Annotated in this window: 89 protein-coding genes, 2 pseudogenes and 1 other annotated feature; of the genes and pseudogenes, 42 read left to right on the forward strand and 49 right to left on the reverse strand. The window is 67.0% G+C overall.

Going from position 1 to position 109654, the window contains the following annotated elements; genetic code table 11:
- Nucleotides 1-151 precede the first annotated feature (151 nt).
- A complete protein-coding gene (locus ABU113_RS09085) occupies nt 152-1630 on the forward strand; it encodes a hypothetical protein (RefSeq protein ID WP_454559195.1) in 1479 nt (492 codons plus the stop codon).
- Between the two features lie 28 nt (nt 1631-1658).
- Here ABU113_RS09085 and gspM read toward each other — a convergent pair whose 3' ends face one another.
- From gspM to ABU113_RS09145, 12 genes are all read right to left on the reverse strand, one after another.
- Nucleotides 1659-2132, reverse strand: coding sequence for a type II secretion system protein GspM (gene gspM, locus ABU113_RS09090; protein ID WP_454559196.1), 474 nt, complete (start codon nt 2130-2132; stop codon nt 1659-1661).
- Nucleotides 2129-3226, reverse strand: a complete 1098-nt coding sequence (gspL, locus tag ABU113_RS09095) for a type II secretion system protein GspL (RefSeq protein ID WP_454559197.1) — start codon at nt 3224-3226, stop codon at nt 2129-2131. The genes gspM and gspL overlap by 4 nt, the downstream gene beginning before the upstream one ends.
- The gene (gspK, locus tag ABU113_RS09100; protein WP_454559198.1) at nt 3223-4179 is read right to left on the reverse strand and encodes a type II secretion system minor pseudopilin GspK; all 957 of its coding nucleotides are present in this window, start codon (nt 4177-4179) and stop codon (nt 3223-3225) included. The genes gspL and gspK overlap by 4 nt, the downstream gene beginning before the upstream one ends.
- 41 nt (nt 4180-4220) lie before the next feature.
- The gene (gene gspJ / locus ABU113_RS09105; RefSeq protein WP_454559199.1) at nt 4221-4811 is read right to left on the reverse strand and encodes a type II secretion system minor pseudopilin GspJ; all 591 of its coding nucleotides are present in this window, start codon (nt 4809-4811) and stop codon (nt 4221-4223) included.
- Nucleotides 4808-5188 (reverse strand): type II secretion system minor pseudopilin GspI, encoded by a 381-nt coding sequence (gene gspI, locus ABU113_RS09110; RefSeq protein ID WP_454559200.1) that lies wholly within the window; start codon nt 5186-5188, stop codon nt 4808-4810. Before gspI ends, gspJ begins: the two co-directional genes overlap by 4 nt.
- Complete coding sequence (locus tag ABU113_RS09115) at nt 5160-5621, reverse strand: GspH/FimT family pseudopilin (protein WP_454559201.1); 462 nt, start codon at nt 5619-5621, stop codon at nt 5160-5162. The genes gspI and ABU113_RS09115 overlap by 29 nt, the downstream gene beginning before the upstream one ends.
- Complete coding sequence (gene gspG, locus ABU113_RS09120; RefSeq protein WP_454559202.1) at nt 5596-6033, reverse strand: type II secretion system major pseudopilin GspG; 438 nt, start codon at nt 6031-6033, stop codon at nt 5596-5598. Before gspG ends, ABU113_RS09115 begins: the two co-directional genes overlap by 26 nt.
- A gap of 28 nt (nt 6034-6061) precedes the next feature.
- Nucleotides 6062-7291 carry a type II secretion system inner membrane protein GspF gene (gspF, locus tag ABU113_RS09125; RefSeq protein ID WP_454559203.1) on the reverse strand — a complete coding sequence of 410 codons (1230 nt, stop codon included), beginning with the start codon at nt 7289-7291 and terminating at the stop codon, nt 6062-6064.
- On the reverse strand, nt 7278-8804 hold the full coding sequence (gene gspE, locus ABU113_RS09130; RefSeq protein ID WP_454559204.1) for a type II secretion system ATPase GspE: 1527 nt from the start codon (nt 8802-8804) through the stop codon (nt 7278-7280). Before gspE ends, gspF begins: the two co-directional genes overlap by 14 nt.
- Complete coding sequence (gene gspD / locus ABU113_RS09135; protein WP_454559205.1) at nt 8791-10881, reverse strand: type II secretion system secretin GspD; 2091 nt, start codon at nt 10879-10881, stop codon at nt 8791-8793. The genes gspE and gspD overlap by 14 nt, the downstream gene beginning before the upstream one ends.
- A complete protein-coding gene (locus ABU113_RS09140) occupies nt 10878-11456 on the reverse strand; it encodes a type II secretion system protein N (RefSeq protein WP_454559206.1) in 579 nt (192 codons plus the stop codon). Before ABU113_RS09140 ends, gspD begins: the two co-directional genes overlap by 4 nt.
- 138 nt (nt 11457-11594) lie before the next feature.
- Nucleotides 11595-12359: a prepilin peptidase gene (locus ABU113_RS09145; protein ID WP_454559207.1), complete on the reverse strand. Its 765-nt coding sequence runs from the start codon at nt 12357-12359 to the stop codon at nt 11595-11597.
- 104 nt (nt 12360-12463) lie between these two features.
- Between ABU113_RS09145 and ABU113_RS09150 the strand changes: the two genes are divergently transcribed.
- The 3 genes from ABU113_RS09150 (at nt 12464) to ABU113_RS09160 (ending at nt 17777) form a co-directional block, all read left to right on the forward strand.
- Entirely contained in the window at nt 12464-13291 is an 828-nt protein-coding gene (locus ABU113_RS09150; protein ID WP_454559208.1) for a PDZ domain-containing protein, read from the forward strand.
- A 190-nt stretch (nt 13292-13481) separates the two neighbouring features.
- Nucleotides 13482-14981, forward strand: coding sequence for a hypothetical protein (locus ABU113_RS09155; RefSeq protein ID WP_454559209.1), 1500 nt, complete (start codon nt 13482-13484; stop codon nt 14979-14981).
- An 81-nt stretch (nt 14982-15062) separates the two neighbouring features.
- Nucleotides 15063-17777 (forward strand): TonB-dependent receptor domain-containing protein, encoded by a 2715-nt coding sequence (locus ABU113_RS09160; RefSeq protein ID WP_454559210.1) that lies wholly within the window; start codon nt 15063-15065, stop codon nt 17775-17777.
- A 110-nt stretch (nt 17778-17887) separates the two neighbouring features.
- On the opposite strand, the gene ABU113_RS09165 is transcribed toward ABU113_RS09160, so the two are convergent.
- Nucleotides 17888-18487 carry a prolyl hydroxylase family protein gene (locus ABU113_RS09165; protein WP_454559211.1) on the reverse strand — a complete coding sequence of 200 codons (600 nt, stop codon included), beginning with the start codon at nt 18485-18487 and terminating at the stop codon, nt 17888-17890.
- Nucleotides 18488-18501: 14 nt separating this feature from the next.
- Nucleotides 18502-19266 (reverse strand): UTRA domain-containing protein, encoded by a 765-nt coding sequence (locus ABU113_RS09170; RefSeq protein ID WP_454559212.1) that lies wholly within the window; start codon nt 19264-19266, stop codon nt 18502-18504.
- 187 nt (nt 19267-19453) lie between these two features.
- Between ABU113_RS09170 and ABU113_RS09175 the strand changes: the two genes are divergently transcribed.
- The gene (locus ABU113_RS09175; RefSeq protein ID WP_454559213.1) at nt 19454-19921 is read left to right on the forward strand and encodes a GNAT family N-acetyltransferase; all 468 of its coding nucleotides are present in this window, start codon (nt 19454-19456) and stop codon (nt 19919-19921) included.
- Between the two features lie 124 nt (nt 19922-20045).
- The gene (locus ABU113_RS09180; protein ID WP_454559214.1) at nt 20046-20990 is read left to right on the forward strand and encodes a DUF808 domain-containing protein; all 945 of its coding nucleotides are present in this window, start codon (nt 20046-20048) and stop codon (nt 20988-20990) included.
- Between the two features lie 54 nt (nt 20991-21044).
- Here the strand turns inward: ABU113_RS09180 and ABU113_RS09185 are convergent, their stop codons facing one another.
- The gene (locus tag ABU113_RS09185; protein WP_454559215.1) at nt 21045-22328 is read right to left on the reverse strand and encodes an acyl-CoA dehydrogenase family protein; all 1284 of its coding nucleotides are present in this window, start codon (nt 22326-22328) and stop codon (nt 21045-21047) included.
- Nucleotides 22329-22541: 213 nt separating this feature from the next.
- On the opposite strand from ABU113_RS09185, the gene ABU113_RS09190 reads away from it, so the two are divergent.
- From ABU113_RS09190 to ABU113_RS09200, 3 genes are all read left to right on the forward strand, one after another.
- Nucleotides 22542-23852, forward strand: coding sequence for an amidohydrolase family protein (locus ABU113_RS09190; protein WP_454559216.1), 1311 nt, complete (start codon nt 22542-22544; stop codon nt 23850-23852).
- Between the two features lie 24 nt (nt 23853-23876).
- A complete protein-coding gene (locus tag ABU113_RS09195; protein ID WP_454559217.1) occupies nt 23877-24278 on the forward strand; it encodes an MAPEG family protein in 402 nt (133 codons plus the stop codon).
- Between the two features lie 86 nt (nt 24279-24364).
- The gene (locus tag ABU113_RS09200) at nt 24365-26212 is read left to right on the forward strand and encodes a DUF885 domain-containing protein (RefSeq protein ID WP_454559218.1); all 1848 of its coding nucleotides are present in this window, start codon (nt 24365-24367) and stop codon (nt 26210-26212) included.
- Between the two features lie 74 nt (nt 26213-26286).
- Here the strand turns inward: ABU113_RS09200 and ABU113_RS09205 are convergent, their stop codons facing one another.
- The 4 genes from ABU113_RS09205 to ABU113_RS09220 all read right to left on the reverse strand — a co-directional run bounded on the left by ABU113_RS09205 (nt 26287) and on the right by ABU113_RS09220 (nt 32245).
- Nucleotides 26287-28017: a hypothetical protein gene (locus ABU113_RS09205; protein WP_454559219.1), complete on the reverse strand. Its 1731-nt coding sequence runs from the start codon at nt 28015-28017 to the stop codon at nt 26287-26289.
- Nucleotides 28018-29769, reverse strand: a complete 1752-nt coding sequence (locus ABU113_RS09210) for a hypothetical protein (RefSeq protein WP_454559220.1) — start codon at nt 29767-29769, stop codon at nt 28018-28020.
- Nucleotides 29770-29830: 61 nt separating this feature from the next.
- Nucleotides 29831-30616, reverse strand: a complete 786-nt coding sequence (locus ABU113_RS09215; protein WP_454559221.1) for a hypothetical protein — start codon at nt 30614-30616, stop codon at nt 29831-29833.
- 54 nt (nt 30617-30670) lie between these two features.
- Complete coding sequence (locus ABU113_RS09220) at nt 30671-32245, reverse strand: lysine--tRNA ligase (RefSeq protein WP_454559222.1); 1575 nt, start codon at nt 32243-32245, stop codon at nt 30671-30673.
- A 55-nt stretch (nt 32246-32300) separates the two neighbouring features.
- Here ABU113_RS09220 and ABU113_RS09225 point away from each other — a divergent pair, with 55 nt between their 5' ends.
- The 5 genes from ABU113_RS09225 (at nt 32301) to ABU113_RS09245 (ending at nt 38999) form a co-directional block, all read left to right on the forward strand.
- Complete coding sequence (locus ABU113_RS09225; protein WP_454559223.1) at nt 32301-35066, forward strand: ATP-dependent DNA helicase; 2766 nt, start codon at nt 32301-32303, stop codon at nt 35064-35066.
- 36 nt (nt 35067-35102) lie between these two features.
- Nucleotides 35103-35525, forward strand: a complete 423-nt coding sequence (locus ABU113_RS09230) for a tellurite resistance TerB family protein (RefSeq protein ID WP_454559224.1) — start codon at nt 35103-35105, stop codon at nt 35523-35525.
- A gap of 80 nt (nt 35526-35605) precedes the next feature.
- Nucleotides 35606-36139 carry a SixA phosphatase family protein gene (locus tag ABU113_RS09235; protein WP_454559225.1) on the forward strand — a complete coding sequence of 178 codons (534 nt, stop codon included), beginning with the start codon at nt 35606-35608 and terminating at the stop codon, nt 36137-36139.
- A gap of 29 nt (nt 36140-36168) precedes the next feature.
- A complete protein-coding gene (locus ABU113_RS09240; protein ID WP_454559226.1) occupies nt 36169-37341 on the forward strand; it encodes an iron-containing alcohol dehydrogenase in 1173 nt (390 codons plus the stop codon).
- A 95-nt stretch (nt 37342-37436) separates the two neighbouring features.
- Entirely contained in the window at nt 37437-38999 is a 1563-nt protein-coding gene (locus ABU113_RS09245) for a fatty acid--CoA ligase (RefSeq protein ID WP_454559227.1), read from the forward strand.
- A 29-nt stretch (nt 39000-39028) separates the two neighbouring features.
- Here ABU113_RS09245 and ABU113_RS09250 read toward each other — a convergent pair whose 3' ends face one another.
- Nucleotides 39029-40183, reverse strand: a complete 1155-nt coding sequence (locus tag ABU113_RS09250) for an acyl-CoA dehydrogenase family protein (protein WP_454559228.1) — start codon at nt 40181-40183, stop codon at nt 39029-39031.
- 61 nt (nt 40184-40244) lie between these two features.
- Nucleotides 40245-40988 carry a helix-turn-helix transcriptional regulator gene (locus ABU113_RS09255; RefSeq protein ID WP_454559229.1) on the reverse strand — a complete coding sequence of 248 codons (744 nt, stop codon included), beginning with the start codon at nt 40986-40988 and terminating at the stop codon, nt 40245-40247.
- A 287-nt stretch (nt 40989-41275) separates the two neighbouring features.
- Between ABU113_RS09255 and ABU113_RS09260 the strand changes: the two genes are divergently transcribed.
- Nucleotides 41276-43606 carry a TonB-dependent receptor gene (locus tag ABU113_RS09260; protein WP_454559230.1) on the forward strand — a complete coding sequence of 777 codons (2331 nt, stop codon included), beginning with the start codon at nt 41276-41278 and terminating at the stop codon, nt 43604-43606.
- A gap of 92 nt (nt 43607-43698) precedes the next feature.
- On the opposite strand, the gene ABU113_RS09265 is transcribed toward ABU113_RS09260, so the two are convergent.
- Nucleotides 43699-45474: a cache domain-containing protein gene (locus tag ABU113_RS09265; RefSeq protein WP_454559231.1), complete on the reverse strand. Its 1776-nt coding sequence runs from the start codon at nt 45472-45474 to the stop codon at nt 43699-43701.
- A gap of 281 nt (nt 45475-45755) precedes the next feature.
- Here ABU113_RS09265 and ABU113_RS09270 point away from each other — a divergent pair, with 281 nt between their 5' ends.
- A complete protein-coding gene (locus ABU113_RS09270) occupies nt 45756-48539 on the forward strand; it encodes a TonB-dependent receptor (protein ID WP_454559232.1) in 2784 nt (927 codons plus the stop codon).
- Between the two features lie 409 nt (nt 48540-48948).
- Here the strand turns inward: ABU113_RS09270 and ABU113_RS09275 are convergent, their stop codons facing one another.
- Nucleotides 48949-50463, reverse strand: coding sequence for an alkaline phosphatase (locus ABU113_RS09275; RefSeq protein ID WP_454559233.1), 1515 nt, complete (start codon nt 50461-50463; stop codon nt 48949-48951).
- Between the two features lie 121 nt (nt 50464-50584).
- On the opposite strand from ABU113_RS09275, the gene ABU113_RS09280 reads away from it, so the two are divergent.
- The 5 genes and pseudogenes from ABU113_RS09280 to ABU113_RS09300 all read left to right on the forward strand — a co-directional run bounded on the left by ABU113_RS09280 (nt 50585) and on the right by ABU113_RS09300 (nt 55324).
- Nucleotides 50585-50953, forward strand: coding sequence for an ArsR/SmtB family transcription factor (locus tag ABU113_RS09280; protein WP_454559234.1), 369 nt, complete (start codon nt 50585-50587; stop codon nt 50951-50953).
- A 9-nt stretch (nt 50954-50962) separates the two neighbouring features.
- Nucleotides 50963-51484, forward strand: coding sequence for an arsenate reductase ArsC (locus tag ABU113_RS09285; RefSeq protein WP_454559235.1), 522 nt, complete (start codon nt 50963-50965; stop codon nt 51482-51484).
- A gap of 86 nt (nt 51485-51570) precedes the next feature.
- On the forward strand, nt 51571-52638 hold the full coding sequence (arsB, locus tag ABU113_RS09290; protein ID WP_454559236.1) for an ACR3 family arsenite efflux transporter: 1068 nt from the start codon (nt 51571-51573) through the stop codon (nt 52636-52638).
- 191 nt (nt 52639-52829) lie between these two features.
- Nucleotides 52830-52882 (forward strand) — a sequence feature (sul1 is cis-regulatory element that is thought to sense ions involved in sulfur or methionine metabolism; They are found in Alphaproteobacteria).
- 80 nt (nt 52883-52962) lie between these two features.
- Nucleotides 52963-54448: pseudogene (locus ABU113_RS09295) on the forward strand (SulP family inorganic anion transporter).
- Nucleotides 54449-54478: 30 nt separating this feature from the next.
- A complete protein-coding gene (locus tag ABU113_RS09300; RefSeq protein WP_454559237.1) occupies nt 54479-55324 on the forward strand; it encodes a universal stress protein in 846 nt (281 codons plus the stop codon).
- 65 nt (nt 55325-55389) lie between these two features.
- On the opposite strand, the gene ABU113_RS09305 is transcribed toward ABU113_RS09300, so the two are convergent.
- On the reverse strand, nt 55390-56919 hold the full coding sequence (locus ABU113_RS09305; RefSeq protein WP_454559238.1) for a flavin-containing monooxygenase: 1530 nt from the start codon (nt 56917-56919) through the stop codon (nt 55390-55392).
- A 140-nt stretch (nt 56920-57059) separates the two neighbouring features.
- Between ABU113_RS09305 and ABU113_RS09310 the strand changes: the two genes are divergently transcribed.
- The gene (locus ABU113_RS09310) at nt 57060-57731 is read left to right on the forward strand and encodes a TetR/AcrR family transcriptional regulator (RefSeq protein WP_454559239.1); all 672 of its coding nucleotides are present in this window, start codon (nt 57060-57062) and stop codon (nt 57729-57731) included.
- Here the strand turns inward: ABU113_RS09310 and ABU113_RS09315 are convergent.
- Both ABU113_RS09315 and ABU113_RS09320 read right to left on the reverse strand, forming a co-directional pair.
- Entirely contained in the window at nt 57728-58138 is a 411-nt protein-coding gene (locus tag ABU113_RS09315; protein WP_454559240.1) for a PaaI family thioesterase, read from the reverse strand. The genes ABU113_RS09310 and ABU113_RS09315 overlap by 4 nt on opposite strands.
- 11 nt (nt 58139-58149) lie before the next feature.
- The gene (locus ABU113_RS09320; RefSeq protein WP_454559241.1) at nt 58150-59325 is read right to left on the reverse strand and encodes an acyl-CoA dehydrogenase family protein; all 1176 of its coding nucleotides are present in this window, start codon (nt 59323-59325) and stop codon (nt 58150-58152) included.
- Between the two features lie 301 nt (nt 59326-59626).
- On the opposite strand from ABU113_RS09320, the gene ABU113_RS09325 reads away from it, so the two are divergent.
- The 9 genes from ABU113_RS09325 to ABU113_RS09365 all read left to right on the forward strand — a co-directional run bounded on the left by ABU113_RS09325 (nt 59627) and on the right by ABU113_RS09365 (nt 69496).
- Nucleotides 59627-61078: a zinc ribbon domain-containing protein gene (locus ABU113_RS09325; protein ID WP_454559242.1), complete on the forward strand. Its 1452-nt coding sequence runs from the start codon at nt 59627-59629 to the stop codon at nt 61076-61078.
- 17 nt (nt 61079-61095) lie between these two features.
- The gene (locus ABU113_RS09330; RefSeq protein WP_454559243.1) at nt 61096-62295 is read left to right on the forward strand and encodes an acetyl-CoA acetyltransferase; all 1200 of its coding nucleotides are present in this window, start codon (nt 61096-61098) and stop codon (nt 62293-62295) included.
- Nucleotides 62296-62322: 27 nt separating this feature from the next.
- Nucleotides 62323-63099, forward strand: coding sequence for an SDR family NAD(P)-dependent oxidoreductase (locus ABU113_RS09335; RefSeq protein WP_454559244.1), 777 nt, complete (start codon nt 62323-62325; stop codon nt 63097-63099).
- Between the two features lie 3 nt (nt 63100-63102).
- A complete protein-coding gene (locus ABU113_RS09340) occupies nt 63103-63867 on the forward strand; it encodes an enoyl-CoA hydratase-related protein (RefSeq protein WP_454559245.1) in 765 nt (254 codons plus the stop codon).
- A 150-nt stretch (nt 63868-64017) separates the two neighbouring features.
- On the forward strand, nt 64018-65166 hold the full coding sequence (locus ABU113_RS09345; protein WP_454559246.1) for an acyl-CoA dehydrogenase family protein: 1149 nt from the start codon (nt 64018-64020) through the stop codon (nt 65164-65166).
- Nucleotides 65163-66200 (forward strand): acyl-CoA dehydrogenase family protein, encoded by a 1038-nt coding sequence (locus ABU113_RS09350; RefSeq protein WP_454559247.1) that lies wholly within the window; start codon nt 65163-65165, stop codon nt 66198-66200. Before ABU113_RS09345 ends, ABU113_RS09350 begins: the two co-directional genes overlap by 4 nt.
- Nucleotides 66197-67039 (forward strand): enoyl-CoA hydratase-related protein, encoded by an 843-nt coding sequence (locus ABU113_RS09355; protein WP_454559248.1) that lies wholly within the window; start codon nt 66197-66199, stop codon nt 67037-67039. The genes ABU113_RS09350 and ABU113_RS09355 overlap by 4 nt, the downstream gene beginning before the upstream one ends.
- A 30-nt stretch (nt 67040-67069) precedes the next feature.
- Nucleotides 67070-68254, forward strand: a complete 1185-nt coding sequence (locus ABU113_RS09360; protein ID WP_454559249.1) for a cytochrome P450 — start codon at nt 67070-67072, stop codon at nt 68252-68254.
- A gap of 3 nt (nt 68255-68257) precedes the next feature.
- Nucleotides 68258-69496: an acetyl-CoA hydrolase/transferase C-terminal domain-containing protein gene (locus ABU113_RS09365; protein ID WP_454559250.1), complete on the forward strand. Its 1239-nt coding sequence runs from the start codon at nt 68258-68260 to the stop codon at nt 69494-69496.
- A gap of 13 nt (nt 69497-69509) precedes the next feature.
- On the opposite strand, the gene ABU113_RS09370 is transcribed toward ABU113_RS09365, so the two are convergent.
- The 15 genes from ABU113_RS09370 to ABU113_RS09440 all read right to left on the reverse strand — a co-directional run bounded on the left by ABU113_RS09370 (nt 69510) and on the right by ABU113_RS09440 (nt 84113).
- Entirely contained in the window at nt 69510-70700 is a 1191-nt protein-coding gene (locus ABU113_RS09370; RefSeq protein WP_454559251.1) for an acyl-CoA dehydrogenase family protein, read from the reverse strand.
- Between the two features lie 13 nt (nt 70701-70713).
- Complete coding sequence (locus ABU113_RS09375) at nt 70714-71334, reverse strand: TetR family transcriptional regulator (RefSeq protein ID WP_454559252.1); 621 nt, start codon at nt 71332-71334, stop codon at nt 70714-70716.
- Between the two features lie 216 nt (nt 71335-71550).
- Nucleotides 71551-72261: an SDR family oxidoreductase gene (locus ABU113_RS09380; protein ID WP_454559253.1), complete on the reverse strand. Its 711-nt coding sequence runs from the start codon at nt 72259-72261 to the stop codon at nt 71551-71553.
- 37 nt (nt 72262-72298) lie between these two features.
- A complete protein-coding gene (locus tag ABU113_RS09385) occupies nt 72299-72733 on the reverse strand; it encodes a VOC family protein (protein WP_454559254.1) in 435 nt (144 codons plus the stop codon).
- Nucleotides 72730-73905 carry a thiolase C-terminal domain-containing protein gene (locus ABU113_RS09390; RefSeq protein WP_454559255.1) on the reverse strand — a complete coding sequence of 392 codons (1176 nt, stop codon included), beginning with the start codon at nt 73903-73905 and terminating at the stop codon, nt 72730-72732. The genes ABU113_RS09385 and ABU113_RS09390 overlap by 4 nt, the downstream gene beginning before the upstream one ends.
- Nucleotides 73902-74798, reverse strand: coding sequence for an SDR family NAD(P)-dependent oxidoreductase (locus tag ABU113_RS09395; RefSeq protein ID WP_454559256.1), 897 nt, complete (start codon nt 74796-74798; stop codon nt 73902-73904). Before ABU113_RS09395 ends, ABU113_RS09390 begins: the two co-directional genes overlap by 4 nt.
- Nucleotides 74795-78355: an indolepyruvate ferredoxin oxidoreductase family protein gene (locus ABU113_RS09400; protein ID WP_454559257.1), complete on the reverse strand. Its 3561-nt coding sequence runs from the start codon at nt 78353-78355 to the stop codon at nt 74795-74797. The genes ABU113_RS09395 and ABU113_RS09400 overlap by 4 nt, the downstream gene beginning before the upstream one ends.
- A complete protein-coding gene (locus tag ABU113_RS09405) occupies nt 78352-79320 on the reverse strand; it encodes a VOC family protein (protein ID WP_454559258.1) in 969 nt (322 codons plus the stop codon). The genes ABU113_RS09400 and ABU113_RS09405 overlap by 4 nt, the downstream gene beginning before the upstream one ends.
- Nucleotides 79320-79814: a Zn-ribbon domain-containing OB-fold protein gene (locus tag ABU113_RS09410; protein ID WP_454559259.1), complete on the reverse strand. Its 495-nt coding sequence runs from the start codon at nt 79812-79814 to the stop codon at nt 79320-79322. The genes ABU113_RS09405 and ABU113_RS09410 overlap by 1 nt, the downstream gene beginning before the upstream one ends.
- Nucleotides 79811-80293, reverse strand: a complete 483-nt coding sequence (locus tag ABU113_RS09415) for a MaoC family dehydratase (RefSeq protein ID WP_454559260.1) — start codon at nt 80291-80293, stop codon at nt 79811-79813. The genes ABU113_RS09410 and ABU113_RS09415 overlap by 4 nt, the downstream gene beginning before the upstream one ends.
- Nucleotides 80290-81072, reverse strand: coding sequence for an enoyl-CoA hydratase/isomerase family protein (locus ABU113_RS09420; protein WP_454559261.1), 783 nt, complete (start codon nt 81070-81072; stop codon nt 80290-80292). Before ABU113_RS09420 ends, ABU113_RS09415 begins: the two co-directional genes overlap by 4 nt.
- Nucleotides 81065-81853 (reverse strand): enoyl-CoA hydratase/isomerase family protein, encoded by a 789-nt coding sequence (locus ABU113_RS09425; protein ID WP_454559262.1) that lies wholly within the window; start codon nt 81851-81853, stop codon nt 81065-81067. The genes ABU113_RS09420 and ABU113_RS09425 overlap by 8 nt, the downstream gene beginning before the upstream one ends.
- Nucleotides 81846-83012, reverse strand: a complete 1167-nt coding sequence (locus tag ABU113_RS09430; protein ID WP_454559263.1) for an acyl-CoA dehydrogenase family protein — start codon at nt 83010-83012, stop codon at nt 81846-81848. The genes ABU113_RS09425 and ABU113_RS09430 overlap by 8 nt, the downstream gene beginning before the upstream one ends.
- A gap of 91 nt (nt 83013-83103) precedes the next feature.
- Nucleotides 83104-83568 carry a MaoC/PaaZ C-terminal domain-containing protein gene (locus ABU113_RS09435; protein WP_454559264.1) on the reverse strand — a complete coding sequence of 155 codons (465 nt, stop codon included), beginning with the start codon at nt 83566-83568 and terminating at the stop codon, nt 83104-83106.
- Complete coding sequence (locus ABU113_RS09440) at nt 83568-84113, reverse strand: FAS1-like dehydratase domain-containing protein (protein ID WP_454559265.1); 546 nt, start codon at nt 84111-84113, stop codon at nt 83568-83570. Before ABU113_RS09440 ends, ABU113_RS09435 begins: the two co-directional genes overlap by 1 nt.
- A gap of 151 nt (nt 84114-84264) precedes the next feature.
- Here ABU113_RS09440 and ABU113_RS09445 point away from each other — a divergent pair, with 151 nt between their 5' ends.
- From ABU113_RS09445 to ABU113_RS09460, 4 genes are all read left to right on the forward strand, one after another.
- The gene (locus ABU113_RS09445; RefSeq protein WP_454559266.1) at nt 84265-85962 is read left to right on the forward strand and encodes a class I adenylate-forming enzyme family protein; all 1698 of its coding nucleotides are present in this window, start codon (nt 84265-84267) and stop codon (nt 85960-85962) included.
- Entirely contained in the window at nt 85959-86753 is a 795-nt protein-coding gene (locus ABU113_RS09450) for an enoyl-CoA hydratase/isomerase family protein (protein WP_454559267.1), read from the forward strand. Before ABU113_RS09445 ends, ABU113_RS09450 begins: the two co-directional genes overlap by 4 nt.
- A gap of 320 nt (nt 86754-87073) precedes the next feature.
- Entirely contained in the window at nt 87074-89455 is a 2382-nt protein-coding gene (locus ABU113_RS09455) for a TonB-dependent receptor (protein WP_454559268.1), read from the forward strand.
- Nucleotides 89456-89678: 223 nt separating this feature from the next.
- Nucleotides 89679-91121 carry a sulfatase family protein gene (locus ABU113_RS09460; RefSeq protein ID WP_454559269.1) on the forward strand — a complete coding sequence of 481 codons (1443 nt, stop codon included), beginning with the start codon at nt 89679-89681 and terminating at the stop codon, nt 91119-91121.
- On the opposite strand, the gene ABU113_RS09465 is transcribed toward ABU113_RS09460, so the two are convergent.
- The 3 genes from ABU113_RS09465 to ABU113_RS09475 all read right to left on the reverse strand — a co-directional run bounded on the left by ABU113_RS09465 (nt 91079) and on the right by ABU113_RS09475 (nt 94482).
- Nucleotides 91079-92191: an oxygenase gene (locus ABU113_RS09465; RefSeq protein ID WP_454559270.1), complete on the reverse strand. Its 1113-nt coding sequence runs from the start codon at nt 92189-92191 to the stop codon at nt 91079-91081. The genes ABU113_RS09460 and ABU113_RS09465 overlap by 43 nt on opposite strands.
- Nucleotides 92192-92202: 11 nt before the next feature.
- A complete protein-coding gene (locus ABU113_RS09470) occupies nt 92203-93132 on the reverse strand; it encodes a Rieske 2Fe-2S domain-containing protein (protein WP_454559271.1) in 930 nt (309 codons plus the stop codon).
- A gap of 114 nt (nt 93133-93246) precedes the next feature.
- Nucleotides 93247-94482, reverse strand: a complete 1236-nt coding sequence (locus ABU113_RS09475; RefSeq protein WP_454559272.1) for a sulfotransferase family protein — start codon at nt 94480-94482, stop codon at nt 93247-93249.
- Between the two features lie 254 nt (nt 94483-94736).
- Here ABU113_RS09475 and ABU113_RS09480 point away from each other — a divergent pair, with 254 nt between their 5' ends.
- The 4 genes from ABU113_RS09480 to ABU113_RS09495 all read left to right on the forward strand — a co-directional run bounded on the left by ABU113_RS09480 (nt 94737) and on the right by ABU113_RS09495 (nt 99273).
- The gene (locus tag ABU113_RS09480) at nt 94737-96050 is read left to right on the forward strand and encodes a DUF1254 domain-containing protein (protein WP_454559273.1); all 1314 of its coding nucleotides are present in this window, start codon (nt 94737-94739) and stop codon (nt 96048-96050) included.
- Entirely contained in the window at nt 96050-96193 is a 144-nt protein-coding gene (locus ABU113_RS09485; protein ID WP_454559274.1) for a hypothetical protein, read from the forward strand. The genes ABU113_RS09480 and ABU113_RS09485 overlap by 1 nt, the downstream gene beginning before the upstream one ends.
- Nucleotides 96194-96355: 162 nt before the next feature.
- Nucleotides 96356-97429, forward strand: a complete 1074-nt coding sequence (locus ABU113_RS09490; RefSeq protein ID WP_454559275.1) for an alkene reductase — start codon at nt 96356-96358, stop codon at nt 97427-97429.
- 74 nt (nt 97430-97503) lie between these two features.
- Nucleotides 97504-99273, forward strand: a complete 1770-nt coding sequence (locus tag ABU113_RS09495) for an FAD-binding protein (protein ID WP_454559276.1) — start codon at nt 97504-97506, stop codon at nt 99271-99273.
- Here the strand turns inward: ABU113_RS09495 and ABU113_RS09500 are convergent.
- The 5 genes from ABU113_RS09500 to ABU113_RS09520 all read right to left on the reverse strand — a co-directional run bounded on the left by ABU113_RS09500 (nt 99270) and on the right by ABU113_RS09520 (nt 106737).
- Nucleotides 99270-100106 carry a DUF3883 domain-containing protein gene (locus ABU113_RS09500; RefSeq protein ID WP_454559277.1) on the reverse strand — a complete coding sequence of 279 codons (837 nt, stop codon included), beginning with the start codon at nt 100104-100106 and terminating at the stop codon, nt 99270-99272. The two genes, ABU113_RS09495 and ABU113_RS09500, sit on opposite strands and share 4 nt — an antisense overlap.
- A gap of 313 nt (nt 100107-100419) precedes the next feature.
- The gene (locus tag ABU113_RS09505; protein WP_454559278.1) at nt 100420-103059 is read right to left on the reverse strand and encodes a helicase-related protein; all 2640 of its coding nucleotides are present in this window, start codon (nt 103057-103059) and stop codon (nt 100420-100422) included.
- Complete coding sequence (locus tag ABU113_RS09510) at nt 103056-104852, reverse strand: hypothetical protein (RefSeq protein WP_454559279.1); 1797 nt, start codon at nt 104850-104852, stop codon at nt 103056-103058. Before ABU113_RS09510 ends, ABU113_RS09505 begins: the two co-directional genes overlap by 4 nt.
- Nucleotides 104849-105973: a hypothetical protein gene (locus ABU113_RS09515; RefSeq protein WP_454559280.1), complete on the reverse strand. Its 1125-nt coding sequence runs from the start codon at nt 105971-105973 to the stop codon at nt 104849-104851. The genes ABU113_RS09510 and ABU113_RS09515 overlap by 4 nt, the downstream gene beginning before the upstream one ends.
- 317 nt (nt 105974-106290) lie before the next feature.
- The gene (locus ABU113_RS09520; RefSeq protein WP_454559283.1) at nt 106291-106737 is read right to left on the reverse strand and encodes a hypothetical protein; all 447 of its coding nucleotides are present in this window, start codon (nt 106735-106737) and stop codon (nt 106291-106293) included.
- Here ABU113_RS09520 and ABU113_RS09525 point away from each other — a divergent pair.
- The 3 genes and pseudogenes from ABU113_RS09525 to ABU113_RS09535 form a co-directional block, all read left to right on the forward strand.
- Nucleotides 106645-106890 (forward strand): annotated as a pseudogene (locus ABU113_RS09525) (transposase); the annotation flags it as partial. The gene ABU113_RS09520 and the pseudogene ABU113_RS09525 sit on opposite strands and share 93 nt — an antisense overlap.
- A gap of 465 nt (nt 106891-107355) precedes the next feature.
- Nucleotides 107356-108834 (forward strand): ADP-ribosylglycohydrolase family protein, encoded by a 1479-nt coding sequence (locus ABU113_RS09530; protein WP_454559281.1) that lies wholly within the window; start codon nt 107356-107358, stop codon nt 108832-108834.
- A gap of 112 nt (nt 108835-108946) precedes the next feature.
- Nucleotides 108947-109411, forward strand: a complete 465-nt coding sequence (locus ABU113_RS09535) for a hypothetical protein (protein ID WP_454559282.1) — start codon at nt 108947-108949, stop codon at nt 109409-109411.
- Nucleotides 109412-109654: the final 243 nt, after the last annotated feature.

Raw genomic sequence — 109654 nt, forward strand, 5'->3', positions numbered from 1 at the left:
CCCGCATTGGTATTGACAGACATAGCCATTTTCTTGGCTCCCTTTTTCTAAAGGTGAAAGTCGGGCGTTTTGCCCACGGACTTTTTGTCCGCACCGTCAAATCAGCAACCACCATGCCAGCAATGTGGTAAAGAAGCGTTAATCTTGCATCATGTTGAAATTATATGATTTCCTGATCATGGTTGCCGGCGTCGGGAATGGTTACTATCAGGTTGGTGATGACCCGGCAGAAACTGACCGGCAAAAAGTGCCGCATGGGCAAAATATGCCGGGCTGTGTCTCATCGCGAGAGACGCCGTTTCGACGCCGCGATCGGGTGCGGCGCGGGGGAGCGCGGGCAATGGGCAGACCAGACAGCAGGCGTCCACATGTTGCGGGTGTGATCGCGGGCGTGGCGGCCCTGGTCGCTACCGCCAATGCGTCGGCTCTCACGCTGACGACGCTGCGCAGCCAGGGGTTGGAGTCAATTTATGGCAGCTATGCGCCGCTTGGTGACTGCGCGCTGGAACCCCGCATCGTCATTGATGAGGCCGGTTTTTCCTTTCACGCCAACGGTCAGACGCGGCGGAGCCACAAGTTCGAGCATGCGCTGACTTTCATGGGGGCACGTTACGAAGGCATCGTCCAGGTGTTCTTTCCGTTTCCTGCCGGCGCCGGCGATTTCGGGCCGCTGATCATGACGGTGAACGCCGGCGAGAAGCCCGGGGCCATTCGCCTGGAGAGCGACCTGCCGCCAGATCGCAAGCCTGATCCGTTTCATGGCATGCTCACCCGCGCCTCCCCGTATCAGCTCTGCAAGGAGGCCGCCCGGGCGGCTCCGGCCGCCGCCGTCAAGGCAGTGACCTCACCGGCACCGCCCGTCCCGCTCGACTGGAAGAACATGCCCGCCCTGGTCGACAATATCGGCGTCAGGCTTGATCCATTCGACAACGGGCCGATCGCGGCGTTGGTGCGGGCGCGGGTGGGACGCAAGATCGAGGTGCTGAAAACGAACATGTCGGTCATTACCCCGCTGGGCCGGGAGGGGCAGACTTTTCATATTTCCGGCAATGCGCAGCACCAGGGCGGCATGGAGCAGGCCTATATTCTGATCGACGCGGCGCGGCGCGAGGTGCAGGTGGGCCTCTGGGAGCGTGGTCGGTTGGCGGTCTATGCTCCGAAAACCGGGCGTATCCCGCCACCGGATTCCATTCGCCGCCTGCTGTCCAGCAGCCCACCAGAGACGGCAGTGCCCGCGCCGGGCACGCCGTGGGAGGTCGTGCCGGTGCCGAACAGATCGCCGCTGGCCCATGTCGCGGCGGCGGCCTCGCCCAGCATCGAGTCCTTCAGCCTGTTCTGCGAAAGCGGGCGGCCGATGATGGCAATGCTGCTCAACACGCCGTCCAGCATGACGTCGATGACAGTGACATGGGTATTCGCGGGCGGACTCGTCAACGTGCCGGTGGTCAGGGGTAATCGCGACGGAACTTTCTGGCGGGCAAGCCTGGCGGCGGTGCCTCTGGTGCCCATGCTGACGCGGCATGCCGATTCAGTGTTCCTGCGCATCAACGGGCGGACTGAGGGGGAAGCCTCGCTCGCCGGTGCCGCTGATGCCGTCCGGGTCGCCCTGCGGACCTGCCAGCGCTTCTGAATACTGTCGCCGCGCTGCCGTGCTGCCATCAAACGCCACGACCGCGGACGACAATCTGTGCCGAAAGCGTCGAGTCGTCGCGGGCTTGCACGGATGCATGCTCGATGGAGAGGCCCTGTGCCTCCAGGCTGGCGATCCAGGCGAACAGGGCCGTGGTCGGGGCGGAATCGACCGAAAGGCTCAAGGCGCCATCCTGCGGGCGCAAAACGCCGATGCTGACGCCGTGCCGCACGGCACTTTCCATCACCAGCTCGCGCACGGTCCGGTCCGCTACCCGCCGGGGCCTGGGTGCCTCCGGCATCACGGCGGCGAGCGCCCGTGCTTGCTGCCAATCGCTGATCAGCCGGCTCTGCCGGAGCCGGGCCTCGCCCAGCGCATCGCTCAGTGGCCGGACGACCGCCAGCCATGCCAGCAGCAGAAGCGATAATATCAGCATGATTGCGAGCAAGCCTCGCTCGCGCGCCGATCGCCCCTGCCACCAGGAATGCAGCCGTGTAGTCATTGTGCCGTTACCTCAATGTCAATGCGCTGTCCTGCCGGCGTGACGCGGTTGTCACCTTCGGTCAGGCGATAGCCGGCGGCCAGCAGCGAGGCGCGCAGGCCGTCCAGCGAGGCGTCGATGCCGATGCTCAACGTTGCCCGCAGAACACCGCTGTCATAGGCCAGAGACTCCAGACGCGCGCTGTCAGCCTGCAGTGCGGTGAACAGCGCCGCCGACATGGTGGCGAGCCGATCCTGCCCGCTGGCCAGTCGCCGCTGGTCGCGCATCTGTTTCAGCGGATTGTCGATGGCGGTGTTCGCGGGCAGCACGCGCGTTGCCTGGCGGAGGATGTCCGCCTCCAGCCGGTCGGACACCAGTTGCAGGCGGATCAGTTCGATCACCGGGGCCGCCAGGACCAGTAGCATGACCAGCGCGATGCCGAACGCGAGGCGCCGCCAGCGACGGGGCGGGATCGCGGCTGCGCGTCGCGCGAACGTGCCCTGTCGCAAATTGAGCCCGTCATGCCGGGTCAGATGGTCGGTGAGGTGGCGCAGCGGTTCGCCCTCCAAGCGGCGGACGGGAAGGTCGCAGAACAGTTGCCCGACGAGCGATTCTTCCAGCTGCACGGCGATGTCATGCCCGCGCAAGGCGACCTGGTCGCCCAGAGGCAGGGCGACCAGTCCGGCCTCGGGCGGTGTCAGCAGCAGCGGCAGGGGGAATAGCGCGTCCGGGTCCAGGCCGTGCGTCGCCAGGCGATCAAGCCAGTCACGCATGGTGGCGGCACTCACCACGGCCACCGGCCATCGACCGTCGGCGTCGGCGCGTGATGCGGCCGCCACGTGCTGGTCGTCGATCGGCGCCGCGATCGCCGTCGCCAGCAGGTGGCGGGCGGCAGCGGCGGCCTGCGCCGGGGTCGCGGTCGGCACGGTAAGCCAGTGGATGGTGGTGGCATCGCCCGGAACGAGCACGATGACGGCGTCGCTCTCTGCCGGATTGAACTGCTGGTCAGGGGTGACATGCCCCTGCCAGATGACGGTGCCCTGGTCATCGAGCGTCCACCATTTCAGGGGAACATCCACCGAGGCAGGCATGAGGATGACGAGCGTTTCAGTCATTCGTCGGCGGTCCATCGTCGCAAGAGAATCCGGCTGCGGCCGGGCAGGATATCGAGAAGCGCGCTGTGGCGGGTCACGAAACCTGACTGTTCGGTCCGGATATCAAGGTTGAAATAGCGGGTTGTCAGTTTGGGCTGGTCGAGTTCCTGGCCGCTGGGCTTTAACCCGGCGAGCGCCTCCTGGCGCCAGAAGTCGAGCGCGTCGCGCCACCCGCCGGGCGGGCGTTGCATCAGTATCTGGCGCGCCGCGTCGATGCTCAGCCGGCCCGGCAGGATCATCGCCAGCAGCGGCGCCTGCGATGGCTGTAACGTGTTCAGATTGACGGGTGACATGTCGGTGGTGGGCAGGGCGCATACCCAGGGGCGCAGCAGGTCATACAAGGCGGGCGTCACGCCCGCCACGGCGCGGATTTCGCTGGCCTCGGCCAGCAGGCGATTGGCGGGCAGGTAGGCGGGGTTCAGGCGGCGATAGCTGTCATCCTCGCCCCCCAGCGGGTCCGGCACACCGTCGGCATCGATCCAGTCGGCGACGCCGACCGCGATCCGCCGCGCGTCGGCACCCGCGATACCGAGCGAGGTCGCCAGGGCGACGAACTGGGCTATGCCGCGCGGTCGCGCGACCAGGGCGTCTGGGCGGTCGCCGTCGGCAAGGCTGTTGAGGTTGAAGCAATTGCCGCCATCCGAGGGTATCGCGATCAGTTTGCCGCCTTCGGTTGTCTCCAGCACGATCGGTTGCCCAAGCCAGCCGTCGCCGCTGAGGTGACCGTCGGCCGCCTTGGCAATCGCTTCCAGCCGGTGGAGCGCCATCAACTCGATGCCGCCGGCGTAGTAGCGCGACTGGGTGCTGATCCGCGCATTGGTGGCCAGATGCACGGCATGGCTGACCGTTTCCAGTGCGGTGGTCATCAAGACGCCAATGACCGCCAGCAGCAACAGCACCGTCAGCAGCGCCATGCCACGCTCGGATGCATCATACGCCGGTGTCGGTGACCGCGTCATGGCAGGGCGCTTGTGAGAAACAGCTGGCGCAGCGTGCCGAACCGGGCCGTGGTCAGATCAAGCCGCACCGCCCTGGGCAGTAGTGCCGGGTTCTCCGGAGTCCAAGCCTCGCGCCAGCCATCGCCATCATGATAGGCGAGGGTAACGGCCGAGACCTCCTTGAGCAAAATGGCGGGCGGCCCGAAAGCGGCGCCGTCCACCAGCGGCCGGCTCAAGCGCTCCAGTTGTCCTGCATGCAGCCGATAGGTGACATACTGCAGGCCCGGACGTGGTGCCCCGTCGGGGTTTTCCCATCCGCGGCGAACGAGCGAGAACAATATGCCGTTGTCATCGCCGGACTCGAAGGCGGGTCGCGAGGCGCCGCTCTCGTCACGCGAGGGCCGGCTGGCCGCTTGCGCCAGATCGGCGCGCAGGGCGGCCCGCAGGCGCTGCATGTCCTGCACCGAACCCGTGACGGTCTCGACATGGCGCTGCGCGTCGACACTGTTGCCCAGAATGGCGACTCCCGCCGCCGCGAGCAGGCCGAACACCATCAGCGCGACCAGCGTCTCGACGAGAGTGAAGCCGTTGACGGGCTGCCTGGTCATCGCAGACCTCGAAACGCGGTGAGACTGCCAGCGGGCTCGCCGTCGCCATCACGGACGATGACGCTGATCCGGATGATCCGGGGGTCTCCTGTTCGCTCGACAAGGCGCTGCACCTGCCAGCGGGTGGCGCCATTGATCACGCTCTCCACGCGCCGGCCAAGCGCTGGCGGTTGCGGGCTGCCGAGGGCCTCGACGATGGCATTCTCCGCGACGATGTCGCCCAGCAACGCGGTTTCCGTCCGTCCCGCCGTCACCAGATTGGCGGCGCCCAGACGGATGACGGCGAGCACGGCGAGGCCCAGAACGGCCATCGCCACCAGCAGCTCCATCAGCGAGAACCCCTGGCTGTCACCGCGCATCGATACGTACCTCGCCATTGGCGGCGACGTGGATGGCGAGGCGATGCCCGTCGTTGGTCAGCACGATCTCGCCGCCGTCGCTTAATCCCACGGCATCGAACTGGATGCGTTGCGGCCGGGCGGGATGGACGACGGCCGTCCCCTCATCCCACCGGCGCGCCGCCAGCGCCGGATCATCGAGCCGCCGCCAGCCATCACCATCACGGGTGACGAAATGATAGCCCTGCGCGCCGATGATGACCGCCGCGGCACGATTGTCGATAATCGCCATGTCGCGCGCGATCGCCAGTCTGGCCGCAAGACGTTCGCCCTCGCGCGCCAGTCCGTCGCCCGGCGTGGGCAGGTTCAGCACGATCCCGCCGGCGATCAGGCCGATGATCGCCAGCGTTACCATGATCTCCACCAGGGTGAACCCGGCGCAGCGGTCATTCCCAGTTGCCGATGTCGGCATCGTTTCCCTCCCCGCCTTCTCGGCCGTCGGCGCCAAAGGAGAAGATATCGAAGCGGCCACGCGTACCGGGGAACGTGTACTGATAGGGGTTGCCCCACGGGTCTCGCGGCAGTTTCTGGATGTATCCGCCGCTGCGGTAACGGTCCGGCCGCGCCAGCGTCGACGGCGGCGTGACGAGCGCCTGCAGTCCGTCCTCGGTGCGCGGAAAGGTCATGTTGTCGATCCGGTACATTTCAATCGCCTGCTGCAGGGTGGCGATGTCGGCTCTGGCCTTCTCGCGCATGGCCTTGTCCTGGCTTGGCAGAACATTGAGGACGACGAACGTGGTCAGCAGGCCGATGATCGCGACGACCACCATGATCTCGACCAGCGTGAAGCCTTCTTCGTCGGAGTAGCGGTGCGGTCTGGTCATGTCGGGCCTTTCACGACGGGTGTCTGCTTCAGGAGAGGGCAACAGTGTTGAGCTGGAGGATCGGCAGCAGGATCGAGAGGACGATGGTGCCGATCACGCCGCCCATCAGGATGATGATCGCCGGTTCCAGCAAGCTGAGCGCGGCGGAGGTGTAGGCGTCGAACTCGCGTTCGAGATAATCGGCGGCACGCGCCAGCATGGTGGCCAGCTGGCCGCTGGTCTCGCCCGAGGCGGTCATATGGACCAGCAGCGGCGGAAACAGGCCGCCGCGACGCATCGCCGCCGACAGGCTGCCGCCTTCCCGCACCGAATCGACGATCTGCAATGTCGCCGCGCGCAGTACCCGGTTGCGCACGGTGCGGCCGGTGATCGCCAGTCCATCCAGCAGCGGCATGCCGTTGTCGATCATGGTCGACAGCGTACGCGCCAGCCGGGCGGCGTGGAGATCGCGCTGCAGACGGCCCAGCAACGGCAGGCCAAGCAGCCAGCGGTCGACTCTCGCGTGCACAGTCTCGTTGCGCATCGCCCGGCCGAAGCCGATGGCACCGAACAGTATGCCCAGCAGCAGCGCGGGACCATGGTCTGTCAGGAAATCGGCGGCGCCGATCACCATCCTGGTGAGGAGCGGCAGCGTCTGGCCCATCTGCGTGAACTGTTCAACGACCTTGGGGATGACGTAGGTCATCAAGCCGATGATGATGGCGCCGGCGGTCAATGTCAGCATCGCGGGGTAAGCGAGCGCGGTCATCACCTTGCCGCGCACCAGTGCCTGGCGCTCCTGCAGGTCCGCCAGTCGTTCAAGAATCTCGGTCATGGCGCCCGACCCTTCGCCGGCTGCCACCATGGCTCGATAAAGTGCCGGGAAACTCCGTGGTTCGATGGCCATGGCGTCGGCAAGACGTCGCCCTTCGACCACACCGGCATGGACGCGCCAGAGAGTCGCGGCGACATGAGGGCGGTCGGCCTGAGAGGCGATGGACCGCAGCGCCTCTTCCAACGGGGAGACCGCGATCAGCGTCGCCAGTTGGCGGGTGAATAACGTCAGTTCCTTGGTCGAAAGATGCCGGCGCCACTGCCAGGCGGGTCGGGCCGCGTCCTCGCCGCCACCAGCCTTGCCGTCCATGCGACGCTGGACGCGCAGCGGCAGCAGCTGGCGCTGCAGCAACAGCGCGCGGGCCTGTTCCTCAGTCGCGGCAGCGACGTCACCCCGGCACTCGCGACCGGAGGCATCAAGCGCCAGATAGTCAAACGCCGACATCGACGGCTCCGTCCTTGCGCAGGATGCGAACGGCTTCTTCCATCGTGGTCTGACCGCTCAGGACAAGGCGGCGTGCCGATGCTTCCAGAGACGGCTGACGGGAAAACGCATGACGCGCCAGCGCCGCTTCGTCGGCGTCACCAAGAATCAACGCGCGCATCGTCTCGTCGATGCGTACCAGCTCGAAAACGCCCAGCCGGCCCTTGAAACCGCTGCCGCCGCAGTGTGTGCAGCCGACGGCGCGATGCAGCGTGGCGCCGGGGGGGATGCCCAGCAGCGCGCCCTCGGCGGCGCTTGCCACTACCGGCTCGGCACAGTCGGGGCACAGCCGGCGCACCAATCGTTGTGCCAGCACCAGCCGCAGGGAGGACGCCAGCAGAAAGGTCTCGACGCCAAGATCCTTCAGCCGGGTGATCGCGCCGACGGCGTCGTTGGTGTGTACCGTCGAGAGCACGAGATGGCCGGTGAGCGAGGCTTGTACGGCAATTTCCGCGGTCTCGGTGTCACGGATCTCGCCGACCATAACGACGTCGGGGTCCTGGCGCAAAATGGCGCGCAGACCGGCGGCGAAGGTCATGCCGACCTTGGTGTTGACCTGGGTCTGGCCGACGCCTTCGATGGCGTATTCGATCGGATCCTCGACAGTGAGTATGTTGCGTCGGCCGTCGTTAAGCATGCGCAGGCCGGAATAAAGAGTCGTGGTCTTGCCTGACCCGGTGGGGCCGGTGACGAGAATGATGCCGTGCGGCTCGGCGAGTGTCGCCCGCACCTGCGCCAGCATGTCCGCCGCCATGCCCAGATCGGCGAGCCCGAGTTCGGCTTGTTCCTTGTCGAGGATACGCAATACCACGCGCTCGCCGTGACGCGACGGCAGGGTGGATACGCGCACGTCCAGCGGGCGGCTCGCCAGGGTGAGGCCAATCCGGCCATCCTGGGGCAGACGGCGTTCGGCGATGTCGAGGCGGGCCATCACCTTGATGCGACTGACCACCAGCGGCGCTACCCTCGCAGGCAGGCGCAGTGCCTCGTTCAGCACGCCATCGACGCGTAGCCGGACGATCAAGGCCTGTTCATAGGGTTCGACGTGAATGTCGGACGCACCCTGGCGCACGGCCTCGGCGATGACGCCGTTGATGAGCCGGATGATCGGTGCGTCGTCTTGCGAATCGAGCAGGTCGGCGGCGGCGGGAATGTCGTCAGCCAACGCCCCGAGCCCGCCCGCTTCTTCCAGGCGGTCGGAAACCTCGCCGGCGTCGAGGCCATCGCCGGCATAGCGTTCCGACAGATGGCGCTCGAATTCGCGCGCGCTCAGCCGGCGCAGGGTGATCGGGCGGTCGAGCACCCGCCGGACCTCGGCGATCGCCAGAGGCCCGGTTTCGCCCTCCCGCCAGCCCACCAGGGCGCCCTCGGGGCTGGCGGCGTCGAGCAGGACGATGCCGAAGCGCTTGGCGAACGCATAGGGCAGCGCCGGGATCGGCCGGACCTCGATGGGAGGCGGATTATTTGCCGGCATGTTGCGGCTCCGCCGCCGTGCCGCGCGTGGAGGCCGGATTCGCCGGGGCTGGCGCGGCCGGGGCCACACCGCCCATGTAATCCCGCACCAGCGCGTCGAGCGACGGCTCCCTGTCCGGGTTGAACTGCTGCTGCTGGTCGCGGATGTAGCCGTAGCGTTGCGCCGCCAGTTTCTGGGCGCTGGCACGGTCGCGCACGATGGTCGGCCGGATGAACACCATGAGATTGGTCTTCTGCTTGCTGCGCGAGCGGCTCTTGAACGCCTCGCCCAGCAGCGGAATATCCGCCAGCAGCGGCACCTTCTCGACGGTCCGGCGCTCGACGTCGTCCATCAGGCCGCCCAGGGCGATGATGTCGCCGTCATCCACCGTTACCGTGGTCTCGATTTCCCGCTTGTTGAGGATGAGGTCGGCCGACTTTTCGGTCACCGGCCCGGCGATCGACGACGCCTCCTGACGCAGGAACAGCTTGATGCTGCCGCCGGCGTTGATCTGCGGCCGGACCTCCAGCTGAATGCCGACGTCCTGCCGCTGCACCGTGCGGAACGCGTTGTCGAAATTGCCCGACAGGGCCTCGCCGGTGGTGACGGGAACCTCCTGCCCGACCAGGATGCTGGCTTTCTGGTTATCCAGTGTCATGATCGAGGGTGTGGAGAGGATGTTCGACCGGGTGTCGGACTTGACGGCGTTGATGACCGCGCCGAACAGGGCGTCGTTGCCAATCTCGCCGCCGATGCCGAACAGCGAGCCGGTGACACCCAGAATCGACTGCGCGGCCGCGGCTTGCAGGGTCTCGGAGGCGGTGGAGGTCGTGGTGCCGGTCGTGGTCACGCCGTCGTCGGTCGTTGTCGTCGTCCGGTCCAGCTCCCGGGAGGCGATGGCCCCGCCCAGCGTCAACAGGTTGGGAGCGGTGTTCGAATAATTGGTGACCGCGAGCGGGATGCTGCTGCCGCCGGTGCCGGCCAGCAGGAACTGTACGCCCAGTTTCTTGGCGGCATCGTCGGAAATCTCGACGATGATCGCCTCCACCAGCACCTGTTCGCGCCGAACGTCGAGCTTGCGGATGACTTCGCCAAGCGATCGCTGCACATCGGGCGGAGCGGAGATGATCAGTGCGTTGGCGCCACCGTAGCGGGCAATGACTGCGCGCCCTGGGCCGGGCGGCGCGCTGGCGCCGGGCGTGCCGGAGACCACCGGCGTCGCCGGCTTGTCGCTCTCGCCCTGACCGGGCGCGGGGCTGTTGACCACGCTCACCTGGACCTGCTGGCCGGCCAGCTGCTGCAGTACCGGCAGCAGGCCTTCGGCGTCGGCGTTTTCCAGGAAGATCACGCGGACGTCGGAGCCTGCGGCGGCGCGCTTGTCGAGCTCGCTGACAATTTCGGCCATCCGGGTGACCATCTCCGGTTCACCGCGAAGGATCACCGAATTGGAGCTGTCTATGGGGATCACACGCACGCCGGGCCCGCCATCGCCCGCGCTTCCGGCCGCGGCTTCGACCGCACTGGCGATCTCGCGGGCGCCAGCATTGTCGAGGCTGATCAGCCGCATCGCCCGGCTGTCGCGGTCGATGCTGGCAAGCACGCCGCGAATGCGGGTGATGTTGTCCGCATAGTCGGCAACGACAATGGCGCCACCGCCGCGGCTGGCGCTGACTTGCCCCTCCTTGCTCACCAGCGGCCGCAGGGCCTCCAGGGCCGAGGCGGTGTCGATCGATTTCAGCTTGAACACCTGGGTCACAAAGCCGTCGCCGCCGCCGCGTGCGGGCGCCTGGGCCGCGCCGGTCGCCGCCGTGATACGGTAGCCGCCGCCCGCCATCGGGATCGCCACGAAGCCGTTGGCGCGCAGCGTCGAGAGGAAGACCTCGAAATACTGAGTGCGGGTCAACGGGCGTTCGGAGACCACCGACACCTTGCCCTGGACGTCGGGGTCGATGATGAAGGTCTGACCGGTGCTCCGCCCGACGTCCTCGATGAAGGCGCGAATGTCGGCGTCGCGCAGGTTGATGACCTGCTGTGCCGTGGCGGGCAGGGTAAAGACCTGGGCCAGCAGTGCGCCAGTGAGGGCGAGGCGGCGGATCATCGGTTCGACTCCGTGGGCAATGTGGCATTCTTGCTGGCAATGGCGCCCCCGGCGCCGGGAGGCAGGGGGAGTGGTGGCGCGGTGTCGCCGGCGGTCGCCGACGCCGAGGGACCGGTCGTCAGGGCTGATGCGTCGGTGACCACGGGAGCAACGGTGGTTGCCGGAATTGACTGGTCGAGCAGCAGTTGCTCCAGCGTGCCGTGCCGGTTGATGGTGATGCCGTCCAGCGACACGGCATGCAGCCGCACCCCCGTCATCAGCTCCTCACCAACCATGTAGCTGCGCTGCGGCCCGTCGTTGACGCTGAGGATCGCCGATCCGCGTCCCGCCACGGAGTCGCTGCGCGTGCCGAACACGACGATTTCCAGTGCCGACATCGACAGTGCGCCGGCACCACCGACCTGGAAGAAGGGATCGAAGGCGCCAAGGATGCGGGTGTCGACGGCCAGCGAGCGGTTGACCGCCGCCGATGAGGTCAGTGGCGGCGCCAGACTGACCGGCGCCGTCGCCGTCAAGACCAGTCGCACCAGCAGCACGATCAGCGCCAGCACGACCAGCAGTTCGGCCAGCCGCATGAGCTGACGTGCCGGGAGTCTGGCCTGTGGCGGATGACGTGGGTTTGGCTGGGACATCTTGGACCGGCGTGAAGGACTACGTCGCCGGTCTATGAAGGGAGTATTGCAGTACGATGACTTATTTGCTGCGGTTTCGTGTCAGTCCGGAAGCCAGCCGATCCGCTGCGTCAACCAGACCAGAAAGGCGGCCAGCGCCAGGCAGGTGCCGAAGGGGATCCGCAGGTGCCGGTGCACGGCCGTGCCCCGCAGCGCCGCGACTCCAACCGCCATCAGCCCGATCATCGCCGCGGCGGTAAGCGCCAGCGGCAGCCCCTGCCAGCCGAGCCAGGCGCCAATCGCGCCGAACAACTTGGGGTCGCCGCCTCCCATGCCGTCGTGGCCGCGGCGCCAGCGATAGTAGCGGCGGATCGCCTCCAGGCCGAGGTAGCCGCAGCCCGTGCCCACAAGGGCATTGACGGGCGGCCAATGGTTCAGACTGGCGCTGAACAGGCCGAGTCCGGCAAGAGTCAGGGTCAGGGAGTCAGGCAGCCAGAAGTGTCTGAGATCGAGCGCGGCAAGCAGCAGCAGCAGCCATCCGAACAGCAGCCAGTACAAATCCGTGGGCCCCGCAGCGACCGCCAGCACGGCGGCGCCGACTACGCCGGCGGCAATCTCCATGAGTGGCAGCAGGGCGGGAATGGGGGCGCCGCAATGACGGCAGCGCCCGCGCAGCAGCAGGAAGGACAGCAGGGGCACCAGCTCAAGCGGTCCCAGCGGGTGCCCGCAGGAATCACAGGCCGACCGCCCGGCGACGACTGGTCGGCGCGCTGGCATGCGTACGGCGAGCACGGCGAGGAAGCTGCCGATGAGGGCGCCGGCGGCAAAGCCGATCAGCAGGCGGCCGCTGATGCTGATATCGAACATGGCCGCCGTTAGAGCACGGGTGCCGGTGCCCCGCAATGGCCCTCCAGCGCCGCGGTGGCGTGGCTGTCGCAAATGTTTCACATACCGGCCCTAGTGCAGGCGGGATGACCTGGCTGGTTTCGTTTCTGCCCGCTGCCGGCCCCGACCGCCGGCGTCTCCTGGTGCTGCTCGGCATTCTGCTGGTCGCCGCCGCGGCCGTGCTTGTCAGTCTGCGCGGCCGCGGCTCCCCGCCGTCCGCAGGCGTCGAACTGACAGCACCGCTGCCGGCGACGGCGACGGGCGTTGCTGCTCAGCCTGTCGCGCCAGCGGGTGTGCCGGCAATCACGACGACGGCCGATATCTCCCGTGTGGCGTTGCACGGTGTGCTGCTCCATCCGGACCGGCGCGCTGCAATCCTGTCGCTGGCTGACGGGCGTCAGCGCCGGGTTGCGGAGGGTGCCACGATCGCGCCGGGGCTGGTGCTCAGGTCGGTGTCGGCCGACTCGATCGTCATTGCCGTGTCGGGGGTGGATACGCGCCTGTCGTTGCGATCGGTTGCCGGTGTCGTCGCCGCACCTCCGGTGGCAGCGCTGGCAAATGCCGCGACATCGCCACAGGCCGCCGGCGCGCCGGCCGGCGGCAAGATCACCCGCGCGGCCCTGCTGCCGGGGGGCGATCTGAAGGCTAACAGCCTGGGGTTTCGTCTGGGGCTCAAACCCGTGCGGGAGGGGACGGCGACGGTCGGCTATCGGGTGGCGGATGTCGCCAGGATGCCGGCCTTCGCACAGCTGGGTTTGCGCAGTGGTGACGTTGTTCTTTCCGTCAACGGCGACAAGTTGTGGTCTGAAGAAAAGATCGGTGAACTCGCCGAGGAACTGAGTCATGTGTCCGCGCTCAGCGTAGTCTATCTGCGCGACGGCCAGCGGCGGGAAGCGAGCGTTGTCGTCGAGTGACGCCGCGACGCTTCTCTCGCCGCACGTGCCGGCTTCCCGCGGCAACGCCGGCTGACTTTCACCGTCATGACGTCGATCTGAAATAAAACCATCACGAAACACCCCTAACAGGTTCCCGCGTACGGACAGCCAGACCAATTCAGTCCGACCAACCGACACCGGTCATTCCCAACAGAGAAGGGGGCTCCTCATGTTTCGTTTTCGCAGTTTGCTGTTGCTGGGCACCGCGCTTGCCCTGGCCGCCTGCAACGCCGATGATGTGGCGTCGCCCGGTGAAGGCGTGATCGTTACGCCGACTCCGACGCCGACCCCAACCCCCACTCCGACGCCGACTCCGACCCCGACCGGCCCGGCGACCAGCTGCCCGAACGGCACCGCGAATGTCGGCACCATCAACAACGAGCGCATCTGCCAGATTTCCGGCGTGATCACTGGCAACCTGACCATCCAGAATCTCGCGGGCGTCATCTACTCGCTGTCGGGCCGCGTCGAGGTGGGTGTCGATGTCGGCGGCGACGGCACGGCGCCGGGCGGCCAGCAGGGCATTCTCACCATCGAGCCCGGTGTCCGCATTTTCGGCTCCTCGGGCGCGGACTTCCTGCTGGTGAATCGCGGTTCGCAGCTTTACGCCGAGGGTACCGCCACCAACCCGATCGTCTTCACCAGCCGTTCCAACGTCGAGGGCACCGCCACCGACAGCAGCATCGGCCAGTGGGGCGGCATCGTCATTCTCGGCCGGGCGCCGATCAGCGACTGTCTCGCGGCGGTTCCGGGCGGCAGCGCCGATTGTCAGGCGGCGATCGAGGGCGTGAGCAATGCCTACTATGGTGGCGCGCTGTCGAACGACAGCAGTGGCCGTCTGCGCTATGTCCAGGTCCGCTACCCTGGTTTCGAGGTGGCACCGGGCAACGAGCTCAACGGTATCACCCTCGGTGGCGTGGGTGCCGGCACCGTGATCGATCACATCCAGGTCCACAACAGTTCGGACGACGGCATCGAGTGGTTCGGCGGCACGGTGAACAGCAAGTATCTGGTCATCACCGGCGCTGACGACGACTCGTTGGATACCGACCTTGGCTACAAGGGCTATTCGCAGTTCTCCATCGTCGTTCAGCGCGCGACCGGCGGTGACCGTGCCCTGGAGGCGGACTCCAGCGGCAACGAGGACGCAACCCCGCGTCAGCACGCCCGGTTCGCCAACTTCACCTGGATCGCCAACGACAGCACGGCATCACTGCTGCTGCGTGGTGGTGCTGACTTCACGTTCGTCAACGGCGTCATTGCCGGCACTGCGCCCCAGTGTATCGACGTTGACGGCAACACCACCATGCAGGCCGCCGATGCCACCAAGGACGAACAGGGTCCGCCGGTGTTCAATTCGGTGTTCCTCGCCTGCCCGGTGGCCTTCACCGAGGATGGCAACGTCGCCGCCTCGGCGGTCCAGACGGTGTTTGACGCCGGCACCAACAACGTGGCGCTGGGCACCTCGACGCTGACCAATACCTTTGTCAACGGCGCCAACGAGTCGGCCGTGACCGCCTTCAACGCGGCGACGCTCAACGCGTTCTTCGTCACCACCGATTATATCGGCGCGGTCAAGGACGCCAACGACACCTGGTATGCCGGCTGGACCTGCGGCCTGTCGGGCCAGGCGTCCTGTACGGCGCTGCCGGCGAACAGCGGAAACTAAGCCGCACGTCAGGTCATGGGGCGGTGGCGTCGAGGCGTCGCCGCCCGCACCTTTATTCCATCCGGTTCCGGAAGGCTCGCCATGAACAAGACCGCGCTCGCAGGAAAGCTGCTTCTTTTCTCCACTGCCCTGTGCACCGTGCAGGCCTATGCCCAGGCGGCCGATACCACGTCGGCGCCGCTGCAAATGGCCGCGGCCGAGACGGCGGAAAAGGACAAGCCCGTCGACATCTCCGCGCCTGGCGCGCGCAATGCCGACGACATCATCGTGCAGGGGCGTTACATCCCTGATTCGATCCGTGCCACCTCCGAGGTCATCAGCATCCTCTCGGCCGACGAGATCAAGCGTACCGGTGATGGCGACATTGCCGGCGCCTTGCAGCGCATCACCGGCCTCAGCCTGGTCGGCGGCCGTTTCGTCTATGTGCGCGGCCTGGGTGAGCGCTATTCGCTGGCGCTGCTCAACGGTTCACCGCTGCCGTCGCCCGAGCCCCTGCGCCGCGTGGTCCCGCTTGACCTGTTCCCCACCAGCATGATCGCCAGCTCGGTGGTCCAGAAGAGCTACTCGGCCAACTACCCCGGCGAGTTCGGCGGCGGTGTGATCAACCTCACCACGCGCGCGGTGCCGGAGGAGAGCTTCCTCACCATCGGCGGCGGCATTGGCGGCAACAGCGAGACGACGTTCGAGCTGGGCTATACCTATTATGGCAGCAGCACCGACTTCACCGGCTATGACGGTGGCAATCGCAAGATTCCGTCACCGCTCAAGAATGCGATGGACAGCGGCAACCTGATCGTCGAGGGCAGCAATTTCAGCAATGCCCAGATGCAGGAAATCACCGCCAGCCTGCAGAATGCCTCGACCACGCTGATCCAGCGCAACAAGGATATTCCGGTCGATTTCTCGGTCGATGTCAGTGCCGGCACCTCCGTTGACATCGGAGAGGATCGGCTGGGGATTATCGCCACTTTCGGCTGGGACAACAAGTGGCGGACCCAGGGTGGCCTGCAGCAGACCACCGCGGGTCTCGCCTCCGACGAAAATGGCAATCAGGTCATCAATCCGGACTCGAACTTCCGCTTCCTGTCGACCGAGAACCGGGTGGTCATGAACGGCCTGGTCGGTCTTGGCTATGAGTTCGGCGAAAGCAAGATCCGCTGGACGAACCTCTACATCCACGACACGTCGAAGGAAGCGCGCATCCTCGATGGCGTTGACGAAATCAACGTCGGCTCGGATCGTCTGAACAAGAGCTACACCTCCTGGTATGAGCGCCAGCTGTTCGATACCCAGGTCGTCGGTGAGTTCAAGTTCGGCGACGTCAGCCTCGACGTGCGCGGTACCTACGCCAACACCAAGCGCGATGCGCCGTATGAGCGGTCGTTCAGCTATCGCTTCAATGCCACTGCCAACGATTTCAAGAATGATCTGCGCAGCCCCGGTGAAAGCGCCACCGTCGCGTTCAGCGAACTGAGCGAGGATGTGTGGGCGGCGTCGGCAGATCTCAGTTACGACCTGCCGACCAGCATGAAGATCACGGCTACGGCGGGCTACGCCTACAGTGACACGAGCCGGACCTCCACCCGTCGCGAGTTTGCCTACCGTCCGTCGGCGGCGCTGGATCTCGCCGTGGCGCAGGAGCGCCCGGACTATCTCCTGTCGGACTATAATATCTACACCTACAATATCCTGCTCGTGGATCTGTCGAGCGCATCGGGCGCGGCAAAGTACGATGCCGGACTTGAGGTCAATGCAGGCTACCTGCAGGTCGACATCGAGCCGGTGGACTATGTGCGGGCGAATTTCGGCGTCCGCTATGAGGATGCCACACAGGTCGTGACGCCGATCGATCTGTTCGGTCTGGGTGGCAGCATCCAGAATCTGAGCACCAATCTGAAGAACGACTACTGGCTGCCCTCGGCCACCATCACCTGGAACTTCGCCGAGGACATGCAGCTGCGGCTGGCGGCTTCAAAGACCATCGCCCGTCCCCAGTTCCGCGAACTGGCGCCGCAGCAGTATTTCGACAACGAGTCCGACCGTACCTTCATCGGCAACAACTATCTGACCGACAGCAAGCTGCTCAATCTCGAAGCGCGGTACGAATATTACATGGACCAGGAAGACCGGCTGTCGGTGGCGGGCTTCTTCAAGTCGATCGACAAGCCGATCGAGGCGATCGCCATCCAGCAGGGCCAGACCTTCTTTACGACGTTTGCCAATGCGCCCAAGGCGATGCTCTATGGCGTCGAGCTGGAAGTGCAGAAGAAATTCCCGTTGCAGGGTCTGCTCGATGGCAAGCTGTTCGACAGCCGGGCGCTGGTGGTTTCGAGCAACTATACCTACAGCAAATCGAAGCTGAAGGTCCGCGATGGCGATACCACCATCCCGACCGACACGGCCGGCGTGCCGATCGCCGCGGCGGCCCTGTTCCGGGATGGCGCGCCGCTCACCGGCCAGTCTGACCATATCGTCAATCTTCAGTTCGGCCTTGAAGACGAGGACTCGCTGTCCCAGCAGACGCTGATGCTGACATACGCCAGCAAGCGGGTGACCAACCGCTTTACCTCCGGCGGGCAGGCCATCGACTTCATGGAAGAACCTGGCTTCCGCCTTGATTTCGTCGCGCGTCAGGGCTTCGCCTGGCGGGGGGTCGATTTCGAGCTGAAGCTGGAGGCTCGCAATCTGACGAACGAGAATTACGAGGAATACCAGACGTTCAATGGCAGCCGGGTTGATCGTAATACGTACGACCTTGGCCGCTCCTTCAAGATCGGTCTCAGCGCGACGTTCTGAGCGTCGTCACGACTCATCAAGGCGAGCGCCCCGTCGTGACCATCGCGACGGGGCGTTCGGCGTTCATGGGATGACGCTGGTCGTGGCGCCCGGTCGCCGTGGCGGCTGCCTCAGCCGACTGCCCAGGGGCGCTCGCGGAACCACTTGGTGATGACGTACTTCACACCGGCGCGGACCTTCATGCCGTGGTGCAAGGTGTCGGGGTTGGGTCGGCCGTCGCGCATGTTGCTCCAGCATAGCAGCTTGCCGGCTTCCGGCTGGACGATCTTGTCGATCATCTTGAAGCGCGTGGCTCCCCCGGCGGTCGGCTGGTTGAGATAGATCATCGCCGTCCAGGTGCGCTGCCCGGTGAGGCCGCAGAATCGTTGATAGTCCGGGCCATCGGGTTCGAAGTAGTCGGTGTGCAGCTTGAACTCCTGACCTGCGGCATAGCGCTGGCCCTGCATGGGCTCGCCGAGGCCCACGTCCTGTCCCAGGTAATCGGCGATGCGCGCGTCCAGCGTTCTGATCAGCGGGTGGCGGGTGTCGAAGTCGCAGGTTTCGCTGGTCCGGAAGGCATAGTCGCCGATGTCATCGGCGATCTGCGAGGGGCGCCGATTGGCGTCGATCATCGCGATGACGGCGGCGCACTCCTCGGCTGACAGGAAATCGCGCCGGATGTAGAGGTCGAGCTTGCGGGAGGGAATGCGCTGAGCGCCTTCGAAGGCCATGGTCACGTACCTCGTCAGGGCTGGCGTGGCTGGGGGGTGGCAATGGAGATGCGGTCCGGGAGGGTGACACGCGAGCCGGGGCAGTAGCTGATCTCCTGCACCACGGCCGCGCCGTTGCGCTCCATGGTGCTGAGGATGGTGATGCAGGGGTCGCCAACGGCGATGTCGAGTGCCTGCGCGATGTCGTCCGGTGCCGCTTCCGACGAGATGCGTGTTTCCACCGCGATGTCAGGGGAAATGCGGGACAGATAGGCGCTGGGCATGTCATTGCGCGGGTTCATGCTGCGCACGCCGGGGAAGACGTGGGCGTCAACCCAGGCCCTGGTGTATTGCACCGGCACACTGCTGGCGAGGTGACAGAATGCGACCGTGTAGAGCTGGGCATGGAGCGGCGGCGGGAGCGGAGGCGTCGGATCACCGGCCCGCGCCAGACGTACCGGCGAGTCCAGCCGCAGCATGCAGGAGAAGCCCGCCTGGGTGATGACATCCTCGATGGGCAGCAAGCGGACATGGCGGGTGTCGGACCATTTGTCGGCGATGATGGGGCCGATGCCATTGAGGCGGTGTATATAGCCTTTTTCGGTCAGGCGGGTGAAAGCGCGATGCACCAGGCCGGTGGAAACGCCAAGTTCGGCCGCGAAGTAGCTGGCGGGGGGGAGTGGCATGCCGACTTTGTGCCGGGGCTGCCTCACCCAGTCGATGATGCGGGCCATGACGGCGTTGACCGTCGTCGCCGACGCGGCGCGCGTATCCTTTCCTGGCAGAACGTAGAGATTCATGGTCACGGCTTATGAAACATCGCAAATCCAGCAGAGTAACCAGAACGACAGATTGATTGCAGCATCATGACAGTTGCTCAATCTTGTGCCAGTTCTGCTTCAGGCCCCAACCTGAGTGGCGAAGTCGCGTATCTGCAGCCGCTCTGTCTGGCCTGGTCTGTGGGGTCGGCCCGCCGCGAGGGTGAAGATGACGATGATTCTGGATATCCGGCAGGATGATCTTTGCGGCGCACCGACGCGCCAGTTGCTGGCGCTCCATCTGGCCGGCATGCATGCCCACTCGCCGCCGGGCAGCGTGTACGCGCTCGACCTGTCCGGGTTGCGCGATCCGGCGGTGACGGTGTGGAGCGCCTGGCAGGAGGCACGCATTGTCGGCATCGGGGCCTTGAAGATGCTTGCGCCGGATCACGGCGAGGTGAAGTCCATGCGCACCCACCCGGATTTTCTGCGTCAGGGCGTCGCGCGCCGGCTGCTGGAGCATATTATCGCGCAGGCGCGGGGCCGTGGCGTGCGGCGGCTCAGTCTGGAGACCGGCAGCGGCGTGGCGTTCGAGCCGGCGCTGGCCCTGTACCGGGCGCGCGGCTTCGCCAGCGGCGCGGCCTTCGGGGACTATGCCGCCAGCACGTTCAACCAGTTCCTCCACCTCGATCTGTGACGCGCACGCCGGTCCGGCCGTGCGCGACCCCTGACGATTTGGCGTGAAACCGCCCGCCGGGCAGGCTAGAGCGGGGCGGCCGGCGCGCTGGTGCGATCCGGCACACGGGATACACGGGTTCGCCATGGCTTCAGGACTGTTCGCCCTGCTCGACGATATCGCGGCCATCGCCAAGCTGGCGGCGGCGTCGCTCGATGATGTGGCCGGTGCCGCCGGCAAGGCCGGCGCCAAGGCGGCGGGCGTGGTGATCGACGACACGGCGGTGACGCCGCGCTACGTCGTCGGCCTGACGCCGGACCGGGAACTGCCGATCATCGCCAAGATCGCGCTGGGGTCGCTGCGCAACAAGCTGCTCGTTCTGTTGCCGGTGGCGCTGCTGCTCAGCGCGCTGGCGCCGTGGGCGATCACGCCGCTGCTGATGCTGGGCGGCGCCTTCCTCTGCTTCGAGGCGGCCGAGAAGATCGTCGAGATCGTGCTGCACCGGGGCGACGCGGACGAGGACGTGGCCGAGATCACCGATCCCCAGATGCTGGAGGCGCGTCAGGTCAGTGGCGCTGTGCGCACCGACTTCATTCTGTCGGCGGAAATCATGGCGATCGCGCTGTCGCAACTGCCGCACATGTCGCTGCCGATGCAGGCGGCGGCGCTGGCGGCGGTCGGTATCGCCATCACCGTGGGTGTCTACGGCACTGTCGCGCTGATCGTGAAGATGGACGACATCGGCCTGCATCTGGCGCGCCGCAGCGGGGTGCTGGCGCAAGCGGTGGGCCGGTTCCTCGTCGCCGCCATGCCCAGGCTGCTGCGGGGCCTGTCGGGCATCGGCACCGCCGCCATGGTCTGGGTCGGCGGTGGCATCATCGTTCACGGGCTGGAGGTGTTCGGCCTGCACACGGTTCCGCACTGGGTCCATGGCGCGGCCTCGGCCGCCGCCCGGGCTGTGCCCGTGGCGGCGGCGGCGGTCGAGTGGGTGGTGGCGGCCGCCGGCTCGGCGGTGGTCGGGCTTCTCATCGGCGGCGTCATCGTTGCCGTGACGCATGCCCTGCCGCGTAGGGCGGCAAAGTCCCATTAAGCCGCGTAAAGAGTGGCCGCGAGGCTTCGAACCCCGGGCGCGCGGCGCTGTGTGTCAGTGCGCCGCCTTGTTTGGTCCGGCGAAACCGAACAGCCAGGCGGCGACCTTGCGCATCTGGATTTCCTCCGCGCCCTCGGTGATGCGGTAGCGGCGGTGATGGCGGTAGATGTGCTCGAACGGCTTGTGGCGGGAGTAGCCGATGCCGCCATGCACCTGCATGGCGCGGTCCGCCGCCTCGCACACCAGCCGGTTTGCCCAGTAGTTGCACATCGACACCTTGTCGGAAAGACGGCTGGCGACTTCCGGTTTGCTCATCCGGTCCATCTCCCAGGCGGTCTTGCGGATCAGCAGCCGCAGCATCTCGATCTGTGTCGACAGCTCGACCAGCGGGAACTGGATCGCCTGGTTGGCCGCCAGCGGCTTGCCGAACGGCTTGCGCTCGCGCGCGTAGGCAATGCTCTCGCGCACGCAGTAGGCGGCGGCGCCCAGCGACGAGGCGGCCTGACGGATGCGGTTTTCGTGGACGAAGTGCTGCGCCAGCGCCAGCCCGTCGTCGGCCTCGCCGAGAATGGCCGAGTCCGGCACCCAGACGTTACTGAAGCGGACGCGCGGATGATCGGTGGGCATGTTGAACGTCCACAGATATTCCATCACCTCGACGCCCGGGTCGTCGGCCGGCACGATGAAGCAGGTGATGCCGCGCGCGTCGCCATCGCGGCCGGAGGTGCGGGCGAACACCATGCAGTGGGTCGCCACATGCATGCCGGTGGTCCACATCTTCTCGCCGTCGATGCGCCAGCCGGCCACGCCGCCGCGGCTTTCCCGCACCGCACGGGTTTCCATGTGGGTGGCGTCGGAGCCATGGTCGGGCTCGGTGAGGCCGAACGGCAGCGCCCGCCGGCCCTCGATCATGCCGGGGATGAACTCGGCGCGCTGTTCGGGCGTGCCGAAGTCGCGGAACATCAGCACCTGCGGGAAGTTGCCAACGATCGAGTGCTCGTTCTGCAGGTCGTTGTGCAGGCCGAGCCCTTTGGCGGCCATATGCTCGCGGATCACCGCCATCCACAGGTTGCCGCCGTCCTTGCCGCCGAACTCGGACGGCAGGGCGAACCGCAGGTGGCCGGCGGCGTCGGCGCGGCGGCGGGCCTCGCCCAGCAGGGCTTCCCACTCGTGGCGGGGCAGGCCACCCCGGTCCCAGTCGGTGCGGGCATGTTCGCGACGATGGTCGAAGAAGCGCTCGTTGTCGTCAGCCGCCTGCAGCGGCGCGATCTGGTCGGCGATGAACTGGTCAAGTTCGGCGAGATAGGCGGTCAGCGCCGCCGGCAGGTCAAAGTCCAATACATCCTCCCACAAATCTATCATCTTGGAATAGTTGATTGATGGCCAATGAAAGGGCGCCATCACCTGCCACTCTACCATGGGCGGCGTGGTCATGGCAGCAGCAAGCGTCCGGCACGGTGGGGGGGGGAGGCGGCTTCATGGACAACAAGCCTCTTGCGCGCGGGGCGCCGGCGGGGCAGCTTGCGCAACAAAATTACCAGGGAGCGCGTCATGACCAAGTCCATCCTGCTTGCCACTCTCATGTTCGGCGCGGCGCTGGCGCCGGCCGCCCAGGCAGAGGTAATTTTAGTGCGCGCCGGCCGGGTTGTGACTGACGCGGCGAAGCCCGCGCTGGGTGCCTCCACCATTGTCGTGCGCGACGGCCGCATCGTGACGGTCGCCGCCGGCGCGCCCGAGGCCGCCGCGGTGGTGAAGGATCTCAAGGCCGACGAGCCGGTGAAGGTTATTGATCTGGGCGGCAAGACCGTGCTGCCCGGCCTGATCGACTCGCACGTTCACCTCTCCGGCGACCCCGGCACGCCGTGGTGGCAGGAGGCGGTGCTGAGTGATGAATACGCGACGGCGGTCGGCACCAAGAACGCGCTGGTGACTGTGCGCGCCGGCTTTACCACCGTGCGTGACGTCGGGTCTGGCCGCAATGTCGGCTTCGCGCTGCGCGACGCGGTACGTGAAGGTGTTATTCACGGGCCGCGCATTCTCGCGTCCGGCCCGGCGATCTCCATCATCGGTGGCCATGGCGACGTGTCGGGCTTCCGCCGCGAGGTGGTGGACGTGCTGTCGGCGAACAACACCTGCACCGGCAAGGACCAGTGCGCGGCCCGCGTCCGCGAGGCCTCGCGCGCCGGCGCCGACGTCATCAAGATCACGGCGACCGGTGGCGTACTGAGCCAGCAGGCGCGCGGTCTCGACAAGCACTTCACCGACGACGAGCTGGGCACCATCATGTCGACGGCCCACGCGCTGGGGCTGCGGGTGGCGGCCCATGCCCACGGTCCGCGTGGCATTGAGGCGGCGGCGAAGGCTGGTGTCGATTCCATCGAACACGGCACCTTCGCCGATGAGGCAGGGCTGAAGGCGATGAAGGCCTCGGGCAGCTACATGGTGCCGACGCTGATGGCCTTCACCGGCCTGAAGGACCGCATCGGCAAGGGTGTTTACACGGCGCAGGTCGAGGCCAAGGCGAAGAAAGCGCTGGCGGAACTCGGCAAGTCGCTGACGGCGGCCAAACGGCTGGGCGTGCCGATTGCTTTCGGCACCGACTCCGGTGTGTTCGAGCACGGCCGCAACGCCGAGGAGCTGCAGATGATGGTGGACTATGGTGGCCTCACCCCGCGCGAGGCTCTGGCATCGGCGACCACGGTGGCCGCCCGCCTGCTGGGCGTTGACGCCGAGACCGGCACGCTGGAACCGGGCAAGGCGGCCGATCTGATCGCGGTGGACGGCGATCCGCTCACCGATGTCCGCAGTCTGCAGCATGTGGCCTTCGTCATGGCCGCCGGCCGTGTCGTGCCGATGCAGTGATGTGATCTGAACAAGGGGGGAATCATGGAGAATTTGGCGTATCCGCTGACTGGCGCGCTGACCTTGATGTGCCTGCTGGTCTATTTCTGGACTGGCATCGTCGTCGCGCGCGCTCGCAGCCGGCTTGGTGTGCGGGCGCCGGCGACCGCCGGCCCAGACGAGTTCAACCGCATCTATCGTGCCCATGTGAACACGCACGAGCAGATCGTGATGTTTCTGCCGGCGGCCTGGCTGTTCGCGCTCACCGTCGGTGATTGCTGGGCGGCGCTGGCGGCGGCGGTGTGGTGTGTCGGTCGCGTGCTGTACGTCATCGGCTATGCCCGCGCGGCGGAGAAGCGGGAGCTGGGCTTCGCTCTTACGGCGTTGCCCATGCTGGTCTGCCTGCTCGGTTCGTTGGGCGTGATTCTCTGGCATTTCATCGCGTGAGGCTTGCGACGGCGCGCCGACAGCGCTGCCAGATTGTGCATCCGGCCGCGTCGGGCGGCCCAACCAGATATCAAAGGGGCAACTCCATGCTGACAATCTCCTCGTCGCTGCGTGCCAGCGTCGCCTTTCTGCCATTGCTGATCGCGGCCTGCGCCAGCGCGCCGGCGACCCCACCGCCGGCGGCCGTCGCTGCCCCCGCCGTGGCACCGCAGCCGGCGCCAGGTGAGCGGCTCAAGGCGCTGTTCGCCAACAGCGATGAGGCCGATCTCAAGCTCTCTCCGCTCAATGCGCTGTTCCGTGGTGACATGCGCTATGCCGATCAGTTCGGCGACTATATCAGCGACGGCTATCTGGCGGCTGTTCGGACCAAGCAGGAGGCCGACCTAAACGGCCTGCTCGCCATTGACCGGGCCGCCCTGTCTCCCACCGACCAGATCGCCTACGACGTTTTCAAGTATCAGACGCAGCAAGCGCTACGCTATTTCACCACTGGCTTGACGACCGTGCAGGCGCATCTGCCGGTTGATCATTTCAACGGCGTCCATGTCTTCTTTCCGGACATCTCCTCCGGCCAGTCCGCGGCGCCCTACAAGACGGTAAAGGACTATGAGAACGGGCTGAGCCGCATTGACGGCTTTGTCACCTTTCTCGACCGGGCGATCGGGCGGATGCGCGAGGGTATGGAGGCCGGCCACGTCCAGCCCAAGATTGTCACCCGCAATGTCATCGGCCAGCTCGACACCTTGTTAAAGATGAAGGCCGAGGACAGCCCGTTCTTCATGCCGATCAAGGCAATGCCGGCTGATATCGGCACCGAGGACAAGGCGCGGCTGACAGCGGCTTACCGGCAGGCCATCGATGGCAAGATCGTGCCGGCCTACCAGCGCCTCAAGACCTTCATGGAAACCGACTATCTCAACGCTTCGCGCGACGTTCCCGGTCTGCTGTCGATGCAGGACGGCCCGCGGCTCTATGCGGCACTGGTCGAGCAGCACACCACCACCAGCCTGACGCCGGAACAGATTCACCAGATCGGTCTTGACGAGGTGGCACGCATCACCAGGGCGATGGAGGCGATCAAGGCCGAGGTCGGCTTCAAGGGTACGCTCAAGCAGTTCTTCGGCTATCTGCGCGAAGACCCCAAGTTCAAGTTCAAGACCAAGGAAGCCCTGATCGCGCGCTACGCCGACATCCAGGCCCGAACGGAAGCCGGCATCCCCAGGCTGTTCAACAAGGTGCCCAAGACGCCGTTCGAGGTGCGCCCGGTGCCAGAATTCATGGAGAAGAACCAGGCCGGCGCCTACTACATGCAGGGCACGCCAGACGGATCGCGGCCCGGCGTTTTCTATGCCAATACGTACGATCTGCCGTCGCGCACCTCGCCGGGCATGGAGACCTTGTTCCTGCATGAGGCGGAGCCCGGACATCACTTCCAGATCAGCCTGGCGCAGGAAAACACGGCGCTGCCGCCTTTCATGCGTTTCGGCGGCAACACCGCCTATGTCGAGGGCTGGGCGCTGTACGCGGAATCGCTGGGGCCGGAACTGGGACTGTTTACCGACCCCTACCAGCGGTTCGGTCATCTCGACGACGAGATGCTGCGGGCGATGCGGCTGGTGGTGGACACCGGCATTCATGCCAAGGGGTGGTCACGCGATCAGGCCATCCAGTATATGCTGGATACCTCGGCCCAGTCCAAGACCGACGCCACCAATGAAGTGGAGCGTTACATCGCCATGCCGGGCCAGGCACTGGCCTACAAGATCGGCCAGCTCACCATTCGCCGGCTGCGTACCGAGGCCGAGGCGGCACTGGGCGGCAAGTTCGACGTGCGCGCCTTCCACGACCAGGTGCTCGATACCGGCGCCTTGCCGATGAATGTGCTGGAGACGAAGATTCGCGCCTGGATCGCCGCGGAGAAGGCCAAGGCGTAAATCCTGCGCTGTAAATGGCACCGGCGCCGTCGCGAGACGGCGCCGGTTGTCGTTCAGGCGATTATGAAAAGCGGCTAGGCGTTGGGGATGAGCGTGGCGTGGAGGCGGCCTTCGTGCACCCAGCGTGCCGCCCGCCAGTGAAACAGCAGGCGGGCTATCGACTTGGGAAGTGAACCCTGACGTCGAAGTGCACGGAGTGCATCCATGTTGAGACAAGGGTCGTCCTCGTCGAGGATTGCTGGCGCCTCAAGGAAGCGTGAGGCTGGCCAGACGAACGGCTCTGCACCGAGTAGTTTAGCGATCTTCGGTCGTGCAAACATGGTGTTTGAGAAGCACTGGTGCGCCTTGTAATAGATGCCCCACAGGCGTGCGTGCCTACCAACGAACAGTTCGCCAGCGCTGTCGAAGGGATAGCGCGCGAGCTTGGGAAAGGTTGCATCCATCAAACGTAGGTAGAACCGGTAGTTACGTTCATCATGCGGCATTGGCGCCACAGCCTGCCACAACGCCTGGCTGGTGCCGAGGATGAGCGGGGTGGTCTTTTGTGCATATACCTTGGCCGGGTTAGGGCCGGTACGGTTCCGCATCCGGTTTTCGACAATCCATTGCCACGTGCCGGTATCGTTGTCGTCGTGTGCCGCAACAGTGCGATCGAGAAGAGCCAGAAAGTCGTTGCGCATGGCGCCATAGAACGCGGGCTGCATGATCTGCTTGGCAGCCTGCCAATAGGGGTGGTCTTCCGGCAGGAATTCCTCGCGGCGCATTGCGGCGAAGCCCCCGGCCGGCTGATGAACATTGCGCAGGGTATGTGCAGGAATCAGTCCTTCCCAGATGCCGGGCAATCCGCCGAGGAATTGCTGCAACTGACTGATGTAAAGGTAAAGGCTGGGCGTGGCACCCTCATTGGCCCAGACATAGTCGAGATACGCGCGCGTAGAGAAGAAATCGTCCGCCGGGTTCGTGACCGCAAGCTTCAGGCCGGCCGCCGAGGCAACTTTCTTCGCGAGGGAATGGTCCATGTCGAAATTCTGATTGCGATGGGTCATGCCCATGGCGGGCGGATGACGCCCGCTTTCCGCCAGAAGGCCGACAATCAGGCGAGAATCAAAGCCACCAGATACAAGCACGGTGGCATCCGGCACGATGGCGGCGTAATCGGCGAGGTTGCGTCGCAGCGGCTCCAGCACCGCATCAAGGTCAGGCGTCTGGGGCGCGACCTGTGGCCAGTGCCAATAGCGGCGGGGCTCCCAGCGTGGTCGATCAGCATCAATGACGACGGTGGAACCCACGCCAAGTCGTGCCACACCCCGGTTCAGCGTTCGGTCGCCGATAACGTACTGGCAGGCCATCCAGGCGCCCCAGCCGGCAGGATCGGGCGTATATGGAAATGCCTTGGTTTCAGTGGCAAGGCGCAGCGAGTTGGCGTCGATCTGGTAATATAGCGGTTGCAGCCCCAGGAAATCGCCGACCACATAGAGCCGCTTCTCGGCTGCACTCCAGCCGACGGCGGCAAAATAGCCGTCGCAATCCGGCATCATGGTAACAAGATCACGGGCACACGAAAGGCTTGCGATGCGCGCCGGATCAAGAGGAAGGCCCGAGAATGCGATAATGTCGTCGCCCAGCCGTTTCAGGCCCGGCCCGATGCCGGCGCGGACCATTGCCGGATCGTCCCGCCGGTGCAGCACACCGATTTGCCCTCGGCCGATTGCTTCAATATCCGTCACCCAGCCGTCGCCCGGGTCTTGAGCACGTAGCATGTCGGCCACGCTGGTGCCGCTGAGATCAAGAGCAATCTTTTGCATCTAACTGGTCCTTAGCGGGGTGGGGGCGGTAGGCGCATTGAACTGGGTAAAGAGTCGCTTTTCATGCAGCCAGCGCGTGGCGCGCCAATGAAGGAGCATCCGTTCGGTGATCACATCACGTGGCCCCTGGCGCAGGACCCGCAGGGCATCCATGTCCAGCAACGGATCGTCTTCGGTCCACAGGGCGTCGGTTGCCATGAAAATGCTCGGGGCGAAGCCCCCGGTCTTGGTGAGGCCAAACAGGCGACCGGCGCTTGGATGGCGTTCGATGAAACGACGCAGGTGCAATTCGATATTGAGTGCGCGGTACAGGAGCGAGCGGTGCGTCGGCGGTGTCAGGGAGTTTCCGTGCATCAGCGGCAGTGAGAGGGCGCGTGCATCCAGGCGCGCCAGAAGACGCCGGACATAAGCGTCGTCGAGCCGCTCAAGGGGGTCGAGCCGGGCCATCTGTTGCCACAGTGTCTGCGTCGCGCCCAGCGACAGCACCTCGCCACGGTTGGGGAAAACGCGGAACGGGTTGATGCCGGGGCGCGCACGCATATGGTTGCAGGCTGCCCACTGCCAGACACCCGCCGCATCGTCGGGCAAGTCGGTGACAGACTGTGCCCAGTCATGGCGCAGGCCGTCCTCCATCGCCGCAACAAAGCCTGGCTTGAACAGCCGTCGCGCTGCCTGCCAGGCGGGCTTGTCGGGTGAACCGATCATCGTATCGGCGAGCGCTGTAAGACCTCGGCCACGCGGGTTGCGCACCGCCTTGAATAGGCCAGCGGGCAGGTTGCCCTCCCAGGTCGGCGTGCCGTCGAGGAATTGCGCCACCTGGGCAATGAACAGGTACAGGCACGGCGTGGTGCCGTCGCTGGCCCACAGATAGTCGAGGAAGGCGGGTGATGAGAAGAAGTCCTCGCCGGGGTGGACGCGGCGGTTCTCCAGCCCCGCCAGTCGGGCCATGCGGCCGGCGATGCGGCCGTCGAGGTCGCCATATTCGTCCGCGTGGGCGACCGTCAGCGTTGGCGGGTGGATGCCGGCGCGCGCCAGCGTGAAGGCGATCAGCCGGGAATCATAGCCGCCCGACATCAGGCACTGCGATTGCGGGAAGTGGCGGGCATAGTCGCGCGCGTTGGCCACCAGCAGGTCGATGACGTCGTCAAGCGCCGGCGGCGCGCCCTCGCCCTCGAAGTGCCAGTAGCGTCGGGCTTCCTGAACGCCGGTCACCGGGTCGATGCTGACTACCTGGCCGCCGTCGACCCGGCGCACCCCCCGGGCCAGGGTGCGGTCGCCGATCAGCTCGCCGCAGCGGATGAAGGCGGCCCAGCCGGCGGCATCGGGCTCGTAGGGGAAAACCTTGGTATCGCTGGCGACCAGGATCGACCCGGCCTCCTGGCGGATGTGCAGCGGCCGCAGGCCCATGGGGTCGGTGATCAGCAGCAGGCGCTGGCGCCGGGCGTCCCAGCCGATGGCGGCGAACGTGCCGTCGGCGGCGCACAGGGCCGCCACCGCCGCGTCCAGGTCCGGCAGCGTGGCCAGCGCCGGCACGTTGAGTGGCCCGCCGGCGATCAGCAGGCAGTCATTGCCCCAGCGGTGCAGGCCCGGGCCGAGCAGGCCCTCATAGCGCCCGGCCGCGCGCGGATGGGCAAGCAACCCCAGTCGCCCGGTGCCGGCCGCGACCGTGGTCGTGGTCCAGTCACCCGGATTCTGCCTGGCAAGAATGTCGTCAATGTCGCCTGCGCCAAAGCAGGCCGCCAGCTTCTGCACCGTATCCCCTCATCGCACGGTCCCCACCCCGTCATTCTAGGCCGCGCCGATGAATGCCGGGTTAAGGGGCCTTGCCTGCCAGAAACTGGCCAAAGGGTTGATAGCGCAGGATTAATACCTTCGCCCGCTTTGTTTCGCGGGCGTTCAGCGCCGCCAGCACGTCGCGTGCCTGGGCCGCCATCAGCGCCTCGAAGCCGTCGCGCGGCGGCAGTTTGCCGGCCCGCTCCAGCAGCGTGCGTACGCGTGGCCAGTTGTCATCGTCGAGACGCGCCAGCGTGAAGGCGAAGAAGGTCGGGAAGGTGGGGCTCGCCGGGTCGCGCCGCAGTGCTTCCTCATAGTGGCGGATGCCCTCGGACTCCCGCGCGCCCAGAAGCGAACCGGCGAGGAAGCCGCCCAGTGTCGCCACCGATTCGCCGTGCCAGCCCCCCAGTGCGGCCCACGCCAGCGCATTGTCGGGTGCTTGCCGCAACGCCTGATCCATCAGCCGGCGGGCTTCGCGGCCGAGTTTGGGGGAATTGCCCAGTTTGGCGAGATAGCCTTTGGCGATTGCCCGCTGCAGCTGCGCCTCATGCTGGCGCGGCTCCTGCTGCAAGGCACGCTCGGCATCGGCGATGGCAGTGCGGATCAGGGCCTCCGCGCGGGCCTTGGTTGGCGCCTCGAAGGCGGCTACCGCCAGCGTCGCCCGTGCCGCCAGCGCCAGCGCGTCCGGCGTGCCCTCGTCGCGGGCGGCGGTGGCCGCCTCGCTGAACCTGCCATCCTCGAACAGCGCGCGCGCGGGACTGGCGGCGGCCGGCGTGACGGCCAGTATCAGGGCGAGCAGGAACGGGGCGGCGTGTGGGTGCGGCATGGCGTGCAGCCTAACCCGGGATCGGCCGGCGTTGAAGGCCCCGCGTCGGGGGGCTCAGGCCGCCAGCGCGCCGGCTACCAGACGCCGGGTCTCCTCGATGCCGTAGAGCGCGATGAACGAACCCATGCGAGGCCCCTGCGCCTGGCCGAACAGGCATTCGTAGAGCGCCTTGAACCAGTCGCGCAGATTGGCCTCGAAGCCGTTCTGCTTGCCGGCCTCGTAGACCTCGTTCTCGATCGCCTTGGCGTCCATGTCCGGGGTGATGCGGCCCAGCCGGTCCAGCAGATCCTCGAATGCCGGCCGCTCGGCCGCCGTCGGCGCGCGCAGCTGGCGCAGCGGCGCCACCCGGTCGCGGTAGTAGGCCAGCGCGTAGCCCACCAGCTTGTCCAGTTCGGGGTGGCTCTCGGGGCTGGTGCCCGGCGCATAGCGGGAGAGGAAACCCCACAGCACCGCGCGGTCGTCGCTGTTGGCGGCGGCCACCAGGTTCAGCAGCAGGCTGAACGACACCGGCAGGTCGACGCTCGGCACCTGGCCGTTGTGGATGTGGTGCACCGGGTTGCCGAGCTTCTCCGCCGCCGCCTGGCCGGGGTAGGCGGCGAGGAACTGGTAATATTCATCGACCGCCTTGGGGATGACGTCGAAATAGAGCCGCTTGGCCTTGCGCGGCGACTGGTACATGTACAGCGCCAGGCTTTCCGGGCTGGCGTAGGTCAGCCATTCCTCGATGGTCAGGCCGTTGCCCTTCGACTTGGAGATCTTCTCGCCCTTCTCGTCGAGGAACAGTTCGTAATTGAAGCCCTCCGGCGGCCGCGCGCCGAGCACGCGGGCGATCTTCGACGACAGGGTGACCGAGTCGATCAGGTCCTTGCCGGCCATCTCGTAGTCGACCTCCAGCGCCACCCAGCGCATCGCCCAGTCGGCCTTCCACTGCAGCTTGCAGTGGCCGCCGGTCACCGGCACGGTCATCCGCTCGCCGTCGTTGGGGTCGATGTAGCTGATGGTGCCAGCCTCGACGTCGCGATCGATGGTCGGCACCTGCAGCACGATGCCGGTCTTCGGGCAGACCGGCAGGAACGGCGAATAGGTTGCCCGCCGCTCGGCGCCGAGCGTTGGCAGGATGACGCCCTTCACCGCGTCATAGTGGGCGAGCACCGCCCGCAGTGTCGCGTCGAAGCGGCCGGACTTGTAGCAGTCGGTGGCCGACAGGAACTCGTACTCGAAGCCGAAGGTGTCGAGGAAGGCGCGCAGCCGGGCATTGTTGTGCTGGCCGAAACTGGGGTGAGTACCGAACGGGTCGGGCACCTGGGTCAGCGGCTTGCCCAGATGCTCGGCCACCATCTCCTTGTTGGGGATATTGTCCGGCACCTTGCGCAGGCCGTCCATGTCGTCGGAGAAGCAGAACAGCCTGGTCGGCAGGTCGGAGAGCAGGCTGAAGGCCTGACGGACCATGGTGGTGCGGGCGACCTCGCCGAAGGTGCCGATGTGCGGCAGGCCCGACGGGCCATAGCCGGTCTCGAACAGCACATAGCCTTTGGCCGGCGGCGCGTCCTTGAAACGCTCCACCAGCTTGCGGGCTTCCTCGAACACCCAGGCCTTGTTGTCGGCCGCGGCGGCCTTGAGATCACTCATCTACTGTCCAGACGGGTTGTGAACATATGTGGAGATGGTCATTAGTAGCGCCGCCATGTCCGATCAACCCGCCCTGTCGTCGAACCCGCCGCCGCCGCCACTGCGTTACCCAACGCTGGCGGCCGGCCATGGCGGCATCTGGGTGGCGGAAAGCTCGGGCAGCGTCCACACCGTGACGCGCGGCCAGGCGATCCGGCTGGCCGCCGACACCCCGGTGATCCTGATCAACGCGCCGCTGGTCGCCTCGCGGCTGGGCTACCCCGAGCTGTCGGGGCTCGACCTGCTGGAGCTGTTCGCCTTCGTCCGCCCGGCGCGCTTCTGCGTGCCGACGGCGCGTGGGCTGGCCCGCGCGCTGGCGCTGGAGGCGCCGGCGACGCTGGAGGAGGAGGCGCTGTTCCTGCGCCGGGCGGCCGAGGCGCTGCTGGCCGAGATCGCCGACCCGCTGTGGCCGTTTCGCGTCGGCGCCTATGGCGCGGCCCAGTCGCTACTGCGGCTGAAATGGCCGTGGGGGCCGGATGTCGCCGCCCGCGTCGCCCAGCCGCGCCACGCCGACCGGCCGCTGTTCCTCAGCCTGGCGGAGTGGGAGGACATGCCGCCGCGCGCCGCCCCCCACGATATTGTCCTTAACGGTGATGCGGTTGCCACGCGCCTCGCCCATCTGGTGGGTGCGCGGGCCGAGGCCCGGCCGCAGCAGCGCGATTTCGCCCGCGCGGCGGCGCATGCCTTCCAGCCGCGCGAGATGCAGGCGGCGCCCAACGTGGCGCTGGTGGAGGCCGGCACCGGCACCGGCAAGACGCTGGGCTATCTGGCGCCGGCCAGCCTGTGGGCCGAACAGGCCGGCGGCACTGTCTGGGTGTCAACCTTCACCAAGGCGCTGCAGCGCCAGCTCGATGGCGAGCTGGCCAGGCTTTACCCCGACCCGGCGGTGCGTGCCCGCCGCACGGTCATCCGCAAGGGGCGGGAGAACTACCTCTGCCTGCTGAACCTGGAGGACGCGGTGCAGGGCGCCTTCACCGGCCGGGCCGCCATCCTGGCGCAGCTGACCGCCCGTTGGGCCCGCTATACCCGCGATGGCGACATGATCGGCGGCGACTTCCCCGGCTGGCTGGCCTCGCTGTTCGGCAATGGCCGGCTGGCGGCGCTCACCGACCGGCGTGGCGAGTGCGTCTTCGCCGGCTGCCCGCACTACCGCCGCTGCTTCATCGAGCGGGCGGCGCGCAAGGCGGCGCGCGCCGACATCGTCGTCGCCAACCACGCGCTGGTGATGGTCAACGCCGCGCGCGGCCGCGCCGAGGGCGGTGTGATGAGCCGCATCGTCTTCGACGAGGGGCATCACCTGTTCGATGCCGCCGATTCCACCTTCGCCGCCCATCTCAGCGGTGCCGAGGCCATCGAGCTGCGCCGCTGGCTGCTGGGGCCGGAAGGCGGCCGCAGCCGGGGCCGACGGCGTGGCCTGGAGGCGCGGCTGGCCGAGCTGGTGCTGCACGACGATAGCAGCGCCACCCAGCTCGCGCTGCTGCTGCGGGTGGCGCGCGACCTGCCGTCCGACGGCTGGCTGGCCCGCGTCGCCGACGGGGCGGGCGACGGGCCGATCGAGCAATTGCTCGGCGCGGTGCGGGCGCAGGTGCTGGCGCGCGCCGAGATGAGCGAGTCCGGTTACGGACTGGAGACAGAGATCGCCAATCTGGCGCCACAGGTGGTGGAAACCGGGCTGGCGGCGCAGGACATGCTGGAAGCGCTGGTCGCCCCGATGGCGGCGCTGGAGCAGCGGCTGGCGGTGCTGATCGAGGACCGGCCGGACTGGCTGGATTCCGCGCTGCGCACCCGGCTGGAGGGCGCCGCTTCCGGGCTCAAGTATCGCCGGCAGACGGTGATGGCCTGGATCGGCCTGCTCGGCCGGCTGGGCGGTGTCGCCAATCCCGATTTCGTCGACTGGATGGCGCTCGACCGCGCCGAGGGCCGCGAGTTCGATGTCGGTCTGCATCGCCACTGGCTGGACCCGACCCGGCCGTTCGCCTCGCTGGTGCTGGAGCCGGCGCACGGCGTGGTGGTGACCTCGGCCACCCTGCGCGACCGTGGCGCCGACCCTGGCGACTGGAGCCGAGCCGAGCACCGCACCGGCGCCAACCACTTGCCGCTGCCGGCCCGCCGCTTCGCCGCCGCCTCGCCGTTCGATTATGCCAATGCCGCCCGGGTGTTCGTCGTCACCGACGTCAAGCGCGGCGACATCGGCCAGCTCGCCGGTGCTTACAAGGCGCTGATCCGCGCCACCGGCGGTGGCGCGCTGGGGTTGTTCACGGCGATTGCCCGGCTCAAGGCGGTCCATGCCCGCATCGCCGGGCCATTGGCGGAGGAGGGTCTGCCGCTGCTGGCCCAGCATGTCGACCCCATCGACACCGGCACGCTGGTCGATATGTTCCGGGCCGATGCCCATGCCAGCCTGCTCGGCACCGATGCCCTGCGCGATGGCGTCGACGTGCCGGGCCATTCGCTGCGGCTGGTGGTGCTGGAAGGCGTGCCGTGGCCGCGCCCGACCATCCTGCACGCCGCCCGGCGGGCGGCCTTTGGTGGCGCCGCCTACGACGATCTGGTCACCCGCGCCCGGCTTGCCCAGGCGTTTGGCCGGCTGATCCGCACCGCACGAGACCGCGGCGTGTTCGTGCTGCTGGGCGCGGCGGTGCCCTCTCGGCTGCTGTCGGCCTTTCCGCCCGACGTGCCGATTGCACGGGTCGGCCTCGCCGAGGCGGTGGCGGCGACCCGCGACTTTCTGGCGCCCTTGCCGCACGTGGAGGCGCCGCTTACTGTATCGGACGATCTTTAACCCCGACCCAACATCCTGAAAGGGCACCCGCGCGCCATGACCGGCCAGCCGATTTCCATGCATACCGCCTTGATCTACCTGATGATTGTCGTTGCCGGCTCCGACCGGTCAATGTCCGACAACGAGCTGAAGCGGATCGGCCGGCTGGTGCAGGATCTGCCGGTGTTCGCTGGCTTCAACATCGAGCATCTCATCCCCACCGCCCGCGACTGCGGCTCCATCCTCGACGCCGAGGAAGGGCTGACAACGGTGCTCGGCATCATCCGCGAGTCCGTGCCGGAAGAGGCCTGCGAGACCGCCTATTGCCTGGCCTGCGACGTGGCGGCGGCGGATGACCATCTGGGACGCTTCGAGCGCTCGATCCTCGATACCGTGCGCGCCACGCTGGGCATCGAGCGGCTGGCCGCCTCGGCGATCGAACGGGCGGCGGCCGCGCGCTGGTGGCGGCCGGCGCGCTGAGGTCGGTCACCAGATTTTGCCTTGGACCTGCGGTCCTGCCGGTATAAGCCGGTTACAAAGAGCCTGGGGAAAGACGCCTCGTGAAGACGCTGACGCTGCTGCGCCACGCCAAGTCCAGCTGGGATGACCCGCACCAACGGGATTTCGACCGTGTGCTCAACGACCGTGGTCGCCGCGCCGCGCCGCGCATTGGTCACTATCTGCGGGCCGAGGGCGCGCAGTTCGATGCCGTGATCTGTTCTCCCGCCGCCCGTACCCGCGAGACGCTGGCGCTGGTGGCCGAGGGCTATGGCGCGCCGCTTGAGGCGCAGTTCGACGAGCGCATCTACATGGCCTCGCACGACACACTGCTCGATCTGGTACACGAACTGCCGGACAGCGTGCGGTCGGTGCTGCTGGTCGGGCACAACCCCGGTTTCGAGGATCTGGCGCTCCATCTGGTAGGCAGCGGGCCGGAAAAGCTGCGCTCGGGGCTGGCGGCCAAATTCCCCACCGGCACGCTGGCGGAGATCGGCTTTGATGTGGACCAGTGGTCGGGCGTGAAGGCCAGGACCGGCCGTCTGCTGCGCTACGTGCGGCCCAAGCACCTCGACGCCGACCTCGACGGCGACTGAACCACACCGGCCGACAAGGAAGGCAGACCATGAGCATCAGCGCCATCGCCCTGCCCCGCATCCTGCGCGTCGGCGCCGGCGCCTCCCGCCAGGCCGGCGAGGTGCTGGCCATGCTCGGGCTGTCGCGGCCGCTGGTGGTGACCGACGGCTTTCTGGTCGCCCAGGGCTGGGTCTCGCGCCTGGTCGATGATCTCGCCGCCACCGGTATCCAGGCGCGGGTGTTCGCCGACACCGTGCCCGATCCCACCATCGCCTCCATCGAGGCCGGGCTTGCCTGTCTAGAGGCCGGCGACCATGACTGCGTGATCGGCTTCGGCGGCGGCAGCCCGCTCGACAGCGCCAAGGCCATCGCCGTGCTGGGCCGGCTGGGTGGCTCCATGGCCGACTACAAGGTGCCGCATGTGCAGGACCAGCCGGGCCTGCCAATCATCGCCATCCCCACCACCGCTGGCACCGGCTCCGAGGCGACCCGCTTCACCATCATCACCAACGGCGACACTGACGAGAAGATGCTCTGCCCGGGGCTGGCCTATCTGCCGGTGGCAGCGCTGGTCGATTATGAGCTGACGCTGACCAAGCCGCGCCGGCTGACCGCCGACACCGGCATCGATTCGCTGACCCACGCCATCGAGGCCTATGTCTCGCGCCGGGCCAATCCGTTCAGCGACACCATGGCGCTGGCGGCAATGCGGGCGATCGCGCCGAATATCCGCCGGGTCTGCGCCGACCCGCAGGACCGTCCGGCGCGCTCCGCGATGATGCTGGGGGCGACCCAGGCCGGCATCGCCTTCTCCAACAGTTCGGTGGCGCTGGTACATGGCATGAGCCGGCCGATCGGCGCCCACTTCCATGTGCCGCACGGCCTGTCCAACGCCATGCTGCTGCCCGCCGTCACCGCCTGGTCGGCGCCGTCGGCACCCGCCCGCTACGCCGATTGCGCCCGTGCCATGGGGATCGCCGGCGACGACGAGGGAGACCAGGCCGCCGTCGCCCGGCTCATCGAGGAGCTGGCGGCGCTCAACCGCGATCTCGACGTGCCGACGCCGCCGGTGTTTGGCATCGAGCGCGCCCGTTGGGAGGCATTGCTGCCCTTGATGTGCGAGCAGGCGCTGGCCTCGGGGTCGCCGGCCAATAATCCGCGCGTGCCGACGATCGACGAGATGCGCGCCCTCTATGCCCTGGCCTGGGATGGACGCTGCTGAACATCCGGACCCGCGGTCTACGACCAACCCTGACACACGCAACAGCTTGGCGATCGCCGGCCGCGGCCCCACCTTTCCGGCGGGGAGGATGACATATGACCGGACAACAGGCCGAAACCTTTGGCGACATCGTCAATCGCCACGGGCGCGAAAGACCGCGGGCTATCGCCCTGCGCTTCGAGGGTCGGGTGACCGATTATGCGATGCTCGATCGCCATACCAACCGGGTCGCCAATGCGCTGCTCGACATGGGGCTGAAGCCCGGCGACCGGGTCGCGCATCTGGGCAAGAACAGCGATGCCGCCATCGAACTGATGCTGGGTGCCGCCAAGGCCGGGGTGGTGCTGGTGCCGGTGATCTGGCGACTGGCGCCGGACGAGATCGCCTGGATCCTGCGGGACAGCGGCGCGCGCCACCTGTTCGTCGACGCGGTGTTCGCCGAAACCGCCGGCAAGCTTGCAGACGGGCTTGATTCCGTGATCATCATGGATTCGGACTCCGCCAATGGCTTTGCCGCCTGGCGCGACGTTGCCTCTGACGCGCCGCCGCCGGTGACGGTGGACGCCGAGGACATCCTGTTGCAGCTTTATACCTCCGGCACCACCGGCAAACCCAAGGGCGCGATGCTGACCCACGCCAACGTCACCCGCTTCCGGCCGCTGGTCGATAGCTCGGGGTTGGAATGGCTGTCGTCGCAGCCCGGCGAGACGGCGATGCTGGCCATGCCGTTCGCCCACATCGCCGGTGTCGGCACGGCGCTGCTCAATGTCTATGGCGCGCAGGAGAACATCGTGCTGCGCGAGTTCGACCCCGGCGCGGTGCTGGAGGCGATCGAGACCCACCGGCTGAAGCGGCTGTTCCTGGTGCCGGCGGCGCTGCAGATCCTGCTCGGCCATCCGCGCGCCAAGCAGACGGATTTCTCCAGCCTGCGCTACTTCTCCTATGGCGCCAGCCCGATTCCGCTGGAGCTGCTGAAGGCCGGCATTGCCGTGCTGGGCTGCGAGTTCATGCAGGTCTACGGCATGACCGAGACCTGGGGGCCGGTGACGGCGCTGGCGCCGGAAGATCACCGGCCGGAACGCGTCCACGTCATGACATCGGCCGGCAAGGCGATGCCGGGGGTGGAGCTGAAGGTCGTCGACGAGGAAGGGCGCACGCTGCCGCCCAACACCGTCGGCGAGGTGATGGTGCGTGGGCCGATGGTGATGAAGGGCTACTGGAACCGGCCGGAGGAGACCGCCAGGGCAATCGACGCCGACGGCTGGCTGCGCACCGGCGACGCCGGCCTGCTGGACGAGGAAGGCTATCTGTTCATCCAGGACCGCATCAAGGACATGATCATCTCAGGTGGCGAGAACGTCTATCCGGCGGAGGTGGAGAGCGCCATCTACGGCCACCCCGACGTGGCGGACGTGGCGGTGATCGGCGTGCCGGACGCCAAATGGGGCGAGGCGGTCAAGGCGATCGTCGTGCCGCGGCCCGGGGTGTCGCCGGACCCGGCGAGCATCATCGCCCACGCCCGCGATCGCATCGCCCACTTCAAGTGCCCCAAGAGCGTCGACTTCATCGACGCGCTGCCGCGCAACCCGTCGGGCAAGATATTGCGCCGGACCCTGCGTGAGCCCTATTGGGCCGGTCAGTCGCGCAACGTCAACTGACACGCGCGCGGCAGGCTGACGGGCGGGGTTCAGCTCCGCCCGAGCAGCATCCGGGCGATAATGTCGCGCTGGATTTCGTTGGAGCCGGCATAGATGCTGGCCGCCCGGTCGTTGAGGTAGCGCGGCATGGCGACGGCCACATGGTCGGGCGCTGCGTCGAGCACGGTCGGGAAGGCTGCTGGGCCGGCGATCAGCAGCGCCAGTTCGTCGAGCCGCTGGGAAATCTCGGTGCCGAGGATCTTCAGCATCGACGGCAGCAGCGCGGCATCGCCGGCGCGGCCGCCCACCAGGGCCTGCAGTTCCTGCGATTGCAGTGCGTCGACCTCGGCGGCAAGCCGGCCGAGCCCGAGCGCGATGTCGGGGTCGCTGGTCAGTCCCTCGTCGTGAGCGGCGGCGCGCAGCTGGTTGAGCGTCACCCGCAGCGCCGGCGCGTAGCGGCCGCCGCGCTCGAAGGCCAGCAGATATTTCGCCACCGACCAGCCGTCGTTTTCCGCCCCCAGCCGGTTGGCCTGCGGTACTCGCACGTCGTCGAAGAACACCTGGTTGAGTTCATGGTCGCCGGCCAACGTGATGATCGGCTTCACGGTAATGCCGGGGCTTGCCATGTCGAGCAGCAGGAACGTGATGCCCGACTGCGGCTTGCCGTGGCTGCCGGTGCGCACCAGGCAGAACATGCGGTTGGCGTGGTGGGCGTGGGTGGTCCAGATCTTCGAGCCGTTGAGCACATAATCCGTGCCGTCGGGCACGGCCCGCAGGCCGAGGTTGGCAAGATCCGAGCCGGCGCCGGGCTCGGAGAAGCCCTGGCACCAGTAATCCTCGCCGGAGAGAATGCGCGGGAGGTAGAAGTTCTTCTGGGCGTCGCTGCCATAGTGCATGATCACCGGCGCCACCATCTTCAGGCCCATCGGCGCCAGCGACGGCGCATTGGCGCGGGCACATTCGGCGGCGAAGATGTACCGCTGCACTTCGGTCCAGCCGGTGCCGCCATGGGCCACCGGCCAGTCCGGCGCCACCCAGCCGCGCGTGTGCAGGATGCGCTGCCAGGCCAGCGAGATGTCCGGCTCGTGGAACACGCTGCGGGCCCGCCGGCCGGCGCGCCGCAACTCGGGCGTCAGGGCGGTGGCGAGGAAGGTGCGAACCTCGTCGCGGAAGCGACGGTCGTCGGCGGAGAGAAAAATATCCATGGCGGCCGGAATCGCGTGTCCGGCGCCTCTCTTGCAAGCTGGCGGACGTTACAGGGGGGACTCAGCGGGCGCCGACGAAGCCAAGACCGGCGGCGGCCTGGATCGCCTGCGCGCGGCCCGTGGCGCCGAGCTTGGCCGAGGCATTGCGCAGGTGAAAGCGCACCGTCGAGATCGATAGCGACAGGATGATGCCGATCTCGCCGTCGGTCTTGCCGGCGGCCGCCCAGCGCAGGCACTGCACCTCGCGCCGGGTGAGTGCGGCAGGCGCCGCGGCGTTGCGTGGCCGCCCGGCGGCCTCGGCGTGGCTGGCGATCAGCCGCAGGGCGAGCGCGTGGAGGTGCTCGGCCTGGTTCGTGAACACGTGGGCGATATCCATCGTGGTGGGGGAGGCCCATACCATCGTGCCAATGATGCCGCGTGGCAGATGCACCGGCGTGATGATGGCGGCGGTGATGCCGCTGAGCCGTGTCACCTGCGTGCAGTCGAAGTCATCGAGCAGCCGGGTCGCCCGCCAGCTGTGCAGCCGGCCATCGGCGAAATAGAAGGGCTCGGCGATCATCCGCGCGGCATTGAGGAACGGGGAGTCCAGTGCCAGCCGGCGGTTGCGCCAGTACTGGTCGAACGGACCGAACCAGCGGAAACTGGTTTCGGCGTAAGGGCGGCCGTCGGCGTCGCACATCGGCTCCGGGTCGCCCAGATCGCTCTGGGCGGCAATGTACGGCAAGCCGTTGGCCTCCCCGGCGGCCTTCACCGCTTCGACGAACCGGGCGGTCTGCTCCCACAGCGCCCGCCGTTCCGCATCCATTCCCATCTTCTCCCTTTACTACCCTGATACGGCTATCAGGTTGATAGTACTCCGCCGCAACGCGATCCTGCCAGCCTTGAAGCCGGCTACACCCATCGCATTACAAAGTGCCAACACAATCAATGGGGTCCGGCGGGGGGGAGTTCAGATTCATGGATTATCGTTCGATTCTTTGGGCAGGTGCGGCTGTTTGCGCCCTGACAACATCCGTTCTGGCGCCGGCGGCGCTGGCCCAGACTGCTGGGGGGCAGGCCGCGGCAGCGTCTTCCGGCGGTGAAGATTACACCATGCTGCAGGACATCATCGTCACCGCGCAGCGGCGCGCCGAATCGATCAACGATGTCGGCATGGCGATCCAGGCCTTCGATTCCGATAAGCTGACCGCGATGCGGGTCAATACGGTGTCTGACATCACCACCGTGGTACCGAGCTTCACGGTGTCCCAAAGCTATCAGGGCGTCCCCACCTATACGATGCGCGGCATCGGCTTCAACACCATCAATCTGTCCGCCACGTCGACCGTTGGCACCTACGTCGATGAAGTGGCCTACGCCTACCCGATCATGAATACCGGCCCGGTGATGGATCTTGAGCGCGTCGAGGTGCTGAAGGGCCCCCAGGGCACGCTCTATGGCCGCAATACCACGGCGGGCCTGATCAACTTCGTCACCGCAAAGCCGACCGACGAGTTCAAGGCCGCGCTGAACGCCGACCTGGGCAACTATCAGACCTACAACATCGGCGGCTACATCTCCGGCCCGCTGACCGAGGGCGTGCAGGCACGTCTGGCCTTCCGTAGCGAGAACAGCGACAAGGGCTGGCAGAAGTCCAACAGCCGTGACGAGCGTCTGGGCAAGGTGGAGAAATACGGCCTGCGCGGCGCGCTGGCGGTGCAGCCGGCGGAAGGCACCAACATCGACCTGTCGGTGACCTGGTGGCGCAACAACTCGGACACCGTCGCCGGCCAGGGCATCGGCTTCACCCCCGCCACCGCCAGCAGCCCGTTCAACGCGCCGGGTCTGGTGGACTACATCGCCAACAACCAGCCGACCAAGGCCAGCCAGGCCGACTGGGCACCCTATGCCCAGCGGGCGACGGACATCGGTATCGGCGAAGGCCTGGATGGCCGGCTGAACGAGGGCAACCGCTTCCTTGGCCTGAAATTGCGACTGGACCAGGACATCACCGACAACATCAAGCTGGTATCGCTGACCAGTTACAATGACTTCAAGCGCGACGCCCTGTTCGACTGGAGTGGCGCCCCTTATGAAATTCTGGTCCAGAACGGGGTGGGGCGCATCAAGTCCTTCGCCGAGGATCTGCATATCGAAGGCGTGTCCGGGCCAGTGAACTGGCTGGTGGGCGGCTATTACGCGCGGGACAAGATTCTCGACAGCAACCGCACCCTGCTTGGCCAGAATGCCAACGTCGGGCTGATCCGTTACTATGGTGCCACGCTGGCGGCGACCCCGTTCAACAGCGGCGGCTACACGCTGGAGCAGATCAGCCAGGCATTCCGCACCTATATCGATGAAGCGAACATGAAGACCACGACGTGGAGCCTGTTCGCCAACGCCGACTGGGAACTCAACGACCAGTTCAAGCTGACCGGCGGTATCCGCTACACCGAGGACAAGCAGCGTTACAGCGGCTGCTCGCGCGACCACAACGGGTCGATGCTGCCCAACGTCAATGTTGTCAACCGCTACCTGTTCCTGACCGCCTATGGCGTACTTGCCGACCCGATCAGCGAGAACCAGTGCAATACGTTCGATGCCGATGCAGGTGCCTTCGGCCGGGTCCGCTCGGTGCTCGACGAGAACAATGTCTCCTGGCGGGTGGCGCTGGACTGGAAGCCGAGCCCGGACTTCCTCGGCTACGCCTCGGTGTCGCGCGGCGCGAAATCGGGCACCACGCCCGTCAACGCGGCCAGCATGGCGCAGCAGAACGGGCCGGTGAAGCAGGAGCTGCTGACGGCCTACGAGATCGGCCTCAAATCGACGGTGGAAGCACTGCGGATGCAGGCTAACGTGGCGCTGTTCTATTATGACTACAAGGACAAGCAGATCAGCACCTACTTCGCGGACCCGATCTACACCGCGCTGTCGCGGCTGGACAATATTCCGAAGTCGGAGGCCTATGGTCTGGATGTCGATGTTACGGTCCGACCGGTCCGGTCGCTGACGCTCAGCGCCACCGCCTTGTGGCTGCACACCGAGGTGACGGAATATTTCGGCACCACGGCGGCGGGCGTGGAGAATGTCGATTTCTCCGGCACGCCGTTCATCTACAGCCCGAAGTTCCAGGGCAGCCTGTCGGCAATGTATGACCAGCCGCTCAATGACTCCATCGCGTTGCAGGTCGTGCTCAACGGTCGCTACCAGAGCAAGAGCAACACGATCTTCGAGGACATCGACCTCTACAAGATCAAGGGCTACGGCATGGTCAACGGCAGCATCGGCGTGCATGCGCTCGACGATCGCTGGACCGCCTCGCTGTGGGCGCGCAACCTCTTCAACACCTACGCGTGGACGGCGGTGGCCAGCAACGCCAACGTGGTGGTGCGCTTCCCGAGCCAGCCGCGCACCTTCGGTGTGTCGTTCGGCGTAAAGTTCTGACGATCCGCGAGAGGGGTGGCCCCTCTCGCCTGTCACACGCGCGGGCGGACCGGCCGGGGCCGGTCCGCCCGTTTGCCGTTCAGGCCGCCGCGTCAGGCAGCGCGCACCTCGGCGATGAAGGCGGAGACCGCGCTTTGCAGATCGTCGGCGCGCTGCATGACGCTGGCGGCGGAGCTGCGCACCGTTTCGGCGACCGTGCGGCTGGTCTCGACGATCTCGTTGACGCCAACGATATTGCTCGACACCAGCGTGGTGCCGGCCGACACCTGCTGCGCGCTGGAGGCGATTTCCGCCGTCGCCGCGCCCTGCTGCTCCACCGCCGCCGCGACGGTGGTGGTGATCTTGTCGAACTGGGCGATGGTGCCGGCGATGGCCTGGATCGAGGCGATCGAGCTGCCGACGCGCGCCTTGATGGCCTCCACCTGACCGGTGATCTCGACCGTCGCGTTGGCGGTCTGGGTGGCAAGGCTCTTCACTTCCGAGGCGACGACCGCGAAGCCCTTGCCAGCTTCGCCCGCGCGGGCCGCCTCGATGGTGGCGTTGAGCGCCAGCAGGTTGGTCTGCTCGGCGATCGCCTGGATCATGCCGACGATTTCGTCGATGCGGCCGGCGACGTTCGACAGCGCCTCGACCTCCTGATTGCTGTGCTCGGCCTGGGCCACCGCCTCGCCGGCGGCAGTGGCGGATACCTGCATCTGGCGGCTGATCTCGCGGATCGAGGCTTCCAGTTCCTCCGCCGCCGTGGCGACGCTCTGGACACTGGCGGCGGCCTCCTCCGATGCGCTGGCGACGGTGGCGGTGCGGCGGCTGCTTTCGTGCACGTTGTCGCCCAGTGTCGTCGCCAGGCCCAGCATCTCCTGCGCTGACTGCTGGACCGTCGTCACCATCGCGCCCACCGCGGCCTCGAACTGGTTGGCCAGCGCATGCATCTGTGCCCGCCGCTCGGCCTCGGCGGCCTGACGCATCTGCGCCTCACGCTCCCGGGCGGCTTCCTCCTGGCGGCGCTGCTGCTCGGCGTGCTCGCGCTCGCGCCGCTCGTTCTGCTGCCGGGCGGCCTCGTTCTCGGCGCGCAACGCCTCGGCGGCCTGCAGGTTGTCCCGCAGCACCAGGGCGGCGCGGCCGAGGTCGCCCAGCTCGTCATGGCGGCGGGCGGCAGGCACGTCGACGGCGAGATCGCCCCGGGACAGGCCGACGATGGACGTCTTGATGGAGGTGAGCGGACGCACGATGCTGCGCACCACCAGCCAGATCACCGCCGACAGGGCGGCAACGAAGGCGGCCGCCAGCAGCAGGGTCTGGGTCAGCGCCTGGCGATACTGGGCGGCGAGGTCGTCGACATAGACGCCGGTGCCAATGATCCACCCCCAGCCGGGCACGGCCTTGACCATGCTCATCTTGTCCACCGGCTCGCTGCTGCCGGTGCGCGGCCATGCATAATGCACGATGCCCGAGCCGCTTTTCCTGACGATGTCGACCATCTCGACGAACAGGGCGACACCGTTGGGATCCTTCATGTCGCGCACGCTGGTACCGTCGAGTTCCGGCCTGTTGGGGTGCATCACCATGCGTACGTCGTTGTCGATGATGAACAGATACTCGCTGCCGCGATAGCGCACCGTCTTCAGCCGGGCGATCGCGTCGGCTTGTGCCTCGGCTCTGGTCATCCGGCCGTCATCGACGGCTCGCTGATACCCCGCCACCATCGATGTCGCGACATCCAGCAGACTGGCGAGTTCGGTTTCGCGCTGCTCGGTCAGGCGCTCATGGCCCAGGTTGACAGCGGTGACAACGCCCAGCACCAGGCCTGCGGCGACCAGCGGAATCAACAGGAAAGCGCGAAGGCGGACGCTAAGATGTTGTATTTTCATACATACCTGCGGAGTTTCATGATTGTTGCTGCTAGCATTCATGTAAGGGTGTGAATATTCGGTTTAGCTGAAGTATCCCCCGCCGGCGCCGGGCTGGTGGAGAAAATATGGTTCGGCCGCTCGTGGCGCGCCGGTCACCAGCATCGTGGCGTCCTTGCCACGCCGTTCAGGGAATATCCCGCGCCACCGGTCATGTAATCAAAGTGACATCAATCTGACCCGAAGGTGACACTTGTTGTCGTCAAACGACCCCCGACACCAGATTCAGGGGGTTTGACACCGTGATTTTCCGTTCATCGCAGCTCCAGATCGTTGCCGGATTGTTGGCTTCGGTCTCTCTTGCCTCGATTGCCCAGGCCGGCGATCTCGTTGGGACCGTTGTCGACGCCTCGGGCACGCGTGCCTTGCAGGCCGCCAGCGTGCGCTTGGTTGAGCTCGGCCGCGCGGCCACCACGGACCGTGATGGCGTTTACATTTTCGCTGATGTGCCTGCCGGAAACTACACGGTGGAAGTGCGCTATATCGGTGCCACGACGATGACGAGGACCATCGCGGTGCCTGCCACCGGCCGTGCGACCGGTGACTTCGCGCTCACCGGTGTGGGTGCCACCGATATTCTGGTCATCGGTCAGGCGGCCAGCCAGGCCAGCGCGCTGTCGCGCCAGAAGGCGGCCGACGGTGTGACGAGTGTGCTGACCCGCGACGCCATCGGCCAGTTTCCCGATCAGAACGTGGCGGAATCGCTGCGTCGCCTGACGGGTGTCAACATCCTGAACGATCAGGGCGAGGGTCGCTTCGTCTCGGTGCGGGGGCTTGACCCAGAGCTCAACTCCAGCTCGCTCAACGGCGTGCGCCTGCCGGCACCGGAGTCCGATGTGCGGTCGGTGGCGCTGGACGTTATTTCGTCCGATGTCATTGAGTCGATCGAGGTCAAGAAGTCGCTGACCCCGGATATGGACGGCGATACCATCGGCGCGTCCATCGAGATCAACACCACCAGCGCTTTCGATCGCAAGAAGGACTATTATGCGGTGCGCGCCGAAGGCAGCTACAACGATTACGCTGGCACGGTGACACCCAAGGGTAGCTTCGACTTCTCGACCCGGCTGGGCGAGGATTTCGGTGTTGCCGGCGGCATCAGCTATTACAAGCGCAAATTCGAGACCGATAATGTCGAGGCGACCACCTGGTCTACCAGTGAGGATGGCGTCGATTACAACGAAGAGGTTGAATATCGCGATTACGACGTGACACGCGAGCGCTTCAGCGCCGCGCTGTCGTTCGACTGGCGTGCGTCTGACACCACGACCGCCTACATCCGCGGCAACTGGAGCCAGTTCGACGATCAGGAATATCGTCGTCGCACCACCTTCATCTTCGATGGCGAACCCGCCGAGGGGGATGCCGATGGCGCGGTCTTCAGTGACGCGGATGATCGTATCGAGGTCCGCCGTGACATCAAGGACCGCTTCGAGCGCCAGCGCATCCAGTCCGTGGTGCTGGGCAGCAACACCGACACCGGCACCTGGAAGTTCGACTGGTTCGCCAGCTACGCCAAGTCGACGGAGAAGGAGGACTTCTCCATCGATCCGACCCGGTTCCGTGCCCGCTTCGACGAGGACGGCGTGGACATCGCGTGGGACTACAGCAATGCCCGGGTGCCGACCTACACCATCCTGAGCGGCGCCGACGAGGTCAATGATCCCACCAACTATGGCTTCAACCGCACCGAACTGACGACGCTGTCGGACAGTCAGGACCGGGAATGGGCCCTGAAGGCCGATCTGGCGCGCAAGTTCGCCATGGAGGGCGGCGACTTCACGGTCCAGGCTGGTGCCAAGGCGCGCTGGCGCAAGAAGTCATACGACTTCAACATGATCTATTACGGCGACTATGATGGCGATTACACTCTCGCCGATGTGCTCGGCAAGCAGACCTATCGCCTGCTCGACATGGGCCCGGTTGCCAGCAAGACCGGCGCGGCGGAGTTCCTGCTGGCCAACCGGGGCGGCTTCGAGACCGACCAGTATGAGATCGATCTCAATTCCAGCAGCACCGACTACGCGGTGAAGGAAGATGTCGCCGCCGGTTACCTGCTGGGTCGCTGGGACAGCGATACGCTGCGCGTCATCGGCGGTCTGCGCGTCGAGCACACCAAGAACGAGATGAGCGGCAACCTCGTTGCTGACGATGGCGACGATGTGTTCGTGACGCCGGTCAGCTCTGACCGCAGCTACACCGACTGGCTGCCAAGCCTGACCGTGCGCTACCAGCCGCAGCGCGAGCTGGTGTTGCGGGCGGCCGGCTACAAGAGCCTGATGCGGCCGAAGCTCTCGAAGATGGCGCCGCGTTTCACCATCAACGAGGATGAGGAAGCGGAGTTCGGCAATCCCGACCTGAAGCCGTACATCGCGTGGAACCTTGATGCCGGGGTTGAATATTACTTCGCGCCTAACGCCGCGGTGACGTTCGGCGGCTTCTACAAGTCCATCGACAACTTCATCATCGACGGCTTCTTCGAGGCTGACGATGCCCCCTACAACGGTGTCTATCGTGGCACGACCTTCGCCGAGGCGATCATTCCGCTCAACGGCGACAAGGCCGAAGTGGCGGGTATCGAGGCCAGCTACAGCCAGGTCTTCACCATGCTGCCGGCGCCGTTCGACGGTCTGCTGATGCAGGCGAACTACACCTACACCTGGTCGAAGGGTACGCTGTTCGACGGTCGCTCCATCTCGCTGCCGTCCAACTCGCGCAACACCTTCAACCTGGTGCTGGGGTACGAAAAGGGGCCGATCGACCTGCGTGTCGCCGGTACGTATCGCGACAAGTATCTCGATGAGATCGGTGGTTCCGCCGACGAGGATCGCTGGGTCGACAACCACTTCCAGATCGACATCTCGGCGAAGTACAAGCTGACCGACGCCATCCGCCTCTATGCCGAGTGGGTGAACGTCAACAACGCGAAGTACTTCGCCTACCAGAATTACAACGGCCGGCAGCGGTTGCTGCAGTATGAAAAATATGGCCCGACAGTGAAGGTGGGTGCCCGCGTCACCTTCTAGTGCCTGATTGGCTGACGTTCGGGATGGTGGCGTCATCGCCTCGATCCCGAACGTTCAGCCCGTCGGAAAACGCCGCCCGACCCGCAGCTGTTACTCGCGTCGCCGTGTTGCCCCCGGTCCGTGTTGGCCTGGCGGCGCAAGACGGCAACGTGCTTTTCAGGGTCGCGGCGTCCGCCGCATCGCGGTGCGACGTGGTCGCGAGGTGGTGGCCCTTGCGGGTGCCTCGCCGCCCTTTCTTCGCAAGGGCGTCATCTGGAGATGACCATCCTGGCGCCCCGCCGGTGAGCACTCACCAGCGAGACGCACGCTGCGAGCCGAGGCCGACCACCATCGGCGGCGGCCGGCATGCGGAAGTCCGGCGTGGCCGTCGTCGTGGTCGCGCGGCAGGGCCAGGTTGCTGATGGCGTGGTTACTGGTGGTTGTCGCTCGCGCCGAACAGCGCCTCACGCACGATATAGAAAATGGTGTGCTGCTCGATGGTGCCGCGGAACAGCTGGGCGCCGGCGCCGGATGCCCGGACCACCACGTCCTCGCCGCCGTGGGTCTCGGACGACAGCGGAATCAGCGACTGCTGCCGGTAATCGACCGCCCCGGTGTCGGTGGTTGCCGGGTCCGGCCGCTCGGAGGCACTGACGGCGCCGGGGCCGTTGGCGTAGGACAGCGTGGTGTAGGCCTTCTTGTCCTTGGCGAGGACAGGCGTGCCTGGCGTGTGCGCCACCGTGCCGAGAATGGGGTTGCCGCGCCCGGGATAACCGCTGATCGACAGTGTATGGCTGTGATCGGCGGTGGTGATGATCAGCGTGTCGTCGAGGTCGACCAGGCGCAGCGCGGTCGCCACCGCTTCATCGAGCGCCTTGGTGTCGGCAAGGGCGCGGTGGGCGTTTCCGGCGTGATGCGCGTGGTCGATGCGGCCGCCTTCCACCATCAGTACATAACCCTGCGGGTTGCGGGACAGCATGCGGATTGCTGTCTCAACCATCTCCGCCAGTGAGGGCTCACCGGCACCGTCGCGGGCTCGGTCCGCCTCGTATTGCATGTGACTGGGTTCGAACAGGCCGAGCAGGCGGGTATGGCGGTCGGGGTCGACGGCGGCGAACTGATCGCGCTTCCAGACAAACGCGGCCTTCGGATTGGCGCGCTGCCAGACCTGGACCAGGTCGCGACCGTCGCTGCGGCCGCCGGTCTTGTCGGCATATTCGGGGTCTTTCCGGGTTCGGGGCAGGAACGCCGCGCGGCCGCCGCCCAGGATCACATCCAGGCGGGCGCCGACAGGGCCTTCCACCAGCTGCCGGGCGATATCGAGGCAGCCCTCGCGTCGGGCGGCCTCCGGCATGTCCGTGTCGGACTCCCAGTCGCGCTGGGGTGTGTGGGCATAGGTTGCCGCCGGGGTGGCATGAGTAATCCGCGTGGTGGTGACGACACCGGTCGCCCGCCGTCGCTGCTGGGCGATGTCGAACAGCGACGGCAGGGGATGCGCGAGCGCGGCCGGGCAATCCTCGAAAGCGGCTTCCGGTCCGACGCCAAGGGTGCGGCTGCGGGTTTTCACACCGGTCATGATCGCGGTCGCGGTCGACGCCGAGTCGGCCACCTGGGCGTCGTGGGAATAGGTCTTGACCAGTGCGGCATGGTCCAGGCTGTCCATGGCGGTTTCGTAGGATTCACCGTCGCGGCCAAGAGACTGTCCGGCAAAGATGCGTCCTGCGGTCAGGGTGGAGACGCCCATGCCGTCGCCGATGAAGATGATGACATTGCGCGCCCTGGCCGGACGCGGCGTGCTGTTCTTCAGCCGCGTCAGCGCCGCTTCACCCTGCTGGCGATAGCCTTCGCTGCTCCTGTCGGTCTGAGCGTCAGCCCCGGAAGAGAGGGCGAGCAGACAGGCTAGCGGGAGTGACCAGGCACTGACGGCGAGACGGCGTTTCGACATGGGCATCTTCCTTTCATCCATCATCCCCATGCAGCGGATATGTATCCGTTCCATGACAATGGCCGTTGTGGCGTCCGTCGACGGGATTGACAATGGCTGATATTTTGATATTTCGCGAATTATGGAAACTATTTCAGCCATCAACGAATCCGGCTCGACCCGCTGGGCCGTCGAGGCGCTGGGCGCCCTCGCCCATGAAACCCGGCTGGCTGTCTTCCGTCTGCTGGTGCGCGCCGGGCCCAACGGCATGGTGGCGGGTGAGATCGCCGATCACGCTGGCGTGGCGGCCTCCACGATGTCCCACCATCTGGCGACGCTGGAGCGGGCCGGACTTGCCGCCTCCCAGCGCGAAGGCCGGTTGATCCGCTATCGCGCCGACTTTGCCGCCATGCGGCGCCTGCTGGCGTTCCTGGTGCAGGATTGCTGCCAGGGCGCCCCGGAACTCTGCGTCGATCTGACCGGCGCCCTTGTCTGTGCCACTGCCGTGTGAGGACCTTTCATGACCGAGAAGATCTATAACGTCCTGTTTCTGTGTACCGGCAACAGCGCCCGCTCGATCCTGGGGGAGGCGTTGCTGAACAGCATGGGCGCCGGTCGGTTCCGGGCATGGAGCGCCGGCAGCCAGCCCAAGGGTCAGGTCCACCCGATGGCACTGGATGTGTTGCGGGAAGCGGGCCTGCCGGTTGATGGTCTGCGATCCAAAAGCTGGGACGCGGTTGCCGGTCCCGACGCGCCGGTGTTCGATTTCATTTTCACGGTCTGCGACAATGCGGCGGGTGAGACCTGCCCGGTATGGCCGGGCCATCCGATGACTGCCCACTGGGGTATTGAGGATCCGGCGGCGGTAGAGGGCGATGGTCAGCGGCAGGCGTTTCTCACGGCCCTGCGCTACCTGCGCAACCGTATCAATCTCTTCCTCAATCTGCCGCTGGACAGCATCGATCGCATGGCGACCGAGCGCCGGATCAGCGAGATCGGCCGCACGGAAGGGGCCACGGGTGTGGCGACGGGCGATCACTGAGGCGTGCCCGCGCACGATGGTGGACTCCCGGAGACTGCCGCTACCATGTCGACGCGCCGTCGGCGTTTGCTGCCGAAAGAGGATGTATGACCGATACGCCGGAGCATGATGAGGCCGGAGCCTCGCCGCTGGGAGTATTTGAACGCTGGCTCTCGCTCTGGGTGGCGCTGGCGATCGCGGCTGGTATCGGTCTGGGCAACCTGGCGCCGGACCTGATCGCCGGGCTGGCGCGGCTGGAGATTGCCTCCGTCAACCTGGTGGTGGCGGTTCTGATCTGGGCGATGATCTATCCGATGATGGTGGGCGTCGATTTCGCCAGCGTCCGTGACATCGGTCGCCGGCCACGCGGCCTGATCATCACGCTGGTGGTGAACTGGCTCATCAAACCCTTCACCATGGCCGCCATTGCGGTCCTGTTCTTCAATCACCTCTATGCCGGCCTGATGTCGGCCGACGATGCCCGGCAATATGTCGCCGGGCTCATTCTGCTCGGCGCGGCGCCATGCACGGCCATGGTGTTCGTATGGTCCCAGATGACGAAGGGCGACCCCGCTTACACGCTTGTCCAGGTGTCGGTGAATGATCTGGTGATGATCGTTGCCTTCGCGCCGATTGTCGCCCTGCTCCTGGGTGTCACCAGGATCGATGTGCCGTGGGAGACGTTGCTGCTGTCGGTGGTGCTGTATGTCGTGATTCCGCTGGCGGCCGGCGCCTTCACCCGTCGCCGGGTGGTCCGGGCGCACGGCGCGAACGGCGCGGCGGTCGAGGCGTTCACGGCCCGACTCAAGCCATATGCCGTCATTGGCCTGCTAGCGACGGTGGTGCTGCTGTTCGCGTTCCAGGCCGGCACCATCCTGTCCCAGCCACTGCTGATCCTGCTGATCGCCATCCCCATCGTCATCCAGTCCTATGGTATTTTCGCGCTCGCCTATGCAGCGGCCTGGGCCTGGCGGGTGCCGCACAGCATTGCCGCTCCCTGTGCCATGATTGGCACCTCCAACTTCTTCGAACTGGCGGTGGCGGTGGCGATCGGCCTGTTCGGGCTTTCCAGCGGCGCCGCGCTGGCGACCGTGGTCGGCGTGCTGGTGGAGGTGCCGGTCATGCTGTCGCTGGTCGCCTATGCCAATCGCACGCGCTCGCGCTTTCCGGCCTGACGGTCATCCGGTCCTGATGCCCCGGCAAAAGAGACCACTCGGGCGTCATGTCGTGACATCCGGCTGGGGCGATGGCGGATGACCCTGGCCGCCGACTGATCCCTGTCGTCGCTGCTGTCATCGTATCCGCCGGGCGCGCCGTGGTTCATCCGCTTGATTTCACCACCACGCTGGCCTAACAGGCGACATTCGTCGGACTCGGCTTGCCGGGTGGCTCGGCCGGGCGCCTATCCCCCGGATAACTTCTTTCAAACCGCCTACTCCAGACGGCTGTATCCGTGGCTGGCGCGAAAGTGTGTCTGAAATTCAGGTTCGATCGCCCTCATGACCGCAATGAACACGCTTCAGCGCGAATGGCTGAGCAATCCCCGCAATGACATTCTCGCCGGCCTGGTCGTTGCGCTGGCCCTGATACCCGAAGCGATCGGCTTCTCCATCATCGCCGGTGTCGATCCCAAGGTCGGGCTCTACGCGTCTTTCTCGATCACTGTCATCATCGCGCTGGTGGGGGGGGCGTCCGGGCATGATTTCCGCTGCGACCGCCGCCGTGGCCGTGCTGGTGGTGCCATTGGTGCGCGATCATGGCATCGAGTATCTGTTCGCGGCGACGGTGCTGATGGGTGTGATCCAGATTGCCGGCGGTTTCCTCCGGCTCGATCTGCTGATGAAGTTCGTCTCGCGTTCTGTGGTCACGGGATTCGTCAACGCCCTTGCGATCCTGATTTTCCTTGCCCAGCTGCCGCAGCTGGTTGGCGTGACGCCCGTGACATATCTGATGGTCGCCGGCGCGCTTGCCATCATCTACCTGTTTCCGCGTCTGACGCGGGCGGTGCCCTCGCCGCTGGTGGCGATCGTGGTGCTCACCGTGCTCGCCATCTATCTCGACCTCGACGTGAACCGGGTCGGCGACATGGGCGAGCTGCCCGCCACATTGCCGGTGTTCGCACTGCCGCACGTGCCGCTGACGTTTGAGACGCTGCAGATCATCCTGCCCTATTCCTTGACAATGGCGGCGGTCGGTCTGCTGGAATCGCTGCTCACCGCCCAGATCGTCGATGAGCTGACCGACACGCCCTCCGACAAGGAGCGTGAGGTCAAGGGCCAAGGGATCGCCAATCTGCTGACGGGGTTCATGGGCGGCATGGGGGGATGCGCCATGATCGGGCAATCGGTCATCAATGTGAAGTCGGGCGGCCTGACACGACTGTCGACCTTCGTGGCCGGTATTTTCCTGCTGTTCCTCATCGTCGTGCTCGGCCCGCTGGTGGCGAAAATTCCCATGCCGGCGCTGGTGGCGGTGATGATCATGGTTTCGATCGGCACCTTCAGCTGGAGTTCGATCAGGAACCTGCGGGTACATCCCTGGCACAGCAGCGTGGTCATGGTGGCCACCGTCGTCACGGTGGTCTGGACGCACGATCTGGCCAAGGGCGTTCTCGTCGGCGTGCTGCTCTCGGGAATTTTCTTTGCCAGCAAGGTCAGTCGTCTGTTCGCTGTCGTCAGCAGCCTGTCGGACGACGGGCGGTGCCGCACCTATCGCATGACCGGCGAGATATTCTTCGCCTCGTCGGACCAGTTTCATGCGGCCTTCGATTTCCGCGAGGTGATCGAGAAGGTGGTGATCGACGTGCGGGATGCACATTTTTGGGATATTTCCGCTGTTGGCGCGCTTGATAAGGTCATGCTCAAGTTTCGCCGCGAGGGCACCGAGGTGGCGCTGCTTGGCCTCAATGAGGCCAGCGCCACCTTGGTCGACCGGTTTGGTGTTTTTCACAAACCGGGTGCGGATGGGCAGTCCGTCTCGCACTGAAATGTCACGCCCGGGGCGGGGGAGAAGATCATGACGCGATTGCTGGCCTGCATTGATGCCTCGGTCTATGCCACCAGTGTGGTCGACCATGCGGCGTGGGCTGCCCGTCGGCTCGCCGCCGCGGTCGAGGTGCTCCACGTCATTCAGCGCAAGGACGCCGCCGCCGCGCGCAACGACCTCTCGGGTGCGGTGGGGCTCGGCGCCAAGTCGGCGCTCCTTGAGGAGCTGGCGCGTATCGATGAAGCCGAGGGGCGCCTGGCCCAGGAGCGCGGGCGTGCACTGCTGGCCGCGGCCGGGGATCGTCTGATGGCCGCGGGTGTCGCGGACATCATGACCACCCACCGTCATGGCGGCATTGTCGAGACGGTGATCGAGCGTGAGGGCGATGCCGCGCTGGTGGTGATCGGCAAGCGTGGCGCTTCCGCCGATTTCGCGCAGGGGCATCTGGGCAGCAAGGTGGAGCGGGTAGTCCGCCAGAGTGTCCGGCCAGTGCTGGTGGCCTCCCGCACCTTCGTGGAGCCGGCGCAGGTGGTGATAGCCTTCGATGGCGGCCCGAGCGCGCGCAAGTCGGTGGCGTTTGTCGCCAGCTCGCCGCTGTGCGCGGGTCTGGGCATCCACGTGGTGATGTCCGGCAGCCGGTGCAATGATGATTATCTGGCCTGGGCGCGTCAGGCGCTGCGGGAGCATCGCGACGTGAAGATCACGTTCGTGTCCGGAGAGCCGGCCGAGACCATTCACGCCTATCTTCACGCCCGGCCGCACAGCCTGCTGGTGATGGGGGCTTATGGACATTCCCCTCTGCGCGCTCTTCTGGTCGGCAGTACCACCACGGAGATGATCCGCGCCTGCCGCAGCCCGGTGTTGTTATTCCGGTGATCCGCGGCGCGGGATGTTGCGGTTCTCCGGTCGTGACCGGACGCGCCGTTCCGGGAATCGTCGTGTCAGCTTCCCGCCACTGTGGGGTTTGAACTCACGTGGTCAAAGTCGTTGAGGTCGACCCGGCGGGTGCGCCGACGGAAGCTGAAGGTGAAGCCCGGCCACACCGTCGGGTTGCGGCCATCCTCGGTGAGGTACCAGCTCTTGCAGCCGGACTGCCAAACGGTGTGGGCGATCTCCCCCTGCAGCGCGTCGTTGTAGGCCGCCTGCACGGCCGGCGCCACGTCGAGCGCCCGCCAGCGCCGCCGGTCCAGCTGGCGCAGCGCGTCCATCACGTAGCGGATCTGCGACTCGATCATGTAGACCATCGAGTTGTGGCCCAGCCCGGTGTTCGGCCCCATCAGGAAGAACATGTTGGGGTAGCCGGCGACCACGGTGCCGAGATAGGCCGCCGCGCCGCGATCCCACTCGGCGTTGAGCGACCGGCCGCCCCGGCCGACGATCTCGGTGGGGCTCAGCACGTCGGTGGCCTTGAAGCCGGTGCCGAAGATGATGGCGTCCACCGGGTGCTCGACGCCGTCGCGGGTGCGGATGCCGGTGGCCGTTACTGTCTCGATGCCGGCGGTCTCGACATGGACGTTGGGCCGGTTGAGCGCCGGGTAATAGTCGTTGGAGATCAGCAGCCGCTTGCAGCCCGGCGTATAGTCGGGCGTCAGCCTGGCCCGCAGCACCGGGTCGGGGATCGCCTGTTCCAGATGCCGGGTCGCCATCTCGGCGACGCGGGCCATCAGCTTGACGTTGCGGGTGAAGGCGTAGGCCCGGCTTTCCATCATGCAGTAGATGGCGCCGCGCCAGAGGTATTGCAGCGGCGGCAGGGCGCGCATCAGCGCCATTTCCCAGCGCCGCACCGGCCGGTCGGCCTTGGGCAGCACCCACGGCGGCGTGCGCTGGAACAGCGTCAGCTGGCCGACGTGCGGCGCGATCGCCGGCACGAACTGGATGGCGCTGGCGCCGGTGCCGATGACCGCCACCCGCTTGCCGGCCAGATCATAGTCGTGGTTCCAGTCGGCGGAGTGGAAGCTGGTGCCCTGGAACCCCTCCAGCCCCGGCAGCGACGGATAGGCCGGCCGGCTGAGCCCGCCCATGCCGGAGACGACGACGCGGGCGGTGGTCTGCGCGCCCGTGCGGTCGGTCAGCACCCATAGCGCGCGGGCCTCGTCGAACACGGCGCGCAGAATCTCGCAGCCGAAGCGGATGTGCGGCCGCAGCGCGTATTTGTCGGCGCAGTGACGCAGGTAGCGCCAGATTTCCGGCTGCGGCGAATACATCCGCGACCAGTCCGGGTTGGGCTCGAAGGAGAAGGAATAGAGGTGCGAGGGCACGTCGCAGGCGCAGCCCGGATAGTGGTTGTCGCGCCAGGTGCCGCCCACCTCGTCGGCCTTCTCGAAAATGCGGAAGTCGTGGCGGCCGGCCTTTTTCAGCGCGATCGCGATGCCGAGGCCGGAAAAGCCGGTGCCGATGATGGCGACGTCGATGTCCGGCCGCGTGCCGCCGCCGCGACCCGTGCCGCCCGTCCATGAGGCTTGTGCGTCCATGTCTGTCTCCCCCCGGTATGCGGCCTTGATGGCCGTCCGGTTGCCCGGCGTGCGGCTGGCCTGTCTTAAATCGGTTGATTTAGGCTAGGGGCGGGTGGTAGGGAAATCAAGTGATTTAACGAACCGGAAGGAGCGGCGGCATGGCCGAGGCGGACACGCCGTTGGCGCGCGGCGCGGATGCGGGCAGGATACAAACACCGGCGGCGGATACCCGCACGCGGCTGATCCTGGCGGCGATGGAGCTGTTCGGCGAGCGCGGTGTCGAGGGCGCCTCGCTGCGCGGCATCAACGAACTGGCGGATTGCCGCAATTCCGGGGCGGTGCATTATCATTTCGGCGGCCGGGTGCAGCTGGTCAGCGCGATTCTCGACTTCATCACCACGCAGTGGGGCGAGTCGGTGCCGCCCGAGCAGCAGGCCAGTGTGATCGAGATCATGCGGGCGATGGCGCTGTCGCAGCTGGAGCTGCGCGACAACCATCCGTGGGGGCTGAAGGCGTTGCGTTTTCTCGAACGGCTGATGATGGACCAGGATCCCGAAATCCAGGCGCTGTGGCGCGTCCATTTCGAGGCCCGGCTGCAACGGGTGGCCGACCGGCTGACGACGCTGTGCCCGGCCGTGCCGGTGACCCGGTTGCGGTTGCGCTTCATGATGGCGGTGGTGACGCTGGTGCATGGCGTCTCCGGCCTCACCGCCCTGCAGCGCACCGCGCTGGGCGACGTGCGCGGCGGCCGCGGCGATCTGGCCATGATCGACGAGCTGGCGGCGTTCGCCACCGGCGGCCTGCTGGCCGACGTGGCCGATCCGGCCTAGCCCTTGCTGTGATCGGCGCCGCACTGGCTTGCCAGCGGCGTCGGCATCAGCGTCGCGGTCGCCGTGGCGATCAGCCGGTCCGCCGGGTCATGCACCTCCGCCGCCACCAGCAGCCGGCGCCGTCCGGCGTGGCGGACGCGCGCCCGCGCGGTCAGGCGCCCCGGACTGGCCGGGCGGAGGAAGTGCGCCTGCAGGTCCAGCGTCGGCGCGTAGTGGCCGGCCGGACAGTGGGCGCGGGCGGCGCGCGCCATGGCGGTATCCAGCAGTGCCAGCAGCACGCCGCCGTGAACCGTGCCCTGCTCGTGCAGGTGCCGGGCGTCCGCCTCCAGCGTCACCACGAACGCGCCGTCTTGCGCGCCGGCCAGGTTCAGGCCGAGCAGGGCGTTGAAGCCATCGACGCCGCCCATGAGCCCGCCGGTCAGCGCGGCAGCCGCAGCCGGTTGGCGATGTTGTTGCGCTGGATCGCCGACGAGCCGCCGAGGATCGGCATCACCAGAATGTCGCGGACATAGCGTTCCATGTCGAAGTCGCGGACATAGCCATAGGCGCCCATGATCTGCTGGCAGCTCAGCACGATCTCCTTGGCGGTCTCGCAGACGAACAGCTTGGCCATCGAGGTTTCCACCGCCGCCGGCTGGCGGGCGTCGATCAGCCGGGCGGCGTTGTAGGTCATCAGCCGGCAGGCTTCGAACTTGGTACGTGCGTCGGCCAGCATGTGGCGGATCGACTGGATGGTGCAGATCGGCTTGCCGAACTGGACGCGCTGCTGGGCATAATCCCAGGCATCCTGCACCGCGCCGCGCGCGATGCCCAGCGCCATGGCGGCGACCTCTAGCTTCTCGACGTCGAGCCCCGGCCCGACCAGGCGCGTCCAGCCGTCGTTCCAGCCATCGGCGCCGCCCACCACATTGTCCAGCGGAATACGCACATCGGTGAAGTTCACATCATAGGTGCCGCCGCCCTTCAGCCCCAGCGTGTCCTGCGCCTCCAGCGTGACGCCGGGCGCGGTGGGCGGAATCAGCACCAGCGACAGGTTCTTGTATTTTTCATCGGCGGGCCCGGTGCGCACCAGCGCGTAGATATACTCGGATATGGCGGCACCGGAGCAGAACCGCTTGTTGCCGTTGATGACCAGCGCCTCGCCGTCACGCTCGCCCGTCGTGCGGACGCTGGCCAGATCGGCGCCGACGTCGGGTTCGGTGAAGCCGTAGGCGAACATTAGCCCCTCGCTGGCGACGCGCGGCAGCAGGGCGGCTTTCTGGGCGTCACTTGCCACCTCGCACAGGTTCAGACCGGCATAGCAGGCGGCCTGAATATAGGCGCAGCCCACGGCCATTGAGCGCGAGCACAGTTCCTCGATCACCATGATGGTCGCGGTGATGTCGCGGCCGCTGCCGCCATAGGCCTCGGGCACGGTGAGGCCGGTCAGGCCCAGCGCCACCAGCTTGTCGTGGACGTCGCGGGGGAACTCGTTGCGCTTGTCCCACTGCTGCACCAGCGGGCGCGGCATTTCCTTGTCGATGAAGCGGCGCAGCGTGTCGCGCAACATGCCGACGTGTTCGGCCTCGTCACGAATGTCGGTCTGCATGTCCATGATCCCTGTTCCCCAAGCTGATCGGTTCTCGCGGTTGTGGTGTCGGTCGCCGCCGGTGCCGCACGGCGCGGCCTTATCGCGGCGCGTCTGATGGGCGCGATGCCTCCTCGGGCTAGGCGCTGGCGGGCTCACATCCAACTCGCAACGGGCCCGAAAAATGCCGCCGCCCAACATGCGGGCGATGCGAGTTCAAGCTGAGCGCGCCAGCGTCTAGCACCGGCCCACCTGGCATGGCCGCCTCCGGCAGGAGCGGTCATGCGGCATCGCTGCTGTCGCGCAATTTTCATCAAGAGGTCTGCCTGTGACGAGACGCGGTATCCTGTCCTTCGGCGCCTATGTGCCGCGTCGGCGCCTCGACCGGCGGGCGATCGCGGCGGCACACGCCTGGGCCAACCCCAACCTCAAGGCGCTGGCGCGCGGCACGCGGGCGATCTGTGGCCAGGACGAGGACAGCCTGACCATGGCGGTGGCCGCCGGGGCTCAGGCGCTGGCCGCGCTGGATATGCCGGCGGTGGCGGCGCTCAGCGTCGCCTCCACCACCATGCCGTTCGCCGACCGCCAGAACGCGACGCTGATCGGCGAGGCGCTGGCGCTGCCCGACACGCTGGCGACGGCCGACCTCGGCGGTTCGCTGCGCGCCGGCGTGGCGGCGCTGCGGGCGGCGTTCGAGCGGCCGCAGACCAGCCTGGTGGTCGCCGCCGACAAGCGTCACACCCGGCCCGCCAGCGCGCAGGAAATGCGGGTGGGCGACGCGGCGGCCGCGCTGGTGGTGGGGGAGGGCGAGGTGCTGGCCGAGTTCGTCGCCGGCCACGCCCTGTCGGTGGATTTTGTCGATCACTATCGCGCCAGCGACGCGGATTTTGATTACGCGCTGGAAGAACGCTGGGCCCGCGACATGGGCGCGCTGCGCATTCTGCCGCGCGCCATCGAGGCGACGCTGACGCGGGCCGGCGTTGCCGGCGCGGCGGTCGCCCGGGTGGTGATGGCCGGTTTCCCGCGCCGGGAGGCCGAAGCGATTGCCGCGAAATGCGGCCTGGCGGCGGCGGCGATTGTTGACGATCTGATCGAGCCGTGCGGCGACAGCGGCTGTGCCCATCCGCTGCTGCTGCTGACGCTGGCGCTGCAATCGGCGGCGCCGGGCGACCTGATCCTGGTGGTCGGCTACGGTCAGGGCGCGGAGACGCTGCTGCTGCGGGCAACCGATGCGATCGGCCGGGCCGGTGCGATGGTGGGTGCCGCGCAGATGCTCGCCGATGGTACGACGGACGACAACTACCTGCGCTTCCTGTCGTTCAGCGGCGCGCTGGCGCTGGACTGGGGCATGCGGGCCGAGCGGGACAACCGCACCGCCCAGTCGGCTTTTTTCCGCCATCGCCAGACGGTGACCGGCTTCGTCGGCGGTCGTTGCACGGCCTGCGATACCGCCCAGTTTCCGCGCACCCGCGTGTGCGTCAACCCCGATTGCCGGCAGACCGACACCCAGGTGGCGGAGCCGTTCGCCGACAAGGCGGCGACGGTTAAATCCTTCACCGAGGACTGGCTGGCGCTCTCCTACAGTCCGCCGCTGATGTACGGCAATGTCCGCTTCGCCGGCGGTGGCGTCACCATGCTGGAGTTCAGCGACTTCGCGCCCGGCGCGCTGGCGGTCGACACGCCGCTGGCGCTCGCCTTCCGGCTCAAGGACGTCGACGCCCGGCGCGGCTTCCGCCGCTATTGCTGGAAGGCCGTGCCGCCGCGCCGCCTGTCGGCCTGATCGAGAAGGAACGAAAAATGGCCACGGGTATCAAGGACAAGGTCGTCATTCTGGGCATGGGCTGTTCGCGCTTTGGCGAGCGGTGGGAGTGCAGCGCGGAAGATCTGATGCTGGAGGCGTTCAGCGAGGCGCTGACCGACGCCGGCATCCCGCGCGACCGCATCGAGGCGGCATGGTTCGGCCTGTCGACCGACGAGCAGAGCCTGAGCAAGTCGGCCCTGTCGCTGGCCTCGGCCCTGCGGTTGCCCAATATCGCGGCGACGCGGGTGGAAAACATGTGCGCCACCGGCACCGAGGCGCTGCGCGGCGCGGTCTATGGCGTCGCCTCGGGCGCCTACGACATCGCGCTGGCGCTGGGGGTGGAGAAGCTCAAGGACACCGGCTACGGCGGCCTGCCGGAACGCACCAAGGGCACCTTCGAGGATCTGTGGTTTCCCTCGGTGACGGCGCCCGGCAGCTTCGCGCAGTTCGCCAGCGCCTATGTCGCCCGTCACGGCGTCGCGCTCGACGATCTCAAGGCGGCGATGGCGCATGTCTCGAAGAAAAGCCATGACAATGGCGCGCTCAATCCCAAGGCGCATCTGCGCAATCGGCTGACCCACGAGCAGATTCTCAAGGCGCCGATGATCGCCCATCCGCTGGGGCTGTATGACTGCTGCGGCGTTTCCGATGGCTCGGCCTGCGCCATCGTCACCACGCCGGAGATGGCGCGCCAGCTTGGCAGGAGCGGCACGCTGGTCAGCGTCAAGGCGATGCAGCTGGCGCTGAGCAACGGTTCGGAGGCGGGCTTCGATTCCTGGGATGGCAGCTATGCCCACACCACGCGCATCGCCTCGCGGCGGGCCTACCAGGAAGCCGGCATCGTCGACCCGCGCGCCGAGCTCGATCTGATCGAGGTACACGACTGCTTCTCCATCACCGAACTGGTGACCATGGAGGATCTCGGCCTGGCCGACGTCGGGCAGGGCTGGCGTGCCGTGCTCGATGGCCGCTTCGACCGCGATGGCGCGATGCCGTGCAATGTCGATGGCGGGCTCAAATGCTTCGGCCATCCCATCGGCGCGACGGGGTTGCGCATGGTCTATGAACTCTATCTCCAGCTGCTCGGCCGCGCCGGCGAGCGCCAGCTCGCCGCGCCGAAACTGGGGCTGACCCACAACCTCGGCGGCTTCCCCAACAAGAATGTGTGCAGCGTGTCGGTCATCGGGACGTTGTGATCCTCAACTTCATCGACGGGATACAGCATGGACAACAAGGCGTTCGGGCTTGCGGACCGGACTTTCATCGTCACCGGCGGTGCGCAGGGTGTCGGCCGCGCGCTGGTGGAATACGGCCTCGATCACGGCGCGCGGATTGTCGCGGTGGACGCCAACCGGGCGGCGCTGGAAACGCTGGCGGCCGAGCGCCCGGAGTCCGGTTTGCGCATCTGCGCGCTGGATGTCACCGACGAGGCGGCGGTGGAGGCGTGCGTCGCCACGACGCTGGAACAGTTCGGCGATCTGCACGGCCTCATCAACAACGCCGGCATCGTGCGCGCGGCGATGGCGCATGAAATGACGCTGGACCGCTGGCGGCAGGTGATCGATGTCAATCTCACCGGGGCCTTCATCTGCCTGCGCGCGGTCGGCCGGGCGCTGATCGCCAAGGCCGAGCGGGGTGACGCGGCGCCGGGGCGCATCGTCAACATCTCCTCCGACGCCGGCCGGCGCGGCACCATCGGCCAGATCAATTACGGCGCCGCCAAGTCCGGTGTGCTGGGTCTGACGATGTCGGCGGCGCGCGAATGGGCCCGCCACGGCATCAACGTCAACAGTGTCTGCTATGGCGTGGTGGAGACGCCGATGACCGAGACCATCCGCGACGAACGGTTCCGCGAGCGCTACATCCGCCAGATTCCGCTGGGGCGCTTCTCTGCCGCCGACGAAGTGGCCCCGGCGACCTGGTTCCTGCTCACCGATGCGGCCAGCTACATCACCGGCCAGCATCTGGCCGTCGATGGCGGCTTCCACATCACGGCCTGAACCGTGGCTGACGCCGTCCCGGACGACCTGCAGGTGGCGCGGGAAGGCGCCACGCTGCATCTGCGCCTGCACCGGCCGCAGGCGCGCAACGCCATCAATCCGGCGATGTACGATGGCCTGCGCGCGGCACTGGCCACGGCCGCCGCGGACGACACGCTGACGACGGTGCTGCTGTCGGCGGAGGGCGCGACCTTCTGTGCCGGCAACGACATCGCCGGCCTCCAGGCTGTGCGCGCCTTGCCGATGGACGAACGGCCGGGGTTCCGGTTCATGCAGGCGCTGGCGGCGTTTCCCAAGCCGGTGGTGGCGGCGGTGGCCGGGCGCGCCGTCGGCATTGGCGCCACGCTGCTGCTGCATTGCGATCTGGTCTATCTCGAACCGGACGCGACGCTGCTGCTGCCGTTCGCCAGGCTGGGGCTGGTGCCGGAATTCGCCTCGTCATTGCTGCTGCCGCGCATGGCCGGTCACGCGCGCGCCGCCCGCTGGCTGCTGCTGGGCGAGCCGATGTCGGCGCACGACGCCCGCGACATCGGGCTGGCGAGCGAGGTGGTGGCGACCGGCACCGCGCTGGCGCGCGCGCAGGCCGCCTGCGCGGCGATGGCCGATCTGTCGTCGCCGTCGCTGATCGCCACCAAGGCGTTGATGCGCGAGGGCGTCGAGGCCCGCGTGCGCGAAGTGATGGTGCGCGAGATGGCGCAGCTCAGCGAATTTCTCAACAGTCCGGCAACCCAGGCGCGGCTGGCCGCCGGGCGGACGCCGCGTGCCTGAGGGGCAGGGCGTGTGGGCACGAGTGCAATGCGAGGCGCTAGTGAATCGGGCCGCTGCTACATTTTCCGACCAACGACCGGCCTCCGATCCGCGCCGCATCTGCCGGTGCGGTGGGGGCGACAGGGCGAAATCCTTGGGGGATGACGACGTATGACGAGTATTGATCTGGCGCCGCTGCCGACGATGCCCGACTGTCGGGCCTTGCGTCAGGACGTGCGCGATTTTCTCGCCCATGCGCTGGCGGATCGCGCCCTGCCGGCGCGGGCGCGGAGCTGGTCGGCGGCGGACCCCGCGTTCAGTCGGGCGCTCGGTGGCAAGGGCTGGATCGGCATGACCTGGCCGTCGGCCTATGGCGGCGGCGATGCCAGTGCGCTTGAACGTTATGTGCTGGTGGAGGAACTGCTGGCGGCCGGGGCGCCGGTGGCCGCCCACTGGTTCGGTGACCGCCAGAGCGGCGCCATGCTGCTGCGCTATGCGTCGGAGGCGGTGAAGGCGGCGTTGCTGCCGCGCATGGCCGCCGGCGACCTGTATTTCTGCATCGGCATGAGCGAACCCGGCGCCGGATCGGACCTCGCGGCCATCCGCACCCGGGCGACGCCGGTCGACGGTGGCTGGCGGGTGAACGGCGCCAAGATATGGACCTCGGGGGCGCATCTGGCCCACCTGATGATCGCGCTGGTGCGCACCGGCGACGGCACCGACACGCGCCACGACGGGCTCAGTCAGCTGATTGTCGACCTCAAGGCGCCCGGCGTCACCGTCCGGCCCATCGTCGACCAGATGGGCGATAGCCACTTCTGCGAGGTGTTCCTCGACGATGTCTTCGTGCCCGCCGACATGCTGCTGGGCACCCCGGGCGACGGCTGGCGGCAGGTCAATGCCGAACTGGCGCTGGAGCGCAGCGGGCCGGAACGCTACCTCAGCAGTTACCCGCTGATCGAGGCGGTGATCGCCGCTCTTGATGACACGGCGGACGAGGCGCTGGTCGCCCAGGTGGGCCACTGGGCGGCTCAACTGTGGACCTTGCGGCAGATGTCGCTGTCGGTGGCGGGCAAGCTCGCCGCCGGCGACGATCCGATGCTGGAGGCGTCGCTGGTCAAGGAGGTCGGTGCCCGCTTCGAGCAGGAGGTGCCGCGCGCCTTGCAGGCGGTGTGGGACGGCACGGGGCTCGCCGACGCCGACGGCGCGCTTCACGAGGCCCTGCATTTTCTGCTCGGCGCATCGGCGTGTTTCTCGTTGCGTGGCGGCACGCGGGAAGTGCTGCGCGGCATCATCGCGCGCGGATTGGGCCTGCGATGAGCGACCAGCAGACCTTGCTTGAACAGACGGTCACCCGTCTGTGCCTGGAGCTGGCGGCGGCCGGCGATAGCGCGGCGGCGCCAGCGTCCTGGCAGGCGGTCGAGGCGCTGGCGCTGCGCGATCTGCTGCTGCCGGAAGAAGCGCAGGGCTTCGCCGCCAGCTGGGCGGCGGCCGGCGCGGTGTTCCGCCTGATCGCCGCGCACGGTGTGGCGCTGCCGATCCCCGAGGCTGTTCTGGCTCGCCTGTGGTGTCATCGGCTGGGCATCGGCGGACGTGAGCCGTGCGGCCTGGCGGTGGCGCTGCCGGCAGGCGATTTGGCGATGGACAATCTGCGTGTCGACCCGGACGCGCGGCTGTGGGGCGAGGCCGATGGCGATGCGGACCACGTCGCGCGTCTGCTGCTGCTGGGGGCGGACCGCTGCTGGCTGGTGGCGGTGACGGCGGACACGGTGGCGGGCGGCGCTGGCCGGGTTCGCCTTGCCGGCGCCCGCATCGTGGCCGAGGCGGCGTTGCCGGCGGCGCGCGCCGATTGGCTGGACGAGCTGGCGCTGCTGCGGGCCTGCCAGATGGCCGGCGCCATCGAGGGGATGCTGGCGCTGTCGCTGGCGCACGTCGGCACGCGTCAGCAATTCGGCCGGCCGCTCGGGCGCTTTCAGGCCATCCAGCAGCAGCTTGCCGTGCTGGCCGGCGAAAGTGCCGCCGCCAGTTGCGCGGCCGCCAGCGCGTGTCAGGCGCGCGATCGCGGCGAGGCCGGCTTCGAGATCGCCGCCGCCAAGCTGCGGGCCAATCAGGCGGTGGGGCTGGCCACCGACATTGCCCACCAGGTCCATGGCGCCATCGGCTTCACCCGCGAATGCGCGCTCAACGTCCTGACGCTGCCAGCCCACCGCTGGCGCTCGTCGCTGGGGGGCGATCGCCGCTGGGCGCGCGCGCTGGGGCGTCAGGTGCTCGCCGCCCGGCCGCAGCCGTTCTGGCACTGGCTGACCGCCCGCAGCGACGCCCAGCTCTCTCCGCCCGAGGACACCCGATCATGAACGATTACGCCGCCCGGCCCGAATACCCCGCCCACTGCGACTATCCGGCAATGCCGGCGCTGGAAGACGCGCAGCTGCTGCTGGAAAATGGCGTCGCGCTGCTGCGCTTCTGCCGCGATGACGTGCGCAACGCGCTCACCGGTACAGCACTGGTCGATGACATCATCCGCGTCTGCGACTGGGCCAACCGTACGCCGGAAGTGGGCACCCTGGTGTTCACCGGCGCCGGCAAGGCCTTCTCGGCCGGCGGCAATGTCAAGGACATGAGCGCGCGGGCCGGCATGTTCGGCGGCGAGGGGCTCGACATCCAGGACGCCTACCGGCGGGGCATCCAACAGATGAGCCGCGCGGTGCACACGCTGGAGGTGCCGACCATCGCCGCGGTCAATGGCCCGGCCATCGGCGCGGGGCTCGATCTGGCCTGCATGTGCGACATCCGCATCGGGGCCACCACCGCCAGTGTCGCGGAGTCCTTCGTCAATCTCGGGCTCATTCCCGGCGATGGCGGCGCCTGGTTCCTGCCGCGCATCGTCGGCGTCCAGCGGGCGGCGGAGATGACCTTCTCCGGCCGCACGGTCGACGCCGAAGAGGCACTGGCGATCGGGTTGTTTCTCGATCTTGCTCCGCCGGACCAGCTGATGGCGCGCGTACTGGCCATGGCCAACCGCTTCGCGGCCAAGCCGCGCCAGGCGCTGCGGCTGGCCAAGCGCCTGCTCCAGCTCGGCCAGCGGGCGCCGCTGGCGGATTTTCTCGACCACTGCGCCGGCCTGCAGGCCCTGGCGCACCACAGTGCCGCGCACCAGACCGCGCTGGCGGCGTTTCTTGCCCGGGACAACTGACCGGCGTTTGCTTCAGGAAAGGTATTGCCCATGGAGATTGTCTATTCTCCCTATGACGAGCGCGTGATGGCCGACCCGTGGGCCACCTATCGCCGCATGCAGGACGACGCGCCGGCCTATTACATCCCCGATCTCGATTGCTGGGCGCTGTCGCGTTTCGAGGACATCTGGCAGGCCAGCATGGACCGCCATTCCTACACCGCCGGCCACGGCACCTCGCCCGACGCGCTGTTTCTGGCGTCCGAACCGCCACCGTCGGTGTTCCTGTTCATGGACCCGCCGGCCCATGGCGTGCATCGCGGCATGATCGCCAAGAGCTACCAGAAGGACAAGATCGCCACCATCGACGCGCATGTGCGCGCCATCGTGCGGGAACTGCTGATGCCCGCACTGGAGACCGGCAGGATCGAGGTCTATCACCTGGCCAGCCGGGTGGCGCTGTTCGTCATCGCCGACTTCATCGGTCTGACCCGCGAGGAAATCCTGCACATCCGCGGCCTGATCGATCGCTTCTACACCCGTGAGCCGGGCGTGCGCGGCACCACGCCGGCCGGCGCCCAGGCATTCGCCGAAGCGCATGACTATATCCACGGCCTGATCGGCAAATACCGGCGGCAGCCGCCGGCATCGCACAGCCATATCAACACCTGGCTCCACGCGATCGCCGCCGACACGACAATGACGGACGAGGAGATTTTTTTCAGCATCTTCGCCATGGTCATCACCGGTTCCGACACGGTGCCGCTGACCACCGCCAGCTGCGTCTATTACCTCGACCAGTTTCCCGACCAGCAGGCGCTGGCCCGGCGCGACCCCGCGCTGCTCGCCGGCGCCTTCGAGGAGACGGCACGCTACGACCAGCCGACCAACCTGCTCGGCCGTCGCCTGGTGCGCGATGTCGAGCTGCACGGCCAGACCATGCGGGAAGGCCAGTCGGTGCTGTTTCTCTACGCCGCCGCCGGCCGGGACGGGCGGGAGTTCGAGCAGCCCGACAGCTTCAATATCGAGCGCAAGATGCGCCGCACGCTGGCCTTCGGCACCGGCATTCATTTCTGCCTTGGCCAGCATCTGGCCCGCCTGGAGGGGCGGATCATCCTGGAGGAGCTGATGGCGAGCATTCCGGAATTCGCCGTCGAGCGGGCGGCCTGCCGTCGGGTCTATGGCGAGTTCCTGCAGAGCTATTGCTCGGTGCCGATCAGCTTCAAACCTCGTTGAGCCATGGCGCAGCCGATCGATGAGGCGGGGCTTGCCCGCCTGCTGGCCGAGACGCCCTCGCTGTTCCTGCCCGGCTGCACCGGTGAGCCGCGACGTCTGCGGGCGATGGCGATCCGCCAGCCGGGGCTGACCGCCAGCTGCGCGGTGCTGACCTCGTTTGTCGCCGGCCTCAACGACTTCGCCACGCCGCTGCTCACGGCCTCGCCGCGGGTCACCGGCTTTTTCCCGGCTCCCGGGCCGCGCTATCGCCAGCTGGTGTCGACCTACGCTGGCATTGACGCCTGCCTGCGGGCCTGCCAGCCGGGCCTGGTCTGCCTGCCGGTCACCCGGCCGGACGCGCGCGGCCACGTCTGGCCCGGTGTGTCGGCCGAGTTCGTGGCGACGGCGCTGGAGACGGCGGCGGTGCGGGTGGCACTGGTGTCCGACCAGTTGCCCGTCATCGGCGCCGACGACGGCGTGCCGCTGGCGGCCTTCACCCACGTCCTGACAGACGACCAGCCGCCGCTGATGCGCGCGGACGAGCCGGTCGACGACACGATGGCCGCCATCGGCCGGCATCTGGCAACGTTGATTCCCGATGGCGCGACGCTGCAGACGGGCATCGGCAAGGTGCCGGCGGCGCTGTTCGCCAGCCTGGGCGGTCACCGGCGGCTGCGCATTCACACTGGCATGGCGACTGGTGGCCTGCGCGGGCTGGTTGAGGCGGGCGCACTCACCCGCGAGGCGCCAGTGGTCTGCGCGACCCTGCTGGGCGACCGGGATTTCTATCGCTGGCTCGACGGACGGCAGGACATCGCCTTGCGGCCGATCAGCCATACCCACAACGCCGCCGTGCTGGCCGGGCTGCCGGCGCTGGTGGCGGTGAACTCCGCCATCGAGGTCGACCTGCTGGGCCAGGTCAACGCCGAGCGGATCGGCGATACCGTGGTCAGCGCGCCCGGGGGCCTGCCGGACTTTGCCGCCGCTGCCCATCGCGCCGCCGACGGCCTGTCGATCATCGCGCTGCCGTCCACCGACGCGCGCGGTCGCCATTCACGTATCGTGGCGCGGCTTGCCGCCGGCACGCCGGTGAGCGTCGCGCGCCACGATGTCGATGTGGTCGTCACGGAGCAGGGCATCGCCGACCTGCGCGGCCTGACCACCGGAGAACGCGCGCTGGCGCTGGTGGCCGTCGCAGCACCGGCCTTCCGGCCGGCGCTGCGCGCGGCGCTCGATGCCGCGCTGGAGGCTAGCCCGGCATAGGCCGGCCGCCGCTTCAGTAGGTCAGCGGCAGGTCGAGCGCACGCCGCGCGATGATGTTCTTCTGGATCTCCGACGAGCCGGCGCCGATGGTGTCGAGCGCGGTGGCGCGGTAGGACCACTCCCATTTGCCCCCCATCGGCGCGCTGGCATCGTGTTTGTCGATCAGGCCGTCCGGCCCCAGCGCATCCAGCGCGAAGTCGGCGATCTCCTGGTGCAGCTCGGTGCTGTAGAGCTTGCACATGGCGGCCTCGATCGACGGTACCCGGTCCAGCGTCGAGGCATAGATCACCCGTCGCTGCAGCATCTTGGCGGTTTCCACCTTGGCGGTCAGCCGGGCCATGCCGCGCCGGACGTGCGGCCGTTCGATGATCGGGGCGCCGTCGCGACGGCGGGTGCACAGCAGCGCGCGCAGGCGGGCCAGCTTCTGTTCCAGCGGGCTGAAGGTGTAGAAGGTGAAGCGCTCATAATCGAGCGCCTCGCAGATGTAGGTCCAGCCCTTGTTGACCGCGCCGACCACATAGTCGTCGGCGACGAACACATCGTCGAGAAACACCTGGTTGGTGACATGCTCACCCATGGTCTCGATCGGGTGGATGGTGATGCCGGGCTGGCGGATGGGCAGCAGGAACAGGCTGATGCCCTTGTGCTTGGGCGCGTCCGGGTCGGTGCGCGCGGCCAGCCAGTACCAGTCGGCGAAATGGGCCGACGTCGTGAACATCTTCTGGCCGTTCAGGCGCCAGCCGGCGCCGTCGCGCTCGGCCCGCAGCTTGAGCGCGGCGAGGTCCGAGCCGGCGTGCGGTTCGGTGTAACCCAGCGCGAACTCGATCTCGGCGGTGAGGATCTTGGGCAGAAACTCCCGTTTCAGCTTTTCCGAGCCATGGCGGATCAGCGTCTGGCCGACACAGCCGACGCCCTTGCCGATGAGCGGCGCGCCGACGCGGGACAGTTCCTCGTTGAGCAGATATTCGTAGATGCCGGGCTTGCCCTGGCCGCCATATTCCACCGGCCACGACATGCCGAGGTAGCCCCGCTGCGCCAGGGCGCGACAGAAGGCCTTGCGCGCCGGCGTGTCGGCGAGGATGGAGTCGGACTCGCGCTCCGGGCACATGATGTCGGCGGCGTCCGGCCAGCCGGCCACCTCGTCGAGGAACGCGCGGACTTCGGCGACGAACGCCTGTTCGTCGGGGCTGAAATCGAAATTCAAGAGCGTACTCCGGCTATTTGGTGAGGTATTTCACCACCGCGTCGGACACCTGCTCCACCAGCTCGTCATCGGTGATCACCGGCGAGTTGTTGTCGAGATAGGCATCGATGGCGCCGACCACGATATGCTCGGCCACGAACATCGCGACTTCGATGTCGGCGATCTTGATGGCGGCGCGGTGCTGCTGATAGTAGGCGCGGATGGTGTTGTAGAGGAACTTCTCGGTCGTCATCTGCCGCGACAGCTTGCCGAGCTTGGGCACCTCGCGCGGCAGGCGCAGGAAGATGAAGCTGTACTGTTTGCGGATGGCGAGAATCTGGCGGATGATTTCCGGCGTCGACAGTTCCAGCGGCTTGGACAGCTGGTTCAGGATGCATTCCCGCAACACGTCGGCGGCGTTGATGACGGCGTTTTCCACCAGGGCGGCGGCAATTGCCTCCTTGCTGGGGAAATACTGGTAGAGCGACCCGATGCTGACGCCGGCGACGTCGGCGATGTGATTGGTGGTGGCGGCCTCGTAGCCGTTCTTGGCGATGATCGACTCCGCCGAGCGCAGGATGCATTCAACCGTGAAGCGAGCCCGCTCCTGGCGCGGCACTTTGCGTGGTGCAAGCTGGGTATCCGTCTCGATCATCGCCTTCTCCCCTGGCAACGCCGTCTCCCCGGGCTTGCCGGGGCGCGTATCTCCCGTTTTCGGGCCTGGCTTCAGCCTCTTCTGGCGTCGTTGGCCCCGTTTTCGGGGTTCTGGCATCGCCGGCTCCTCCCTAGCATAAAATATGAAACTATACTCACATTAAACTCGCATTCGCTCTGTGCTTGTACGGGCGGCCGATGCGGGCGGTCCGGGCGCTCAGGGCTCGATGAAGCCGAGCTCGGCGAGAATCATCGAGCCGTTGATCACCGGGTTGCCGGCGGCATAGAACAGCGTCTCGGCGATTTCCTCCGGCTCGATCAGCCGCCCCTGGGTCAGCAGCGAGGCGAGATGTTCCAGCGCCGCGCCGCCGTAGCTGCGCAGCATTTCGGTGTTGGTAAAGCCCGGGCAGATGCAGGCGGTGTGGATGCGCTGGCCGGCGAGGTCCTGCGCGGTTGCCCGCATCAGGCCGGCCAGGGCGTGCTTGCTCATGATGTAGGCGGCCATGCCGCGGGTCGCCCGGTAGCTCAGTGTCGAGCCGACGTAGAGGATCGACGAGCCCGGCGCCATGCGCGGCAGCAGCAGCAGGTTGAGCACCGCGGGCGCCACGCTGTTGATCTCCAGGCAGGCCCGCATGGCCTCGGCGGTCAGCTCGGTGGTGCTGCCGGCCCCCTTGTGGGCGGCGTTGTGCACCAGGCACAGGCGCGCGCTGTCCGGCAGGTGGTCGGCCAGCGCCGTGCCCACCGCGTCGGCCCATGTGGGGTCGGCGAAATCGGCGTGGATGTGGATGGCGCCCTCCAGCGGGATCGGCTGGCGCGAGAGGTTGATCACCCGGGTGCCGGTGGCCGCGAAGCGTCGGGCGGTGGCCAGACCGATACCGGCGCTGCCGCCGGTGATGACGAGATAGTCGATGCCTGCTGGCGTTGCCATGTGCGCTCCCCTGTCGCCCGTCATCCGGGCTGCTGTGTCAGTTCACTTCCATCAGTTCGATGGTGTTGCCGTCCGGGTCGGCGATCATTGCCGCCTTCACGCCCGGCCGGGGCGAGACGATGTCCGTGACGATGGGCACCGCCTGGGCCCGGCAGGCTAGGACGACGGCCTCCAGATTGGCAATGGTCACCGTGAAGTAGCGCAGCCCCGGCGCGTCGAGATAGCCACCGGTGACCCGCGCGCCCGGCGCCAGACGATCGACGGCGAAAATCTTGATCCGGCTGTCGCCGCAGCGAAAGCGCGCGATCCGGCCAGTACCGGGAATGCTGACCTCGCCATCCGGCGTCAGGCCGAGCACATCCTGATAGAAGGCGCGCATGGCCGGCCCGTTGCCGGTGACGAGACCGATATCGAGAGCAGGGCGGGTGGGGGTGAGCATCTCGGGGGTCTCCTCGGCTGGCGGTCGCGTCATCGGCGCAGGATCAGCGCTCCGTTGGGGGTGCTGTCGCAGGTGCTGATGAAGCAGGTTCGGGCGTCATCGATCTGGCTGGAGGCGGTGCCGCGCAGCTGGCGCACGCCTTCGCTGACCAGATTGGCGCCATGCAGGTAGACCTCCGACAGGCTGCCGCCGGCGGTGTTGGTGGGCAGCCGGCCATCCGCCGCCAGACCACCGTCGGCGGCGAAGGCGGCGGCCTCGCCCCGGCCACAGAAGCCGTAATTTTCCAGACTGAACAGCACCAGCGGCGAAAAGGCGTCGTAGATCTGCGCCACCTGCACGTCCGCCGGCTGGATGTCCGACTGGCGCCACAGGTTGGCGGCGGTGGCGGCGGAGGAGCTGACCAGCGGGTCGGCGCCGTGATAGTCGGTCATCAGCTGATGCTCGCGGCTCATGCCCTGGGAGAAGGCGTGGATCAGCACCGGGGTCTGCCGCAGGTCGCGGGCCCGTTCGGCGCTGGTGATGACAAAGGCGATGGCGCCGTCGCTTTCCAGGCAGTTGTCGAACAGGCACAGGGGGTCGGAGATCATCCGCGCCGCGCGATAGCCGGCCAGATCGAGCGGCTTGTCGCGCATCAGCGCCAGCGGGTTGGCGTTGGCATAGGCCCGCTGGGTCAGCGCCACGGCCGCCAGCTGGTCGCGTGTCGCGCCATATTCATGCATGTAGCGGCGCATGGTCACCGCCACTTCGTCGGCCGGGCGCAGCAGGCCGTGCGGGCGGGACCATTTCCAGTGATCGCCGACGCGCGGCTGCACGCCGGCCCATTGCCGCTTGGACGGGTCGCCCCGCTTGCGGGAACGCCAGACCACGCCGACCCGGGCGAGCCCGCTGGCGATCGCCAGGGCGACCTGGCCTAGAGCGCCGCAGATGGCGCCGCCGCCATGGGCGACCTGACTGAAGAAGTGCAGCTCGCCGAAGCCGAGGTTGCGGGCGATCTCGAACTCCGGCGTGGTTTCTTGAGTGAAGCAGCCCAGCGCATCCACCTCGTGCGCGGCGATACCGGCATCATCGAGCGCCGCGCGAATGGCCTGGCAGGCCAGCTGCAGTTCGGTCGGCGCCAGCTGTTTGGCGAAGGCCGTCTGGCCGATGCCGACGATGGCGGTGCGATCCCTGATCGGGGCCTCGACCGGGTTCTTGAGCGCGCTCATGCGGCACTCTCCACCGCGCGTTCGCCCGGGCCGACGCCCTCGTGGAACGGGTAGGGCTGGCCCAGCATGCCCAGCGCGCCGAACTCCCCGGCGAACTGCTGTATGAACACCGCTTCCAGCGCCTCGACGGTCCAGCCGTCCTCGCGATAGAGCGTCTTGCCGTAATGCGGCTGCACCATGTGGGCGACCCGCGTGCCGCCGCTGCCGAAGATCTGGCCGCTGACCTGGCGGGCGGCGTCGCTGGCGAGGAACACCACCAGCGCGCCGTTGCGCGTGGGGTCGACATAGGGCAGCGGCGTGCCGCCGGCGAAGGTTTCCGACATGCGGGTGGTGCCGGTGGGGCCGATGGCGTTGACGCGGATGCCGTAGCGGGCAAGCTCCAGTGCCCAGGTATAGGTCATCGAGGCGATGGCGCCCTTGGCGGCGGCGTAGTTGGTCTGGCCGAAGCTGCCGAAATGCGCGCCCGACGTGGTGTTGACGATGGCGCCGCCGCGACCCTGATCGCGCATCCGGGCGGCGGCGATCTGGGTGCACCAGAAGGTGCCCTTCACATGGACCGTCCACACCTGGTCGAACTCCTCGTCGCTCATCTTGAGAAACGAGCGATCGCGCAGGTTGCCGGCGTTGTTGACCAGAATGTCGAGGCCGCCGAACGCCGCGACGCTGGCGGCGATGAGGTCCTCGGCGCCGGCACGGCTGGCGATGTTGGCGGTGCTGGCGATGGCACTGCCGCCGGCCTCGGCGATCTCGCGCACCACCGCCTCGGCGGCGTCGGCGTCGATGTCGTTGACCACGACACGGGCGCCGGCGGCCGCCAGCGCCAGGCAATGGCCGCGCCCGATGCCGCGTCCGCCGCCGGTGACGATCGCCGCGCGTCCTGTCAGATGATTCATGCCGGTTCTCCCTGCTGTGCTGACGCGGCCTGCGGCGCGGCGATGGCCGCACCGGTCGTGGCCGCGTCGAATTGCGCGAACAGGGCAGCGCGCGCCCGTCGCATGTCGGCGATGTGGCTGTCTTTCACCGTGTCGTAGCCGCGCACCATCTCGGGCCAGGCGGCGATGCGCGCGGCCGTGGCGTGATTGGCCGGCGTGAGCTGGGCCAGCAACCGGCCGACATCGGCCTCATAGTCGCGGATCAGCGCCCGTTCGAGGCGCCGGTGCGTGGCATGGCCGAACGGGTCGGCCCAGCTGCCGCGCAGCCAGCGCAGCCGGGCCAGGCCCTTGAGCGCGGTCATCATCCACGGCCCGAAGCGGCGTTTGCGGTAGCGGCCGGTGGCCGGATCGCGCCCCTGCAGCACGGGTGGCGCCATATGGAACTCAACGGTGAAATCACCTTCGAATTCCTCGCGCAGTGCCGCCAGGAAGGCCGGATCGCTGTGCAGCCGGGCGACTTCATACTCATCCTTGTAGGTGAGCAGCTTGTAGTAATAGCGCGCCACCGCTTCGGCGAGATGGCTCTCGCCCGGCGCCACCCGCGCCTCCACCGCCTGCACCTGTGCCACCAGCGCCTGGTAGCGGGCGGCGTAGGCGGCGTCCTGATAGGCGGTCAGCTCCCGCACCCGCAGCGCGATGCGCGCCGCCAGCGACGGCGTATCGGCGGCAGCGGAGTCGGCCGATGCCGCTGCCGGGGCCAGCAGGGCGTGGACGCGGTCCGGGTCGTGGGCCAGCAGCCGACCCCAGGCCAGCCCGGCGCGGTTCATCGCCACCGCGACGCCATTGAGCGCGATCGCCCGCTCGATCGCCGCCAGCGACAGCGGCAGCCAGCCGCGCTGCCAGGCATAGCCCACCAGCAGCAGGTTGGTGGCGACCTCGTTGCCCATCAGGGCATAGGCGATCTCGGTGGCGGCGGTGAATTCCACGGTGTCGACACGCCGGCTGATCGCTTCCGCCATCGCCTCGGCCGACAGGTCGAGGTTGGGGTTGCGCGCGAAGTCGGCGGTCGGCGCCACATGCCGGTTGACGATGGCGCGGGTGCGGTCCGGCCGGGTGCGCGACAGCATGTCCGGGCTGGCGGTGACGACGATGTCGCTGCCGATCACCAGATCGGCCGCGGCGATGCGCGTGGCGTGCAGGGCATCGGGATGCGCCGCCAGCCGCACATGGCTCGCCACGGCGCCGTTGCGCTGCGCCAGGCCGGTGACATCCAGCACCGAGCAGCCACGGCCTTCCAGATGGGCCGCCATGCCGAGCATGGCGCCCAGCGTCACGACGCCCGCACCCCCGATGCCGGTGATCAGGATATTGTAGGGCACATCCAGTGCCGGCATCGCCGGCTGCGGCAGGGCCGCCGCCAGCGCGTGGATGTCGAGATCGCCGCCCCGATCCTGGCCGGGGATGCCGCCGCGCCGGCGTGGCGTTGCGCCGCGCAGGGTGACGAAGCTCGGGCAATAGCCTTCCAGGCAGGCGGTGTCCTTGTTGCAGGCGGACTGGTTGATCCGCCGCTTGCGGCCGAATTCGGTCTCGATGGGCTCGATGGCGATGCAGTTGGACTGCACCGAGCAGTCGCCGCAGCCTTCGCAGACGCGCGGGTTGATGACCACCCGGATGTCGGGCTCGACGGCCTTGCCGCGCTTGCGCCGCCGGCGCAGTTCGGTGGCGCAGGTCTGGTCATAGACGATGGCGGTGACGCCCGGCAGGATGCGCAGCCGTTTCTGCACCGCGTCGAGGTCGCGGCGGTGGTGCACGGTGACGCCCGGCGCGAAACGGGCCGATGCGTCATACTGGTCCGGGTTGTCGGTGACGACGACGATCGGGCCGACGCCCTCGGCGTCGAGCTGCCGGGTGAGATCATCGACGCGCATCTTGCCTTCGATCACCTGGCCGCCGGTCATGGCGATCGCGTCGTTGGCGAGGATCTTGTAGGTGATGTTCACCCTGGCGGCGACGGCGGCGCGGATCGCCAGCAGGCCGGAGTGATAATAGGTGCCGTCGCCGAGGTTCTGGAAAATGTGCGGCGTGTCGGTGAACGGCGCCATGCCGATCCACGGCGCGCCCTCGCCACCCATCTGGAACAGCGTCGGCGTGTTGCGCTCGGGCAGGAATGTCGCCATGCCGTGGCAGCCGATGCCGCCGAACGCCATGCTGCCGTCGGGCACCCGTGTCGAGCTGTTGTGCGGGCAGCCGGCGCAGAAACTGGGCAGGCGGGTGAGCGCGCCCGGCGCGGCGGGCAGGTTCTGCGGCGTGGCCCAGGCGCGCAGCCGGGCGTCCAGCGCGGTGTCCGGGCTCAGGCGCTGCAATTGATCGCCGATGATCAGCGCCAGCGGCTGGGCTGCCAGCTCGCCCTCGGCCGGCACCAGCGGCGCGCCGTTCTCATCGTGCTTGCCCAGCAGCACTGGTCGCGTGGCGCGATTGACCAGCAGGCGCGCGATCTGATCCTCGATGACCGGGCGCTTTTCCTCGATCACCAGCACCGCCTCGAAGCCGTCGATGACGTCGAGCAGTCCGTCCGGCTCCAGCGGCCACGGCATCGCCACCTTATAGAGCGCCAGTCCCAGCGCCTGACAACGCGCGGCGTCCAGCCCCAGCGCATCGAGCGCCTGCATGACATCCTGGGTCGCCTTGCCGCTGGTGACGATGGCCAGCCGGCGAACGTCACCGGGCGCGATGATCGCCCGGTTGAGGCCGTTGGCGCGCACATAGGCCAGCACGGCCGGCAGGCGTTCCTGATACTGGCGCTTCTCGGCCACCAGCGCCGGCACGCCCCAGCGGGTGGCGCGGGCGCCATCGTCGGCGATGCCGTCCGGCATGACGATCCGTACCCGGTCCGGGTCGACCGCGACCGAGGCACTGCTCTCGATGGTGTCGGTGACGCATTTCATGCCGATCCAGCAGCCGCTCAGCCGGGACATGGCGAAGCCGTGCAGGCCGAAGTCGAGATAATCCTGCACGCTCGCGGGGTTGAGATAGGGCATGCCGAAGTGGATGAAGGCATGGTCGCTCTGGTGCGCGGTGGTGGAGGATTTGGCGCCATGGTCGTCGCCGGCCAGCACCAGCACGCCGCCGTGGCGCGCGGTGCCGGCATAGCTGCCGTGCTTCAGCGCGTCGCCGGAGCGGTCGACGCCGGGGCCCTTGCCGTACCAGATGCCGAACACCCCGTCGTAGCGCGCGCCGGGTACCAGCCCGACCTGCTGCGAACCCCAGACCGCCGTGGCGCCGAGGTCCTCGTTGAGGCCGGGCTGGAAATGGACATGGTGCTCGGCCAGCAGCGGGGCTGCCTGCTTCAGGGCGATGTCGTAGCCGCCCAGCGGCGAGCCGGTATAGCCCGAGATGAAGCCTGCCGTGTTGAGCCCGGCGGCCAGGTCGCGCTGGCGCTGCATCATCGGCAGCCGCACCAGCGCCTGCGAGCCGGACAGGAACACCCGCCCCGTCGTGCGGGTGTAGCGGTCGTCGAGCGCGTAACCGGTGTCGATCGCGGCGGGCGCCGGCGCGGCAGGGGCGGTGGCGGTGGTCATTGGCCGGCGGCGCCGTTGCGTTGGCGGGCGGCCTCGCCGGCGGCGATCACCGCTTCCACCAGACCATCATGGCCCCAGACATCGCCCTCGCAGAATTCGTTGGGCGACCAGGTGTCATCGAGCAGCTTGCCGTCGCAGCCGATCTCGACGTCGAAGCCGCCGGGCGAGCGCATGTAGAACGACAGCATGCCGTCGTTGCGATGGCGCCCGAGGCTGCTGACGATGCTGACGCCGGCCTGGCGGGCGCGGTCGAGCGTCCGGCCGACGTCATCGATGTTCGCCATCTCCAGCAGCATGTGCTGCAGCGCATTGCCGCTGCCGAGGTCGACCATCGCCAGACTGTGGTGGCGCGGATTGCAGCGCAGGAACTGCAACGCGCTGTCCGGGCCGTAGCGGATGTAGTCCGACAGCCGGAAACCCAGCAGGCGGGTGTAGAAGTCGAAGCAGCGCGCCTGCTCGCGCACGAACAGATTGACGTGGCCCAGCCCGAGATGCCCGGCGACGAAGCGCTGGCCGGCGACGGGCGAGGCGAAGTTGTAGTCGGTGGTCGGGCCGTAGAACAGCTCCAGCGCGTTGCCCGACGGGTCGTGCAGGAAGGCGATGCGGGTGACCGCGCGCGCGTACGCCTCGGCCGGCGTGCCGAGCCGCACGGCGATGCCTTCGGCCTGCAGTTCGGCAACACCGGCCTCGAACTCCAGCGGCCCGGCCAGTTCCAGGCCGAGGTAGAGCAGGTCGGCGGCGCCGTCGGTGGGGTGAACGGCGAGCCGCCACTGCCGCTCGTCCATCTTGAGATAGACCGTGCCATCCGGCCCGACGCCGGGGTCGCCGCGGTCGCGGTCGGGGGCCCAGCCCTGGCCGGGGATGGCGCGCGCCGGCATCAGGCCGAGCACCTGCGTGCCATAGGCCAGCCAGGCGCGCGGGTCGCGGCTGCCAAGACCGATATAGCCAAGCGATTTGATGTTCATCAGGACAGATCCTCACGGGAGGCCGGCGTGCCGGCCGGGATGGCGGCTGGGGTCGGCGTCGACAGCGTCCAGCAGGGCAGGGTGGTGTCGTCGGTGACGGCGATGAAATGCACAGCGACCGGCGCGCCGATGCCGACCTGGGCCGGGTCGACGCCGCCGATGGCGCTGGCGCCGGGTGCGGCCAGCGCGCCCACCAGCCGCAGGCCGGGATGATCGTCGAGCTCGACGACGCCCACGACATAGGGCAGCAGCGCGGCGAACGCCGGCAGCAGTGGCGGGTTGGGCACGGCGTATGACCACAGGCGCCCGGTACCGGCGGCCGGCCGCCAGACGAAGGCATCGGCCCGGCAGTGCGGGCACATGGCGCGGGGCGGATGGTGCGCGCGGCCGCAGTCGGCACAGTGCTGGATCAGCAATTGGCCGTGTCGGCAGCCGGCCCAGAACGGCGCGTCCACCGGATCGTCGAGGGTGGGCAGGGGGATGCTCTCGATCACGCGGCCTGCTCCTGCGGACGATAGAGGATTTTCCAGTCGAACACGACCGCCGGCCGCTCGTTGCCCACCGCGTGGATGGCGACGTTGAGAGTGACCATGGTGCCATCGGGGCGCGCCTCGACCGCCGCGATGCGGGTGTGGCCGTGCAGCGCGGTGCCGGCCGTCACCGGTGCCAGGAAGCGCACCCGGTCGAGGCCGTAATTCAGTGCATTGCCGTGGCCGCCGATGTCGAGGTCGGGCGTCTTTTTCAGCATCGGCGCCAACGCCAGCAGCAGGAAGCCGTGGGCGATGGTGGCGCCGAACGGGCTTTCCCGTGCCGCTCGCGCGGTGTCGACGTGAATCCACTGCTGGTCGCCGGTCATCTCGGCGAAAGCGTCGATCATCGGCTGGCCGACGGTGACGGCGGGGCTCCACGGTCCGAATTCCGGCCGCACCAGCGCGGTCAGGGCGGCGATGTCATCGAAGCGAACAGTGGTCATGGCTGGCCTGCGGGACTGAAGGGTTGGCTGGAGGTCTGGCCGGGATCGGTGAGGCCGGCGCGGCGCAATCGGGCGCTGGCCTGCAGCTCCGCGGCGAGCGCCTGCTCGACACTGCGGCCGGCGCCGGCCGCCAGGGCGGTCTTGCAGGCGCGGTAGGCGGCGCGATCGAAGCCGGCCATGCGGGTGGCGAGGTCCAGCGCGCGAGCCAGTAGCGCGGCATCGGGCAGCACCTCGGCGACCAGCCCGCAGGCGTGCGCGGCTGTGGCATCGACCGGACCACCGGCGAGCATCATCTGCCGGGCACGTCCCTCGCCGACGAGGCGCGGCAGCAGGGCGCTTGAGCCCATGCCCGGCATCAGGCCAAGCCGCGGGAAGGGGAAGTCGAGCACGGCGCTCTCGGCCGCCAGACGGATGTCGAACGGCAGGGTCATGGTGGCGCCGATCCCCACCGCCGGGCCGTTGATGGCGACCAGCGTCGGCTTGGCGAAGGCGTGCAGTTCCGGCGCGAATCCGCGAATGAAGAATTCCTCGCCGATGCGCAGGCCGTTGCGGGCGCGCGCGCCGGTCAGCAGGTCGCGGTCGGCACCGGCGCAGAAGGCGCGCCCGGCACCGGTGACGAGCACGGCACCGATGTCGTCGTCCGCCGCGCTGTCGCGGAAGGCGGCGACCAGCGCGTCCCCCATGTCCGGCGTGTAGGCGTTGAGCCGCGCTGGCCGGTTGAGGGTGATCAGCGCGACCGGGCCGTGGCGGGCCACCGTGATGTCGAGGCATTCACTCATGCAGCAGGTCCAGCGTCAGCGGCGGCCAGTTGGGGGCGCGCCGTTCGCGGAAGGCGGCGATACCCTCCTGAAAATCCGGGCCGGCGTTGTTGGCCTGGATTTCCGCCCAGGCACGATCGAGTGCTGCGTGCAGCGGCAGTTCGAGCGACTGCCAGATCGCCCGCTTGGTCCGGGCCATGGCGCCGGGCGAGTTGCGGGCGATGATGCGGGCAACCGCCTCGGCGCGTGCCAGCAGCTCGCCGGCCGGCACCACATCGCCGACCATGCCGAGCGCCATCGCCCGGGCCGCGTCCAGCCGCGCCTCGCGGCCCATCAGCGCCATGCGCAGCACCGCCTCCAGCGGCATCCGCCGGGCCAGCGACACCGGCTCAAGGCCCGCCACCAGACCCACGCTGACATGGCTGTCGCTGAAGCTGGCATGCTCGGCGGCGATCACGATGTCCGCGTCGGCGACGAAATGCAGGCCACCGCCGACGGTCAGGCCGTTGACGGCGCAGATCACCGGCTTCCACACCTTGTTCTGGATCGCCGTCCACCGCAGACCATCGGCGGAGTCCATCTCCGGGCGCGGCAGATCGGCGACGTCGGCGCCGGAACAGAACGCCCGCTCACCCGCGCCGGTGACGATGGCGACAATCGCCGCCGGGTCTTCGTTGAACCGCTGCCAGACCTGCGGCAACTCCAGATGCATCTGGTGATTGATCGCGTTGTGGCGGTCCGGCCGGTTGAGCCGGATGGTGGCGATGCCGGCATCGAGCCTGTAGTCGATGGTGTCAAACATGGGCGAACTCCCGCGTGCCGGCGACGGTCGCCCCGGGGGAGGCGGCAGGCAGCGTGAGGCGGGCGATATGGTCTTCCAGCACCTCGGGACTGCCATTGAGCAGCTGCCACTGCTTGGCGCGGCGGAAAAACAGCTGCGGGTCGGCCTCGATGGTGTAGCCGATGCCGCCGTGAACCTGGATCGCCAGCATCGACACCCGGCGGAACATGGCGCCGGCTTGCAGCTTGGCCATGGCGGCGACGGCCTGCCAGTCGCGATCGGCATCGTGCAGCCAGGCTGCCTGAAGGGTCAGCGTCTGGCAGCCTTCGATGGCGACCGCCGCTTCCGCCAGATCGTGGGCCAGTGCCTGAAAGCCACCGATGGGCCGGCCGAAGGCATGGCGTTCCTTGGCGTAGGCAACGCTGATCTCGTGCACCCGGCGTGCCGCACCGACAGCCTGGGCCGCCTGCGGTATGCAGCCCAGCAGCTGCGCGTCCCGCCAGGCGCCAGCGACATCCGGCAGCGACAGCCGGTGACCGGCCTCGGCGATGACCCCGGCGCAGCTGACGCGATAATGCGGCTCCGAGCCCAGCAGCTGCTGGCGCGCGGTGTGCAGGCCCGCAAGTCCGGCCGGCAGCAGCAGCGCCATGGCGGCGCCGCTGGTGGTGCAGCGTGCGCGGGCCAGCAGCGCGTCGGCAGCGCCCGCGAACGGCACAAAGGAGAGTGTGCCATCGAGGCGGTAGCCATCGGCCACCGGCGTTGCGACGAGGTCGTCGTCACTCCCGGCGATGGCGACCGCCACCACGGTCTCGCCGCTGGCGATGCGGCCGAGCCAGTCGCGGACGACCGCCGAGTCGGTGGACGCCGCCAGCAGTCGGGCGGCCAGCACGGCACTGGTGAAGTGCGGCGACGGCACCAGATGGCGGCCGAACGCTTCATAGACGAGTGCCGTCTCCAGCAGTCCCAGGCCGAGACCACCCGCGTCGGGTGCGATATTCAGACCCGTGAGCCCCAGCGCGCCGATCTGGCGCCACAGCGCGGGGCAATAGCCGGCCGGGCTGTTCTCCACCGCGCGCAACCGTTCCAGCGGGAACTGGTCGGCGCACAGTTGCTGCACCATTTCGGCCAGCAGCCGCTGCTCGTCGGAAAAGCCCAGTTCCATGGCGAAAATCGTCCCCAAGTGCGTTTGTTGCGGCAAGCCTGCCCGAGGGTGGCCTTTGACTGCCACTCTGTTCGCGCTCACATTTCCGGTGTCCGATCAGGCGACCGGATCAGGGCTTCCAGTCAGCCGGCGAACAGCGCCACGGCGACGGCGCGCCGGGCTCGCGTGGCAGCGCCAGCCGGGCCGTGGCGGTGGTCACCACGCGATCCTGGCACTTCAGTTCGATGTCCACCTCGACCCAGCACAACGGGTGGCCGTGGCTGGCGACATCGACGATCATGCCGGAAAAATGCACATCCGCCGCCGGACAGATGGGCCGGCGCATGGCGAAGCGCAGGCGCCCGATGCGCCCCTCCGGGCCGCTCCAGTCGGTGACATAACGACTGATCAGCCCGGCTTGGGTGTAATTGTTCATGATAATGTCCGGCAGCCCGGCTTTGCGGGCATGTTCCGGATCGTGATGCTGCGGCTGCCAGTCGCGGCTGGCGGTGGCGCCCATGATGATCATCTTGCGCGTCACCGGGACGACGACATCGGGCAGCGGCAGGCCGACCTTGAGCGAGCGGGCATCCATCAGTGCGGCTCCTTGTCATGGGCTTTGTCATGCGCTGGCGGTTTGTCATAGCCCAGCAAGTGCAGCGTCTGGATGCCGGCGAGCTGGCCATCGGGCTTGCGATACACCACGTCGATCACCCAGCTGCGACCCCGGCCGAGCCGGGTGTCATGCACCGGGCTGACGCTGCGCAGGATCTGTTCGGCGCGCACGGAATCGCCCGGGCGCAACGGCTCGTGCAGCACCAGTTCGACCTCGCGGACCAGGCCATGGGTGATGCCCAGCGCGTCCTTTACCATGAAATGCAGTTCCAGCGTGCGCAGGGCCGGCGTCGCGCGGTCGGGCAGCCAGTCGTGTTCGATCGCCCAGCTCGGCAGCATCGCCGGCGGCGCGATCACCGAGCCGGTCAGCGCCTCGGCGGCGGCATAGGTCCAGTAGAGCGGATTGCCGTCCTGCACCGCGACGCAGAAATTCGCCCACAATCCACGCTCAACGGTGATGACGTGATCGACCACGATGACGGGCTTGCCGATCCAGCCGGCCACGAGGTCCGGAAGATCATCCATGGCGGTTCTCCCCTTGGCATTTTTTTGCGCGGCCTGAGTGTGTTCCGGTCCCGGCCACGCCGCGAGGTTCATCTAGTCATCATCGCCCGGGCGCGGCAATTGGCGGCCGGTCAAAGCGATGATGGCCCGAGTAGAATGCGAGCAATCGGCGGTGCGAGATGCAGGCATCGACAAGCAGGCGGCCGCCGCCGCGATCATGTACATCCTGGGGAATGCAGTGGGCCTGACACAGTCTCTCTGGCGGGCGCCGGACACCGACCCGGCGCTGGACAGAATTTCCATCGGCGACTCTCTTCGGCGCGCGGCGCGCCGCTGGCCGGACCGCGAGGCGATGGTCTACGCGCATCAGGCGGCGATCGCGGACACGCGGCTCACCTATGGCGCGCTGGACACGCTGACGGACCGGCTGGCGGCGGCGCTGCTGGCGGATGGCTACCAGCCCGGCGAGCGGGTGGCGATCTGGGGCCCGAACCATCCGGCGTGGATCGTGCTGGAGTATGCACTGGCCAAGGCCGGTCTGGTGATCGTCGCGCTCAATCCGCTCTACAAGGCGCTGGAACTGCGTCATGCGCTGGCGGACTCTCGTGCGGTGGGGCTGTTTCATGCCGACACGGCCGGCGGCGGCCCGATGCGCGACATCGTGGACGCGGTACGCGCCGAGCTGCCGGCGTTGCGCGCGGTGCATGATTTCACCGGCGACGTCGAGGCGCTGCTGCAACGCGGTGGTGACGCCGGCGCGCTGCCGGACGTCGACCCCGACGGCCTGTTCATGATCCAGTACACCTCCGGCACCACCGGCGTGCCCAAGGCGGCGTTGCTGCCCCATGCCGGGGTCGCCACCATCGCCGCGCGCTCCTACCAGTCCTGGCAGTTCGGCCCCGGCGACCGGGTGTGCCACGGCTTTCCGATGTTCCATGTCGGCGGCTCGGCCAATTCAACGCCGGGATCGCTGATCGTCGGCGCCACCACACTGCCCATCTACATCTTCAAGGCCCGCGAGGCGCTGGACATTCTGGAGCAAGAACGCTGCACCGGCTTCATCGGCGTGCCGACCATGCTGGCCGCGATGATGGAAGATCCGTCGTTTGGCGCGCGCGATCTCTCGGCCTTGCGGCGTATCGTGGTCGGCGGGGCGCCGGTGCCGTCGCCGTTCCTGCGCCGCTGCGAGGCGGCCTTCGGGGTCGAGATGCTGAACGGCTACGGCCAGACGGAAAGCTGCGGCGTCATGACCAGCGTGCGTTCCGGCGATGACGAGCATCACAAGACCGAGACCAGCGGCGTGGCGCTGCCGGGCGTCAATCTGAAGGTGGTGGGCGCCGATGGCGCCATCCTGCCCTGCGGCGAGACCGGCGAGCTGTGCGTGCGCGGCCCGGGCATGATGATGGGCTATGGCGATCCGCAGGCCTCGGCGCGCGCTTTCGATGCCGAGGGCTGGCTGCGCACGGGCGACCTCGCGACCATGGATGCCGAGGGCTATGTCCGCATCGTCGGCCGCCTGAAGGAGATGATCATTCGCGGCGGCGAGAATCTCTACCCCGCCGAGATCGAACGGCACCTCATCGATCACCCGGATGTGGCGGAAGCGGCGGTGATCGGCATTCCCGACCCGAAATACGGAGAGGAGGTCTGCGCGGTGCTGCGGCCACGCTCGCCTGACCATGTCGCGCCGGAAGTGATCCGCGCCTGGTGTCAGGATCGGCTGTCGCGCTGGAAAGTGCCGCGCCATGTGGTGTGGGTCGAGGCCATGCCGACCACGCCATCGGGCAAAATTCGCAAGCATGAGTTGAAGGACAGGATCATCGGCCTGCTGGCGATCGATGACGTGCATCCAGGGGAGAAGGCATCATGAATTACGATAGCTACCAGTTCCTCAAGATCGAGCGGGCGGACCGCATCCTGACGGTGACGCTGAACCGGCCGGAGGTGAAGAACGCCGCCAATCCACGGATGCACGACGAGCTGTCGCGGATCTTTTCCGACATCGCCCGCGACGAGGCGGTCGACGTGGTGGTGCTGACCGGGGCCGGCAATGCCTTCTGCGCCGGCGGCGACCTTGACTGGCTGGTGTCGCTCAACGGCGATCCCGTGGCGACCGCCGCCAGCATCGACAACGACCGGCGCATCCAGAACAGTCTGCTGGACCTGGAGAAGCCGATCATCGCCCGCGTCGTTGGTCCGGCGGTCGGTCTGGGCTGCTCGCTGGCGCTGTTCTGCGACATGGTGTTCGCCACGCCGGAGGCCCGCTTCGCCGATCCGCATGTGCTGGTGGGACTGGTCGCCGGCGATGGCGGCGCGGTGATCTGGCCGCAACTGGTCGGCGTGGCGCGCGCCAAGCGCTATCTGCTGACCGGTGACCCGATCACCGGCAAGGAGGCGGCGGAAATCGGCCTGATCACCGCCGCCGTGCCCGCCGACGAGATCGACGCGGCGGTGGCGGCGATGGCCGGTCGACTGGCCGCCGGCGCGCCCTACGCCATCAAGTGGACCAAGGCCTCGATCAACGCCGGCCTCAAGGTGATGGCCAATGCCATCATCGACCGGGCCGCGGCCTACGAGAACATGACGATGATGACGGCGGATCATCGCATTGCGCTGGAGGCGATGAAGGCGCGGGAGAAGCCGAAATTCACCGGCCGGTGACGGGTACAGCTTATGCGAGTGCCCTGTCACAATTGATGCGATGTCATTGCAACGCGCAACGAGTTAAATGTGAGCGATTTGTTCGACAATGATCGGTCTGCGCATCAAGCTCCACATCAAGGGGCGACGGATCGTGGCCAGGGGGAGGGGTCGAGAGAGTCGGCAGGTCAACCGATGACCCGGCATGACCGGAATCGGCGTCCACCCATCGCATAACGCAGACGCACACCGGGAATACGTCCGGCAAACCGGCGGTTCGGTGCCCGTTGAACAACGCCGGGTGTGCAGGCGAAAAAAAATCTCATTGGGGAGAGCAAGAGATGAAGCAGGCAAGCGTGAATCGGTTGATGGGCGGCAGTGCACTGGCGCTGGCGATGCTGATGGCGGTCGGCGCCCGGGCAGCGGAGGCTGATGCGGCCAGCGGCGGCGCCAATGCCGGCGCGAGTGCCGAGGAGGCCGTCAGCATCGGCGATATCGTGGTCACCGCGCAGAAGCGTTCCGAGCGCCTGGCCGACGTGCCGATGTCGATCACCGCCATGACCGGCGACCAGATGCTGAAGTCCGGCATCACCGATCCCACGCAATTGTCGCAGATCGTGCCCGGCTTCAGCTATCAGCCCGGCGCCTTCGGCGCGCCGATCCTGTCCATTCGCGGCATCGGCTTCAACGATAATTCGGTCAGCGCCGGACCGGCGGTGACGGCCTATGTCGATCAGGTCGCCTTGCCCTATTCGGTGATGGCGCGCGGGGCGATGCTCGATCTGGAGCGCGTCGAGGTACTCAAAGGCCCGCAGGGCACGTTGTTCGGCATGAACTCGACCGGCGGCGCCATCAACTTCATCGCCGCCAAGCCGACCCCCGATATGGCCGCCGGTCTCGATCTGAAATATGGCCGCTTCAACGAGGTCACCGCGAGCGGCTTCATCAGCGGGCCGCTGGGCGACACGCTGCGCGCCCGCCTGGCGCTGCAATATGAGCGCGCCGACGGCTGGCAGCGCAGCGCCACGCGCCCCGGCGACAAGCTCGGCGACAAGGAATTCGTCAATGGCCGGCTGCTGCTCGACTGGACGCCGAGCGACCGGCTGTCGTTCGAGCTGTCGGTCAGCATGTGGCACGACGGCTCGGAAAGCCAGGCGGCGCAGTTCGTGCAGTTCTCGCCGGCCGTCGCGGTGACGCCGATCACCCAGTACATCGCCGATGCCATGAGTGCGGCGCCCACCGTCGGCGACAGCGCCCGCGAAGCCGACTGGGACGCCAATGGCGACTATGACCGGGACGACAATTTCTACCAGGGCGCGCTGCGCGCCGACTGGCGGATGACCGACAGCATCACGCTGACCTCGATCACCGCCTATTCGGAGTTTCACGGCCAGTCGCCGATCGATGTCGACGGCACGGCGTTCACCGCCTTCAACGTCTCGTCGCACAAGTCCTATCTGCGGTCGTTCGCCCAGGAACTGCGGCTGGATGGCGATGTCGGGCCGCTGCGCTGGATGGTGGGCGCCAATTATCAGGACGACATCGCCGACGAATCGACGCTCAACCAGAACCAGGCGACCAACAACCAGATCGGCCCCTTCCTGTTCACCCAGACCGGCCAGATCGCCAATCAGGACATCGAGACCAAGTCGGCCTTCGGCAGCCTCGACTACCATGTCACCGACGCTCTGACGCTGCAGGCATCGGCCCGTTACACCAAGCAGAACCGCGATTTCATCGGCTGCATCCATGACGCGCCGGTGGGGCCGGCCGGCGTCACGGCGGCGGAAGCGTTCAGCTGGCTGGCGTCTTTCCTGTCCGGCCGCGCGATCACCGTGCCGGCGGGCGGCTGCCTGACCATGGATGACGCGACGTTCAATCCGCAGTTCGCCACCTCCAGCCTGAACGAGGACAATGTGTCGTGGCGGCTGGGTGCGGACTATCGCCTCAGCCCGCGGGCGATGGTCTATGCCAACGTCACCAAAGGCTACAAGTCGGGCAGCTACTCGCTGGTGCCGGGCATTCTGGCCAGCCAGTTCACGCCGGTGACGCAGGAATCGGTGCTGGCTGTCGAGACCGGCACCCGTCTGTCGACACCCGGCAACGTGCTGGAGGCCGATCTGGCGGTCTTTTATGCCGATTATCGCGACAAGCAGCTCAAGGGCATCGTGCTGAACCAGGTGTTCGGGCCGCTGCCGCAGCTGGTGAACATCCCCAAGTCGGAGATCTACGGCTTCGAGTTCAACCTGGTCGCCCGCCCGACCGAGGGGCTGCGGCTGACCGGTGGTCTTACCTATGTGAAGTCGAAGGTGCTGAAGGATCCGGTGGCGCCGGCGGAGCCGCGCGATCCCTATGGCGTGCTGACCAGCTATATTGGCGAGGCCTTCCCCAACACGCCGAAATGGCAGTTCATCGGTGACGCGGAATATCGCTTCCCGGTCGGCAGCGCTGGCATGGAGGCCTATGTCGGCGCCTCGCTCAGCTATCGCAGCAAGAGCACGGCGGCCTTCGCGGCGGACGACACGTTCGAATTGCCGGATTATGCGCTGCTGGATTTGCGGGCGGGCGTCGAGAGCGGCGATGGCCGCTGGTCGGGGCAGATCTGGGGGCGCAACGTCACCAACAAATATTACTGGAACAACGTCACCCACCTTACCGATTACGTCTCCAAACTGGCGGGTATGCCGGCGACCTACGGTATTTCCCTCAGCGTGCGTTACTAGACCTTGATCGCTTCAGGCTGAATCGGCCTGAAGCGTGAATCATGGTCTGCATTTTTGAGAATAGCCTGGTTCGCGTTTGAGATGACGGTGTGGTCGCTGTCCTCTCAAACGATCAGGCGATCGGTCTTCCTCAGGCGTGGACTGGCGGGCGGGGCGGATTTTCCGCGCTCGCCCGCATCTTCTTCCGCCGATGGGCGATGACTGACACCCGAGGGGGCGGATGATGGCCGACAGTACCCACCATTCCCGGCGCGCGGCGCTGACCTGGGCCGCCGCCGGTGTGCTTGCGACCACCGCCGGCCTGCCGGCGCTGGTGCGTGCCGCGGCGTCCGCCGACCGGCGCGCGGCGCTGCCCAATATACTGTTCATCATGGCCGACGATCTGGGCTACGCCGACCTCAGCTGTTACGGCCGGCGTGACTATGAGACGCCGGCGATCGACAGTCTGGCGCGCGACGGCCTGCAGCTGATGCAGGGCTATGCCAATTCTCCCGTTTGTTCGCCCACACGGGTCGCGCTGATCACCGGGCGCTATCAGTATCGTCTGCCGGTCGGCCTGGTCGAGCCGATCGGCTTTGATCCCGCCGTCGGGCTGGATCCCGCCGAGGTGACCATGCCCGGCCATTTCCGGCAGATCGGCTACCAGACTTCGCTGATCGGCAAGTGGCATCTGGGACCGTTGCCGAATTTCGGCCCGCTCAAGAGCGGTTATGATCGCTTCTTCGGCGTCTATGAGGGCGGCACTGATTATTTCACCCACCAGCTCGTCATCAACCAGCAGGTGATGGGCAGCCTGTATGAAGGCGAGACGCCGATTGTCCGTGATGGCTACCTCACCGATCTGCTGGCGACGCGCGCCGTCGCCGAGATTGACGCCGCCCGCCAGGTGGGGCGGCCGTTCTTCATCAGCCTGCATTTCACGGCGCCCCACTGGCCGTGGCAGGGGCCGGGCGACAAGGGTGTCGCCGGCGGGGAATCGATGAACTGGGATGGTGGCAACATCGCCATCTACGCCGACATGATGCGCAGTCTGGATGCCAATGTCGGGCGCGTTCTCGCCCACCTGGCGCGGGCCGGTCTGGCGCAGGACACCATCGTGGTGTTCACCAGCGACAACGGCGGCGAGCGGTTTTCCGATGGCTGGCCGTTCATCGGCGGCAAGACCGAACTGCTGGAAGGCGGCCTGCGGGTGCCGTTGCTGGTGCGCTGGCCGGGCCGGGTGCCGGCCGGTCAGCGCAGCGAGCAGACCATGCTGTCGATGGATTTCCTGCCCACCCTGCTGGCGGCGACCGGACGTCCGGCACCGGCCCTGGCGCTGGACGGCGAGAACCTGCTCGACCAGCTGACCGGGCGTGCGCCGGTGCGGGATCGTCGGCTGTTCTGGCGCTACGGTGCACGCGACCAGAAGGCGGTGCGCGACGGCGACTGGAAATATCTGTCCATCAGTGGCCGGGAATTCCTGTTCAACCTCGGCGAGGACCAGCGGGAACGTGCCGACCTCAGCGGCCGCGCGCCCCAGCGTCTGGCCGAGCTCAGCCGGGCGTTCGCCGCCTGGAACGAGACCATGCTCGCCTATCCCGTACCGCCGCTGTCCTACGATACCGCGCCGCATCTGGCCGATCGTCAGGTCGCGCCGGCGGCCCGCCCGCCGGCGCCGCGGCAATAACGGAACTGGTCCTTGCGCAGCCCGATCAGTGCGCTGCAATCGGCGCTGACATTGTCGCGGTAGGCGAAGTCGCCGGCTGCCTGGCGCGCCGCCAGCGCCTGCATGGCGATGCGATAGCGCTGACCAGCGGCATCGAAGCGGGAATGCAGGTCGCGACGTCCCGTTTCCGCCATGTAGCGCGGGCTTTGCGGCGCCGTCATCGAGCTGTCCTCGCGCGACACCATGTAGGCGGCCTTGGGCATGACATGGCGAAACAGCAGTCCGGCGTAAGACGTGTTCATCGCATAATCCTGCCGGGTGCGATCGCGCGTTTCCGGCACGCAGGGGTGAAACAGCGGCACGTCGTCACCCGGCGAGAAGCGGCCGTAGGCGATGGCGACATGGCTGCGCAGGAAGATGTGGATGACCTGACGGATGTTCTGCGTCGGCTGGCGGATGCCGCTGAAGAACTTCATCACCGGCGCCACCGACTTGCCGGTGCAGGTGCGCACCATGGTCACCGTCTCGCTGGTCCAGAAGGTCTCGATGGTCTCGCTGTCCGAACGCGGGTCGCCCAGCACATGCGGGTGCAGGAAGTCGGCATGGGTGAGGTCGAGCAGATTTTCCAGCGACACCGGCGCGGCGCTGTCGAACCGCACCGTGCCCAGCATGTGGTGCGGCAGGCCGCCATGGGGCGGCAGAACGGGAATGTCGGGCAGATGAACCGGATCGGCGGCCGCCGGCCGGCCGAACCACCCCCAGACGATGCCGTAGCGTTCCAGCGCCGGATAGCGCCCCCGGGCGTCGGTGTAGGGGTCTGTCTCCCGCTTCTCGGGCGCTGCCGGGTGGAAGGCGGCGGCGACGGCGCGGCCATCCTCGCGCCACAGGTAGAAGGCGTGGCCATAGATGGCCCGCCGGATCGGCCGCGTGGTGACCTGGTGGGCGTGCGCCAGCGGAAACCAGGCATCCTTGAGCACGATGTCGTGCGGCACCCAGCTGTTGGCGGCGGCCAGCGACAGGCCATCCTCCGCCGCCTGGACGTCGGGGCGGCTGTGGTAGGGGGCCAGTGAGGGAAAGTCCTCGCGGATCATGGGGTCTCCTCTCAGGCGGCGGCGCTGGCGGCGGCATCGAGCAGGCGGGCGCGCAACTGGTCGCCGTGCTGTGACGCGGAGGCCGGCAGCCGGCGCAGCGCGGCGGCGTCGATGTTGGTGTGGACCCGCAGCGGCACGCCCAGGCCGAGCAGCCGGGCACGCAGCCCCGGCCGCCGGTCGCCAAGACCGGCCCGCCAGCGGATGGCGGTGATGCCGCGCGCCGCCGGCACCGGCGCCAGGATGATGCGCAGCAGGACGTTCATGTCGGCGTCCCGCAGGCTAAGGTCGCTCTCGCCGGTCAGGGCGTGGGTGCGGCTGAGCAGCGTGATGGGAAAGTCGTGGCTGAACGCGGCCGGCCAATGGGTGAAGGCCCACTGGCAGGCGCGCTCCATGACGATGTGGTCGCCGTCGATGGCCGGATCGAGCAGCGGGTAGGGCGTGAAGCGGACGTTGCGGATGCGGATGAGCAGGCCCGGCTCGTCCATCAGGGCGGCGAGATACTGGCGATGGTCGAGCGTCACATGCACGGTGCCCGCCAGCGGCAGCGGGGGTAGCTCGCCGCGTGCGGGTGCCGGCGCCTCGGCGGCCAGCGATACGCGCACGAAGCCGTCGCTCTCGGCGACGGCAAAGCGCGACGCGCGGTAGAGCGGCGGAAAGCGCCGGTTGTCCTTGAGGTGGGGGATGTCCATCAACTGGCCGCTGGCGCCATCGAAGCTCCAGCCATGGTAGCCGCATTGCAGCCAGCCGTTGTCCCGCACGCAGCCCATGGATAGCGGCACCCGCCGGTGCGGGCAGCGGTCCTCCAGCGCGCGCACGATGCCCTGATCGTCGCGCCACAACACGACCGGCTGGTCGCCGATGTCGACGCCCAGCGGTGTCCGGCCCATGACTTCCTCGCTGCGCGCGACACTCCACCATCCGCTGCGTGCCTGGTCCGTCATCGACCCGCCTCCCTCGTGCCTGTTTTCCGGCCTCGTGCCCGTCTTCCGGGTCGCCATTGTGCCCGCGCGGCGCGCTCGGATCATACTCGTGTTCGCGCCGGCGGTTTGCCGCTCTCAGGCGATGAAACGCCGGATGTAGTCGCCAAAGCCCTGGTCGATCTGCGCCGCATCCAGGCCGAAGCGCGCCAGCGAATAGGCGTGATGACCGTTCTTGTGCTGCTCGTTGTCCCGCTCCCACTGGCGGGGGTAGTCGAGCAGGGCCGGCGTCAGCGGCCGGCCGGCCCGCCGGTAGATCTCCTCGACCAGCCCCAGGCCGTCGCGGCGGATGCGGTCGTAGGGCACGTCGATGATCCGGTCATCGAGGTGCAGCCGCTGGCGTGTCGCCATGTAGCGGTCCATCGCCGTCCGCCACCACCGGAAGATCGCCTGGCCGGTGAACACCGGGTCGACCTCGCGGACGATCGACGACCACAAGATTTCGGTCAGCCGGGCCAGCGACGGAATGGAATCGTGCGGCGTGCGATGGCAGTGCACCAGCGTCGCCCTGGGGAAGCAGGTGAGCAGCTCGTCCAGATAGGCGATATGCTGCACGTTCTTGGTGATCCACGGCCGGCCCCGGCGGCCGCCGTCCTGCCATTGCAGATACTGGAACATTCGCTTCAGGTGCTGGTAATTGCCCAGATGCGGCCGTTCGATCACCCAGTCGTAATAGCGCCGTGACGGCGCGAACACCGAGCTCCACACCCAGTCGTCGAAGGTGGAGTCGCACAGCAGCACATCCTCCTCCGGCTCCTGCGCCGTGACGAGATGGGCGGCGGCATAGTCCGGCCGCTCGTCCGACGTCATGCCACCAAGCCGGGCCGCCGCGATGCGCGGGTCCGGCTGGTCCGGCCGCGCGTCGGGGAAGGGGGCGGGGTTCATCATCTGCCACAGCAGCGGCGTCTGGATGACGTCGCGGGGCAGTGCCGCCAGCATCCGGTGCACCTTGGTGGTGCCCGAGCGCGGCAGGCCGATGACGACAATCGGGTCATCGACGTCTTCGTCGAGGATTTCCGGGTGCTGCCGGAAGTCGCGGGTGATGCGCAGGCGATTCACCAGGCAGCGCAGCACGTTGTAGCGGAAGGTGCGCAACCCCTGGTCGCTGAAGTCGACGTCGCGGGCCACGCTGTCCAGCAGCATCCGGTAGGGTTCGAGAAAGTGATCGTCGCCGAAGTCGCGCAGCCCCGTCTGGTCGCGCGCCTGCTGCAGCAGCAGGTCGGGGTCCAGCGCCTGCGCCAGTTCCTCGTGCCGGTCCGGGGTCGGCCAGAATCGCGCGACATCGACATTTAGCGTGTTGTAATCGCTGTACATAATAATGACCTCCGCTGTGCGAAAGAGGCATTTCCTGTGCTGCGTTCAGATTGAGCTAATGGCCAAGTATTTCGTCGTCAAGTTGGCTTTATTATTGCGAGTGAAATGCGAGTTGTTGCTGAGTTGGCCGTGCATTTCATGTGAATTTGGTCGACGGTTTATTGTGAGTAGTTACTCGCAATAGTTTTACTGCGAATCGCAGGAGATGGGGCCATCCGGGCGCATCCCGCCGCGACACATCGAGGAGGGAGCGCATGTCGGACATGGCGGACATGACCACGGTGTTGGGGGCGCTGGCGCGCGATGCCTATGTCTGGGGTCTGCCGCTGGTGCAGACGCGGCTGTACCTGCGACTGGCAGCACGGCGGGACATGCCGTTCAATCAGCTGTATGGCTCCACCAGCCTGTCGACGCCGGCCAGCCACGTGCCGCTGCCCAATGTCGACACGCTCTACGGTCTGGGCTGGCTGGATCTCGGGGCGGAACCGCAGATCCTCAGCGTGCCCGATACACAGGACCGCTATTATCTGATCCAGCTCAACGACGCCTGGCTCAACAGCTTCTGCTACATCGGCCGCCGGGCGACCGGCACCCGGGCCGGCCAGTTCGCCATCGTCGCGCCGGGCTGGCGGGGGGTGCTGCCTGCCGGCGTGACGCGCATTGATGCGCCCACCCGTCATGTGCTCGCCCTGAGCCGGGTGCTTGTCGACGACGCGGCGGACCTGCCGGCGGCGGTGGCGGTGCAATCGGCCTTCGCGCTGACGCCGCTGTCGGCTTATCCCGCCATGCTGCGGCCGAGCCTGCCGATCGTCGATGCCTTCAACAACTTCCCCATTCTCGATCCGGCATCGCTGGGCGTCGGCTACTTCGACGAGCTGTGCGCAGGACTGGTCGACAATCCGCCGCCCGCCGCCGACCAGCCGTTCGTCGACGCTCTGGCGGTGCTCGGTCTGCGGCCGGGCGCGGTGCCGAGCCGGGAGGCCTCGCCGGCACGCCGCGCGTTGCTGGCCGCCGCCGCCCGCGCCGGCGACGAGCAGGTGCGGGGCCGCAAGGAATGGCTGCTCGATTCCCGCGAGGTCAACGGCTGGACGGTGGCCTACGGCATCACCAGCTTCATTGGCGAGCCGCTGGCGCGCGCGGCGGTGGCGCGCCTGGGGCCCGGCTGTCTGGTGCCCCAGGAAGGGCTGTATTTCACCCGCCGGCTGGGGCCGGACGGGGCGCCGCTATCCGGTGCCCGTGCCTACGAGATGGTGTTCCCGGCAGGCCAGCTGCCGCCGGTCGACGCCTTCTGGTCGTTGACGCTCTATGGCCACGACATGGCGCTGGTGGAAAACCCGATCCAGCGATACGCCATCGGCGACCGGACCCGGGGGCTGCGCCTTGAGGCGGATGGTTCGCTGCGGCTGCGCATCCAGCACGCCATGCCGGCCGACGGCCCGGCGAACTGGCTGCCGGCACCTGCGCCGGACGCGCCGCCCTATCTACTGTTCGCCCGCACCTATCAGCCCCGGCCGGCGCTTGCCAGCGGCGCCTATGCGTTGCCGCCGGTCACGCTTGCCGCCCCCTGATGGGCCAACGGCCGGCGCTGCTGTGTTGCGACAGCGTGCGCGCCGCCTGGCGGCCGTCGGAGGCGATCCTGCCCGGCTTTCATCGCCTGGAGCTGGTGGGGGATGGCCGGGTCGTCGACCGCGCCCAGTTCCCGGTGCGCTGACGCGCGGAACGCCACGCGTATTGGGGTCAATCGGCGATCTTGACCGAGGTATGCGTAAATTATAGACACAGATAGTGTCTATAATAACCAGTGCTGGGGTGCTTTTATGATGATGTGCGTTTCTTGCTCCCGGCCACCCCTGCGCCTGTTGTGACGCGCGCCATGCCAACCCTGTTTGATCCTTGTCGTCTTGGCGCCCTGGCGCTGGCCAATCGCGTCGTCATGGCGCCGATGACCCGCAGCCGCGCCGACGCCGCCGGCGTACCGACCGACTGCATGGTCGACTATTACGCCCAGCGCGCCAGCGCCGGCCTGATCGTCTCGGAGGGCATCCAGCCCAGCGAGGAGGGCCAGGGCTATTGCCGCACGCCCGGCCTGCACAACGCGGCCCAGGTGGCTGCCTGGCGGCGGGTGACCGACGCCGTGCATGCCGGCGGCGGACGCATTGTCGCCCAGCTGATGCACTGCGGGCGCATTGGCAGCCATCTCAACAAGGCCGCCGGCGCGCGCACAGTGGCGCCATCGGCGATCCAGGCGCCGGGGCGCATATTCACCGATGCCGCCGGCATGGTGGCGCACGACATGCCGGAAGCCCTGACGGTTGCCGGCATTGCCGCGGTGATCGACGAGTTTGCCACGGCGGCGCGACTGGCGCTTGAGGCGGGGTTCGATGGCGTCGAGCTGCACGCCGCCAGCGGTTATCTGCCGATGCAGTTTCTCTCCACCGGCACCAACCAGCGCCAGGACGCCTATGGCGGCAGTGTCGGCAACCGGGTCCGCTTCGTCGTCGAGGTCATGGATGCCATGGCGTCGGCCATCGGTGCCGATCGGGTCGGCATTCGCATCTGCCCCGGCAACCCTTTCAACGGCATCACGGATGCCGATCCGGCGGAGACCTACGCCACGCTGCTCGATGCGCTGCCCGGTAAGGAGCTGAGCTACCTGCACCTCGTGGACCTGCGCCAGCCGGCGCTCGACGTGCGCGCGCTGGTCGGCGAGCACTGGCGGGGCGCCCTCATTCTCAATGAGAGCATCGACTACCGCCAGGCCGAGGCGTTGGTGGCCAGCGGCGCGGCGGATGCGGTGGCCTTTGGCCGGCCGTTCATCGCCAATCCCGATCTGGTGGCGCGGCTGCGCGCCGGCGCTTCGTTGGCGGCGTTTGATCCCGCCCGGCTCTACACGCCGGGGCCCGAGGGCTACAGCGACTATCCGGCGATGGCGCCGTCGGGGGCGTAACCGGCGGCCAGCGGGAATCATCGGGCCGGGGCGCACGAAGAAATCGCCCGCCGGCGGGCAGGGGAGGACAGCAGATGACCAGTGCAGCAACGGCACCTGTCGCGGTGTCGACAGCACAGGGCGGGCAGGCGATCGATGCCTGGGGACTGTCCATCGACGCGCCGCTGGTGGTCGATGACGTCGCCGCCGTCGACTGGGCGGATCAGGCTGACCTCATTGTTGTCGGTCTGGGCGGCGCCGGCGTCGCGGCGGCGCTGGAGGCGCTGGAGCAGGGCGCCACGGTGATCGCGGCGGATCGTTATGAAGGCGGCGGCTCATCGGCGGCCAATGGCGGCGTCTTCTACGCCGGCGGCGGCACGCGCATCCAGCAGGAGGCCGGTGTCGAGGATACGCCTGACAACATGTACGCCTACCTCAAGATGGAGGTGGGCGACGTGGTGACCGATGCCACCTTGCGCAAATTCTGCGACGATAGTCCGGCCACCGTCGATTGGCTGACGCGCCACGGCGTGCCGTTCGAGGGCAGCCTCTACAGCAAGAAGGCGTCCTATCCGCCGCTCGACAAATTTCTCTACCACCCCGACAGCAGCCTCGCCGAACCGTACGCCAGCGTGGCGCGCCCGGCGGCGCGTGGCCATCGCGGCAAGATGTACAACGGCAAGAAAGCCTGGGGGCTGGGTGGGGCCATCTTCAACCCGCTGCGGGACGCGGCGCTGGCCCGGGGCATGACCTTCCTGCGCCACGCGGAAGCCCGCCGGCTGGCGGTGGACCCCGCGGGCCGGGTGATCGGCGTGCAGCTGGCCCGCATCGCCGACCCGCGCCAGGGACAGCGGTTCGCCCATCATATCGCGCGCGCTTCAGTGTGGATGGCGATGCTGCCGCCGTCGCTGCCGGGCGCGCAGATCACCTTCGCCGTCGCCCGCTGGCATCTGACGCGGGCCTGGCGCATCGAAGCACAACACCGCGTCACTGCCTGGTATCGGGCACGCAAGGGCGTGGTGCTGAGCGCGGGCGGCTTCATCCTCAACAACGACATGGTGCGCCATTTCGCCAGGCCCTATGCCGCCTCGCTGCCCAACGGCACGCTGGGGGACACCGGCAGCGGCATCATGCTCGGCGTCTCGGCCGGTGGCGCCACTGATCTGATGGCGCGGGTGAGTGCCTGGCGGATGATCAATCCGCCGTCCGCCTTCTCGGAGTCTATTCTCGTCAATGCGCAGGGCGCCCGTTACGTCAACGAGACGCTGTACGGCGCCGCCATCGGCGAGGCGATGGTCGAGCGCAACGACGGGCGCGGCTACCTCATTCTCGACAAGGCGCTGGTTCGTCGGGCGCGACGTCAGGCCTTCGGGCCGGGGGTACTGCCGTTCCAGCGCGATCTGGCACTGATCAACACCCTGTTCGCGGCCCGGCGCGCCCCGACGCTGGCGGCGCTGGCCCGGCGCATGGGCTTCGACGTCGCGACGCTGGAGCAGGCAGTGGCCGAGAACAACCGTGCCGCACGCGGCGAGATCCCCGATCCGTTCGGCAAGCGTGCCGCCGACATGGCGGAAATCCGCCAGGGCCCGTTCTACGCCATCGACGTCTCGGCCGATGCCAAGTGGTTTCCGCTGGCCTGCATGACCGTCGGCGGTCTGGTGGTCGACGAAGATACGGGCCTGGTCAAGCGGGCCTCCGGTGCGGTCATTCCCGGGTTGTACGCCGCCGGCCGCACCGCCATCGGCCTGTGCTCGAACCTCTATGTCAGCGGCCTGTCCTACGCCGATTGCATTTTCTCCGGCCGGCGCGCCGCGCGGCATGCGGCCACGATGGATGTCGATTGCTCAGCGCCGTCATCTCGTTAGTGGAAGCTCGCCTGGAAGGTCGTCGCCGTCAGTGAAACATGGGCATCAAGCGGTGGATACAGCTCGAAGGCCCTGGGCTCGCGTGAAAAGTGCCAGAGCCGGAACAGGCACCATTCCGACCGGTGCTGGTCGGCCACCGCCAGTTCGTTGCGGGTGATGTGAAAGGGCGTTCGCTCCCAGCCGTTCGTCGTCTTGACCTCGATCAGGCGCGCCCTCCCGTCGGATGTGAAACTGGCGATGTCATAGCCCGCGCCGTCACCGTCCTCCTCAGACACCCAGCGGACCTTGCGCGCCAGGTCATCCCGCCCTGCTGCCTGAAGCGATGCCAGTTCGTGCGCCAGCACGCGCGCCTCGCCGGCGCGGCCGAGCGCGCGGTTGCGCTCGTCCCGGCCCGCCACATCGAACCTCCGGGCAATGTGCAGCATCTGCTCCAGTTCCTGCGGCGGCGGTTGGTTCGACTGTGTGGGCGGCGGCCCCACCCACAGCGGGGCAGCCTCGCGCATCCCGCTGGCGGCGTGGGTGGCCGGCAGGCGGCCGAGCCATGCCGGGTTCAGCGCCAGCCACCGGGTCACCGCGTCAACCAGCGACATCTGGAAATTGAACGCCGGCTTGTAGCCGGGGATCCAGTCCTCGCCGAGCCCCTTGAGTACCGCGCTGATGTTCTGGTGCTTGAACTCGACCGATCCCTCCGAGCGGCCGTTCAGCAGCGGCAGGAGGGCGCGTCGATGCTCGGCCTTGTTGTAGGGGCGCCCGGCGATGTCATCAGCGAGCATCGCGAAGTAATCCGCGACAATCAGATCGTTCTCCGTGTCGGTCCACGCGCTAATCGACATCAGTCCAGGCTAGAGGGGCAATGCAATCTTGTCATCAGCGATGACGGGCGTAGAGCGCGGCCGTGCGCGCAGTGGGGTGCCAGGGCTGATGCCGCCGACTGCCGCCCTCGGAGCGTGACGCGGCCCTCCGAAGGGCGCCGTGGCGGGTGTCGCCTGGCAGCTATCGCCTTGTCCATTAGTGGGGTGGACTGGCTGGCGGAGGGGATGGGTCTGGGAGCGAACGTTCTCTGCACCCGACGGCCGAAATTCATGCCTGCCCGACAACGCTCAGATCCATGATGCGGTCTCCCCACACTGTCGCGGTCTTTCGGTCCTACGCCTCTTTTCGATTCCGTGCTGCCGCCTTGGGCGCCGGATAGAAATTCGGTGCTGCTCGATCTAGCCTCGCTACGAGAGCCGCTAACTCACAATCATTCTGGACACGCTCCCGATCAGTCGTCGCTACAACAACTCCGTGCAGCTGCGCGCGAAGCGAGGCCCATCTCTCTCGCAAAACAGACCAGTGAAAGTTATCATAGCCTCCAGCGATCTGAATGCAGTGAATCTCTATCCTTGGTGGTGGATCACCGTTCTCTCGCCACGTCCCTGAACGGTAGTCTTTCAGGAACCGACTATTCTTTCGATCCACGCGACCGATTTGTTGCTCAACGACGCCCGGATTCCATTCCGCATGGAGAAGGACGACAGTACGACATTCTTCGTGAAGGTTTAGACCCTCGCGCCCCACCAGTGATTGGGCCACGAGCACGAAGGGCCAGGACCCCGCGCGATTGAAGGCAGCTTGGAGAAGTCGTCTGGTGCGGGGTGCTGTCTGGCCATACAGGAGACGGGCAAAACTTCCTTCACGGCCGGAAAATTCCGAAAGATGATCCAACAGGAGTTGCAGGCGGCTTGGATGTGGATCGCCAAAATTCTCGGGCACGTCTTCGGCGTGATAGTCAACGCTGCCGGCCATGAGATCACGCAGCAACGAGTCCGTTTCTTCGAGGAGGTCGTCGGTTGTCCAATCTGGCGGCTCGGCCGCTGCCTGCACATGGGACCCCCGGGCGGTGCGGCTTTCGAGCGCCTGGATGAGAAGACCGATCCGGCTCTCGCCTGGCGCATCTACCGCATCGCCATCAAGCCAGATTTTCCATAGAAGGGAAGCTGTCTCCTGCCCCCTCTCGGCTCGCGTTTGAATCTCATTACGCATCTTACGAAGGCGCGCGTCTCGTTTCCGGTGAGCCTCGTCGTAGCGATCTTTCAACATGAGGTTGATTTCGCCCAGATCGTCAGGAACGCCAGCGGGCCGGTCCGACGATCGCAGGGCCGCCTGGACAGCGTGTTCGGAATCGGCAGGAACGCGGCTTGCCGGCCAGTGGCGCCCCTCGGCGAGATGTCGGAGCATGCAACGCGCGTCCAAGAGGCGGGTCAGGGCCTTCAAGGGTTCGATCAGGGTCCCGAAGATCAGCACCTTTCGGCCTTCCGCCGTCGCCGCCTCCACGGTTCTGACGGCGGCGAGAATGGCTGGGTGATCAAAGATACTCGTATCCTTCGAGAGAATGACGTTGCGCGACCAGAAGTCCCTGAACATGTCCCCTCCCTCGGTCGCGTCCTCGAGGATGATCTTGTCGAGAGCGTGTGCCTTCTCAAGCGTCAGTCGGCGCCGCTTTGCGTCACGATCCGTCTCTGGAAGAAGCGAGAGAGCTTCGGCCGCACAGAACATGCGCAACCACTGGCTGCCCATGGCTGCCGGATCAACCGAGACTGAACGGACGTCGCGGTAGTCGATCCCATGGTTCTCCCGGAAGGCCTTCAGTTCCTTGTCAGATCGCTTGTCCCGGCGGATGACGTAACAGGAGAGACCATCGACAAAGCGCTTCGCGGCCTTCTCAAATTCGGTCACGATCACATCGTCGAGAGGCTCGGTCCTTACTTTTTCAGCGATTCTTGCATAATCCGAGATACACGCACTGAGCCGGTCCCAGTGTTCACCCTCGTTCTCGCCTGTGAATCCGGCTTTACGACCGACCAGGCGCCCAAGCGTATCGAGCCATTGGTCAGCGTCGAGTTCGACGGGCGTCGCCGTCATGCCGAGGCGAAAGGAGTCCTCACTTTCCCAAATCATGCTGCCCAGGATGCGCGAGAGGCTACTGTCCGCGCCGCGCGCCTTGTGGGCTTCGTCGATCACGACGAGGTCAAAGCGTCCAAGTGCCCGACCGATCACCGGAAGGACCGCACGGCGGTAATCGTCCGACGACACAAGCCTCCAGTCACGCCGCTGCTCGATCTCGAGGCTCTGGATGGAGAGCGTTTCATAAGCCGCCCGAGCGGCCCGGTGGCTGGCGAGACGCTCGCCCCGGCCGCCTTTACGAATGTTACGTCGGCGCTCGCTGCAAAGTGCAGCCATGGCCGGCATGAGCTCGCGGCGCCAGGGGAGTTCTCCATTCTCCGGTAGCGGGAACGCCATGCGAGCGAAGGCATGAGAAACCATCAGGACTCTTTCATCCTGCCATCGACCCACGGGCAACTCCCGCTGCTGGCGCCTGTCGCGCAACCTCGCATCACGCCGTTCTTGCCAGCCGGGGGAAAGATCATCATCACCCTCGCGGCTGAAGCCCCTGATGAGGCTTTCATAGCTGCGAAGCGGCAAGAGCGTATGATCGTTGGGATCGAACAGGCGCAACTCGGCCTGCCATTGCGCGCCAAGGCCAGCTGGCAAAACAATCGCCGCCCTGCCGCCGCATCGCCTGACTGCATCGATCAGCGCGGCGGCAATGCGCGTCTTACCCATGCCGACTTCGTCCGCCACGAGTATTGCGCGACGCCCAGAGCGAAGCCGTTCCGCGATGACGCGGACGCTGGCCCGCTGGCCTTCGTCGAGTAGTGCTTCCTTATCGCTCTGTCGTTCCGCCTCGGCCACTCGGGCTTCCAGTTGCTCTGCAACGCATTTCCATCCCTTGAAACCACTCATTCTGAAGCACTCCACAGATCCCGCGCGCCATCCAGGCCCCAGGCAACTTCGATCCTGTCAATCGCGGTTCTGAGAGGGGCGACGTCGACGCCATCTGGCAAGAACTCGGGATCTATCAAGGCGCGCAGCGGACTTGCCCTTGCCACCCTGAAGGGTTCGATCATTGGCTGCTCGCTCTTTGCGAGTCCCGGAAGTTCCTGCCGGAGTTCCCGGCACCAGCGCTGCCATTCGCGCGGTTCAAGCTCCCTTTGTGCCTCGGTGAGACGCGTGATCAGTCGCATCATCTGCCGGAGCGGATAGGTCCGCGAATCGTCATTCGCTTTTCCAATGGGATCGGCTGACGGTTCCCAGTCAACGCCATCCCCATCGTTGTCGTCTTCACTCGCGCCGATGGGGCGGGACGGAAAATCGCCGATTGCCGCCAGAATGTCCTCAAGGCTCGGTTGTCCACGTTTCGGCACGACCAGCGCACCATCAGCCCGCACGGGAACCTTCCAGCCACTTGGATGCAGCGTGACGAAGGCAGGTGCTGGTGCGGGCCAGTCGCTGGGGAGCGTGACAGGCCTTTCGTCGGGGCCAAAGATCTCGACCGTGTCTTTGCAGTCGTCCGGCGCGCGTATGCGATCGTGCTCCCATTCAACGAAGCTAATTGGTGGCGGCGCCGGAGGCGCGGGAGGTGGCGCGAAAGCTGGGCCGGCGGACAAGGCCGTCGGTTCGGTCTCCACGTCGAAGTTGCCGGGTAGGAAATTTCGAATGCCAGCCCTTGCGTTTCTGCGCCAACTCAGCGTGGGATCCGGGGTGATGACGATGCCAGCCTCCAGGTTCCCGTTGCGAACGGTGCTCTCAAAGCCCATGCGGCTGAAATTGGCCGAACCAATGTAGATCTTTGCGTCGCCGATCTGTCCTGCCCCAGAGTGTTTTCCGACGTAGAGGAACTTTGCGTGCAACTTCGCTTGCCGGTGCTCGGCATGGCAGGATCCCGGTCCGCGGAGCCTCCATCCGTTCTTGACGAGGCTCTCGGCCTGAGCATGCAGTCCCTGACAGTTGTCTGGATTGAGCACTAGATCGAGCTCGGCATTCTTCGTCAGAATTTTCTTTCTAACAAGCTCCTTTCGGAGGTTCTCGATCAGGCCGTCCGAATCATCGCCTGCTTCGTAATACCCCGACCCAATCACGAGGTGCTTCTTTCGTTTCCCGAGTTTCTCGAGGACCTGCTCGCGCATGGTCTTCTCGCGCGTGTCGACGAAGCGTGGTGGACGTGGACTTTCGGGCAGCCCGTCAACCGCCTCGCGCAAACGTGCGTCTGGCGTCACCCCATCGAAGAACTGTTTCAGCAAGGCATCGTCGCATTTTCCACGAAGCCAACCAAAGAGGTCGTATGCCGCGCGGATGTCCGCGACCAACTGAGGGTTCTTCTCTCCGGCTACGAGATCCGCGGACCAGAACATGTCAATGCTGGTGGTCAGCGGTTCGGCAGTCCAGTTTCCGGTGCTGACCGCAAGCCGCAGGCAATAGCCGGTTGATGCGCCAAACCCCAGCAGCGCGACTTTCGCATGCAGCAGGCGGAACGGAGCGGGCTGTTTGAAATGCATCCAGGCGATGCCTGGCAAGTCAGTGACAGCCGCCCCTGTCGGATGGATGAAGGCCGCCAAGCGTGGGCGTGAAGCAACGCCCGAGAACGCCCGCGCGATCCTTTCGAGCACGTCTCTGCTCGCGGTAAAGCCGCAGAACATGCCGAAATCGCCGACATATCCGTCAGGCGGGGCAAAGAGCGTCAGAAGGCTATGGCTCATCTGGAGACACTCGCACCGTCAGCGCGCGTTCTTGAGGCTGACAGATCTTCCGTGAGAGCCAGAAGATTGGCGATGCGGGGCAATTCCGGCACGCCTGAGAACTGAGCGGCGCCATCGTCATCGTCCGCGGCACCTGCTCCGAACGCAGGTCCAGGAACAAGATCACCGTCACGTAGGACGATCACCACCCCATCGCGTCGTGCAAGACGTTGCAGCAGGCCATCAGCGCTCTGGCAATCGCGCAGAAACGCCGTGCTTTCCTCCTCTCTTGCCGCTTTGATATGTGATGCGGCCCGCTTTGCTTCGTTGACGCAGGCGTCAATCCACGTCCCGATGTCTTCGTCCTCGCTGGCCTCGACGAGCGTGAGCACCGGCGTCAGTCCGTCGTCCCGCCGCTTCGCAATGCGCCCCTCGACCGCGCCAAGGACTTGCAAAGCAGCCAATCTGAGACGGACTGTCGCAATCCCTCCTCTGAGATCAAGCAAGTGATCCCCGGAGAGCTCTTTCGGACTATCAGCAAGGATGCCATCCGACTTCAGCTGTTTGCCAATGTCGCGAATGGACTTGCGGCGATCCGCCTCTGGCCCGCTGCCGTAGATGCGGCGCATGAGCTCTGCGCGAACCTGTCTGGGAAGACCGGCCGTCGGGCGAAGCTTCGACACCTTTTCCCAGTCGACGCGTTTGCTGCCCTCAGCCCATTCCTCGATCTCTGATTGGATGGCCGCGAGCGGCGCGAGAAGCCGTTCGCCGTCCTGGGAGAGGTGGAAGGAGTTGAAGCGCGCACTTGTCCCCTTGACGAGACCGAGCGTCACAAGCGGTTGGGTGCAGGTCTGCCTGAACGGCTGGGTTACATACGCGCCCGGCTTGCGCAGGGCCTCAAAAGTCCACGCGACCCGGGACAGATTTCGCCGCCCGCGCACCCGCGGATGCGCTTCGCCTCCCCCGTCGAGCTCCAGCTTCATCGCCAGCGCCTCGACTGCATTTGCAACTTCGATGGGACGGCGACCATGTCTCTGAGCAACCGCGATCCCGAGCATCGACCAGATCAACGGCATCGCAAACCAGAGCCCACCCATGCCAGGTACAGCTTTCTCGTTGAAACGGCGGATCGCTCGGGTCAAACCAAGTGACTGCAATCGTCGGGCGGACGGTATGTCGCTCGGCACCAAGATCCCCCAAGCTTCAGCCATTCGCGTTACTCTGCAAACATGTCTTTTCGCGCACGCCCAAATTGTAGCCTCTTCATCACAGCAAGAAACGGTCTGCGCCCGCAAATACAATTCTCAATTGTTCATATTTTCCCATTATTTGCAATCAGAACCCCGGATAGGCATCGCTCATCGGCTCGGCCACGGTTTTCTCGGTCGGGGATTTGAACTTGGGTGGCATGGTATTACCCTATACCATCGGACCGATATCCCGCCAGAATGCGCTGACGCTATTCCGCTGGGACGACCATTCCTCCCTGCGCCGCCCACGGCATATCCGCGATGGCCGACAGATCCTTGAGCGAGACCGTCGGGGACGCCCGCGCAATCAGAATCTGCTCCAGCACGTCCGGGGCCAGGTAGGCCAACTTCAGTGTGCGGCGGATGAATGCCGGTGTCACGTTTTCGGCCCGCGCGACATCCTCAATGGTCGCCGCTTCCCCGCTCTCCAGCTTCCGCCGCCAGCTCCACGCCTTGGCGATCGCCTTCAGCACATGCGGGTCTACCCCGCCGGTATCCGGAACCACGTCGGCCGGCGGGACGATCTTCGGCCGCCCGTTGCGCTTGCGGATGGTGAGCGGGATGGCTATGATGCGAACCGCATCAGGACTGCCTTGCGTGATCAGGGAACGATCCCGGTGATCCCCGGTCGTCGTAATCGAAAGCGCCCAATCCAATATGACGAACGCCGTTACAAGGACCGCTGGCGGGTCGAGGCCATGTTCTGCCGTCTCAAGGATTTCCGCCGGATTGCCACCCGCTACGACAAGCTCGCCAGAAACTTCCTGTCAGCCGTAAGCCTCGCCGCAGCCGTGGCCTTCTGGCTCTGAACGAGTCTCGACCCTAGCATGAAGGATTCGGAAAAGCAGGCGCGGTCGGAAATGTATCCAGGCGCCGCCAGGTAGGTCCGTGACGGCCGTCGAGGTGGGATGGATAAAGGCTGCGAGGCGCGCCCGAGAAGGTCCGAGCGTTACGATCAAGCGCGTCTCTGCTCGCCGTGAAGCCACACAGCATGCCGAAGTTGCTGGTGTAGGACATGAGTTCGCCGCCGCCGTTTGCTGGATGACCACTGGCAAGCATGGTGAGCGTTTAGGTCAGGGTCGTGATATTTGCCTCGATCACTTCCAGCACGATCATACTCCATTTGCGCGGCGCCAGTGCCAGAGCTTGTTACGATCACGACCATTTCTGTCGCAATAAAACGTCATACCCGCGTCGTTCTGCCATGTGAGCTCGGCCAAGGGAAACCTCGCTGCGGCCCGCTCATCATATCCGTTGCCAAATAAAGGAACTGCATGACTGCAAGCACACCAACCCGCACCAGCAACACCCACCCCCTGCGCATCGACACTGTCCTGCCCGCCCCTGGCATGGGGCGCATCGGGCTGACATTCTGCCCCGGCAAAACCCAGTTGTCGGCGATGTCAGGCCACTGGAACCGCTGCCTTGAAACCGATCTGGATACCATCCGCGACTGGAATGCGGCGGCTGTTGTCACATTGATCGAGGATCATGAATTCGACGCATTGCAGGTGCGTGATCTGGGCGAAGAGGTGCAGCGACGGCACATGGCCTGGTATCATCTGCCAATCCCCGATGTCAGCGTTCCGGGTGCGGATTTCGAGGCAGCATGGATGCAGGCTGGATCGGAATTGCGCGCGCGTTTGCGGCAGGGCGCCGACATCATCGTGCATTGCAAGGGTGGCTTGGGCCGGGCGGGCACGATTGCCGCGCGATTGCTGGTGGAACTGGGCGTGGCCGATCCAGAGGCAGCGATACAGCGTGTCCGTGCTGTACGCCCAGGCGCCATCGAAACCTGCAAGCAGGAATCCCATGTCCGCGCCATCCGCCCGGCTCCACCTGCCATCCCAAGCACTTCGGCAGAAGCGATCTGTGATCGTGCTGCGGGGGCATTGCTGGGCCTTGCCATAGGCGATGCTATCGGCACGACGCTGGAATTCACGCGGCGGGATTCACGCGCCCGCTTGATTGACATAGTCGGTGGCGGACCGTTCGGCCTGAAACCCGGCGAATGGACCGATGATACCGCCATGGCATTGGCGCTGGCGGACAGCCTGGCCGAATGTGGCAGGCTGGACGAGGCTGACCTCATGCGCCGTTTCACGGCATGGCACGATGACGGCGTCTATTCCTGCACCGGCACCTGCTTCGACATCGGCATCACGACGCGTGCCGCGCTGAGCCGGTTTCAACTGAGCGGCAATCCGGTGGCGGGGGATGCCAATCCTTCCACGGCGGGTAATGGCAGCCTGATGCGCTTGGCTCCCGTGGCCATCCGCTTCTGGAACGATCCCGCAAAGCTCGTCGATGCCGCTGCCCGCCAGAGCCGAACGACACACGCCGCGCCCGAAGCGGTCGACGCCTGCGTTGCCTTCGCGCGCATGCTGGCCGACGCCATTGCGGGGCGGTCGCTGGCCGAAATCCTTGGCGATCCTGGCATCCAATTGCCCGGCGTGATCGGTGAGATTGTCGCGGGCTCGTGGCGTACCAAGCCCCGCGCCATGATCGCCTCATCCGGCTATGTCGCCCATAGCCTGGAAGCCGCGCTTTGGAGTGTGGGACGCAGCGCCGGTTATCGCGAATCCGTGCTCACCGCCGCCAATCTGGGTGACGATGCCGACACCACGGCAGCAATTGCTGGCCAGCTTGCTGGTGCAGCCTGGGGCGCAAGCGGCATTCCCGTGCAATGGCGCGAGCGGGTCGCCTGGAGCAATCGCATCGCGCAAATGGCCGAGCGTCTGCTGGCGGTTTGAGCGACGACCGCTCCGTTGCGACCGCTTTTGTCGCATATATCGCTATAATCGACCGCACAGCGGCAGACCCACCCACTGCCGCCCCGTCCCCAGAACAGAAAGGCCAAACCCTATGGATGTGATCCTGCCCGAAGCCGATGTGACGACCGACAGCCTGACCCGAATTCTGGAAGAAGGCGCCGTGTCCTTCCGGATCGACGATGACGGCGATATCTACGTCAATGAATTTGCGAGCCCCTGCTGGATCATGATCGACAGCGATCGCAAATTCCTGCGGTTCTACAGCTACATTCAAGCCACTTCGCCGGATGATGCCGCGCTGCTGGAACTGGCAAACCGCTGCAACGAGAAGACGGCCCTGATCCGCTACGCCTATTCGCGGGAGCATCGGCGGTTTTTCGGCAACTACGAGATGTCCTATCGCAATGGCATCCTGCGGCCGCATCTTCTGCGGATCACCCGCGAATTTGCGGGGGCCTTCAACTTCGTGCTGAACCACGAAGACCGGGATGACCTGCTCATCCCGCCGGCTGATTCCGACACTTCCACGGACGACGCCCCTCGCATGCTCAATTGAATGCGGGCCGAAGCTACCAGCCGCCGGGATAGATCCCGGCACAGGGTGAAACAATCACAGGGAGGCACCGTGAATGAACCATTGCCAATGTTCCGACACACTTGAAATCGATGCGGGGTCGCGTCCGTCAAGGTGGTGTAATTTCGGCTGTGGCCGTGGGCCATCGTCAGGCGGCTTTGGCGGTGATGTGTAGGGGCTGATTTTCCTCCTCGATCATGGGTTGGTTGAGTTCGGCCATGCCTT

It is taken from the genome of Parapedomonas caeni, assembly GCF_041060555.1.
Taxonomy (GTDB): Bacteria; Pseudomonadota; Alphaproteobacteria; order Sphingomonadales; family Sphingomonadaceae; genus CAUJIW01.

Coding starts and splice junctions, on each gene's coding strand:
- ABU113_RS09085 (WP_454559195.1), top strand. CDS start 152: ATGTTGAAATTATATGATTTCCTGATCATGGTTGCCGGCGTCGGGAAT.
- gspM (WP_454559196.1), bottom strand. CDS start 2,132: ATGACTACACGGCTGCATTCCTGGTGGCAGGGGCGATCGGCGCGCGAG.
- gspL (WP_454559197.1), bottom strand. CDS start 3,226: ATGACTGAAACGCTCGTCATCCTCATGCCTGCCTCGGTGGATGTTCCC.
- gspK (WP_454559198.1), bottom strand. CDS start 4,179: ATGGCGCTGCTGACGGTGCTGTTGCTGCTGGCGGTCATTGGCGTCTTG.
- gspJ (WP_454559199.1), bottom strand. CDS start 4,811: ATGACCAGGCAGCCCGTCAACGGCTTCACTCTCGTCGAGACGCTGGTC.
- gspI (WP_454559200.1), bottom strand. CDS start 5,188: ATGGCGAGGTACGTATCGATGCGCGGTGACAGCCAGGGGTTCTCGCTG.
- ABU113_RS09115 (WP_454559201.1), bottom strand. CDS start 5,621: ATGCCGACATCGGCAACTGGGAATGACCGCTGCGCCGGGTTCACCCTG.
- gspG (WP_454559202.1), bottom strand. CDS start 6,033: ATGACCAGACCGCACCGCTACTCCGACGAAGAAGGCTTCACGCTGGTC.
- gspF (WP_454559203.1), bottom strand. CDS start 7,291: ATGTCGGCGTTTGACTATCTGGCGCTTGATGCCTCCGGTCGCGAGTGC.
- gspE (WP_454559204.1), bottom strand. CDS start 8,804: ATGCCGGCAAATAATCCGCCTCCCATCGAGGTCCGGCCGATCCCGGCG.
- gspD (WP_454559205.1), bottom strand. CDS start 10,881: ATGATCCGCCGCCTCGCCCTCACTGGCGCACTGCTGGCCCAGGTCTTT.
- ABU113_RS09140 (WP_454559206.1), bottom strand. CDS start 11,456: ATGCGGCTGGCCGAACTGCTGGTCGTGCTGGCGCTGATCGTGCTGCTG.
- ABU113_RS09145 (WP_454559207.1), bottom strand. CDS start 12,359: ATGTTCGATATCAGCATCAGCGGCCGCCTGCTGATCGGCTTTGCCGCC.
- ABU113_RS09150 (WP_454559208.1), top strand. CDS start 12,464: ATGACCTGGCTGGTTTCGTTTCTGCCCGCTGCCGGCCCCGACCGCCGG.
- ABU113_RS09155 (WP_454559209.1), top strand. CDS start 13,482: ATGTTTCGTTTTCGCAGTTTGCTGTTGCTGGGCACCGCGCTTGCCCTG.
- ABU113_RS09160 (WP_454559210.1), top strand. CDS start 15,063: ATGAACAAGACCGCGCTCGCAGGAAAGCTGCTTCTTTTCTCCACTGCC.
- ABU113_RS09165 (WP_454559211.1), bottom strand. CDS start 18,487: ATGGCCTTCGAAGGCGCTCAGCGCATTCCCTCCCGCAAGCTCGACCTC.
- ABU113_RS09170 (WP_454559212.1), bottom strand. CDS start 19,266: ATGAATCTCTACGTTCTGCCAGGAAAGGATACGCGCGCCGCGTCGGCG.
- ABU113_RS09175 (WP_454559213.1), top strand. CDS start 19,454: ATGACGATGATTCTGGATATCCGGCAGGATGATCTTTGCGGCGCACCG.
- ABU113_RS09180 (WP_454559214.1), top strand. CDS start 20,046: ATGGCTTCAGGACTGTTCGCCCTGCTCGACGATATCGCGGCCATCGCC.
- ABU113_RS09190 (WP_454559216.1), top strand. CDS start 22,542: ATGACCAAGTCCATCCTGCTTGCCACTCTCATGTTCGGCGCGGCGCTG.
- ABU113_RS09195 (WP_454559217.1), top strand. CDS start 23,877: ATGGAGAATTTGGCGTATCCGCTGACTGGCGCGCTGACCTTGATGTGC.
- ABU113_RS09200 (WP_454559218.1), top strand. CDS start 24,365: ATGCTGACAATCTCCTCGTCGCTGCGTGCCAGCGTCGCCTTTCTGCCA.
- ABU113_RS09205 (WP_454559219.1), bottom strand. CDS start 28,017: ATGCAAAAGATTGCTCTTGATCTCAGCGGCACCAGCGTGGCCGACATG.
- ABU113_RS09215 (WP_454559221.1), bottom strand. CDS start 30,616: ATGCCGCACCCACACGCCGCCCCGTTCCTGCTCGCCCTGATACTGGCC.
- ABU113_RS09220 (WP_454559222.1), bottom strand. CDS start 32,245: ATGAGTGATCTCAAGGCCGCCGCGGCCGACAACAAGGCCTGGGTGTTC.
- ABU113_RS09225 (WP_454559223.1), top strand. CDS start 32,301: ATGTCCGATCAACCCGCCCTGTCGTCGAACCCGCCGCCGCCGCCACTG.
- ABU113_RS09230 (WP_454559224.1), top strand. CDS start 35,103: ATGACCGGCCAGCCGATTTCCATGCATACCGCCTTGATCTACCTGATG.
- ABU113_RS09240 (WP_454559226.1), top strand. CDS start 36,169: ATGAGCATCAGCGCCATCGCCCTGCCCCGCATCCTGCGCGTCGGCGCC.
- ABU113_RS09245 (WP_454559227.1), top strand. CDS start 37,437: ATGACCGGACAACAGGCCGAAACCTTTGGCGACATCGTCAATCGCCAC.
- ABU113_RS09250 (WP_454559228.1), bottom strand. CDS start 40,183: ATGGATATTTTTCTCTCCGCCGACGACCGTCGCTTCCGCGACGAGGTT.
- ABU113_RS09255 (WP_454559229.1), bottom strand. CDS start 40,988: ATGGATGCGGAACGGCGGGCGCTGTGGGAGCAGACCGCCCGGTTCGTC.
- ABU113_RS09260 (WP_454559230.1), top strand. CDS start 41,276: ATGCTGCAGGACATCATCGTCACCGCGCAGCGGCGCGCCGAATCGATC.
- ABU113_RS09265 (WP_454559231.1), bottom strand. CDS start 45,474: ATGAAAATACAACATCTTAGCGTCCGCCTTCGCGCTTTCCTGTTGATT.
- ABU113_RS09275 (WP_454559233.1), bottom strand. CDS start 50,463: ATGTCGAAACGCCGTCTCGCCGTCAGTGCCTGGTCACTCCCGCTAGCC.
- ABU113_RS09280 (WP_454559234.1), top strand. CDS start 50,585: ATGGAAACTATTTCAGCCATCAACGAATCCGGCTCGACCCGCTGGGCC.
- ABU113_RS09285 (WP_454559235.1), top strand. CDS start 50,963: ATGACCGAGAAGATCTATAACGTCCTGTTTCTGTGTACCGGCAACAGC.
- arsB (WP_454559236.1), top strand. CDS start 51,571: ATGACCGATACGCCGGAGCATGATGAGGCCGGAGCCTCGCCGCTGGGA.
- ABU113_RS09300 (WP_454559237.1), top strand. CDS start 54,479: ATGACGCGATTGCTGGCCTGCATTGATGCCTCGGTCTATGCCACCAGT.
- ABU113_RS09305 (WP_454559238.1), bottom strand. CDS start 56,919: ATGGACGCACAAGCCTCATGGACGGGCGGCACGGGTCGCGGCGGCGGC.
- ABU113_RS09310 (WP_454559239.1), top strand. CDS start 57,060: ATGGCCGAGGCGGACACGCCGTTGGCGCGCGGCGCGGATGCGGGCAGG.
- ABU113_RS09315 (WP_454559240.1), bottom strand. CDS start 58,138: ATGGGCGGCGTCGATGGCTTCAACGCCCTGCTCGGCCTGAACCTGGCC.
- ABU113_RS09320 (WP_454559241.1), bottom strand. CDS start 59,325: ATGGACATGCAGACCGACATTCGTGACGAGGCCGAACACGTCGGCATG.
- ABU113_RS09330 (WP_454559243.1), top strand. CDS start 61,096: ATGGCCACGGGTATCAAGGACAAGGTCGTCATTCTGGGCATGGGCTGT.
- ABU113_RS09335 (WP_454559244.1), top strand. CDS start 62,323: ATGGACAACAAGGCGTTCGGGCTTGCGGACCGGACTTTCATCGTCACC.
- ABU113_RS09345 (WP_454559246.1), top strand. CDS start 64,018: ATGACGAGTATTGATCTGGCGCCGCTGCCGACGATGCCCGACTGTCGG.
- ABU113_RS09350 (WP_454559247.1), top strand. CDS start 65,163: ATGAGCGACCAGCAGACCTTGCTTGAACAGACGGTCACCCGTCTGTGC.
- ABU113_RS09355 (WP_454559248.1), top strand. CDS start 66,197: ATGAACGATTACGCCGCCCGGCCCGAATACCCCGCCCACTGCGACTAT.
- ABU113_RS09360 (WP_454559249.1), top strand. CDS start 67,070: ATGGAGATTGTCTATTCTCCCTATGACGAGCGCGTGATGGCCGACCCG.
- ABU113_RS09365 (WP_454559250.1), top strand. CDS start 68,258: ATGGCGCAGCCGATCGATGAGGCGGGGCTTGCCCGCCTGCTGGCCGAG.
- ABU113_RS09375 (WP_454559252.1), bottom strand. CDS start 71,334: ATGATCGAGACGGATACCCAGCTTGCACCACGCAAAGTGCCGCGCCAG.
- ABU113_RS09380 (WP_454559253.1), bottom strand. CDS start 72,261: ATGGCAACGCCAGCAGGCATCGACTATCTCGTCATCACCGGCGGCAGC.
- ABU113_RS09385 (WP_454559254.1), bottom strand. CDS start 72,733: ATGACGCGACCGCCAGCCGAGGAGACCCCCGAGATGCTCACCCCCACC.
- ABU113_RS09390 (WP_454559255.1), bottom strand. CDS start 73,905: ATGAGCGCGCTCAAGAACCCGGTCGAGGCCCCGATCAGGGATCGCACC.
- ABU113_RS09395 (WP_454559256.1), bottom strand. CDS start 74,798: ATGAATCATCTGACAGGACGCGCGGCGATCGTCACCGGCGGCGGACGC.
- ABU113_RS09400 (WP_454559257.1), bottom strand. CDS start 78,355: ATGACCACCGCCACCGCCCCTGCCGCGCCGGCGCCCGCCGCGATCGAC.
- ABU113_RS09405 (WP_454559258.1), bottom strand. CDS start 79,320: ATGAACATCAAATCGCTTGGCTATATCGGTCTTGGCAGCCGCGACCCG.
- ABU113_RS09415 (WP_454559260.1), bottom strand. CDS start 80,293: ATGACCACTGTTCGCTTCGATGACATCGCCGCCCTGACCGCGCTGGTG.
- ABU113_RS09420 (WP_454559261.1), bottom strand. CDS start 81,072: ATGAGTGAATGCCTCGACATCACGGTGGCCCGCCACGGCCCGGTCGCG.
- ABU113_RS09425 (WP_454559262.1), bottom strand. CDS start 81,853: ATGTTTGACACCATCGACTACAGGCTCGATGCCGGCATCGCCACCATC.
- ABU113_RS09435 (WP_454559264.1), bottom strand. CDS start 83,568: ATGGATGCCCGCTCGCTCAAGGTCGGCCTGCCGCTGCCCGATGTCGTC.
- ABU113_RS09440 (WP_454559265.1), bottom strand. CDS start 84,113: ATGGATGATCTTCCGGACCTCGTGGCCGGCTGGATCGGCAAGCCCGTC.
- ABU113_RS09450 (WP_454559267.1), top strand. CDS start 85,959: ATGAATTACGATAGCTACCAGTTCCTCAAGATCGAGCGGGCGGACCGC.
- ABU113_RS09455 (WP_454559268.1), top strand. CDS start 87,074: ATGAAGCAGGCAAGCGTGAATCGGTTGATGGGCGGCAGTGCACTGGCG.
- ABU113_RS09460 (WP_454559269.1), top strand. CDS start 89,679: ATGGCCGACAGTACCCACCATTCCCGGCGCGCGGCGCTGACCTGGGCC.
- ABU113_RS09465 (WP_454559270.1), bottom strand. CDS start 92,191: ATGATCCGCGAGGACTTTCCCTCACTGGCCCCCTACCACAGCCGCCCC.
- ABU113_RS09470 (WP_454559271.1), bottom strand. CDS start 93,132: ATGACGGACCAGGCACGCAGCGGATGGTGGAGTGTCGCGCGCAGCGAG.
- ABU113_RS09475 (WP_454559272.1), bottom strand. CDS start 94,482: ATGTACAGCGATTACAACACGCTAAATGTCGATGTCGCGCGATTCTGG.
- ABU113_RS09480 (WP_454559273.1), top strand. CDS start 94,737: ATGTCGGACATGGCGGACATGACCACGGTGTTGGGGGCGCTGGCGCGC.
- ABU113_RS09485 (WP_454559274.1), top strand. CDS start 96,050: ATGGGCCAACGGCCGGCGCTGCTGTGTTGCGACAGCGTGCGCGCCGCC.
- ABU113_RS09490 (WP_454559275.1), top strand. CDS start 96,356: ATGCCAACCCTGTTTGATCCTTGTCGTCTTGGCGCCCTGGCGCTGGCC.
- ABU113_RS09495 (WP_454559276.1), top strand. CDS start 97,504: ATGACCAGTGCAGCAACGGCACCTGTCGCGGTGTCGACAGCACAGGGC.
- ABU113_RS09500 (WP_454559277.1), bottom strand. CDS start 100,106: ATGTCGATTAGCGCGTGGACCGACACGGAGAACGATCTGATTGTCGCG.
- ABU113_RS09505 (WP_454559278.1), bottom strand. CDS start 103,059: ATGAGTGGTTTCAAGGGATGGAAATGCGTTGCAGAGCAACTGGAAGCC.
- ABU113_RS09510 (WP_454559279.1), bottom strand. CDS start 104,852: ATGAGCCATAGCCTTCTGACGCTCTTTGCCCCGCCTGACGGATATGTC.
- ABU113_RS09530 (WP_454559281.1), top strand. CDS start 107,356: ATGACTGCAAGCACACCAACCCGCACCAGCAACACCCACCCCCTGCGC.
- ABU113_RS09535 (WP_454559282.1), top strand. CDS start 108,947: ATGGATGTGATCCTGCCCGAAGCCGATGTGACGACCGACAGCCTGACC.